Consider the following 115,343-nt stretch of genomic DNA (forward strand, 5'->3'; position numbering starts at 1 on the left):
CGACTTTTCGGACACCCTCTTTAGTTGTCATTATAATATGAACTATTTGAAAAGTCGCTTATGCCAACTGCTGTGGAAAGGTACGGCCCAAGCATTTTCCATTTGATGCTCCTGTGTAATCGTATTATCAAATACTAAAGTATCGTCATTGATGATACCATCAGCCAATAACTTTTCAAATCCATCACGGTTAACCACAGCGATCCCATTCTCCGACTTGTATGCGAACTGCATACGGTCAAATAATTGAATATTATATTTAGATTCAATGCCTTTTAAAAAGCGTACCGAACTGTCAATCGAGCAACCAGAAGCAGCGGCGATTTCCTCGTCCACTTTAAGGATAACAAAAAGCCCATCACGCAATTCCGCAGAAGCCGAAAGCGGCTTTCCATGTACTTTCCACTGTTCGGCAAAAGCCATCAATTCGGCCGAAATCTGCGCGCTTTCCTCTTGAGACAATATGCGATCAGCCTGATAAATCCAAATACGTTTCATAAATAAACTCCCTTCCTTGCTTAAATTAACCAATATAATAAGGAGAAATCATCCAATAAACAATTACTCCTGTAACAGCGACATATAACCACATCGGATAAGTAATTCGAGCTAATTTCTTATGTCGTTCATAAGATCCCGATATACCGCGTACAAATGTAAATAGTACAAAAGGAATAATGATAATAGAAAGCAGGATATGTGTGATCAGGATGAAAAAATAGATCGGTCTCCAAATGCCCTCACCACCATACTTTGTTTCAATCGAAGTCATGTGATAGGCAACATACATCGCCAAAAATGCTAAAGAGCAAGCGATACAACATTTGATCAGACGTTCATGCAAGGACTTATTCCCCCTTTTTATTGCAGCTACAGCCAAAAAAAGCAATACAGCAGTAATGCCATTTATCGTAGCATAGATCGGAGGTAAAAATGTAAGCGGCTTCACATTATAACCCAATTTCTGCAAATTCACTGTAAAAAGGATAGCGACTACTATTGGAATCACAATAGATAGTAGCCAAATCCACTTACTATACTTTTTCTCTGTGTTGAGACTCTCTCCCATGATATAATTACCTTTTTTGTTCTATAGTAGCTGGATGGTTCCGGATTTCCTCGACCAATAATAATTTAATTTCATCCTCAAGACGATCAACGTCAGTCTTCACATTGATATCGTATATTCCTCTTATCCTTCCTTTGGTATCGAGCAACAGATAATTTGATCCGATAATAAATGGCTTGCTACCATCAGGGTTGACAAGCGCATCCTGTAAAAGACTTTCTTTCGCAAATTTAAAGATATCCACCGAAGGCTTCGTCACAAAAAACCAAGATTTGGTCCAGGGCTTGTAAACTTTTGCATATTTAGCCAATACCTCTGGTGTATCATAAGTAGTATCAACGGTAATCGAATACAACTTAACCTTCTTATTCTGAATAAATCGATTAGCAATTTGATCAAGTCGCTTAATCATCGTTCGAGATAACGAAGCATCCCTAGAATACATCAGATGCACCACAGAAAGCGTCGTATCATTATCCAATAGATGCACCTCTTTACCATCGTAATTAACAAAATCAACCGAGGGTACGGTATGATAAATTGTGTCAACGATGTCCCGCCCCCATTTCCGATGGGTAGTGCCAGGCACTTCCTTCTTTCCAAAAATTGGCAAAGAAGCATAGCTGTTCGAACCGCTTTTATTCAGTATAAAATATAAAAATCCTGGCAGTAAAAGAATTACGGCCAGGATCAATATAGTTTTAATACCTTTCTTTTGTCCAGTATTATTATCCATTCACTTTATCTATTTATTGGGAAATAATTGATGTTCTTGAAAAACAGAAGCCAAATGCCCCCCTTCGACAAGCATCAAAACAATAAAATAAATAATAAAAATAAAGACAATTCCAACGGTAACGATAAAGCTCGATTTTTCGAATTTCAAGTGCATAAAGAATGCAACGATATAATAAGCTTTAACCAAAGTAAGTACAATATAAATGGTATTTACCAATGCACCCTTCGCTAAAATTTGCCAATGGTGCACAAAGCCCAATGCAATTAAGAACTCTAGACAAGTAAGCGCTAAAAGCACGCCAAATACTCTCCAAATGGCTTTTTTATCCATCCCACCTTCGTGAGCATGCTCTCCATGAGCGATATTATCTTGATATTGTGACATAGCTATCTAAAATTATTTATTGCGTAATTAGATTAAGTAGAAGAATGTAAAAACAAATACCCATACTAAATCCACAAAGTGCCAATATAAACCTACTTTTTCGATCATTAGGTAAGAACCACGGTTTTCAAATGTATTATTTAATGTCATACATAAAACGATGATATTTAAAATAATACCTACTGTAACGTGAAATCCGTGAAAACCAGTAATTGTAAAGAACAAGTTAGCAAATTGTAACGCGGAAGTATAGGAAATGTCGTGTGTGAAATAAGGTAATAATGCTGTTTTGATAGCGTCACCTTCCAATCCAGTTGCTGGATTTTTACCAAACCAAAAACCCATGTGGTGTAAGTGGGTCCACTCAATAGCCTGACAACCAACGAAACAGATACCGCCCAAAATAGTCCACAACATCCATTTGACTACTTCATTCTTTTGGTTACGGTGGCCTGCTTCTACAGCCAATACCATCGTTACCGAAGACATAATCAAAATAAATGTCATCAAACCGACGAATACCAATGGCTGACCATGCTCCGCAATTCCAGGGATAGATTGGAAGATCTTATCTGGATCAGGCCAGGTTGGATGAGAAAAGCGTTGTGCGCCATAATAAACCAAAAATGCAGAAAATGTGAAGGCATCCCCTACCAAGAAAAACCACATCATGATTTTTCCATACTCTAAGTTCCAAGGTGATTTTCCACCATTCCATGGACCAGTTTTTACCTTATCCAATTGCGATACTGTTGTACTCATTGTTTACTATTATTGATTCAAAAGTAAGAAAACATATATATAAATCCATAAAAGATCGAGAAAATGCCAAAAAATACTGGCAAGATCCATGCGGAAAAGATTGCCGTCTTTAGGAAGTTTGTTAATTCCTATAATCGCGCCAATCAAAACGATCAAACCCGCAATAATATGCGCCAAGTGCATCCATATAAAAACATATACAAACGATTGTGATGCATTGTTATTCACAAAATAAACACCCCTATCGATCAATACATTCCAAGCATGAACTTGCAAGGCAAAAAATACGACTCCCAAAATAAAAGTTGCTATCAAAAACAACCGCTGTTTGGAAGGCTCACCATTTTTAGCCGATCTATGCGCTAAAAACATGGTCAGACTGCTAACCACAATCACCAGTGTACTATACAAAAGTGCGTTGGGCAATAAGGTCTTAATTCCTTTGTCAACACCACTCGCCGTATATACTATAAAACCACTGGATAACGCGGCAAACATCATAAACATACCCAACATGCCCAACCATAGGTTGAACTTCTGGGCTTTTCTCTGTACTAACTTCTCGTCAGTTTGTGTTTGTATATCTAACATTATTTCAATGGAATAAAGTTAAGCAATAATACGAGTTGCGTAACAGGCAGATAGATAAATGAGGTAAACATCACTTTCTTTGCTGAGGGAATATCACAATTCTTAAACAGCAAATAACCATAATAACCAAACATCAATCCACCAATCACGGAAACAACCGTAAACCAAATCCCACCAAAGCCAAAATAATAAGGTATAAAACCTGCAGGTATCATAAACAACCCTGTTAAAAACACCATAAAGGCCGATATCTTATCACGTTTTGTCGTCGGTAATAAGCGAAAGCCCGCCAGTTTATAGTCATCATCCACCACCCAGGCAATTGCCCAAAAATGCGGAAACTGCCATAAAAACTGAATAGCAAACAATACAAAAGGTATAATAATAATGGCCTCTTCGTTATGTCCACTATAGTAGGCTAAATCATCTTGCGAAAAGGCTGCATAATATCCTATTAACGGAGGAAATGCACCCGGAAACGCACCGACAAACACTGCTATTGGCGATTTTCTTTTTAAAGGTGTATAGATAAACGCATAGAGCAGAATACAGAATACCGATAGCAAACCCGCTACGAAATTCAATCGAACAAGTACCAAGGTTCCTAATATGCCCATAAAGACACTCAATACCAAAGCCTGTCCAGTTGTCATTCGGCCAGAAGGCAAGGGTCTGTCTTCCGTACGCTTCATCAGTTTATCCAAATCTTTTTCAATGATCTCGTTAAAACCATTGGCAGACCCTGTTACCAGAAAACCACCCAAAGTCAACAATAACCAGTTGATCCAGACGATATCACCCTGTTGTTTTGATCCGATCAAAAAAGCAATTGAGGCAGAAAATACCACCGTCAATGTAAGTCGCAACTTAACAAGCTTTTTGAAATCTGAAATAAATTCTTTCATAACTAAAAGAGACCTCCTACTATCAGTGTAATTAAACACGTCCTTTTAAACATAAACATCTCGAGTGCGGTATTAGTGCCGTTGCTTATTTAACAATAACAACAAGTAAAACTGCGCTCCAAATAAGAGCGTAGCCACTACCAAATGTGTTGTCTGTGCAAAGGCAGGTATTGCAAATCGAGCTAAAATAATTCCTGATAGCATTTGGATACCCACTAGAATTAGTGCAATCAAAGCAAATTTATACTGCTTAGACCCCGAATTAAAACTTGTGCGGACCAAAAAGAATAATACGATTACTAAAATCAAAGAACAATATGCCAACCAGCGATGTAATTCAAACTGTTGGCCGATAGTCGTTATAAAATCAGTTCGGGCTATTGTAGAACCGGTTAACAAATCAACCTCTTCCCGGACACCCGTTCCGACAATCACTTGTGTTAGCATCAGTAAAATAGAAGCTATAGCAAGCCCTTTTAATATACCCAAAGAACGATTGACCAGTAGGCTTTTGTTTCGTAAAGTAACCGCTTTGAAATAAGTATAAATACTAATGCAAACAATTACAATCGCCAAAAGCATATGCACTGTAATAATCCATGGCATCAGATTAGTCGATACTACAATCGATCCTAACCACGCCTGAAGGACTACAACAAAAAGATTGATCACTGACCATACAACGATCGAACTTCTTAATTTTAAATAGGTGAAAGAATAAATCGCTGTCAATAACAAACAAAATCCAGAAACAACACCAACCAACCGATTAATATATTCCGTCCAGGTCTTTGCGACATTAAACTCTTCATGCTGCAAAATACTCTTGTCGGTACGGAGTTTGTAAGCCATTTCCTTATCCCCGAAAAATTCTACAATCTTCGCGAAACGTTCGTTCTTCTTTGCTCTTCCTTCAATATAATGCTGTTCATATCCTTGAGGTAATTGAGAAATATCTGTGGGAGGAATAATACGGTTAAAACATTTTGGCCAATCTGGGCATCCCATACCTGACCCTGTACTCCGAACCACTCCTCCAGCAACAATGACCAAAAACAACACAATGATCGTTATAAAATTGGTCTTTATAAATCGCTTCTCAGCTGCTGGAAACATAATACTACCCCTACCTCTTAAAAAAATACAAACTTCTATAAAATAGAGTAGGATTGCGCCTACTCTATTGATAAGATTCTATTAGTCTTTTCTACCATTTTGAGCATTCCATTCTGATTGGATGCGCTCAGCTTCCTCATCTCCTTCAAAATCATGAGGTAAGTTAGAACTCATCGTTTCAGAGAAAGGAACATCTTGAGGAATAAAATCCTCACCATGACCCGGCTTACTATAATCATAAGGCCAACGGTGCACAGTTGGAATTTCACCTGGCCAGTTACCATGAATATGCTCTACCGGAGTAGTCCATTCCAATGTATTCGACTGCCAAGGGTTTTGAGGCGCTTTCTTACCGAAGAAAATCGATGTGAAGAAATTCCATAAGAATGCTACCTGACCTAAGGCAGCGATAATCGCAGCCCAAGTAACCAATTTGTTTACAGAAACCCACTTAGCCATGAAAGCAAATTCTGTAAATGCATAGTATCGGCGGGGAACACCATCAATACCCATAAAGTGCATTGGGAAAAATACCAGATAAGCACCTATGAAAGTCAACCAGAAGTGTAAATAACCTAATTTGGCGTTCATCATACGGCCAAACATCTTAGGATACCAATGGTAAACACCACAAAGCATACCGAAAATTGATGCCGATCCCATCACCAAGTGAAAGTGAGCAACAACAAAATACGTATCATGCAAGTTGATATCTAAAGCCGCATTACCCAAGAATAACCCTGTCAAACCACCAGAGATAAAGAATGATACCAAACCGATAGCAAACATCATTGCAGGAGTGAAACGGATATTACCTTTCCACAAGGTTGCAAGGTAGTTAAATGCTTTTACAGCAGAAGGAACTGCGATAATCAGTGTTGTAATCATAAATACACCACCCAAGAACGGATTCATACCCGTTACAAACATATGGTGACCCCATACGATAAACGATAATACAGTAATACCGATTAACGAATAAACCATCGCATGGTAACCAAAGATTGGTTTACGAGAGTTTGTAGCAATAACCTCAGATGTTAGACCCAAAGCTGGCATAACAACGATATATACCTCAGGGTGACCTAAGAACCAGAACAAGTGTTGGAACAAAATTGGTGAACCACCTTCATTCGGCAAAATCTGTCCTTGAACAACAAGATCAGATAAATAGAATGACGTACCAGCTGCACGGTCAAAAATCAAAAGAACAACCGCTGAAACCAATACCGGGAATGACAACATACCTACGATTGCAGTCAAGAAGAATGCCCAAATTGTTAAAGGCATTTTCCATAAGTCCATACCTTTTGTACGCATGTTCAAAATTGTACTTACATAGTTAATACCACCGATCAACTGTGAAGCAACAAATAGAACCATACTCACTAACCACAAGGTCATACCAGTTGCAGATCCTGCGATAGCGGTAGGAACAGCCGATAATGGCGGGTAGATTGTCCAACCAGCAGAAGCAGGTCCACTCTCTACGAAGAACGATGCCACCATAATCACCGATGCTACAAAGAACAACCAGTAGGACAACATGTTCATAAAAGGAGATGCCATATCGCGTGCTCCGATTTGATATGGAATCAATAAATTACTAAAAGTACCTGACAGACCAGCCGTCAACACGAAGAATACCATTACGGTACCGTGAATGGTTACCAAGGAAAGGAAAAACTCCGGTTTGATACGTCCACCTTCAGCCCACTTACCTAAGAATACTTCTAATATAGGGAACTCTTTATCCGGCCATGCTAATTGGATACGGAATAATACTGATAAAAGCATCGCAAAAACTGCCATGATGATACCAGTGATCAAGAATTGCTTGGCAATCATCTTGTGGTCACCCGAAAAGATATACTTTCTGATGAACGACTCCTCGTGATGATGGCCGTGCGAATCGTGATGTTCAGCGCTATGCGATATTACTGTACTTGACATATTCGATTTTATATTCAAAAATTCTTAATTAGTTCAAAGATGCTGTAACTTGTACACTATCCTTTTTCACGTTAGCTGTTTTACCACTGAACTCTTTTTGCAAATCCTCAGTAAAATATTTATTTTGTTTAGCTAACCATTCTTTATATTTCTCCTCTGTTACGACAACAACTTTCTTCTGCATATTGTAGTGACCAGATCCACAGATCTTATTACACAACATTACAAAATCATAGTTATAATCACCCAAACGATCGCGCATCTCTTCTGTCGTTACAGTAGGTGTGAATTGGAAATAGTTGGTCATCCCTGGTACCGCATTAATCTGAACACGGAAATCCGGAATGTAGAAAGAGTGAATAATATCTTTTGAAATGATATGGAAACGTACAGGTTTATTGACAGGCAACCAAATTTCAGATCCTTGAATATCATCCCAAGAATTTTTATCATTAAAGTCAATACCGTATGGATTAGTTGGCGTCGTCATTTTATAATTACGCTTACCAATAACGCCATCTGAACCAGCATAACGAACATTCCATTGAAACTGCTCACCAAGAACTTCAACCTGTAATGCTGATTTCTGAAGATCTTCAGGAATATTTGTAATCGATCTCCACGTAAAGAAACCGAACAATACCAGTACTGTCAATACGACAGCAGGAACAATTGTCCACAATTTCTCGATTGCATTGTTATGTGGGTAATAATAAGCTTGACGTTTTGCCCGCATACGGTACAAAAATGTAAACGTTAGCAACAGAATGTGTGTGATAACCAATACAAATGTTGTGATCGCTGTCGTAATGATAAACATGGTATCAATACGCTCGCCATGCTCCGTCACTGCTGAGCGCCAATAAGCTGCTCCCCAATGTACATAGGACCAATACACACCATAAAGAAATACGACCAAGAAAATGAATAACAATGACGATTGAAATGTGTTATTCGCAAACGGATTGTATTTACCGTTCATTTTTCTTGTCAATTCATAGATCGAAAGTACTTTGCCAATAACGGCAACGACTGTACACACAACTAAGAATAACAACACATAATATGTGAAGTTTTTATAAACCTGAGGGTCTATCTGCTTCACTTCTTCAACAGCAGGAGCAGCCGCGCTAGCTTCAGTAGAAGAACTAGCAGATGCAACAGCAGCAGTACCTGCTGCCGCTGTTGTATCTTTTGCAACCGAATCCGTCGCTGCAGGGGCCGCTACCGCTGTAGTTGCCACTTTTGCAGAATCAGATGCTACTGTATCTTGTTGACTCGCCAGGATAGGATTTGCAAAAAGCAACCCTAGAGCAAGCACAAAACCCGAGATGGATTTGAATCTATTATTTAATTTAAAGCTCATTTCTTTTATAACGTTTTTTACGTAACCTTCCTTTAAAAGTGAAACTATATTTGGTGATGCAAACTCTCATCCAACAACGGATGATTTTTAGGCACCAATGCCTGTTTGCTTAATTTGCTAAACACTAAGAAAGTGAACAAACCTAAGAAACCAAGCGCAGTTCCGATTTCAATGACACCAAATCCTCTGTGCTCCGCTACGGTACCTGGCATAATCATGATGTAATAGTCAAGCCAGTGACCAGCCAACAATAGAATACCAACGAACAACATAACGTTTTGTTTACGTTTTGCATCGCGGTCTACCAATAATAACAAAGGTGCCACAAAGTTAATGATAATACTTAACCAAAACCAAGGTTTGTATTCCGGTTCCCAACGTTTGTAGAAATAAACTGTTTCCTCTGGGATGTTTGAATACCAAATCAGCATGAATTGTGCAAACCAAACGTAAGTCCAGAAGATCGAGAAACCGAACATCAATTTACCCAAATCGTGTAAATGATTTTCGTTTACCCAGTTCATATAACCCGCTTTCTTCAACACAACAACAATGATGGTAATACATGAAATACCACTTACCCACATTGCTGCAAAGTTATACCAACCGAACATCGTCGAAAACCAGTGAGCTTCCAAAGACATCACGGTATCGAAAGACCAGATAGGAGTGGTAAAACCGAAAATAACCAAGAAGATTGCTGACAATTTGAATGACTTTTTATAAGAAGTCAATCCGCCTTCCAAATCCTCTTTATAAGAAAGTTTCGCAAAAATAACTGCAAAAATGCTATATGTACCCATAAATACCACTTGACGGATCAAGAAGAATGGAACATTTAAATAAGCAGATTTCCCTGCGATGATAGGGTCATAATTTGTACTATGCGGATCAGTGATACCGTCTGCATTCCAGTGATGGTATAAATTATGTGTAGTTAAACCTAAACCTACAATAACTAATAAAATCAATGAAGCAATTGGTAAAACACTCGCCATAGCCTGAGGTATACGTACCAAACCTGCAGACCATGCAGATTGGGTCACATATTGCAAGGCAACAAAGAATGTTCCAGCTGCGCATACACATGTAAAGTAATAACCCATCAATAACAAGTTGGCATAAGTACGCTCTACAGTAACGTGATCGCCCGAAAGCAACCCGATAGCTACAGCAGCTATACCTAGTACAACAGCGATAATACTGAACATTTTAGCTTTGCCAGCAAACTCGTATCGCTCGTTGAAATTATAATCGTGATGATGACTGTGAGTTCCCATTTATATATCTGATGTTAGATTATTTCTTTTGTAATTCGTGAACATACATAACAACTTTCCATCTCTCCTCTGGAGATAATTGAGACGCATGTGATCCCATGGAGTTGTGTCCGTAATAAATTGTATGGTAAATTTTACCATCAGTCAAGTCAGCCATCAAACCACCTCGTGAAGAGTTCGCCGCATCTGTTCTATGATAAGATGGTGGCGGAGGAAAGTTCTCTAATTGACGGGTACCTCTTGAATCTGTCACGCTACGGTCTTTGGTGATAGGACCATCACCTTTACCCTCTACACCATGGCATACAGAGCAATACGTTGTGAACAAAGCTTTACCTTTTTCAAGATTTTCGGCATTTACGACTAAAGGACTTTTTACTTCTCTTCCTGCACGCTCATAATCCTCTAATGTATTGGCATACTCAAAACGAGTAAAACCGATAGGATCCGTACCTTTAGGAGGTGTTTGTGCTGTTTTTCCATCAGCAAAATTCGCATTAGGTTGATCCGGATTGAAAGCAAGCGGATCGTACATGTTACGAGAAAACTCTAAACCTGTACTACGAGTTGTTTTGTCACCACAAGAAGAAACAAGTGCTGTCAATGCCACAGCGGCGCATAGCGTTCCAAGTAAATTCTTCTTATTCATAGCTAACATATTTTCTATCATTGTACTTAACTTCAACAGCACCAGCTTCTTTCAATAAGCTATCGATCAAAGCGTGATCTGTATTTTCTTTGGCATCTACTGCAAGGATGAAACGATCATCTGTTGCTCTCAAGTCCATTACACGAGGTGTACGTCCTGGGAATAAGTGGTTACGGAAGAAGAATGTAGCAACCATACCCAAAGCACACAATAAGATGGTAACCTCAAATGTAACCGGAACAAAGTTCGGCATACCAAAAGATGGCTTACCACCGATATTCATCGGCCAATCGTACGCCATTGTATAATACAACAAACTAAAACCTAATGTCGTTCCTAATGCTCCAAAGCAAAATGCTGCGATAGGCAAGCGAGAAGGTTTTACACCCAGCTTTGCCTCGATACCGTGAATAGGCATCGGAGTAAAGCAGTCGTAAATACTTATATTGTTTGCTTGCAATTTGTCGATCCCATGCATCATATCATCGGGATCCGCAAAACTACCTAATATATATTTTGTATTGCTCATTGCTGATTATTTTCTAACTGATAATTCTTTAATCTCTTCTTCTGTCACTGAATCATATTTCTCCAATGATTCTTGGAAGTACTTCACTTGTTCGTCAGGGAATGCACCTTCTTGAGCCAACTTGGTTTTATGTTGTAATGAAGATGATTTCAACAACAATTTCACTTCGGCGATAGCGATACCCGGTAAGAAACGTAAGAACAACAAGAATAATGTAAAGAACAGTCCAATCGAACCTACAAAGATTCCTACGTCTGTCCAAGTTGGGTAGAACATTGCCCAAGATGAAGGCAAGTAATCACGGTGCAATGAAGTCACGATAATTACAAAACGCTCAAACCACATACCGATGTTAACAACAATAGATAAGATCCAAGAGATAGGAATACTTGTACGGATTTTCTTGAACCAGAATAACTGTGGAGAAATTACGTTACACGTCATCATCGACCAGTAAGCCCAAGCGTATGGACCCAACATACGGTTCTCGAAAGCATACATTTCGTATTCTGAACGAGAGTACATTGCGATAAACAACTCAGTCAAGTAAGCCACACCCACGATAGAACCTGTTGTCATGATGATGATATTCATCGATTCAATATGGAACATCGTGATGTAGTTCTCAAAATTCATTACTTTACGTAAGATCAACAATAAGGTCTGTACCATCGCGAAACCTGAGAAGATCGCACCAGCCACGAAATATGGCGGGAAGATCGTCGTGTGCCATCCAGGGATAACCGAAGTTGCAAAGTCCATGGATACGATCGTGTGTACAGAAAGTACCAGTGGCGTTGAAATACCTGCCAAGATCAAGGACACGATTTCAAAGCGTTGCCAAGTCTTAACTGAACCATTCCAACCGAATGATAATACAGAATAGATTTTTTGTTTCAATCCGGTAGCACGGTCACGAATTGTCGCGATATCAGGCAGCAAACCACAGTACCAGAATACCAAGGATACTGTAAAGTATGTCGAGATCGCAAACGCATCCCATACTAAAGGAGAGTTAAAGTTTACCCAAAGTGACCCAAATTGATTTGGAAGTGGGAAAATCCAATAGGCCAACCAAGGACGACCCATGTGAGCAACAACGTATGTCGCCGCACAGATTACCGCAAAGATCGTCATCGCCTCTGCAGAACGGTTGATTGAATTACGCCAGTTCTGGCGGAAGATTAATAATACAGCTGAAATCAACGTACCCGCGTGACCGATACCTACCCACCATACGAAGTCGGTGATATCCCAAGCCCAGCCTACAGTTTTATTCAGACCCCAAGCGCCGATACCTGTCCAAAAGGTATAACTAACGCTAACTACCCATAATAAAGCACCCAATACAGCTACGGTAAAACCAATCCACCATGCTTTATTTGGTTTATTTTCAACCGGTAGTAAGATATCATCCGTAATTTTTGCATACGTAATGTCCTTACCGGTCATTAATGGTTCTCTTAATATTGATTCGTTATGCGATGACATAGTATTTTTATTTCAAATATTGTACAAGATTACGCCTCAAAAGTGTTTCTAACTTTTGTCATATAACCGATACCCGGTTGAACATTGATTTCCTCAAGTACGTAATAAACACGCTCGTTGCGTAATGCTTTAGATACTTCTGATGCTGGATCATTGGCATCTCCAAAGATGATTGCATTTGCAGAACATGCTTGTTGACAAGCCATTTGGATATCGCCATCTTTCACTTTGCGATTTTCAATCTTAGCTTGTAATTTACCTGCTTGGATACGTTGGATACACATTGAGCATTTCTCCATTACCCCACGTGAACGTGTTACGACATCTGGGTTTAATACCAACTGTGTAAATTCATTGTTCAAGTAATTGTCAAAGCGGGAATCATTCCAGTAAGCAAACCAGTTGAAACGACGCACTTTGAAAGGACAGTTATTCGCACAGTAACGTGTACCAAAACAACGGTTGTAAGCCATGTGGTTCAAACCTTCTGAAGAGTGTACTGTTGCCAATACCGGACAAACCGTCTCACAAGGTGCGTGACCACAGTGCTGACACAACATCGGTTGGTGAACAACAGTGACATCTTCGAAATCTAAATCAGCCGAAGCTTTCGCAATTTCCTTCTCTTTTGTAAGATCTTGATCTTTTCCTTCGATCGTATAATAACGGTCAATACGTAACCAGTGCATCTCACGACGACGGCGAACCTCATCACGACCTACAACAGGAATATTATTTTCAACGTTACAAGCTACGATACAAGCACCACAACCTGTACATGCGTTCAAGTCGATCGCCATCACCCATTTGTGACCTGGTTGCTCATACTTGTTCCACAAATCGTATGTTTTGTGATTATCTGTAAAGCGTCCTGCCTCCGAGTTAGGATCTTTCAGATATTTCGCAAATGTCGTCTCACGGATCACGTTACGACCTTCGATCGTGTGGTGTGTTTGTGTTTGTGCCAATTGGTAAGTTCCAGACGCTTTCGCTACAGTTGCCTTAGCAACACCTTGTACTGTACCATTGATGATAGAAGCAAAAGGGAACGCGTTTTTACCGACTTCATTACCGGCTTTACCCACTTTTGTACGGCCGTAACCTACAGCAATTGAAACTGTTCCTTGTGCTTGTCCTGGTTGTTGTACAACGGGTAATTCCAATTCAACACCATTTGCTTTGACAGTCACTTTACCGTCTTCACCCAATCCTAATTTCTCAGCATCTTTCGGGTTAAGAGCAGCGTAGTTATCCCAAGTTACTTTAGAAACTGGATCAGGTAACTCTTGTAAGTAAGCATTGTTTGCGTAGCGACCGTCACGAAGACCAGCAGGCTCATAAAGTTTCAATTCAAACTCCCCAGCAATCGCCTTGCTTGATGCCTCAATTGCCGAAGCCGCTGCTGCAGCATTTCCTGTAAAAGCAGGAGCTGTTGCCGCTTTGGCACCTTTATATTCAAAACCAGTCTGCAATACAGCATCCCAGTTTTTCGTAGAACCCGCTAAGATTTGTGTAGACCACAGATTCTTAACAAAGTTGTACATATCTGTATTATTTCCAGCCCAAGTCAACAAGCTTTGCTCAACTTGACGTGTTTTGAAAACAGGATTAATCGTTGGTTGGATAATTGAATACAACCCTTCTTTTGGATTGGAATCACCCCAAGACTCTAAGAAAGTACTTGCTGGAGCGATAGCAGTCAATTCAGACGCTGTTTCATCCGCACGCTGCGCGAATGACAACGTGAAAGGAATCTGCTTCAATGCAGCTTTCACATCCTCTGCTTTGAAGTAGTCGTATACAGGGTTGCTGTTCAAGAAGAACGCAACGCCAACTTGTCCAGATTTCGCAGCAGCTAAGAACGCCTGGAACGAAGAATCCGAACCTTGGTATTGTTTAGAATAGTTATCCAGGTCGATGATGGTACCATAAGCGCCCAATGCAACGTTGATTGCATTAACCAATACCTGTACATTAACATCGTTAGACCCTGCAACAACAACAGCCGCGCCTTTGCTGTTCACCAATTCTTTGGCCGCTAATGCTACACCTTTTTGCGCTTTTTTGTTTGCAGTTGCTCCAGCCAATGATTGACCAGTAATTGCATTATACAAAGCGATTAAGGTAGCACCCTCTTCCGAAGGTTTGATAGCGATACGAGCATCCGCATTTGTACCCGTCATGGAAAGACCAGATTCAAATTGCACGTGACGTGACATTTTTCCGTTTTTCAACGATTTATAGTCACGATTTTTAGCGTATTGTTGTGTATGCTCCTCACCTGCCAACCAAGTTCCTAAGAAATCAGCAGCAACAGAAACAATCACATTTGCATTTTCAAAATTATAGGACGGAACTACTGCTCTACCAAAAGAAGCCTTATTCGCTTCAATAATACCGCTGTAAGATACAGCATCGTATTGTACATGGTTAACGGTAGGGAATTTCGTTCCGAAAGCAGCAATAGCTGCCAACGTTGAAGGACTGTTTACCGTATTAGAAACGATCGTAATTTGTTTACCAGAAGACGCCGCAGCATTTAACGCTTTAACAACTTCCCCATCCAATTTGGACCACTCCACATCTTGACCTTTCAATTGTGCCTGTTTCAATTTGGACTCATCATATAAATCCAATACAGAAGCAGCTGTTGTTGAATCCAAACCTTGGTTCAAACCAATTGCATTCGGATTAGGCTCAACATTGATCGGACGACCTTCGCGTGTTTTAACCAAGATACTTTGACCGTTGAACGTCGAAGCATAATAGTTAGGGATACCTGGAGTTACCTCTTCAGGTTTAATCAAATAAGGAACTGCCTTATGCACAGGAGTACGGTTACAAGCCGCTAAAGAAACAGCACCCAAACCAAATCCTAATGCTTTCAAGAAGTCACGGCGAGGAGTTTTTGTGCTCAAGCCAGCTTCATTTAATACATCTTCTACAGGAATAGATTCGGCAAACTCACCCTTACTTCCTTCAACGAAAGCAGGAGTTTGATTTAACTCTTCCAAACCTTTCCAATATTTTTTATTGCTATCCATTTAAGCTGTATATAAGATTGCGTATTTCAAATAATTATTAATAGTGACATTTACCACACTCAAGACCACCGATCATGGCTGCAGTCATTTTTTCACCCTTCTTAATTCTTTCGTGTGCTTTAATCAAATCTTCATAGTATTTATTATCCGACTTGATATCTGTCTTTTTGTGACAATCAACACACCATTTCATCGTCAATGGAGAGTATTGGTACACCTCTTCCATGTTCTGAATTGGACCATGACAAGTCTGACATTCCACACCAGCCACTACAACGTGTTGTGAGTGATTGAAGTAAGCAAAATCAGGCAAGTTGTGGATACGAACCCATTGAATTGGTTTCGGATTGTTACCGTAAGTACGCGTATCAGGATCCCAATCCAAAGCACGGTAGATTTTAGCAATTTCCGGAGAAATTTCACCATCATAATGCTCTGAAGCAGTGACTGTATTGTGACAGTTCATACATACGTTGGCCGATGGAATAGACGCATTTTTTGATTTAAATGCACCACCGTGACAGTATTGACACTCAATTTTGTTAACACCCGCGTGGATTTGGTGTGAGAACTTAATGGGTTGAACCGGCTGATAGCCTTGGTGAACACCAACATTCCACATCGTTTTCCAACCGCCTACAGCTAATAAAGCAACCAACATCAATACCGTAAAACCAACCAGTTTTTTGTTTTTAACGAATGCTTTCGCAAACTTCACAAAACGCTGATTATCTTCTGGTTCCTGTTGTGCAGCAATAGCTTCCTGGTTTTTAGCAATTACATTTTCCAGCGTACGAATCACACGATTCAACACCACAATAACCACCACAGCCAAAACAACAACTGCGATCAAGCCCAAAATCATGAACATCGACGCGTTATCATCTTTAGCACCAGCACCACCACTGTTTGCATCTTTCGGTTTCTCCTTAGAAGCATCCGTGATATACGCTAATACCGATCTAACCTGATCATCAGACAAATCAGTAAAAGAAGTCATCACAAGCTTGTTGTTCTCTTCGAAGATTTTAACTGCATCAGCATCGCCAGACGCAATTAACGCCTGAGAGTTCTTGATCCACTTGATTAACCAAGCTTCGTCTTTCGTCTCTGGAATCCCTTTCAAAGCAGGACCGACCACTTTTCTGTCAATGGCGTGACAGGATGTACACTTAGATTTGAAGATTTTTTCACCTTCCTTGACATCTTGCGCATGCAACGTCGTAACGGCAAATAATAGCATCAAACTCGTTGACACCACCCTCGCAAGGCTTCCCAAAACGGATGAGATAGTTCTCATATTTAGCACTTTATACTATTTATTTGTGAATGTAAAAAATTAACTCCCATGGTTAAAGGAGCCACTACCCCCCTAACAATGCCACAAAAGTATGATTTATTAATAAATCGCTGACAATTTTGTGACCTTTAATATCAATTTATAATCATTCTAAACAAATGCGTTTAAACAAGGATAAAATAACATTTCGCTATTAAAGTAGTTCCATCGCTACAACTTTTCATTTGGATAGCCAATCAAATATAAGACAATTCCATGACAGTTTAAAATATGTAAAAAGGTGACACTGTCATTTATACAAAAGGTGTATTTTTAGCTTGAATTGCGTAACTTTAAAAACAGGAATCGATAGCCCTTTAGGATAGGGTTGCAAGCTTAAATAAACCACACTTTAATTGTTTATAAAGACCTTGCTAAAGATTCCTGCTGCAGTTATATCATATTAGGTAATAACTACGCGAAAACAGCGCTGTCCAACACATGCCAGCTCTGTAGATCACTAAACTTATAACAAATAACACCACAGAGATGGAAGAAAACAAAAAATACAATCCATTAAGTAAAGAAGAGGAATATGTTATTCTACATAAAGGAACCGAGCGCCCATTTACAGGCGAATTGTTAGACAATAAACACAAAGGAACTTATATCTGCCGCCGTTGTGACAGCCCATTATACCGTTCGGAGTCAAAATTTGAATCTGGCTGTGGTTGGCCAAGTTTTGATGATGAAATTCCCGGAGCAATTACAAGGATCACCGATGCCGATGGTCGCCGCACTGAAATCCTTTGTAGTAATTGTGGCGCGCATTTAGGCCATGTATTCCTCGGAGAAGGTTTTACGACAAAAAACACGCGTCACTGCGTCAATTCTATTTCAATGAAATTTGTAGCCGATCCTACAGCGTAACTTTTACTTTGGTCGACTCCCGAACTTTCAGTTCACAAGGCAACACCATTTTACGTGTTGCTTTTATTTTGCCTTGAAGACGAAGCAACAAAATATTGATCAGGTTCTCTGCAATATCCTTGATCGGCTGCGAAACCACCGTTATAGAGGGTTCGACCAATTTAAAGGCTGTGTGATCGTCAAATGCGATCACCGCAGGCATCGGAAAGTTATACTTTTTAGAAGCTTTTAGACCAGAAATAGCCAAATAGTTTGTTGAGAACAATACAGCATCCAGTCTATTTTCACAGATAAACTCCCGCAACGCTTCCATGGCCTCTTCGTCCGATGCATCCATCTGGATCTTTTGAATAAAACTCTGCTGCTTATTGTTGTCCATCGCTTTCAGATATCCCTCAGAGCGTTCCTTCATCTGGGTCTGATCGGAATAGAGCGACACAAATCCAATACGTCTATACCCCTGTTGACACAAATGGTCACTCGCATCAAAAGCCCCCTGAAAATTGTCTGCCCCAACATAGTCCGTTTCAAGCCCCGGAAAATACCGGTCAAAAAGTACCACTGGAATATTATTCTGCTGCAACTGCTTTACCGTATCTTCCAGTCCATCGGATGGAGTAATAATAAAACCATCTACCTGTCGATCGTAAAACATCTGGATTAATTCTTTCGCTTTCTCCACATCATTGTTCGTACTACAATAAATAATACGATACCCCTGCTCATAAACCTTACTTTCGATCAGACGCGCGATATTTCCAAAAAAGGGATTGGAAATATCTTCGATAATCAAACCCAGAATCTTCGTCTTGCCGGTGCGGAGACTTTTGGCCAATTCATTGGGTTTATAACCCACTTTTTTGACATAGTCCAGCACCCGTTTAGTCAAAGCCTCACTAATACGCTTTTCTTTGGCCTTATCATTTAAAATAAAGGACACAGTAGTGACAGAAATCCCCAACGCCTTTGCGATATCACTGATCAGAATACGTTTCTTCATGTAGTAGTAGTAGGTTTGTTAAGTTTTTTATTTCGAAGATTACTAAAGTAAAAAATTTAACGACAATTTACTAAAAATAATAATAAAATTGCGCTAAAAGGTTTTATTTACTAATTTTAAGCAGTTTTCAAATACCCGAACAAAACCTATGACAGGAAATAAACTATTCAAAACAGTGTTGGGCACACTAATTTTGCCATTTTGCGCACAAGCCCAGCAAAATCTCACACAATATGTCAATCCCTTTATTGGGTCTGCAGACCATGGCCACGTCTTTGTCGGTGCCAATGTACCTTTAGGTGCAGTGCAACTAGGCCCAACTCAAATTCCACAGATTTGGGACAAGTTCAACGGATGGGATTGGTGCAGTGGCTACAATTACAAAAGCCAGGAAATTTTGGGTTTTACCCATACCCACCTGAGCGGAACAGGTATCGGCGACCTCAACGACCTGATGATTGTTCCAGCCAATGGAAAATTGCAATTAACACCAGCGGAATTCAACAAAATGAGTACCGGTTATGGATCTTCTTTTAAAAAGGAAAATGAAGTCGCCAAACCTGGTTTCTATAGTGCTTATTTGGATGACTATCAGGTGCAGGCCAATTTGACGGCAACGGAACGAGTGGGCTATCATCAATATCGTTACGAAAAAACGGAGAATGCCCATATTTTGGTCGATTTAGGATACCACATCAATTGGGATAAACCAACAGACACCTACCTCAAACAGGTGAACGACTCGACTTTCGTTGGTTACCGCTTTTCAACAGGCTGGGCCACCGACCAAAAGTTATATTTTGCGATCAGAACTTCCCAACCGATACAAAAAGTAAGATTTTTCGACGGAAAAGAAGAAAAGTTAGGCCAAACGACATTTAAAGGGCAGGCAATCAAAGCGGCTTTATTCTTCGATGCTGTTAAAAACAAAACCATTGAACTCAAAGTTGGTATATCTCCTGTTAGCTCGACCAATGCGCTGAATAATATCAACGCAGAGATTCCAGGCTGGAATTTTGAAAAAGTAAAGCAAGACGCAGATCAACGTTGGAACAAAACATTAAATAAAATCCAATTCGAAGCAGATAAAGACACAAAGACCATCTTCTACACCGCGCTATATCATACCTACTTTGCACCTACCATTTTTAATGATGCAAATGGAGACTATATGGGCACCGATAAACAGGTTTATGAAAAACAAGATTTTGTCAATCATACCGTATTTTCCCTTTGGGACACCTACCGTGGCCTTCACCCGCTGATGACCATCTTGGAAGACCGCAAAATCAACCAGGACTTTATCAAAACCATGTTGGCGATCTATCAGCAACAAGGTAAATTACCGATGTGGCACTTACAGGGCAATGAAACCAATACCATGGTCGGATTGCCTGCGATTCCAGTCATTGCCGACGCCTTCTTAAAAGGGATCATTGACGAGAAAGACTATCCATTGGTCTGGGAAGCAGTTAAGACAACAGCCATGGGTAATGACCACGGATTGAAATATGCGCGCGAACTGACCTACATTCCTATTGATAGCATGCCTAACGAATCCGTTGCCTGGGCCCTTGAATATGCCATCGCAGACTTTGGTGCTTACAAGATTGCGGAGAAACTTGGAAAAACCGAAGATGCCGCTTACTTCAAAAAACGCTACAAACTATACGAGCAGTATTTTGACAAGGAAGTAGGTCATTTTGTCGGTAAAAAAGCCAATGGTGAATTTCGTAGGCCGTTCGATCCTTTGATGGCCAAACACCGCGAAAATGATTACTGCGAAGGAAATGCATGGCAATATACCTGGTTAGTACCTCAAGATGTTAAAGGTCTGATCAATCTTTTCGGTGGTGAAGATAAATTTTTGAAAAAACTGGATTATTTTACAACCATGTCATCCGATCTTGGAGGTGAAGCCTCACCGGATATTTCAGGACTGATTGGCCAATATGCACAGGGGAACGAACCAAATCACCATATCCCTTACTTATATGCTTACGCTGGACAACCTTGGAAAGGTGCAGCTTTAGTCCGTAAAGCGATGACTGAGTTTTACACAAACACTCCAGCTGGTCTATGTGGCAATGATGACGTCGGACAAATGAGTGCCTGGTATGTATTTTCAGCAATGGGTTTCTATCCGCTAAATGCCATGAGTGGTGTTTATGTCTTTGGCTCCCCTATGATGCAGCATGCTAACATTAATTTACCGAATGGCAAAACAATGGCAATTGATGTTAAAAATCAAGGTAAATCCAATCCATACATCAAGTCGATCAAATTGAATGGCAAACCATATACTAAAACGTTCATTACACATGCACAGCTTTTGGAGGGCGGAAAGATGGAAATCGAAATGAGTGCAACACCGAACAAAAATTTTGGTAAAAACAAAGCCGATTGGCCTTCAAGCACTGACAATAATTAACTGAAAAATTGTCAGTAAAACATTACTGGATTAATAGTTGTTAACACCTTAATAACATATTTAAGGAGAAACAAAACATGGCAGATTACAAAAACATCAATATACAAGATATCCCGGATGGAGGTGATAACCCAAAAGACTTCTATGAAACTTTCAAAGAGCGATTGGAAGATTTAGAAACATTTCCAAAGGATTATACGTACAAGTTTATCTTACCGAAAGATCAGGATCACTTCAATCAAATCCAGCGTGTATTTGATGACACAGGTGCCCAGTTTGATTTCAAAGATTCTAAAACGGGTAAGTATACATCGATTACAGTAAATCTGAATGTAAAAGATGCCGATCAGGTCATCTACTTCTACAAAGAAGTAGCCAAGATAAAAGGTGTGATCATGTTATAAATAAACAAATCAGGCTGTCGGATCGACAGCCTGATTTGTTTTCTGATCTAGATATTAGCCTCTCCCCTATTTCAACACCACTACATCCAGCCAATAATTGCCACTAAATCTTTTATTACCATAGTGTAACTTCAATAGATTAACAGCAGTTTCCTCCTTTAAAAAATTCAAAATGCGTTTGACGTCCCGTCGGGCAGCAAACTGTTTCCAGCCATTTTTCCGATCATAAAAAAAAGACATTTGCCCTTTCACGCTATTCCAACTCCCGCCCAGCGCATATAATTTCGTCTTACTAAACAGTATATTAAAATAGTCATTATATACCGAGCAATCAAGCATAATCTCTTTATTTTTATTAGCCATCCAATCAATTCGATACGAACAATACATTGGATTCCCATAGTAAATACCAGGTTTATGGGGAATCTTGGCCTCCTCAAAAAATTGCTTGAGCAATTCCACTACCTCAGGCTCGCCATCGTATGCTAAGGGCACAGAGCTAAGCTCACGATCCATATATAAGGTAAAAGAAGACAGATTAAGTCCCCATCGTCCTTGATGAACCAATAAAAACTTAGACAAACGTTCCAACAGCGGCCCCATTCCACCCCTGAATGAGCCCTGTACGGAAAGTGCCTCAAATGGTCTTGCCTCATTAAAAGCATAAGGGCTTTCGTACACATCCAGCACAACACGGTTATATTCCCGATCAAAATTAACGTAAAGCTCATCTGTCATGGAATCCCGGATAGCTTTATCCTTTATAATTAACCTATTCAGAGGCCAAAATAAATCATGATTATAAGGCCACAAAATGGCATGGCCCAATTTATAAAACTCATAACGTCCTCTTGGCAAAATCATATTATTTTTATGTGCATAATCTTGTATAGAGACAGACAGCTCCTGAAATTTATCCCCATAGGACCGCTGTCCATAAACTGACAAATGTACTAAGACAAACACCAAAATCTGACTAGATTTAAACAGAAGCAAACGAAGTATACTTTTCATAGGATAAAGATGCAGCTAAGTTTTATTTTCCATAAAAAAGCCCGCGTAAAGCGGGCTTTTCTTATCTATTGCGTAACAGGTTTATTCCTGACCAGCACCAGCTACAGGAGCTTCGCCAGCAGGTTTATCCTGTTTTGGCTTGTCTTCTCTTGGCGGGCGCGGTAATAATGCTTTACGTGAAAGCTTCATCTTACCTTGTTTGTCAATGTCCAACAATTTTACAGTGACTTTATCCCCTTCTTTGAAGATACCGTCCATGGTTTCAAGACGCTTCCAGTCGATTTCAGAGATATGCAATAAACCATCTTTACCTGGCATGATTTCAACGAACGCACCAAATGCCATGATGGATTTCACCTTACCTTCGTAAGTTTCTCCAATCTCAGGTTTAGAAGCAATCGCTTTGATACGGCCTACGGCATCATCTATAGCAGCTTTATTATCAGCAAAGACCTGAACAACACCTTTGTTATCAACTTCTTCAATTGAAATCGTAGCACCAGTTTCACGTTGCATTTCTTGGATAATTTTACCACCAGGTCCGATTACAGCGCCAATAAATTCTTTGTCGATCAACAATTGAACGATACGTGGTGCATGAGGTTTGTAATCTTCCCGAGGAGCATCAATGGTTTTCTTCATCTCGCCTAAGATGTGCAAACGCGCTTCTTTTGCTTGATCCAACGCTTGCGTCAAGACTTCCCATTTCAAACCATTGATTTTTAAGTCCATTTGACAGGCAACGATACCCTTTTCAGTTCCCGTTACTTTAAAGTCCATATCTCCCAAATGATCTTCATCACCTAAGATATCCGATAAGATCGCATATTTACCAGTTGTCTCATCAGAAATTAATCCCATGGCAATACCCGAAACCGGAGCTTTTAACTTCACACCAGCATCTAAAAGCGCTAATGTACCGGCACATACCGTTGCCATAGAAGACGAACCATTGGATTCTAGGATATCAGAAACTACACGGATAGTATATGGATTTTCATTGTCTGCCGGAAGAACCTGTTTCAATGAGCGCATAGCCAAGTTACCGTGACCAACTTCACGACGACCCGGACCTCTGTTAGGTCTGACCTCACCTGTAGAGAATGCAGGGAAGTTATAGTGAAGAATAAATTTATTATAACCGTTGATAAAAGCACCATCGATCATTTGCTCATCATCTTTAGCACCCAAAGTAACCGAAGTCAATGATTGTGTTTCACCACGTGTGAATACAGCGGAACCGTGCGCAGCAGGCAAGTAATCTACTTCAGACCAGATTGGACGAACTGTACGTACGTCACGACCATCTAAACGAATTCCTTCGTCCAATACAAGATTACGAACAGCATCATACTGCACATCGTGGAAATATTTCTTAAACAAGAATGCTGTATCATCATCCAATTCCTCAGGCATTGTTGCTCTATATTCTTCTGCAATCTTCGCAAAACTTTCAGAACGGTCATGTTTGGTAGATGCTGATTTTGCAATAGCATACACTTTATCGTAAGTAGCTGCAAAGATTGAATCTCTCAATTCTAAATTTTCTGGTTCGTGGTTGTATTCCCGTTTAACAGTTTTACCAACCAGATTGGCCAATTCTACCTGAGCTGCAACTTGCTTTTTGATTGCCTCGTGCGCAAAAGCAATCGCTTCTACCATTTCAGCTTCAGAAATTTCTTTCGCTTCACCTTCTACCATGCCAATATCTTGCGCAGAACCAGCAACGATAAATTCTAATGTTGCATTTTCCAGGTCAGATAATTTTGGGTTGATCACCAACTCACCGTTAATTTTTGCTACACGAACTTCTGAGATAGGGCCATTAAAAGGAATATCAGATACTGCGATTGCCGCAGAAGCAGCCAAGCCTGCTAAAGCGTCAGGCATAATATCTTTATCTGCAGAAATTAAGCTAATTGCCACTTGAGTATCTGCATGATAATTTTCAGGGAACAAAGGACGCAATGCACGGTCTACCAAACGTGAGATCAACACCTCATAGTCTGACAATCTAGCTTCGCGACGCAAGAAACCACCTGGAATACGGCCAGTTGCCGCATATTTTTCTTGATAATCTACAGATAAAGGTAAAAAATCGACACCAGATTTAGCTTCTTTGGCAGAAACGACTGTCGCAAGCAACATCGTATTGCCTTGTTTTAATACTACAGCACCATCAGCTTGCTTTGCCAATTTTCCTGTAGACAATTCGATCTGGGTGCCATTACCCATATCGATGGTTGTTTTAATTTCGTTGTAATTCATTTAATCTTGTTTGCGACATGCTTTTCGTCTTGTTGGCAGCATGCCAATATTTTAAATACATTAGATTTCAGCACAAAGGTAAATTAAAATATTAAGATTAGTGCAATTAACAGCAGGCTAAATACGCAAATACTATATATCAATTCAATTTTAATTTTCGTTTCCCAAAAATGTGCCTTATACCTTACACAAGCTGAAAAGCTGCTAGAATCGAAGCTGGATTAAAATCTATCTCATTGAGCACATTTGACCGATAGCTTCCCTTTTCCAGATACAGCATAGTAAATCCCACAAATATTGAACTACCGACAAAATCGCCACATTTAACGGTCAAGTTTTTTGCCGGTATCACATCCTATTTATACTTAACATCGTATTCCCATTCTACCTCTTTTATCTCTGTGGGCTCAAACTCATCAAAATCAAATGAGAAGGCATGAAATTTGAATACCACGGCATTGCATTTGTCAGGAAGGACCAGCGCTCTTTTGATATCAAACTCGGGGAATGATATTTTAAGATCTTTCTTCTTGTTCATGGAAACTACAGGATCGATAAAAAGCGACTTTGCTGTAAATTGCTTATGGACAAATTCGCCCCAAGTCCGCCCCCCTCCCGACTTGTAAAAAACATACAGGCACAGTGAGAGCAGCTTAAAAGGTGGACTCAACGTGGACTCACTGTACACTCAAACTGCTTACAGGGCGAACTTGGCAATAACTTGGTCTTAACTTGCCCCCTATCAAAGGGCTCCCCAGCCGAAGCCCGAAGTTAGCGTAACCCATCCCACTATACTCCATTTCTTAATTCAATTCTCTGTCTTTTTCGACTAATATTTGCATGGCTACGCTATCACGCTTAGCCTCGGGAGAGAAGCTGACCATCCCTTTTCCTTCTTCAGTAAATATAGGAATCCCTGCTTGTTCCAATGCTTTAATGTCCCTATAAATAGTTCTCTTACTTATAGAAAATCTGTCTGCTAATTCGGAAGCCGTTATTAAACGCTTGGTTTGTAACTGAGTTAAAATTGCTGTAAACCTTGAAATTCGCTTTAATTCTTTATCGTCTATATTCTGTCTTTACAATTCAAGCAACCAGTTAAACACATTCAGATGTTTAACTCCATTCCGGTCTTGTGTAAATGAGTCTGTAGTTAGTAAATATTTCGGGTAGTTGTCATTAATTTTCTCCAATGAGCCAAATTCACGTTCTACGGTCTTTTCATTGGACATTTCCCAAGCTACCTGATAATATGCTATATCGCCTCTGGGTGTTCTGCACACAAAATCTACTTCTGCATTTCGGGCTGTACCTGTCCAAATTTTATTGCCTCTACGTAACAGTTCCAGATAAACAATATTTTCCAAAATGTGTCCTCTGTCTGTAGTGCGCTCCTTACCTGTTAAGACGTTGAGCAAACCTGCATCGACCAAATAGTATTTTTCCTGAGTAGCTAATTGCTTCCTTCCTTTCAAATCAAAACGGTTTACTTTATAAAACACAAAACTTGCTGTTAGATATGCTAGATACCTTTCTACGGTTGTGTTATGGGTGGTTTGTCCGTGCTGTTTTAAGGTTTTAGCAATATTACCAGGCGAAAGCGGATTTCCAATATTGGAAGCTACGAATTTCACAATATTACCAAAAGCGCGTTTATCGTTAATCTGATGACGTTGGGTAATGTCCTTTTCAACAATGGTGTTGTAAATGGCTTCGAGATATTCTTGGATAATATCGTAACCACCTTCACGCAATTCAACGCCTTTGGGCAAAAACGTTTCATTGATGTAATCAAAGAAAAGAGCTTCATAGTTGAGGTATTTATTCGATGTATCAATATCTCTTGCTATTAAATATTCTTTGAACGAAAAGGGCAAAATAGAAATTTCTATGTATCGTCCACTCAATAAAGTTGCTAGTTCTCCTGACAACAAAAAAGCATTTGACCCTGTAATGTAAACGTCTATATTTGGCTTTACAAATAATCCATCCACCAAACGCTCAAACTCGTTGACGTTTTGGATTTCATCCAAAAAAACATAGCTTGGTTTTGACAAATCTAAATTTCCGATAATGTGTGTGTACAAACCATCTAAATCGTTGAGAAATTTATGCAGTTCAAAATCTTCAAAGTTCAGAAATACAATTTGACTTGCAGGTACACCCATTTCCACCAAGGTTTGACGATACAATTCAAATAAGGTGCTTTTCCCGCTTCTGCGTAATCCACTAACTACTTTGATAAGATCTTTATCTTTATAGGCTAATAATTTAGACAGGTATTCTTTGCGGTTTGTGTAATTTCTCATAGTGCAAAGGCATCCAATAAATCATTAAAACTTTCATTACTTACAAGTTTTAATGATTTTAAAGCTTTTTATCAATTATCAACTTATAGAAATACTAGAATTTAAGATTTATTAAAACCCATAGAAAAAGTAAATTTTACAATTTTTGGATATACCTGTGTTTGCTGTACGGTAGCGTGGTCAAGCAACTTACATACATACTCTATCCTCATACCGTTGTTCAGTGCATTGGTAGCAAATGTATGTCGGCTCAGATGAAAGTGCAGGTTAAACGGCAGTTTTAAATGCTCGCCCACTTTCTTTAGGTGTACATCGCCTAAGCGAACTTTTGAACTCAGCTGATCGCATTGTTAGCGAAGCAACCCGCGTATAAAATGTATACATTTATTACAATACTTCGCTAAGAAATCTGTGCCGAATTTTGCTAAAAATAAGCGTACCTCATTTTTGTATAAATACAAAAAAAGCCATCCAAAAATTGGATGGCTTTCTTAACACCTTTGTATAAAAGCTTATTTGATAATATCACGTAAACCTAGACCTTTAATGATCGCACGGTAACGGTTGATATCCTTTTTGTAAAGATAAGCTAATAATGAACGACGTTTACCTACTAACATTTGTAGGGAACGTTGTGTACCGAAATCTTTTCTGTTTTTTTTCAAGTGCTCAGTTAAGTGAGCAATTCTCTTAGTGAATAAAGCAACTTGACCTTCAGTAGATCCTGTGTTTGTAGCTGATCCAGCGAATTCTGCGAAGATGTCAGCTTTGTACTCTTTACTTAAATACATTTCCTGAATAATATTAAAGCGTTAAAAATTTTATTAATTGGCTGCAAAGATAGCAAAAGTATTTGGTTGCCAAAATATTTAACAAGCAAAGTTTCAGATGCTATTATACCTTTACATAGATTTTTTTCTTATCCAACCAATAGCAGATTACCCACATCAAGGTCAGAAAACACAACGAATAAACGAAGGAGCCAACTTCGGGGATTCCAGGTATTTTCGCACAGACGTATTTATAGAACCAGGCGAAAGCTTCGATGTATTGTTGCGAGCCGTCCTCTTTTAAGCCGTCAGGGATACGAAATAGTCCTAAAAAGCGTGGAAGAATACCGCTCAACACAAAGATGAACAGTGGATTTTTACCAAAAACATCAAAAAATTGTGTCAATTTATTTTTTACACCCTGCACCTCAATAAACCAGATCATGCCACCTATTGTCATGGTTGCTAAACCAGTTGTATAGAGCACATAGGAACTCGTCCATATTTTTTTATTGATCGGAAAACCTAATGCCCATATCCACGCCAACACGACCAAAATAAATCCAGTCACAAACATGCCCGCCAATAATTTAAAATGCGGTTCGTTGGAAGCTGGAACTCTGGTCCACAGCCAATCCACCTGCCCTTGTTTTTTAATAAATACACCGACCAAATAGCCAAATACAACCTGAACTACTGCTGGCAGCGTACTCATTAGCCCCTCAGGATCAAACGGCACGCCCTCGCCTCTGTAAACATGCGGTAAACCTAAAATAGCAATATCATACTTTGTGCCGAACCAGCCTGCTAAGCTATAGGGATCCGATCCCCCCGCGAATGCGCAAACAGCCCAGTATAGAAGCAAAATAGCTGCAGAGATCCAAATAATCACTTTCTCTTTAAAATAGTAGGCTAATAAAGAAGCAAAGCAATAAGCAATGGCAATACGCTGCAATACCCCAAGAATACGTATGCCCCGACTTGCATCATTTGGATCTACCCACTGTTTAAATACCAGCTCAGCTCCCTCCCATTTGATAAAAGGCCACCAGTTGATAAAAAGTCCGATGGCAAAAATCAAAATCGTCCTTTTAATTACTTTTTTCCAAAATACGGCGGGACCAGCTTCCTGTAATCGAGGTATCACAAAAGACATGGCATTACCAACTGCGAAAAGAAAAAAAGGAAAAACCAGATCTGTAGGTGTGCATCCATGCCAGGTTGCATGTTTTAGCGGCGCAAACGTATGGAGCCATGTCCCCGGATTATTTACCATAATCATCAGTGCCACAGTAGCCCCACGAAAGACATCCAAGGAGTAATAGCGTTGTTTCATAATTAGATACTATAATTAAGAGGTAAATATAAGGTATTTGATATTCATTTTTATGCGCAATTTACTATTTAATGGCATAAACAGGAGCTAGTCGGTGACAAGCTTGTTACAATAATACACCTCCTTCACGCAGTAAAAAATAAAGAAATCAAAACTTTTTAAAAAAAAACAAAAAGTTTTTGGAACTTACTTTTTTTTTAACATATCTTTAACGAAAGTTTAACCGACTTCTACTAACCATTCATTTACAATGGAAAACGAGATATTAATAAACCTTTATATTGAATCGATGCTATCAATTGCTGATCTTGCTAAAAAGATAGCGAAAAGCACTCCCTCTGTAACTAAGGTTGTTAATCACTTAATTGAGCAAAATATAATAGTTGAATGTGGATTTGCCGAGTCAACTGGTGGACGCCGACCGATTCAATATACAATAAATGAAAACTCAGACAACTATATTCTTTCAATAGCATGCGATCAGTATTTCACGACAATCTCGATTTCTGATTTGCATAATAAGGTTATTGCAGAATATCGAGATATAGCAGTAGAATTAAAAGAAAAATCTTCGCTAGATACCATACTAAATCGTGCAGAGGAATTAATCCAAAAATCTACGATATCACTTGAAAACTTTATCGGTATTGGCGTCAGTATACCTGGATTTGTCAACAGCGAATTAGGCATAAATGAATCTTACCCCAAAGCTCATGGTCTATTTAATCTTAAGCACAATATTGAGAAAAGATTTAATATACCAACTGTAATAGAGAATGATTCTCGATGTATTGCGTTGGCAGAAAAACAATTGGGAATAGCCAAAGACATTACCAGCTCTTTAATTATTAACCTTAACTGGGGTGTTGGACTGGGGATAATTATCAATAACGCTATATTTAAAGGAACCGCTGGATACGCGGGTGAATTTAGCCACATCCCTTTGGCAGATAACCAAATGCTCTGCTCTTGCGGCAAAAGGGGATGCCTAGAGGTTGTAGCATCACTCAATGCTGCGATAAAATATGTCGAGAATGATATTGAGAATGAGCAGTATTCTATTTATAGCACTTTTATAAATAGTAACGAAAATAAACTCGAAGCACTGTTTGATTCGATCAGAGTGGGTGATCAAGTTGCTATAAATAATATAGGAAAAATTGGCTATATGCTTGGAAAAGGTATTTCGACCTTAATTCATATTTTAAATCCGAAACAGATATTGATCAGCGGCCGTGGCGCTGAAGTTGGTCATATATTAGAACCGCATATTCAAATTGCGCTAAATGAATTTTGCATACCTGAGATTGCCAAAACAACACATTTGGCAATCTCGGAACTTCATAAAGATGCGCAAATAAAAGGTACGATGTGCCTCGTTGTAGAAAACCTAATACACCGAATATTTAAATCTAATTACACACAAATTAATCAGTAGAATATGAGTCTATTTTACAAAAAAACTGCAGGATTAGCGTTATGTACACTTTTTAGTGCCACATCGCTTTATGCGCAGCAAAGCATTTCTGGAATAGTTTCAGATGCGAAGGGACCTGTATCCGGGGCAACAGTTTCTGTAAAAGGAACAACTCGCGGTACGCAAACCGGAAGTAATGGGTCATTTACGATCCAAGCATCGCCGGGCGAAGTCTTACGGGTATCTATTGTTGGATACAAATCACAAGAAATAACTGTTGGTTCTTCAAAAACACTTAATATTAAATTAACTGAAGATGCTTCCGCTTTGGACGAAGTTGTGGTAACAGCAATGGGAATCAAAAGAGAGGCTAAAGCTCTTGGATACGCCTCATCAACAATAAGCTCGAAAGAGTTAACCCAAGCAGGTACGACAAACATTGGTTCGGCCCTTTATGGAAAAGCTCCAGGCGTGCAAATTAATTCCGCTCCAGGGGGAGCATCTAGTGCCGTTAACATTCAGATCCGCGGCATTAATTCCCTAAGTAACAACAGGCAACCTTTATATGTAGTTGATGGGGTAATGATCAGAAACGATCAACAGGCAGGATCAAAAGGTTTAAACAACACTGGTGGTATCACTGACCCGGGGGGGCAAGCAATATGGTCCGACAATAGAATACGTGGAAACGGTATGTTAGATTTGAACCCTAACGATATTGAGTCCATGACAATTTTAAAAGGGGCCAGTGCAACAGCGTTATATGGTTCTGATGCTGCAAGTGGTGTTATTGTAATCACAACTAAAAAAGGTGTAAAAGGAAAAGGCCTTGGAATCGACTTCAATTACACTGGTTCTATCGAAACTGCTGCGTTTCTTCCGAGATTACAGTATGAGTACGGACCAGGATATGATGCTGCTACTAATTTACAAGTAGGCGGTACGGAAGAAGGCTGGATGACAAATCCACTCTTCCCAGGTGACAGACTCTTGAATTACAATGCCTGGGGCCAATTTGGACCTAAATACGATGGTAAAGATGTTCGCTGGTGGGACGGTTCGTTAAGAAAGTACTCCGCTAATAAAGGCAATTATGGTGATATTTTCGATACTGGACACAATAGTAATTTTAATCTAAGTATTTCCAATCAAACAGAAAAAATAAATTATAGGTTATCAGCTTCCAATATGGACTACAAGGCAATTGTACCAGGTAGTAAGATGAATAAAAGTACCTTTAATTTAAATAGTACAATCAAGCTTGCTGATCGATTGGATTTGGATGTAGTTGCATCTTATATTAATACGATTACCAAAAATAGGCCCGGTTTAATGGGAGATGTTCTCGGTTCTTATGCGGGATTTTTTAGCGGTGCTGAAGACGTTGAGAAGATGAAAAACGAACTCTACCAGACCTCCGACGGCTACAGATACAATCCTTTTGGATCCAATAGACCTGGGGCATTTCCCGTTAATTATAGAGCTCTTAACCTATTAAACTACTTTTGGCAACAAAAACGTAACAGTTATGAAGAGAAGGAAAATCGCTTTTTGGGAAGTGCTACGTTAAACTGGGGCATATTAGATAAACTAAAGTTTAGAGGTCGATTAGGAACAGATTTTACTGGATTAAATATCGAAAATAAAGAACATAACGAGTACGCTGTTCAATATAATCAAACTAATAGTACCGGTAAATTTGAGGTTTCGAAAGGAATCTATAAGATTATTTATGGAGATGCCTTATTAACTTATGCAGACAAATTATCTGACGACTTTGACTTTAGTTTAAGCGGAGGTTTTCAGTCTCGTATGGAAAACTATGATGATCAAATGTCCAGAACAGAAGGTGGTTTGGTTTCTGCAAATTGGTTTAGCTTAAATAATACCTTTGGCCAAGCTGTAACTACCCACGTTAGAAAGGAACTTATAAAATATGCCTACTTCGGTTTATTAAACCTTTCTTATAAAAACTATTTATTCTTGGAAGGAACAGCTCGTCAAGAGTATTCGTCAACATTGCCATCAAAAAACAACCCATATCATTATGGTTCCGTAAACACGAGTTTTGTGTTCTCTGATGCATTTAAATTACCTGAATTCTTTAGCTATGGAAAACTAAGAGCATCCTATGGGGTAGTTGGTAATGATGCACCAATTTATGCGTCAAATCTCGCTTTTAAACAAACATCATTAATAACGGTTAATGGTCCGGTGCCATCATTAGCTACTAATTCTTCCTATGGAAATGAAGATTTAAAACCTGAGAAAAAAACTGAAAAGGAAATTGGATTAGATTTGAAATTCTTAAAAAATAGATTAGGTCTAGATGTAAGCTATTATTCAAATTTTATCGATGATCAAATTATGCCTTTAAGTACGGCATTTTCAACTGGAGCGTCGACACAATTCCTTAATGTGGGTAAAATCTCGAATAAAGGGTGGGAAGTTTCATTGAACGGCACTCCGATTCAAACAGAAAATTTCAAATGGAATGCAAGACTAAACTTCTCAAATAACAAGTCCCGTCTAGATGAATTGATCAGTGGTGTACCAAAATTAATTTTCTATGATGCGGATCAAAGTTCCATCCGGATGGAAGCAAGACCTGGGGAGACCTTAGGAAATATATATGTGTTCCCTCGCGCGACAAATGAAAAAGGAGAATTTCTAATCTCTGATGAAGGTAATTATGTTATTGATAAGTCAACTTATGTTAAAGCGGGTAATATTATGCCGAAAGCAATCGGAGGATTATCAAATACATTCAACTACAAAAACTTTAGCTTAGACTTTACTGCTGACTACAGATTTGGAGGACAAATGATTTCCACGCCGCATAAATACGCTTACGGAGCAGGTCGACTAGAAAGCACATTGGAATATCGTGAATCAGGAATAACTTTAGATGGCGTTAATCAAAACACAGGCGCTAAAAATGATGTTCATCTTTCTGGTGCTGAATATTATATTAATAATTTTTATTGGGGAAATAATGCTTGGAATGAGAAAGCGGCTGTGCTAGACAATAATTTCATTAAGCTTAGAGAGGTTGTTATTGGATATAATCTCCCAGAATCATTCACGCAAAAATTAAAATTGAATAGTTTACGTTTTTCTCTGATAGGAAGAAATCTCTTCTACTTCTATCGTTCCATTAAAGATATCGATCCAGAAGCACCTGTTGGAAATTATTGGTATTCCCAAGGTATTGATATCGGCTCCAATGCAGCAACAAGAAGTTTTGGTTTCTCTCTTAATGCTAAATTTTAACACTTAAAGCAATGAAAAAAATTAATAAAATACTATTATTCGGAAGTATTCTTTTAACATTAGGAAGCTTTCAGTCTTGTAAAACTGAGTTAGAGGATCGTTATACGGATCCAGAACAGACAACTTTACCCAATATACCAGCATTTTTTTCACAAATACTGAATAATTCTCGTTTAAGATCGGAATATTGGCATTACCGCACTTTTATATTGATGCATCAAGCAAAATATACACAAACAGCTTATTTTGCAAATGAAAATACAATGTATCAACAAAGTGATTCTTATATTAATGACTATTGGAAAGATTTTTATTCACCTGGCATAATTGGTGTTTATAGATCAATGGAAAGATCTTATAACAACTTATCTACGGAAGAAAAGGCAAGTCGCGATCTATACATGAATACTGCTAAAGTCATTTTATTTGATCAAGCTTCAAAATTGGTTGATAATTTCGGAGATATTCCTTTTTCTGAAGCTGGAAGTCTTCCTTTAACAGATGTCATCAAGCTTGGAAAATTTGATGATCAAAAGGAATTGTATACTTTGTTTATCAATGGGCTAAAAGAAATTAATACTTTTTTGAAAACAGCAAAAAGTACATCAGAATTTAACAGAGCAGATATTCTAAACTCTGGAGATTTAACCAAATGGCGAAAATATACGAATTCTTTACGTTTACGCTTATTGATGAGAATTTCCAATGTTGATGAAAATAAAGCTAAAACTGAGATTATGGACATGCTAAACAACCCAACAGAGTATCCATTGGTTGATGGCGACAACAACGGAGATTATAGCACTGGATCACAAGATATACTTTTACAGCCTTTGAAAACGTATAACTCTAGCTTATTAGATGCACTAATAGAACTTCCAAGTTATTATGCACCTGATTATATGCTGAATACCGTTTTAAAAACTGCAAATGATCCTCGTACTGCTGTACTATTCGATAAGTTTGGAGAAACAGTAAACGGAAAATTTGTTCCCAATAAGGAATATCAAGCAATGCCCATTACATTCACTACAGCCCAAGCAGACGCACAATTCAGGAAGTATTCAGTAATAGATTCTGCAACTACATGGATCAATAATAAACTGCCTGGCGTTTTGATGACTGCCACTGAGACAAACTTAATTAAAGCAGAAGCCCAAGAAAGATGGGGTACTGATGCTGCGGCAAAAACAGCGTATGAAACAGCAGTAAAGCAGTCTGTAGGCTTCTATTATTATCTTAATGAGAGCTCTTCAAATAATGCGAAAGCTATTAAACCAAGTAGCGAAGTAATTAATAAATTTGTCACTGAATCAAACATAGCTTTCAGTGGGGATAAAAACACTAAATTAAAACTTATAGGGACACAAAAATGGTTACATTTTGGTTGGTTACAGGGCGAACAAGCATGGTCGGAATACCGAAGAACAGGATATCCAACTCTGCCAGCGTTTCCAGTTTCTACATTGAATGGATTTCAGCGTCCTCCTGTACGATTGACGTATCCTTCATCAGAGATTACTAACAATAGTGAAAACTACCAAGCTGTAAGATCTAAAGATACACGCGATACCAAAATTTTCTGGGACGTTAACTAACGCCATTTCACGCTTAATTATAGAAAGCCACCTAAGGTGGCTTTCTTTTTATCACTTTCACTATATTTATACATGCAAAAACTAAAAACCATTATATCCACTGCGTTTATCGCTTCAAGCGCAACACTAGCGTTCGGCCAGGCACATAACGTATCTGCCGGCTACCAAAAACCGACAGACCCATTAGTGATTGAAAATCTCGAACAATGGCAAGATATGAAGTTTGGACTTTTCATGCACTGGGGAACGTATAGCCAATGGGGTATTGTTGAAAGCTGGAGCTTGTGCCCAGAAGACGAAGGCTGGACACAACGAAAACCAGAGCATGGAGCGACCTATAACGAGTATGTAAAAAATTACAACAATCTACAGACTACCTTCAATCCTACCGATTTCAACCCACAAAAATGGGCTGATGCTGCTAAAGGCGCCGGAATGAAATACGTGGTCTTCACCACAAAACATCACGATGGGTTTGCGATGTTCGACACCAAGGAGTCCGATTATAAGATCACGTCTTCTAAAACACCGTTTTCGACTAATCCTAAAGCAAATGTGACCAAAGAAATTTTTAATACATTTCGCAACGACGGTTTTAAAATCGGTGCATATTTTTCAAAACCTGATTGGCACACAGATTTTTACTGGTGGAGTTACTTTCCCCCAAAAGACCGTAATGTAAACTATGATCCTCAAAAACACCCGGATCGTTGGGAAAAATTCAAAAACTATACCTATAACCAGATCAACGAATTAACCTCAGAATATGGAAAGGTTGATATCCTGTGGTTAGATGGAGGCTGGGTACGCCCTTTTAAAACAATTGATCAGTCTGTCGATTGGCAAAGAACAATCAAAGTGGAACAAGATATCGACATGGACCGCATCGGTAATATGGCGAGAAAAAATCAACCCGGAATTATTGTCGTAGATCGTACTGTACCCGGAAATTGGGAAAATTATGTTACCCCCGAACAAGCGATTCCTGAACATCCTTTGGATATTCCATGGGAAAGCTGCATTACAATGGGTGATTCGTTCAGCTATGTTCCCAACGACAACTACAAACCAACCAAGAAGCTTGTAGAAACATTGGTGAAAATTATTTCCCGTGGCGGAAACTACCTATTAAACATAGCGCCTGGCCCTAATGGAGACTACGACCAAGCGGCTTATGATCGCTTGAACGAACTGGCAGCCTGGATGAAAATCAATCAAACTGCCGTGTTTGCAACACGGACGATTGCCCCATATCACCAAGGTGACTATTACTACACCCGAAGCAAGGACAGTAAAGTGGTCAATGTATTCCATCTTTCTGAAGGTGATACTTACCAACAGCCCAATGAATACGTTTTCGAAGTACCGGATAATTTTAAGGTAAAAAAGATTGCTATTTTAGGTCATAAAGGTAAATTGGACTGGTCTCAACGTGGTAACCAAATTACATTGAGAAGCCCCGGCACACGATTTAACTATGCTACCGCAATCCAATTGCAAAGCAAATAGAATAAAATTGCGCTGCATTAAAAGCAGCGCAATTTTAGCATGTTATAAAGTCACCAGTTAGGAGTGACCGCCTGTACATTTTGGTCCCCAAAAGCTTCTACACAGGCAAAAGAAAATGATACTTAAACCAACGAGTCAGGTTTTTAAACCTTCAATTCCAATGAAAAAAATCACCGTATTTTCGACACTATTCGCGCTGCTCCTATCTTCTTGCGCCACCTACAAACCACAAATTCTCCGTTCAGAACAAATTTTCCAGGCAGGTGAGGTTCCATTCAAGCAATGTCATGCATCCACCATTCAAGTCATCGGAAAAGACAGCTTATTGGCAGCCTGGTTTGGCGGCACACACGAATCTAACCCCGACGTGGTTATCTGGAGCTCCCTATATCACCATGGGCAATGGCAGCCTCCTGTACAGATTGCAGACGGCATCTTTGGCGACACCCGCTTTCCAACATGGAACCCGGTCTTCTATCAATACCCACACAACGACACCCTCTCTTTATATTATAAAATAGGGCCCAACCCGAGAGAATGGAAGGGGTATGTTAAACATTCGCTAGATAAGGGTACTAGCTGGTCGGAGGCGCAACAATTGCCTGAAGGTATATTAGGACCTATCAAAAACAAGCCTATCACCTTGAAAAACGGTCTGCTTCTCTCCCCTTCCAGCACGGAATCCAAGGAAGAAATTTGGAAAGCACACGTCGAAATTAGCCGGGATCATGGCCGCTCGTGGTCCGTCAGTCCGATTCGCCCTGATACGAGTGTCCAGGTGATTCAACCCAGTATCATCCAACATGCCGATGGCCGTATTCAGGTCCTCTGCAGAAGCAAAGAAAATAAGGTGATGGCGGCTTTTTCAAGAGATCAGGGCCTTACCTGGAGCCCTTGGGAAGCAACCAATTTACTCAATCCAAATTCAGCCACTGATGCTATTCGTCTGAAAAATGGCCTCTTTATGATCGTCTTCAACCCGTCAATCGCTGGCAACGACTGGTGGGAAGGACGCACAAAACTCCATGTCGCCATATCGAAGGATGGTTTACTGTGGAAAGATGTCTTAACCCTAGAAGATGGTGTAAAGAACGACGAGTATTCTTATCCAACAATCATTCAGGACGCCAATGGTCTTATCCATATTACGTATACGTGGAACAGGAAAAATATTAAGCATATTGTACTGAGGTAACTTTCTTGAGCAGAAACAGCAGCAGTAGATCCGACCAGGAAGCCAAGCTATCAATACAGCAAAAAGAGACTGTCTAACATTTAATCTAAATCGCTGTGGATCGGATATCCGAAATAGTACAGGAGTTTGAAATGACACAGTAGGTAGTTTCAACGACCAACATTAAAAAAAATGGGGCGGTCCAAAAAAATTGGACCGCCCCATGTCATATTTCGTGTTTCGAATTTAATAATCCTTCGTTAATTCCAATGCTCCTTTCAGTCGGATATCGTCCGAAGATGCACCGACCAACAGTTTAAACTTACCTTTTTCTGTCTTCCATTCGTTGCTTGCATTCCAGAGTTTCAGATCTTCTTTGGTCAATTGAAAAGAATAGCTTTCTTTCTTCCCTGCTGTAATATTTCGACGCTCAAAACGCTTCAATTGCATGACTGGCGTCACAACCGAACTCACCTCATCCACAACATATAACTGAGCAACTTCATCGCCAGCTAATTTTCCCGTATTAGCAATATCAAACGACACCGTACAGGTAAAATCATGCGCAGACTCATTCAAAGAAATCTGTAAATTAGAGTACTCAAAACTGCTGTAGCTCAATCCATAGCCAAACGGATATAATGGACTGGCCGACATTTCTACATAGTCGTGATGTTTGGGTTTTGTATGATTGTAATGTACTGGTAGCTGCCCAACTGACCGAGGTACTGAAATCGGTAATCTTCCTGCGGGATTGTAGTCGCCAAACAAGACATCGGCAATAGCCAAGCCTCCTTCTTGTCCTGGATACCAAGCGTTCACAATCGCAGGTACATGTTCCGCTGCCCAATTCAAGTTTAACGGTCTCCCCATAATTGTTACAAGTACAACGGGTTTTCCTGTTGCCTGTATTGCCTGCATCAATTTGATCTGATCGCCCATCATATCTAGCGAAACGCGGTCAAAGCCCTCTCCACTCTCCATATCACTCACGGTATTGGGGTCCACATTGGCTGCTCCGGTTGCCTGATAGGAGGTTTTAAAATCACGTGCGCTTGAACCTCCTAAAACTAAAATCACCGCATCGGCCTCTTTAGCAGCTGTTACGGCTCCAGCGATATCCGAATGACTTGTATCCCGTATTGCACAGCCTTTAACATAATCAATTTTGGTACTTTTACCAACTGCAGACCGGATTCCCATTAAGAGGGTCTGAATTTTACCGTCGGCCTGTGGCGCGGTATAATCGCCCAGCTGATTATAAGCATTGTCAGCATTAGGACCTATAACGGCTATTCGATTCAACGATTTATTCAACGGTAGAAGTTGCTGATCATTTTTTAGCAAAACAATCGACTCGCGGGCTACTTGCCTCGCAAGCATTTTATGCTGTAGTGTAGCGACTTTTTGAGCAACTAATTTCTCATCCACATAAGGTTGATCAAAAAGGCCAAGATTGAACTTCATCCGCAATACACGGGCAACTGCCGTATCGAGAACAGCAGATTCAACAAGCCCTTGCCGCACAGCCTTAAGCAAATTTGAACCATAGCCAGTCCCGCTTAAATCAACATCCAATCCCGCATGAATACTTTGCGAAGCAGCATCTTCGCCAGTAGCAGCAGTAGCGTGACCGCCGTTGAGACCCGATATGCTCAATAAATCCGACACAACAAAACCGGTAAATCCCCAGTCTTTACGTAGAACGTCTTTTAACAACCAAGGATTTGCTGAACAAGGAATACCGTCTATACTGTTATATGCGGTCATGACCGACCCAGCGCCTGACTTTACAGCACGCTCAAAAGGCGGAAGGAAATATTGCCTGAGACTCCGCTCGCCAAATGACACGGACTCGCCATTGTGCCCTCCATCTGGAGCAGCGTAGGCGACAAAATGCTTTAATGTACCTATTATTTTATCGCGTTGCCCTAACTTCTCGCCCTGAAAACCACGGATCATTGCAGTTCCCATTTGTCCAATCAGGTAGGGATCCTCACCATAAGTTTCTTCCGTACGTGACCAACGGGGATCTCGCGCTAAATCAAGCACAGGACCGTATCCGTTTTTACCGCCTACTGCATAGGTCTCCTTAGCGATCGTCGATGCCATATCCTGAATCAACTGCGGATTCCAGGTACTCGCTTGCCCAATAGCAGTAGGGAAAACGGTTGCACCAATGGCCATATGTCCGTGTGGCGCCTCCTCAGACAATAATAACGGAATCCCCAGTCGTGTACTATCCACCATATAACGTTGGATCGCATTTGTAGCACGCGCAGCTTCTACCGGGCTCAAACCATTCAATAAGGTTTTCTGTGTCCAAGGATCGGCTCGCAATGTCGCCCACAATAACCCAATATGCTGCTCTTTTGCCGCTTTCCGTAGTTTATTGCTAATCGTTATCTGCTTTCCATCTTTCGTATACATTTCCCAGCCAAGTAATTTACTCAACTGCCCAACCTTCTCCTCCACAGTCATTCTTCCCAATAGATCACTTACCCTCTTTTCGGTAGGTAAAGTACGGTTTTTATACGGAAATTGCTGGGCTTGAAGTTGTGGACAGAGCAATGTTCCCATTGCGGCCAAAAGTAATATACGGACTTTCATAAGTGGATTGTTGTTTTTCTATTTCTGTGCTTTATCATGGTCCGGATTAGCACAGCACTAGGCTATGCAACCGGTTTCCAAAACACTAAATTAACGATTTAGCATCAATAATCAAGTTAAATTTTGATTCCCCTTAGAGCACTTCACGCCACAGACCTGGCTGGTCGGTCTGAATGAGACGCACAAACGGATATTTTTCCAAGAAAGACCGATAAGCCATGCTTCCACTCTTTGCCGCTTGATCGTCATATTCCCCCAAACTATTCATCCAAAAATAAATGCCCTGTTCGCGCAGCTGTTCGAGTTCTTCGATTTCTATAAACGACTCATCAAGATGGACAACCGTCGTTAATTTCATCTTGAGTATAGCCGCTAGGTCTGCCATGCTACGTGCTCTGGGGAACAGCGTAATCGTGGGATTGAGTTTGTAAATCTTCGGCATGTCTTTGTAATCGTAAAGGAAAAACAGTACTTGGTCTTCCATCCCCTCCTGTTCAATAAGCGTATAAGTTGTCTTCACAAATTCTTTCCGATCCTCCTTAAAATCCAGATCAACAAGGATTTTACCCTTTGCTACACGCAAAGCTTCTGATAAGGTCGGAATCACATGCTCCGATTCTCCTCCATGGGCCTGGGTACGTAAGTGGAGCTTTTGAAGCTCAGCATAGGTATGTTTGGCGACCTCTCCTTGTCCCGTTGTCGTACGGTTCACTGTTTTATCATGCATCAGCACCAGTACACCGTCTTTGCTGGCCCGTACATCGACCTCTACGACGGAAGCTCCTTGTCGAATGGCCTCTTCAATCGCAGCAATTGAGTTTTCTGGCTGTTTCAAATGAGCGCCCCGGTGCGCTGCAATGTGAACACTTTGTTGATTTAACTTTTTTATCAAATCAGCCGACTGACCATATACCGCTGTTGTCAGACACACTATCATACTCAGTAAGATAGTAGAAAATAAAATCTTTTTCATTGCTATATCGCTCTTTTTTCAAAACTTCTATTTTTTTGTCATTTCAAAAGAATCAAACAGCTGACCATTCAGCGTGTAGCTTGAAAAATAAAGCTTATTGTTATTCAGTTTAATGACCTGATATAGTTGCGTCTGTGAGGTTGCGCGATCCATCCAGCGTTCGGAATCTGACGCATACATTTTCGGTCCGGCGACGGATAAAACGTAAATAGGACGCTTTTTACCAAGCCCTCCACGTGCATAGGTATGATCATGTCCCTGAAGGACCAAATCCACTCCATATTTCTCAAAAATAGGTTTAAAGCGTTCTCTCAAGATGGTATTGTCACGATTTTTAGCCGTAGAGTATACGGGATGGTGCATGACAACAATGTTCCATTTTTTTGGTGATGATGACAACACATTCTCCAGCCATTTTTCCTGTACTGCTGCCGCGGTGGAGTCTAGCATAATCAATTGAGAATTTAGGGAAATCATTCGCAGATCCTGATAATCCAAATAATAAACAGCATCCTGCATGTTCTCAGGGCCATTCTTAGGCAAGTTGAACTGTACTTTCCAATGCGGATCCAATACCAGCTTGCCAAGCGAGTCGCGGCGGTACTCGTGATTCCCCGGTGTTGGTATAGCCGGAATTAGCTGATGTATAAATCCTGCGGCCTCATGCCATTCTGCCCACTCTTCGTCGGCATTCGAGCGATTGATCAGGTCGCCGGCATGAACAATAAAGCGAGCATTCGCTTCCTGTTGAAAAGCACGACGGATGGCACGTGCCCATCGTGACCGTAGGTCATTCTGCGCATCGCCCAAATAGATAAACGAAAAGGCGCCAGAATTCTCCGCAGTTCTGAATTGATTCCAGGAACTCCAAATGGTGCCATCGCCTACCCGATAGGCATAGACGGTTCCGGGTTTCAGGTCACGGAAGGTTACCTGTCCATAGGTATCGGCTTGTTGCCCTTGCTCGAGAGACACTCCTATTCCCTGTACTGAAATCGCTTTTGCTTCAAGTTCAGGATTACGCTGTTCTTCAACAACCTGACCAATAATTTTAGTCTTATCGGCATTGACACGCCACGAAACAGACTGCGTGTGGCTGGGATCATCGGACCAGGTCAATGTAATCCGGTCTGGCTGCTTATACGCGTTGGCGGTCTGGCTTTTTGCTTCAAATAAAGTACAGCAAACGCCGATGACAAGTAGAATATGTTTTATTTTCATTTTTATATTGATTTTATAAGCGATTGAACCGCTTTGTTTTAATGACTTTCCATGTTACGATCAGTCCTTACCATGGCTTATTAGTTCCTTGTAGTAACCAAGTTTTTGACCATGCACTATTTTCATTATCTGCCTGTGAATATGCTGTCTTTTCAATACGCTTTAAGGCCTCTTCTGCATTTTTTTGATTCACACTCATTTCGGTTTGCATATAAGGCACACGCACAGGAAGTTGTGTACGAATAGCTGCGGGCCCTGCTTTGAGTGCAGGATATCCCGTCCTTCTATAATCAAACCACGATTGTGCGGCAGTTGACCAGCTTGCGATCCATTTTTGTTCAATAATTTGCGCTTGGCTATTTTCAAAAATCACCCCTTTCTGACGGATATAATTGGAATATTCTGTTGCCTTACCCCAACTGGTCAAAGATTCTTGAATGGCACGCTCATAATAGGTTTTAGCTGCCTCAGGCATCTTCCATCCTTTCCAGGCGGCCTCCGCTAAAATGAAATTTACTTCTGAAGCCGAAAGTAGTCTAGCCTTCAATAAACTTCCTTTTGCCGAGCGGTAGCTATCATTTAGGTAAGAAACATGTGGATTGATTGAAGTCTGCCCTGGCGTCGGATTAAGGTTGTAAGCCGAGGGATTTTTAGAAACACTTGGCGGCAATCCAACATATTCTTTGTCTGTATCTACAGGTACCCCTTTGACTATGTCAGGCGACACAACACGAACACCGTTGACGATCTTATCTGTCCCTGAGGGCTCGCTACTGCGGATCTCAATGGGGATATCAATTTTTCTTGCCCAAACCATTAGACGAGGGTCGCCAAGTTCCTGTAGTCGATCGACCAATGTGGCACACATTTTCATTCGTCTAAAATTACTGCCGCTGGCATCATACAACGTATTGGAAGGCCAGGAATCATTCGCATTATTTCCAACAAAATCCATGAGTACATCATCTGTCGAACTAGTAATTAATGGAAATTTGTCTGTATTGGCAAGCATACTTTCAATACCCTGTTTGGCAAAAGCCGGAGACTTTTCCGAAAGACGCATGTAATACCGCAAAGCTAACGAGTTGGCAAATCGCCGCCATTTAGAAGCCTTACCTCCAAAATACACATCCGCATTGGCTAGCACCTCATAAGAGGCATCAGGCCGCGATAGGATTTCATTAGCCTGTAACAATTCGTCGATTATACCCCTGTAAATAACTTCCTGGCCGTCATATTTCGGAAAATTATATACTGCATCTCCGATTTCCGCCTTTAACGCGTCGGTATAAGGCGCATCCCCCCAAAGATCACTCACCAGTCCAAATAAATAGGCGCGCATCACCAACGAAACTCCTTTATGGAAATCCAGTCCTAATTTCTCCGCTCGTCTGCGCATAAGCTCATTGTCCCGTAAAAAGCCATAATAAGCATCCCAGCTCAAAATTCCCCCAGTCCATTCATAATCATTATGTGAATTGAACCAGGCATCTAATTGCGTATGCTGCATCACTCCGCCCAGATCTGAGAAACTTAGTTCATTATATTTCTTTGCCGCCCCTGTTAATATTGTTGGCAATAAAAGATTGGGATTTGCATCCTCTTCACTTACCCCATTCGGATTAATATTAAGTTCGGTCAGATCTTTACAAGCTGAAATATTCCATACGATTCCAAGGCCCACTAACGCCATGGTAAAGCGCTTCAACTGATTTTTCATTTATGTCGTGTATTAAAATGTCACATTTACTTTAAATCCAATAGGCATGGACCAAGGGGTAACGTTATAGCGTTCAATCCCCTGCTTGAATCCAATACCAGTTTCCGGCTGAAAGGCCATTTCCGGATCTATACCCACTTTCGCTTTAGTCCATAAAATCAGGTTACGGGTATAAACACCAACACTACCATTTTCGATCCCAACACGTTTCAACCATTTTCCCGATAAATCATAGCTAAAAGACAGTTCCCGAAGCTTAATAAAAGAGGCATCAAATGTTGCAGCGTTCATAAAATCCCAAGGATAATTGTCCGAATAAGCGATATATTTTGTTCCCTCGGCGCCCAGATTTTCTGTATACCCTGTTACATTGCCTTTCGTATCATACTGCGCGATAACACCGGGATTAAACACCCCAAAATTTCCAACTAGGCCTCCTACGCTGATAGGATAACCGCCATACTCTTCACCAGGTCCACCAACAATGGGGTAGCGGTTGCCTTGCACACGGACAAGATCATGATCAACCAAGTAGTTCCGTAACGTTTCGCCCGTCATTCCATTAGGATTGATCATCTGGTCAAGAAAGCGTTGCGTCGTCAGGTTAGATTCGAAATAGCGATAGGTCTGGGACATGAACTTTCCTCCAAAACGCATATCTGCGGCGATATTCATCGTCCATTTTTTATAGCGAAGACTTGACTGCAGACCCATGGTGAAATCTGGATTGAAATTCCCGATTTTATTGCGGCTATTGTTTATCCTTACCGCCTGCCACGAACCATTTTTATTAAGAATAGGAAAACCGTAATAAGGTGATGACTGATCCTCCACGGTCACTAACTTAGAATCGTATAGATCCCCGATCTCTTCCCCCACGTAGGTACGTGCGCCACCGCGGCCGTCGGTCCAAAACGTATAAAATTCTACTCCTTCAGAGAGTTTGTCGATACGAGTACGATTGCGGTGCCAATTGACACCAATATCCCATGTCCAATTTTCCTTGGCAATAGGCCGTCCAGATACTGCCAGTTCAATACCTCGGCTACTCAACAAACCGGCATTGATATTTTTGGAGTTGAAGCCGCTTGAACCCGGAAGCGTTGTCGAAATAATTTGGTTTTTGTTTTCCAGTTTGTAATGGGTTCCCTCGAACTTGAGTCGATTATTCCACATACCCAGATCCAGGCCAAACTCGTAAGATGTTGCAATTTCGGGCTTCAGATTGGGAACCAGAAGTGAACCCGAACGTGTTAGCCGTAATACGTCACCCCAGCTACCAGGGTTGCTCAAGACGTTGGAAAGATTGTAGGGATACGTGTCATTTCCAACACGTGCAATACCTGCTCTCAATTTTGCTAAATTGATTGTTTTCGGTAGAGAAAACACTTGGTTGGCCAGTACACTCAAGGAGGCCGAAGGATAGAAATAGGACCGATTGTTCACAGGTAAGGTACTGGACCAGTCGTTGCGCCCGGTTACATCGAGGTAAACCATATCCCGATAACTTAGATTGATCAGTCCATAAACACTGTTTATGGCTCTTTCAGAAATTGTGCTGTAAAAATCCAGATTGAGTGGACTGATATTAGCCAATGTATAGAGCCCCGGTGTGATGAGTCCAGCGCCATTTTTTGACGTGTTTTGCACCGATTTTCCTCGGTTATAGCGCAGATTTCCACCCAATGAGCCTGTAACCTGAAAAGCATCCAATTTTTTGGTGTATGTTGTCAGAAAGTCGATATTCTGCTCCATATTCATTAAATTGACAATACCATATGCCCCTCTCGGTTCGTTGGTGTAACTGTAAGGGATTTTCGTCTCCCTATTTTCCCAATAAATATCTGTTGCATACCGAAGCATTGCAGTCCAGTCTTTTTTGATAGCCCAATCCAACCTCAGGTTGCCAAAGATCCGGTCTCTCGTAAATGCATTGTTCACCCCATAAGCAAGAAAATAGGGATTGTTATGGTTACCGATAGACTGCGAGCGCTGTTGAATCTGTTCCTGTCCCGGCAGCCAATAATCCTGCAAGTCTAGTATATTGATATGTGGAGCAACTTCATAGGCCGCTTGCATCGGATTGGTTCCTCGGTTTCCTGCGGGCCTATTGTTGGCGTTATTTCTACTGGCATCCAATGCTAGTCCCAAGGTCAGGCTGTTGCGAAGGCGCATGGTTGAATTAACATTCAAGGTATTTCTGAACAGGTCCGAATTGGGGATAATTCCTTTATTGGCCATATTGGAATAAGAAAAACGATAATCCAGTTTTTCACTTCTGTTGCTCAAGGAAATCCCGTTGGTACTCGTAATCCCTGTTTGAACAAAGTTTTTGATATTATCTGGGTATGCTTTTAATTCGGTCGGGATCGGCTTTCCATTTTCATCAAGGGGGCTATTCCATTGCACAGCTTTATAGCCCTTATCCAGCGCTGGTCCGACCATTACACTCGATTCTTCCTCGATCACCAAATTACCCGGTAGATCACCGGGTCTCCACGGTAAAGTACCACTAGCAAATTTGTTATGCAATTCAATAAATTTATAAGGAATATCAAATACCGTATTACTTGTAACGGCAATTGTCATCTTCTCTGCATTTTTGCCACTTTTGGTTGTGATCAGCACCACGCCATTCCCTGCGCGTGAGCCGTAAAGCGCGGCTGCGCTAGGTCCTTTCAAGATAGAAATATTGTCGATATCTTCGGGATTGATATTGGCAATTGCATTACCATAATCGACTTTATTATCATCACCGATCTGACCGATATTATTTAAACTGTTCATCAAGGGTACACCATCCACTACAAACAGCGGCTGGTTGTCTGTACTCAGCGATGACGCTCCACGAATCACCATATTCACGCTTGAGCCAGTGGGCCCTGTCGCGCTAATCGATACGCCGGGCACTTTACCTGCCATACCAACCAAAAAATTATCGTTATTGACGCGATTGATGTCCTCACCTTTGATTTTACCAACGGCATAACCCAATGAGCGGTCCTGACGTTTGATGCCCAACGCCGTCACAACGACCTCATCCAGCTCGTTGTCATCTTCATTTAAGATCACTTGACGTACAGCTGCTGCACCGGCATCGAGCTTCAGACCAGTCAATTCTTTCAGTTCATAGCCAATGTGGGATATCAGTACATTGTACACGCCCGCAGCCAATTTGATGGTTACTTCACCATCTGCATTAGACAAAGCACTTTCTCCCGTGAGCGGAATACGCACAGAGGCTCCGCGAATTGGCTGTTTGGTGCGATCGACCAACTGTAACTTCAAGTCATACAGCTCTTGTTTATTCGCATTTTTAACAAGTACGACACCTCCTAACACTCTTTTTGATTGAATGTTTGTTCCTTTCAGGATATACGCAAGAACTTCCTCGAAACTCGCATGCTGAAATGTCTTTTGTGCAATTGAAATTCGCTCTAGCTGTAGTATTTTTCTATCATAGCCAATGGCTTGACCTGTTTCTTTTGAAAGCTGTGCTATCGCCTGAGCGGCATTACCATTCAAGAGATGGATATTGATCGTATCCCAATGTGCGGCGCTGCCCCTATCCAGTACCCTGGCCTGGCTGTCGACTACAGCACAAGACACCAAGGAGCAAAGCGCAAGCTTGGTGGCAAGGCCGGTAAGCTTAATTATTTTATACATATATTTGTATGATTGTTTTAAACAAGAATATTCAGGTGCTCACTGGTTGATTTAGCGGTTTGCCAGATGAGCACTTTTCTTGAGCAGATAACGTATGCTGATCTGCTCCTTACAGCTTATTTGTACAAGATTATTTCATTTTTCTCCCTCCTAAATTTGATTTGATGAATATTGCAAACGATAGTCAGCACCTGATCCAATGATTGTACTTGAGGTATCATCAGCGAATAGTTGAATGAATCGGTATTCAGATTGTCGGTAAGTAGAACAGCTCCAAATCGACGATATATCAACTCTTTAAGCTCCTCAAAGCCAACGTTATTCACGACTATGCTGCCCTGTGTCCAAAGATTGATCAATGCCGGATCTTTATCGAAAGTTTCAAAATGATTTTTAGTAAGGCTATACCTGATGGCCTTACCGCGCGTAAGAATATGGTTTTCCCCATTTTTTTCACTTGAAACACGCACACGCCCGGTTTTAACCTCTATAGTGACATGTTTGGTATACATTGATTTATTGACATTGAACGATGTTCCAAGAACGGCAACAGAAACACCGCCGGTTTCGATCTTAAATGGATGCAAAGTATCCCTTCTGACCCGAAAGAATGCTTCCCCCTGATCTAACAACAATGTTCTATTTGACGCAAAGCTTTTACGGTCGTAGCGGATACGTGTATTTCCGTTTAAAAAGATAGATGTTCCATCTGGTAGCTGAATTTCTCTCAATTCTCCTGCCCTTGTCCCCTTTTCAGTAAGCAATGCAGCTGTTTCTACCTCTTTTCGAAATAAGATCCCTGGGTTATGCTGTAGCAATAGCAGGCTGCAGCTAAGCAGTATCAAAGCTGCCGCTGCCGAAGATAGCCAGGCAAATTTTCTGACCGTCTTCTTTTTGGCCTTGAGCGATGGAGCAACTCCCTCCATACGCAGCAATAATTCACGTTTGATCCTATCCCTGTGACTATCATCAGCAAAGGGCTTACTGCCTTCATTTGAGATGGACTCATACCAGTCGTCCACATGTTGCTTCTCCTGGTCGGTCAACTTTCCGCCAAGGTAATCCGTTATGATAAGTTTAAAGCGTTCTAAATCCACCTGCAATAATTTTATACTAATACAGGTCAGAACATCGAAAGTACTTTAATTAAATATGTTGTTTATATTAAATAATGATGAAGAAAGCAACTACCGATAAGCAATAAAAATATAGGATCGTGGTCTGCAAATCTTCGCGTTAATTCACGGCGCATGATCTTTTTGGCTTCCGACAGATAGTTTTTAACAGTCTGTTCTGCGAGATTGAGCTCAGCGGCAATTTGAGTGATTGAATAATTGTCAGCCCGCATCAAATAAACGGCCTTCATCAATTTAGGTAGTTTTTCAATCGAATCATCCACAATAGCTTCCAAGGCTTGATACCTAGCAAAAGCGTGACTGTCTAAATTGGAAAATACATCCATTTTCTCCATGGATTTTTCCAATGCTTGCTTTCGAACACGTTCAGTAGCGTAGTAATTTAGAATTTTGTTTTTGAGTGCTTTATGGAGATAGAATTTTATGGAATCGTATTCACTGTTGATGAGCAATCGTTTTTCCCAAATATGAATAAAAACTTCCTGTACAAGATCTTTAGCCTGAGCCTCCTCTTGAAGATGCCGATAAGCGACGATGTATAGCCCCTCCCAATACTGCTCAAAGAAATAGGCAAAGGCCATGGGGTCACCTTCTTTAAAGCGCAGCACATGGTGGTTCTCAAATTTGGCTTCGGTAGTGTTCACTTGACAAAGATAGCCCCCGTAGATTATCAAAATGTTAATTTATCGGGAAACTTTTACTTGGATCTAATCTGCAATGAACGTTGTAAAAAAACATTCTAATAATTGTTAATAAACATGTTAATACACTCATATATAAAGGCCTTTTTGTTAAAAACATTTGTTGTATCTTATTTTACCAAGGTAGTCAACGTTATGAAAGGCAATACAAAAAAATGTTAATAAGCTTGTTAATTTACTTATACTGAACAGACTTTTTGTTAATAACTACGTTATAGTGAAAAATACATGAAATTCGGTCAAGTGGCCAACATCCGAAGCTATCATCCAGCTCATTGTCAGCAAAAGATCCCGTTCATTTTCCATTTGGTCTTTCCATTGCTTTCATCGGCCACAGAGGAAAGACATACTAAGCACTGCATGTTCAGGACAGCGCACACGAAAACGATTTCGGGAAAATGTTATTGAGGATGTTTGGCAATACTGTAAATTCACGCTATAGAAATTCATTTTTTCAAATCCAATTAAAACTAAAATCTACTGGCCGTTAATACCACCAAATTAAGACTTGTAATCATGAAAATTCATTTCATTCTATTATGCTCTCTTTTCAGCGTGTTTTTCCAAACGCTACAAGGAAAAGATCTGAACCTATTGACAGGAGCTTTTAAGCTAGAGCACCTGAAAGCCAATATAGGGAATGACAAATCATGGGTGCCCTATCCGTCTTATTCCGATCGGGTAGCCTGGAATAAGCTGACGGCTCCTTTTAGAGACCGCATCATAAAAAAGGGGAACGAGGCTCTGGCCTATCAATGGCAAGTAGTCAAAGCAACCGACTATCTTGAATACGAGCGCTCAGGCAACCGCAGTATAATGGAAAAACCACTGAATGAAAATTGCACCGCGTTGACCAATCTGCTGCTAGCAGAACTTGCTGAGGGACAAGGACGGTATGTGGATCAAATCCTGAACGGCAGTTGGCAACTGACAGAAATGGCAACATGGTCTCTCTCGGCCCACCTTGGTGCCTTTCAGTCCAGCAAACGGTCGTTGCCGCAAGAGCGCACAGCAGTGGTCGATCTGATGGCCGGTGATATTGGGTCTCTTTTGAGCTGGATTCATTATTTCTTTCGCGATACATTCAATCAAATAAATCCAGCAATCAGCATCCGTTTAAAACAACAGATTCAACTACGCATCATACAACCCTACCTAGACCGGAACGATATGTGGTGGCAGGCATTTGAACTTAAAGAAGGACAATTGGTCAATAATTGGAACCCATGGTGCAATTTTAATGTCCTGACAGCCCTACTTTTGGTTGAGGATAATCCCGACATACAACTTGCAGGAATCTATAAAACGATGTCTTCTGTGGATCGCTTCATAAATTATGTCAAGACAGATGGGGCTTGTGAAGAGGGCCCTTCCTATTGGGGGCATGCAGCAGGCAAGCTTTACGATTACCTAAAAATACTTGCATTAGCTACCAAGGGTAAAATCACTATTTTTGATCAACCTATTATTCGTGATATGGGCGAATACATTGCGCAATCCTATATTGGTGGTGATAAATGGGTCGTTAATTTTGCAGATGCCTCTGCCAAAAGTGCCAGCGATCCATTATTGATTTACCGCTACGGAAGGGACGTCAACAGCAGCGAGATGATGCAATTTGCCCGATATATGGAAAGACTTGGTGACAGAAGCTTAAATTTCAAACCCACAAGAGATATTTTCCGTGTCTTCGAAGACCTCCGATGCTATCCGCAGCTGGAAGATATTACAGCTGCCCTCCCACACAACAATTTTAAATGGTATCCCGAAACACAATTCATTTACCTGAAAAAGGCGCCATTTTTCTTTGCTGCGAAAGGTGGTTTCAACAACGAAAGCCACAATCATAATGATGTTGGAAATTTCATTTTGTATCAGGATCAACAGCCATTATTCATTGATGCGGGTGTTGGCACCTATACAAAAAAAACATTTAGTGCCGACAGATACAGCATCTGGACTATGCAGAGTGCGTACCACAACGTTCCGGCGATCAACGGAACGGATCAATCCTTTGGAAAGGAATATAAAGCCGAAAATGTCGTATTTATGCCTGAACAAAATAGATTCCAGCTTGATATTGGAAAAGCGTATCCAAAATCAGCCAACATCACATACTGGAAGAGAAGTTACACACTTTCGCAAAAAGGATTGGATATTCAGGATGAGTTTAAAATTATTGATCCTAAGCAGGCTAATATCATTCATTTTCTGGTTGCACGGGAACCAAAAATAGGGAACGGAGTCATCATTCTAAAAAATGTAGGCGCAACTTTGTATTTCGATCCTGCAAAGTTCACTGCCAGCTTCGATGTCATTCCACAGGAGGACTCCAGGCTGAATCAGGTATGGGGGAAGGAACTTTATCGCATTAAGCTCACCGCTAAAAACATCAATCCGACTGATAAATATAGATTTACAATTCGTCAAGAGAGTTTATAATAAAAGAATCGTGATATTATGTAACTTCATGGAATTATAAGCCGGAAGTGAAAAAAAGTCCTGCATTTGCGGGCCGAAACCGGGCTTTCTAGACAGCATTTTTAATGCTGCTGACACGGGAAATCAATTTTCGGAACAATACGGATAGAGATGAAAACAGATGAAAGAAAAATTGTAGGTACGCTAGCTCATCTTTTGGTAAACGATTCCGATAGCGTTGAGGTGAACACATTTCTGTATTCATTAATCGGTACCCTAAGTAAAAATCGAACTGCGCTTGTGCAATTTGTGAAAAGATGGCAAGATAAAGAAGATGGCTCAGCTATTCTTAGAAAGGATCTTTGGACGGATTTCAAGCAGCTTGTGGGCGGTAATCCTGATCTTGGTATCGCTATGATTGACGGCCTTAGGATCAACAACATTGCCGGTTTTTTCGATGAAATCAATACAGTTTACATGTCTTTTGAAAACTGGAAGATAGGAAGTATAGACGGCTTTGACGATTTACTGTACGGTGGATTTGGCAGGTTTAAAGACGCCGCCTCACATGCTATTGTTTGGAAAGATATTGCCCATAGCAGCGCATCTTTGGGTACCGAAACAACTTTGGCGTATTATCAGCAAAAACTCGGGGCAGGTTCACCTTTTAATCAAACACATTTTCAAAGGAAACTGGAAGAGCTAAAAGCCGGCCAAGGAGAAACGTATTTTGACATCGTTGCCGAAATCATCCGATCTCATCGCAAGATCACCTGGATCTACAAAGGACATCCTCATAACAAATCATTCTATTTATAAGAACTAAACTTAACATGATGAAGCATCTGATCAGAATAACTTTCCTGCTTATTATATTATTCCATCAAGCTGCGCTAGCGAGTGAACGACTCAAAGTGGCTGTAGCGGGACTTAACCATGACCATGTATTCTTGCTGCTCAATTTATATAAGGATAAAAAAGTGGATATTATTGGTATTGCTGAGTCAAATAAAACGTTATCGAAAAAGATACAAACGCAATATAATCTACCCGCCGCCCTCTTCCATCAAGATTTACACAGTTTATTGGCGCATGTTACACCGGATGCGGTGTTGGCTTACAATCCCACCGATGAGCATATCCATGTGGCAGAGGCCTGCCTCCCGCTGAAAATCCCTGTGATGGTGGAAAAACCTCTCGCAACCACTTTATACGATGCAAAACGGATCGCACATTTATCCAAACAGTTTGAGACTCCCTTTTTGGTAAATTATGAAACGACGTGGTATAAAAGCAATCAGAAACTGAAGGAATTGGTGGACAAAGGTGAAGTTGGACAAATCACACGTATGCTTGTAAAAGACGGACACGAAGGTCCCAAAGAAATAGGATGCAGCGATTACTTTTTGGATTGGCTCACTGATCCGAAAAAAAATGGTGGAGGTGCAATCATGGATTTTGGCTGCTATGGTGCCAATCTCATGACCTGGCTCAAAAATGGCGAAAAACCAATTTCCGTCACAGCATTCACCCAACAGTTAAAACCGAAAGTCTATCCTAAGGTCGACGACAACGCCACTATTATTCTTAACTATCGAGATGGCAGTACAGGCATTATCCAAGCTTCCTGGGCTTGGCCATATAGTGTTAAAGATCTGCAGATTTTTGGTACAAAAGCCCAGCTCTATGCCAAAAACGATAAGGAGCTCCTAAAATACACGCAACAAAATGGTCCGCCTACGGATATACCGACGACAATTCCTTACTTTGAGCATCACATTGCTTACCTTGAACAGGTCTTGAAACATAAAATAATCCCAGAAAGTGATCTCGGATCAATTCATAATAATGTCATCGTAGTCGAGATTCTGGAAGCTGCAAAACGATCGGCTACAGAAGGAAAGACCATCGTTCTAAATTAAGCAAGGTCAGTAGACAGCTCATCTACCGACCTTGTGTGTACTATTCAATTAATATCCTGGGTTTTGATACATGCGTGCCGGATCCAGTTTATATTCATCAAAAGGAATTGGATAGTATCGATCTTTTGTGGATATATTGGAGATTTTGGCATTGCCGTAGTCAGCCTGGCTTTTGGTCTTAAAATAAGTCACCAGTTCCTGCGCATTATAATTACGGATCAAATCAAACCAGCGTTGGTTTTCAAATGCCAGTTCCACACGGCGTTCATGCAATATGGCCTCTTTCAAGGTTGGATATTTACTACGATAGCTCGTATTCAGCATAGCTGTTGCATAAGATGGCAACCCTGCACGCTCACGTACTTCATCTAACAGCACAATAGCTTCAGCATCTTTGCCCAAGCGATATTTTGCTTCTGCCAATAACAGCATGACATCGGCGTAACGGATCAAGATCCAATCGTTTCCTCCCCAACCATTGGTACCTGCCCCGTCACTATTATCCCTAAATTTGGTTACAAACCAATCGTTAACTTGCGTATTCGCGGCAAACTTTACCGAGAAATCTTTTCGGATATCGCTTTGTTCGTAATCTTTAACCAAATCGAGTTTTGCCACTTCACCAGCACCCGTCGAATTGTAGCGTGAATTGATGGTCTCCCCCCGCGCCTGGTAGTTACGGGCAATACTTGAACTATAGTTTTGGTCTCCTTGTTTGTACTGAATCTGAAAAACAAGTTCTTTACAACTATTTTTCTTGGTCACATCGAAAACATCGGCATAAGGAATTTCGTTTAGTTTGCCGAAAGTACGCATTTGGTAAGCCGCATTGAGGTACTGCTCTGCTTTCGCAAAATTTTCCGCACTCCCCGATGTCTGTGTCGCGCCCAAAGTCAGATATACTTGTCCCAAAATCGCATTGACGGCCGCTTTAGACGCTCTGCCAATGACATAATCTTTTTGTGTATTGGGAAGATTGCTGGACAAAGCCTCGGTCAAATCTTTAATGATCTGCTCGTAAACAATTGATTCTTTCTGCCGAAAAGCCAATTCATTTGCTTGCTCTTTACTTATCACCTGTGTTGTAGCTAATGGAATATCTCCGAATTTACGTACCATGTGGAAATATAATAATGCACGTACAAATTTTGCTTCCGCAATATAACGTCCTTTTAATTCTGCACTAGTAAAGGTCACATCGTCCACATGCGAGAGAACAACATTACAGCGACTGATTGCGGCGTACATAGCCGACCAATGTGTCTTGAGGTAGGTATTGCTTGGTAGCAACGAAAAGTCATTGAATTGGAAAGGCTCCCCGGCATTGGATTGATTATCATTACGTCCACTATTATCAGAACGTTCCTCGTTATATAATGTACTCGATTCCCCAAGTGTACTCCCCGAACGAAGTGACTGGTAGAGCCCATTGACGGCCAAAAGCACATCATTTTCTGATTTGAAGTAATCATCGATTGTGACAGCATTGGGGTTTTTCTGATTTAAGAAATCTTTGGTACATGAAGACAACGCCAACAAAACAAAGGGTAATATATATCTTTTTTTCATCCTGTTATTTTTTTATTTTTCACCAGTCCATGCAACCCAAGGGTCTAATAGGACTGCATTTTACTATACTGAAGCTATTAACATAGGTTTTTGCTTAATATTTCCGCTGCACAAATAGCTCCTACATACTGCTATTAAAAAGTGACTTTCACGCCAAGGTTATATGATCTCACCAATGGATAAAGCCCATAATCCACACCCGGAGTCAAATTACCACGCTGATTGTAATCCGGTTCTGGATTGTAGCCTTTGTATTTAGAAATCGTAAATGGATTGTCTAGGGTAGCGTAGACTCTTAGCCCAGAAAGCGTTAATTTTTCTACCAAACCTTTGGGAAGATTGTAGCCCAAAGCAATATTTGTCATCCGCAAGAATGAACCGTCCTGCAAATAAAAATCGGAAAGGCGTGTACTGTTACTTTGCGTACCACCACGCGATGCACGGTATACTTTACCATTTCCGGGATTTTGAGCTGAACGGTAACGTTGTGCCACATCTGCATATTGATTGCCGGAGCCTTCCATATTATAGAGGTAATAATCATAGCCATCCAATACTTTATTTCCTTGGGAACCATTAAATGATGCCCTTAGATCAAATGCCTTATAGCGCGCATTAAGAGCAAAGCCATAGGTGAAATTAGGATGTGGATTGCCGATCACCCGTTTATCGGCATCATTGACGATACCATTGCCATCTACATCTTCAAAATAGAGATCTCCAGGTTGTAGCGGAGTGGTTGAAGCCGCTGAAGGTGCGACAGTTTTATAATTCTTTTCAGTTGCGACACCCAGAACTTTAAAACCGTAGAACATACCAATTGGACTTCCCTCTTGCGTAATATGCGTTAAGTAAGAGCGTTCAGCACCATTCGTCAATATTGTAGAAGCCCCGCCAAGATCGAGCACTTTATTTCTGTTTACATTGATATTCCCGCTCAAGCCTAGTTCAAATTCATTTTTACGAATCAGCGTAGCATCAACCTGTAAATCAAAGCCTTTATTCTGCACCTTCGAATTAGGGAGATTGGTCAAGATCGTCGTTGATCCAGATACAGCAGAGAGTGGCTGGTTGAATAATAAATTGAAGGAACGGCTCAGGTAGAAGTTGGTCATAATGTTGAGGCGGCCTTTCAACAAACCGAGATCAAGACCGGCGTTGTATTGCGAGGTTGTTTCCCAGCTCAATTTTGGATCGAGTAGATTGCCAGCCGTATAAGAGGTCTCTACTTTATCGCCAAGGATCACACCTGCTGGTGAGTTGATCACGGATATCGCATTGTAATCACCAATATTATTATTTCCACTACGTCCCCAGCTCGCTCTTAGTTTGACTGTCGATTGTTGCCCTAACCAATCCGTATAAAATTCCTCCTTGGACAGAGTCCAACCACCTGAAACCGATGGAAAAGTTCCCCATTTACTGTTCGGTCCAAAGCGCGACGAACCGTCTGTACGAATGGATGCCGAAAGGAAATATTTCGAATCGAAACTGTAGTTTACGCGGCTAAAATAAGACTGGAGCGTGGTGATGCGTTTGAACGTATCGTCTTTTAGCAATTGGAAATTAGAAGGATCAGCACCCTTGTCGGTAATTTCACCTATGGCATTATTATTAAAACCGTTGGCTCTCACACCTTGATAATCGTAATCTGTTCGTTGAGCCGAATAACCTAATAATGCGGATACCTGGTGTTTACCACCAAAGGTTTTGTTGTAGTTTAACGTTGTTTCCAGCAATTTGTCCAATTCACTTTTTGTCTTGGCATCTGCATAGGCCGCAGAAATTGCCTGCGGTGAAAACGGTTTGTTGTTTCCATCGGATATACTTGTCGGACGGAAATAATCATACTTCTCGTCATAAGTAGACAGTCCACCGTTTACTTTGAGATTTAGGCCATCGATAATGGAAAAATCAGCAAAAGCATTGTATAAACCCCGCTTTCCACGACGGTTATTTTTAATCTCAGTGACATAAGCCAATGGATTTTCTGGATTCTGTATACCATAATTATTGGCAGAAAGATCGGCCATCAGATATTTAGCATAAGTCCCATCTTCATTATAAACAGGCAACGTCGGCAGATAGATCAAAGCCGCCATGGATGGACTTCTATCGTAACGTCCGGTAGTTACCTCATTATTGTCGTTATACGTAAAGGACACATTAGCGCCAACGGTCAGTCTTTTACTCACTTTGCTATCGATATTGGCCCGGAAATTAAAGACTTTCTGATCCGTACCAAGCATGATACCCTGCTGATTCTGATAAGATCCACTTAGGAAATAGCGATTTTTTTCGTTACCGCCATATGTAGAGAGATTATGACGTTGGAAAGGGGCATTACGGTATAGCGCATCCTGCCAATCCGTATCGTATTTCGCTTTTTTTGCTGTACCAGATGCAAAGTCATAGTAATCTTCAGGAATACTTACTGAGCCGGCATTTCCAACATTGGCGATACGTGTTTTATTATCATCAAAGCGCCTACTGTCGCTCCAGGCGATCCCTTTCGTGGCCAACAGGTCTCTATAGGAATTGTTACGACCATCAATCAGCAGATCAATAAACTGTTCTGAATTTAGAACATCAATTTTCTTGGAAAGCTGACCAAAGCCACCCAATACTTCGTAGTCTACATTACTTTTACCTTCCTTGCCACGCTTGGTTGTGATCAATACAACACCGCCGGCGCCACGCGAGCCATAGATGGCTGCAGAAGCAGCATCCTTTAGCACATCGATAGATTCAATATCATTGGGGTTGATATTCAAATTGTTTCCTGCAGGATAGCCATCAATAACGTACAGTGGATCCGAACCAGCGTTGATCGATCCCATACCGCGGACACGCATTTTGGTGCCATCGTATGGGGCACCACTTGTCTGCATGACTTGTACACCTGCTACCTTACCAACCAACGCCTGGGATAACTTTGGTGCGCTCAAATTGAGTTCCTCGGCCTTAACGCTAGCGATCGCGCCAGTAACATCCGACTTTCTGATTCGCTGATATCCGATAGAGATGGTCACCTCTTCCAGTGTGTTTTCATCGGTCTGTAGAGAAAATATCTGCCCATTGAACTGGGAGACAGCCTGTACGAGCTTGCTATACCCAATAAAGGAAATACTTAGGTTGTCGCCCATTTCGGCTTCGATCTGAAAATTTCCTTTTTCGTTAGACTGAACAGATTTTTTACTTTTCAAATTTTGGACGGTTGCTCCAGCGACAGCACGTCCTTGGGCGTCGACGACACGACCTTTGACGATTCCCTGTACATGCGTAAATTGCGATGAGGTTAGTGTGAGTGGTTTGGCTTGAACAGCTGGTGAGCTTGCTGCGATAGCACATAACAACCAAAAGACATTGTCGGCTTTAAATTTCATAAGTAGCGCATTTGATTTATGGGTACAAGATTACAAATGCTATATGAAGGCAGGGTCAATAAAACATTAACAGTTTTTAACTAAACCGGGTTAGCAAACTACGAAAGCTTAACAAAAGGATAACAATACACCTAAGATTTATTCCTAAGCTTCCTGCTAACAAAACTATAAATCCATAAAATCAGAAGATATAAAGCAGCCGCAAAAAGAATATTGCCGATCAGTTTTAGAGATTCAAATTCTTGATAGCCGATTTGCTCCTTTAGATCGAGGCTATAGCCGCTTCCCTCCCTATAGAATATCCATGGAAACCCTACTGTTAAATCGCCATCGACATCCAGTTCATTTTGATAGAAACAAACTGTCATAATAGCAAAAACACCAATAGTACCAACAAGCACTTTGAATAATGCTGGTACTATTGATGTTTTATGTTGTTCAGGTTTTGCGTGCATGATTAAATATAGCAATTCATTTTGATTGCATGTTATAATCACTGTAGGTACCTTGGCATTGACTAGCTCGTTCTACACATTTTGATCGTCGTATTTTACAAGGTTGATCAAACTTAACATAGCGTTATACTATATCCTTACCCTCATCTCCTTTCATGATAAGATGGATGCGGTCCTCTAAAACTCTTTTATGCCAAGCATCCAATAGCGATCTTGTTTTTCCGACAAGGTCTCCCCCCTCATTCGTCTCCATCATTTTCACCCACTCTTCTGCAAATTCCCCATATTCAACGATACTATTTTCGGACTGCGTATATTGGATCAAATATTCCATCGCAAATACATTAGCCCAACGGTCGGGGTGTATCGGATCACACATATACTCAGCAATGTCAATTTTATCAATAAATTCCTGTACAACTTCTTCCGGTGTAAAATTGAACAGGTCGCAAAATTGTTTAAATGCTGGCGTTAATTTAATATTTTCTAATGTTTTCATATTTATTCATTTAAAAAGTCATTAAGGGCTTCATCCATATCGTACCTGTCTAACCACTTTGATGCAAGTCCACCTTTATAAAAGGACAAGTAGCTTTCCACAATTCATTTATAACTCAAACTCTTCATCCTTAGATTCCAAAATACGATCGAGCCAGGCCTCATACAGCGCTATTCTTTTATCGAGGTCGCGATAAAAAAAATAGCGTTTATTGAGTTCCTGTAAATCCATAATAAATCGTTTAAAAAAAGGCGTATGGCGATATTCCCAATCAATAAGATCTCCATAACCATCATGGACACGATGAATAAGTCCCAAAACTGGATTATAGGTAGCTTTATCCAGGTGCATTGTTGCTAAAAAGTCGGGTGTAGATACCTGTTGCATCATGGTGTTGATATAATGCGCTGGATGAACACCATTTATCAGGCAAGTCAGCAGAAAATCCTTACTCAATTTAAAGGATATGTTTTCGTTTAAATAGATGCGGTCTTTAAGCCGCACTTTTGTAGCAAAAAGGTCATAGATCTGTGCAGTGATTATACGGCCTTTATTTCTGCGCTCGCCCGTGCTATAATTTCTATTGATAGCCAATTTTACCTGACGTCGCAATAATTTCACCACCATTTCCTTTTCGTTCTTTTCGAATTCAATTTTTAAAGGATTATCGCCTTTAGGAATTTTATCGTTGACATAACGTACGGCTCTAGTGGCAATATTGTAGCTTGACTTATCTGTAAAATTTTGATCTATAAAAGAGTAATGATCTAGAAACAATTGAATAAAAGCTGGTGCAGCGATGCCAAAAAGCTCGCATATTAACCGAAAATTTCGCGGTACCTCTAAAGGTACTCCAGTAATATCTTCCATATTTTTTTTATTTATGTTCAATATAGCGGAAGCCAAAACTTTTGGCTTTAGTTTTCCGCAGCGGTGCGCTTCCCTTCTTTCCTACCAACACCCCTAGTTCCCGCATCAAGCTTTTCATGCGGATATTTTCTTCCAGGTATTTTTCCGTATAGCGCCAAAGTTCAAGCGGCGTTCTGTATTTCTTAAAATAATCTTTTTGGATAAGCTTATCCAAAAGGAGTTCCACGGCCATGCAATCGCTTGTATACTGTTCAACTTGTGCTGGATCTTCGGGCCTGATTTCTTCCATTAACTGGAAAAAAGTTATGGTTTCTACGGCATTGATAAAATATTCCATTTGGTAGTGGCGGATACCTTTTTCTTCCCAAATCGAGAACTCAAACTGATAGCTGATTTTATTATCAAATTTACTGATATCTACTTTCCTACGGTTGAAAACCCAATTCAGGTGGACCATAACTTCAAGATTTCCGGCCGGTATTTTGAGTTCTTCCATTTCCTTAACGTAGGTTTCCTTTTGTCCCATTAAGAAAGCCATTTCTTCACGAGTAAATCCGAAGCTGATCCGATTTAATATCAGGAGATAAATAATCCCCGCATAGTACATAGAAAATTCTGCACGAAATCTTTCTCTTCCAGTATCATTAATTAAATGTTGCATGCTCCTCCTTTCGATTTCTCACGACCAATCCATTTTGCTGGATGAGTCCATATCGCACATTCCAGCCCTTTTCTATCCTCCGTTTTAGATAGGTGCACCATAGTTGAAAATCGTGCGAATACATCACTCCCCCATAAGATATTTTTGGTGCAACTACTTTTTTGATCATCATAGTGTACAATTGGTTATTCAAATAATTTGAGTAGCTCTTCCTTACTGATCGATTTCATCAGGTTCGTTTCATCTAAAATGAGTCCTTCGGATATTCGTTTTTTACTTTCCTGAAGTGCTAAGATGTATTCCTCAACGGAATCCCGACACACAATCTTGTAAGCCATGACATGCTTGTCCTGACCAATGCGGTAACACCGATCGATTGCCTGTGCTTCGGCAGCGGGATTCCACCAAGGGTCCAAAATATAGACATAATCAGCCGCGGTCAGATTCAGGCCCGTTCCGCCGGCTTTGAGACTGATTAAAAACACACGGCATTCGTCCTCGTCCTGAAATCTTTCGACTGCATTTTGTCGCTGCTCCTGATTCATTCTGCCATCAAGGTAGGTATATGCTATTCCTTTCGCTTCGATGCGCTGAGCCACAAGTTTAAGCATGGAAGTATACGACGAAAAGATTAGAATCTTATGAGTTGGAGCCACTTCATCCATGATCTCGTCAATAAAATCCAGTTTTATAGATTCTTGCCCGAAGCCACCATCTTTCATCAAAACGGGCGAATTGCAAAGCTGTCGTAACTTTTGCAAAGCCTCGATGGCCAAAAATTTGGTTTTTGTGGCATTTGCACTATTCAGATTACTCTCTATCTCCCCCTTAAATATTTTCCTGACCTTATCGTATATCTTTCTTTGCTCCGGAAGCATATCCATATAAAGAATTGTTTCGGTCTTTTCAGGAAGATCTAAAGCAACCTGTTTTTTTGTCCGTCGGAGAATAAAGGGCTGAATCATCTTTTGGAGGCTACAGGTGGTCTCTTGAACCATATCCGTTCCTTTAGCACCTTTATATGCCCGATTAAAATTCCGATAATCTCCAAAGAAACCAGGATTGACCAATGACATTTGAGCATAAATATCTTGTATTCCGTTTTCAATTGGGGTTCCGGTCATTGCAATGCGATAATCAGCCTGAACCATTGACAGCACCTCAAAACGCTTCGAATTACGGTTTTTAACAGCTTGGGATTCGTCCATAATAAGATAGCTAAATTCCAAACTTGTTAAATATTCCGCATCCGTTAACATCGTTCCATACGTCGTAAGAATCACTGTGCCTTGCGAATCAAAAATAAAGCCTTCCCGCAGCTTCCCATGATAGACTTTCATTTGTCGATGAGGAGCGAATTTGTTGTATTCATTTGCCCAATTAAACAACAGGGAATTCGGGACTACTACTAATGCAGATTTCGCCAGAGCGTGCTGTTGATAATAATATTCCAGCAATGTTATAATTTGCAGCGTTTTCCCCAAACCCATATCATCGGCCAGAAGACCTCCCCAATGAAATTCATTTAAAAAGGCGAGCCAGCTGAAGCCTACCTGTTGATAAGGACGTAACTGTGCTTTTAAGCCTTTGGGCGGCTCCAAAAGAGGAATCTCTTCCAATGCAGCGAGTTTCTCACGACGTTCTCGAATACTATCTTGGATAATCTTTTTATCTATTCTATCCAAGGTCCTCTGCATAGACACAAGTTGAATTGTATTTAAGACCAAACAATCTTCTTCCCTCCTTGCTCCTAAAAAAAGTGGTTTAAAGATTTCTCGATCTGCGCGGCGAATAATACCAAAATCTCCTTCACCAACGCTAAAAACGCGATCTGTTCCCATGATCAAATCCTCAAATTCATCCATTGAAACTGGATATCGTCCAAATTTTGGCCCGAGTAGAATCGAACAATGATTATTGTCAAGACGAATGTTACGCACATGACAATTTAGAGGAAACGGATAATATGCAGTACCGCGCTGAAGATTTTCAATTTCAACAATAATATCATTGGTAGCACAGCTATCCATGAAATCATACAACCAAGTTGTATAGTCAATTTCTTTTATAGGTATCAACCAATTGTTTTGTAATTTGGTGTCTTTCAATAGCGAATGTTGTCCTTTAAAAAATTCCTGAAGACTCCGTTCTGTAACCTTATCCCGTTCAAAATATGCCAATTGATGCGGCTTCTCCTGTACGATCAGATTGCTATTGGAGTTGAGCAAATACCGCCCCTCTTTCTCGTATTCGACAAAAGCCGCAACACGAAGAAATTGATCAATTACAGAAATAGTAGCGATCTTTTTAAACGGTTTGAAGACTTGAGGAATGGCCCTATTTTCGTCTAGCCTATTCAATATGACGAGTTCCGCAATTTTTGATAGGGGTATGAGATAATCGTTCAAGAAGGCCTGAAAATGCTCTTTAAAAACAGTCAATTTATAGTTACACCGTCGGAATTTCTGCAATACATCAGCCTGCGTCAGATTATCAATAAATACAATTCCCTCATTGGATACTTTCAAAAAAAAACAATTTTCCTCCCCTAAAAACTCAGGACAATCGATGAGCTGATGGTTGTAATAAAGGCAAATTCGCATTATCAAATAACGATCCAGATCATTAATTTCCACTTTGAGTTCCAAGTTTCTTTGCGCTTTTATTACTGCTGCGTTCTCCAGCCTGCGTGAATTTTTTAAATTAAGCTGATGGGCATAACGATAGCGTTTAAATGTTTCTACGAAGTGTAATTTAATAGGGAACGGAGGATTCTCCAATAAGTCACGCCAGACCTGCATGATTTCCCATTGTTTCCGCTGGAAGTAATTAACATCTTCGTGGATCAGATCCTTTCTTTCTTCTCGAAGCATTTTATCTTCTCGTAAGATAGCTGCAAATCGCCGGCTGAATAATTCCAGGTATTGATCATAAGAATTTAAAGACATCTTTAAGTTACTTTCATCCAATAGATAAGAATGCGAAAAGGAACGAGCGTGTTTAAATTTGTAATGAAAAGGAAAAAAGACAGGCAGATCAAAAGCAGAAAAATTCGTCGTAACGAAGAAGTATACTTCATCTTTAAGTTGTAGATCAAGATATCCCTCCAAGTTTCTTTCCGGCAATCGAAATCCACGATCATAATCATCAGCATATAATCGATAAAATCGCCCATATTCGTCATTCGTTGCCGCAGTTACATTCGTGTAAGAATAGTACTCACACACCGTAAATGGAACTATCTTTTTCTTCCATTCGGGCAACTTATTAATTTCATCCTGATATAAACCTTTTAAATAATTGGGATAATCAGGGTGTAATTTATTCAATAACAACGTTGCTTCGTGTCTACAAAGTCCCGTGACATCTTCGCTACAAGAACAGTTAATACTGAGCTGATCCGCTGTCAGCTCAATAGCAACAGTAATACCCGAGAACGCTTTTGCCTGAAGTTCATATTTCGGTGGATAAGGACGTACCTGAATAACAATATCTTTTCGGTTTATAAATGAAATTTCATCAGCAGCATAATATTTTTTCAGGTAGTCCGGAGTCATTCTCCCTATACATCCATCTTCCCAAAAAATTGTTAGTGGTACACTGGAATTCCTTTTTGGAAGTATCTTATCTATTGCACGAATCTTGGCATCCGTAGCAATCAAATTTTGGTCAATTCCCATCATATCCTTTCGTTTATTTTATCTGCGATTTTAATTCCATATACTTCATGCTTTGATCGCACAAATCGACAAAGAAATCCTTAATTTCTTTCGCTTTCGATCTGAAGTATTCGATATCAAGTTGGGCCAGTTCCGGAGGAAGCTCATAGACCCTTCCTTTCATCTGTTTTAATAACTCCTCGTTCAAGCGTTTATCCAAATCGTCTTTTGGCCTAAAAAATTCCTTGACTTTTTTATCACAGATGCAAGTCCAATCCACCAGATCCGCCATAGTTACGTACATCGGTGCATAACCGATGCGTAGATAGAGATAACTGTAAAGGCCGATAGAAGTCAGCTGATTTAAAAATAACACAGCCAATTGCGGACTCGAAAGATTATCAAAAGCAAAAACATCAGTAAGATCTTGCATGAGTTTTGAATTTCGAGTCCATGAAATCGACGTCTTAGATATCATACTCTGCCAATCGACAGGCACAACCGAATAAGTTGGTTTATAACGCGGATGCCGGTAGAGAACAACAGATTCATTCCATATGGTATGGGAAAACCGGCTACCTTGGCTTAATTTTGTCTCCAAGAAGTCCGTATTCAAAAAAGCTACAACTGCAGTAACTTGACCGTAAGCGACCTTTCGAAAATGACAATGCCCCAATTTCTTTTTTATCACAACAAGGTAGATCTCGGCGTTTCCATTGTCCTGCTGTGGAAAATCAAACAGCCCTTTTCCATGGGCATCGCTGACATAATAATTGAGCAACATGATTTGCTCGGGATTATTTTCCTGACGGATCTGATGCAACACCTCCTGTACATCGCCCTGATAACGAGATGGCCAGGGGAAACTATGAAAATCTGCACCAACATTGACTTGCTCCTGTTCCTTCTTTTTGGCCAAATTGCTCTTTTCCAGTGCTGCTTGAGCAGTGGACTGTACTTTCACAAGTGCATCGTATTCGGCCTGTAAGGCTTCCATAAAGTAGCGGAACAACTTTTCTATCGCAGCCTGTAATACGATACAATGATCATATAGTTGCGAAGCATCGACGGCAGAAATATCCAGATCTCTGTTTTGATTAACAGCATTAAAAGAATTATCCAGTAATGCAAAACGCATCTTATCTTCGTCTGTCTCTCCCATAAAGGCAGATTTGAACATCGGGAAATGCGTATGCAGATTCCGAATCCGACTGTCAAGACTATGTACGTTATTGCATTTGCCCTCTACCATCACCTGAAGCAGCTTTAAATGACTTTCCAAACTTTGATGAACCATAAATAAAGCGCGCGGATAATTGGCTATTTCTGCAAATGTTTGTGCTCCGTGTAAACACTCCGCGGATACAGCAATCGCCTTTTCATAATACTTTTCAGAGAGATCCAATATGCCACGTATTTCCTTTCCTTTACTCATGAGTGAACTACTTCGCGCACAACTAAAAATCTCATGCTGAGGCAAGATCGCATAACAATAAAATAAGCTTCCGAGCTTTATTTTATTCTTCAATTCTGGCGCAAAAATCAATTCAAATGAAATGTCCTCCTGATCTATCAAGCACAACTCCACAATCGGTTTTAGCACTTTGTGTGAAAGCCCACTCACGGGTTTAAGCGTTAAAACTAAATGATGGCATTCCTTATCGAGAAATTGATATTTAACGAAAAAGGCACGATCGAGATCCATACGCTGGGAAAGCCTATCAATAATTAATCGGCTATTAATTTCCATACTAAATGATTTAAGGTTAAAAAATTAACGCAATAAAACCGCCCAACAGATCAAACTGTTACAGATCATTATTGCAAATAATCAATACTTAATTTGTAAAAAAGATAGTATAACATCCAAGGAGACTACATAGGGTTCAACACGTTTTAATATATAGACGTTCGCCCCTTGGCTTTTTAGGAAATACCAGCACCACAAATAAAAATGTATCGAAACTTTCATTTCTTGAAAGAGTGATGAGCTACTGCTGGTAATTTGATAGCTAAACACCTTGTAATCCTATCGTAGGGAAAACAATAACAACACAAATATATAGTTAATATATACAAATATATAAATTAACAGTTTTATAACAAAATATTTTTTTGAAATAACTTGGAAAACTTTACACCAACCCTGTAAATACAAATGCTAATAAAGCCCCTGAATTCACGAATTACAACGAGCAAGAGGCGAATTGTAAACAACCGATAGGTTACTTATATACTCTGTTATCTTTAGCAGAATAGATCTTTAGTAAGTGTCCTCTTTTTCTGCAAGGAACAGGTCAGTCCTTTATCTGAAGATAACCTTGGCACCAAGTATTGGCACCAGACCAACAAAAGACAAGTTATATTGGTTCCAGTTACAAAGAATTAACAAAAGCACCGAAAGCTTTATGCATGGGCTTAAGAAAGTATGAGTTCGTACCGTACAGATCTACCATGTCCTAATTGTTCAACTATCCCGAGTTCTTGCAACCTTTGCAGATCCCTAGTCGCAGTAGCTTTTGAGGTCCTCGTAATAGACATATATTTTTTTGCAGTCATCCCGCCAATAAAACCTTCAAGTCCCTGATCGAGCATCCGATTGATAACCTTCATTTGCCGATCGTTCAATAGATCACGATTTCTATCAAAAAATTTCGCTTTTTTTACAGTAAACTCAATAAGCTCTCTAGTTTCCTTTTGTGCCTCAAAAATTACTTTGGTAAAGTAGCTAATCCACCCTGTAATATCTAAACTAGCTTGTGCAATTTTTAAATTATCGTAATAAGTTTGTTTGTTTTTCTCAATAGTTTTTGATATCGACAACAGGACTGGAGACTTTAATGTATGCGACAGCGTATATTCGGCCAATGCTCTTCCAATTCGACCATTGCCATCCTCAAAAGGATGAATTGACTCAAAGTAAAGATGAATAATGGCCGTCTTGACCAATGCTGCAATGATATACTCTGACTCCTTAACTTCGTATGATTTAAACCAGTCTATCATTTGCTCCATTTCTTTTGGAACGACAGCAGACGGGGGAGCTTCATAATGAACAGTTTCTTTACCATATGAACCTGAAATTATCTGCATAGGCTCCTCGCCCGTACGCCATTTTCCAGCGTTGATTCGAGGAAATCCCGCCATTAATATAGCATGCCACCTCATTATAACTTCGACTGTCAGTTCAATACCGGCACTATCTCTTATGGTTGTCATTAATTCGGCGACCCCTTCAACTCTCCGATCACGAACAACGACATCACCTTGGATACCGAGATTTTTCTTAATTGAAGACATTACATCTTCACGGCTCATATACTCCCCCTCAATTTCCGAGGTCTTCATAGCTTCAGATATAAGCACCTCTACAAATGCTTGCTGTTTTAGCTCTGAATTCAGTCCTGTTAACAAACCGTTTACTGCTCCTATTTCTTGCGCAAATGCAATCGCTATGGATTGAACCTCTTCAATCCTATAGAAGAAATTAGGCCAGTCTTTATATTGCCAGTTATACATATTGAGCCGATTTAAAAATATAATCGGCTCAAATATAAGCAAAATTTGAGCCGATTAACCAAATTAATCGGCTCAAAGGAAAAATCATATTCATTATCTAGCGCTCTTAACAATATATTTACAGATTCAATAAAGCAAAATTACTTTCCTTTTAAATCTTCAAGATAATCACTGAAATAGGCTATTTTTCCAACGATTGCCTTCCATTACTTTAGCTTCCAAACCCAAAAGGCCTATGGAATTCAAGTACAAAGATTGGGATATAAACCCCGATTTCGAACATATTGAAACCTTAGATGGTAAACGACAAATCTTTGCATTACAGGACCATAAAGATGGTCGCTATACCTTATACAACAACAAGACAAAACAACGAATCGGCAACAAAAGCTACATGACCATCAATCCCAACGGGTGGGTACAACATAAAAATGAGCGCAATCGGGACGACGGCTATTTTATTGACATTGCTACGGGCAAGGAATATAAAGAATAAAAATATACCGCTCAATCTCAGCAAAAATTACCAAGATCAATTTATACCAGACAACATATATGCTTTAAGATTTATTAACCTTAAAGGAATACTGAGTTAGTAGCTTTGTGCAACTAAAACTGATCTTGTGAGCGAATTACTGATAGCATCATTGAAGCAGGGCGATCACTTTGCCATGGAACAGATTTTTAATTTGTACTGGGAAGCCATATTTGATGCCGCTTTTAAGAAAATAGGTGACGAAAATGTCGCGCAGGACATCACTCAGGAAATTTTTATCTCCTTGTGGGAAAATCGTGAACAAGTCATCATATCTGGCGGTTTGGCAGCCTATCTCCATGGTGCAGTAAAATTTAAAGTCATCAACCATTTTCGGAGTACGACGGTTAAAGATGGTCATAAAGCCGAACTAGCATCTTTAATGAACCAGCAATATGCAGATTCAGCCGATGACCTGCTGATCCTTAAAGATGCACAGCAAAAAGTTGAAGAAGCTTTAACGCAACTTCCCGAACGTATGCGATTGGTCGTCACCATGCGCCGAAAGCAAGAAAAATCGATTAAAGAAATTGCCAGCGAGCTGAATGTCTCCGTACAAACTGTTAAAAACCAGCTTACCTCAGCGATGAAACTGCTCAAAAAAAGTCTTTCTTAACTAGCCTTTCGACCTTTTTTATTAGTTAACAATAAATTCATATACTCCTAACATTTTCAGCTAGTACCATCTCGCATTTGAAGTGACATGTATTCAAATGACAGAAGAAAAAGCAAAGCAATTACTGCAAAGGTATTTAAATGGAGAGGCTACCGCCGCTGAAATCAAACAAGTTGAAGATTGGTATGCTCAACTGGATAATACTGACAAAAAAATCCCGCAGGAACGCAAAACCGCACTGCGTCAGCAATTGCTGAGCAACATCCAATCAGCCACTTCAGAAAATAAAAGTAAACGGCTTTCGCTGCGCTATTCTTCCCTTTTCAAAATTGCAGCTACTATTTTAATGATTGTTTCGGCAGGACTCGTTTATTGGACAGTGAACAATCAACCTATCGCAGCGTCTACACAGCTCGTCACGACAACCCTTGCAGATGAACATAAAAAGATTGTATTGGCAGATGGTTCGATAATTATCCTGGAACCCTCTTCAAAAATCAGCTATCCAAGTAAATTCGAGGGAAATATCCGTGAAATAGCACTCACTGAAGGGGAAGCCTTCTTTGATATTGCCCACGACGAGCATCGCCCATTTCAGGTACAGCTTGCATCCAAGCTAGCGGTTAAAGTATTGGGAACCTCTTTTCGGATAAAAGCCTATCAGGCTTCCGACCAAGTCGAAGTCACCGTTGCTACAGGTAAGGTTGCTGTACAGCAACAAGATAAGATCTTGGGTATATTAACCAAAAACCAAAGTCTACGGTACAGCAAAGAAACCGCACAATCTTCGCGTAGCGTAGTAGAAAAAAATACAGCTGTCGCCATTGCGTTTGATGGAACACCACTTAAGGAGGTCGTAAAAAGACTGGAATATATCTACAACATCGAAATTATCTTAAAAGACACATCGCTTTCCGCGCTAAAAACAACAGCCACATTTAATAGCACACAAGATCCGGCAGAAATACTGGATATCATCTGTAGTCTACACCACATTAAATACAGTACGATAGAGCAAGATAAAATATTTAAAGTCTACAAATAATGTCTAAAAATTTACCTAAAACATCTTAGTCACCATGCGTAATTCATTACCCAATTATCACAAAAAAATGAAAACACCTGCATTCAAGAGAGCATTCTCTTTTTATCGGATCATGAAGTATCCCTGCATCGCATTTTCGATTACTTCAGTATTCTGCAGTTCATTGATGGCCTCCCCAAGCCTGGCTCAACGTTTGGACAAAAGCAGCGTAAACATCAACATAAGCAAGGGCGAGAAACTCGATGTGATCCTTCACAAAATCGAAAGTCTTTCGGGTCTTCATTTTGTTTACAACCCTGATCTATTGCAAGAACGGAATACAGTCTTAAGCGGCAGTTTTAAAACTGAACCCGTTCGTTCTCTCCTGAATAAACTTGGAATCAGTGCGGTAGAAAAAGAGGACTATGTGATCCTGAACACGCAAGGAAACATCAAAGCAGATCGGATCGTCACAGGTTTTGTAAGAGATACACTGGGAGCTGCCATAGCAGGTGTATCAGTAAAAGTAGTAGGTACGCAGACTGGAACCACAACAGATGCAAAAGGAGCATTTCGAATCGAAGCAGGACCGCAAGCCGTACTTTCCTTTTCGATGGTAGGATTCCATTCTAAAGATGTTTCTGTTGCTGAAAATGAAGTTATAAATGTAACGCTAAGCGAAGAACGTTCCACCTTATCCGAAGTTGTTGTCGTAGGGTATGGAACGCAGAAAAAAGAAACATTAACTGGAGCAGTGAGCCTAGTATCACTTGATAAATTATCGTCTAGATCTGTCAACAGTGTTGGCGAAGTATTGGCCGGTAAATCACCAGGTGTTATTGTTACGAATGAAGGTGGTGACCCAACTTCAACGCCACGTATCAATATCAGAGGCGCCGGTGGTATCAATGGCGAGAGTGTACTCTACGTTATTGACGGTTCAATTTTCCTAGGCACCCCACAGCTCAATCCGAACGATATCGAATCTATTTCGGTCCTTAAAGATGCATCGGCAGCAATCTATGGTGCCAGAGCTTCTGGTGGTGTGGTATTGATCACCACTAAAAAAGGAAAAAAAGGACAGATGCAAATTAGCGTTGATGCCAAGTTAGGGCAACAAAGTGCTTGGCGAAAATTACAACCGCTAAATGCCGAACAACGGGCACAAGTAGCTGCAACAGCTGCTAAAAATGGTGGAACGACCATCCTTCCTGCTTTTGATCCAACGAAATACCCAGAGGGTCTAGTGACCAAAACAAACTGGATGGATGAAGTTTTTAGAAATGCTACACTACAGGATTACAATGCTGCAATTAATGGCGGTAGCGAAAAGTCTAACTTTTACCTGAGTTTTAATTACCGCAACGCCGAAGGTATCGTATTGAATACCAAAACCAAGCGCTATAATTTCCGTATAAATTCAGAACATCAACTTACCCCTTGGTTGAAAGTTGGTGAAAACTTATCCTATAGCAGTACCAATGGAAATGGTGCCAATACCAGCAGTGACTATACAGGAGCCCTACTTTCTGCCATTTATTATCCAACTAATGGAACCCCTTACAATGCAGATGGAAGCTTTGCTGGTCTACCGGGTCCATTCCCTGGCGATTACGGTGATATCATTAATCCTGTTGCCGAACTGATGCGCATCGACATCAACAATCCGGTCAATGTCCTTGTTGTCAATCCTTATGCTAGCATCCAATTGGCAAAAGGCTTAACATTCAGATCTAATTTAAGTATTACTAAATCGAATGCTCGATTTAAAAGCTTTACACCAAGACGTCCTGAAATAGGTAAACCGGTTTTGAGCAATAGTCTAGTTGAACGAGCTGATGATGCAAATGATATCCTTGCAGAACAAGTTTTAAATTACAAAACTTCTTTCGACAAGCATCAACTTGACCTAACCGGTGGTTATACCTTTCAAAAAACAAAGAACACCTATCTGTATACTTCCGGAGCAGGTTTTGACGATGAGTCCAAACAATACCGTTATTTAACAAATGCGAATACCATTCAACCTTCGGAAAGTGGCTATGCTTCAACAGCAATATCATCGCTATTCTTAAGAGCAAACTACAGTTATAACGACAAGTATTTACTATCGTTAATTGGTAGACGAGATGGTTCATCCATGTTGACAAAAGAAAATAGATTTAAAAACTACGCTTCTGCTTCAGCAGGATGGGTAATAAGTAAAGAAGAGTTTTTAAAATCAGTAACCTGGTTAGATCAATTAAAATTACGCGGTAGCTATGGTATTTTAGGTAATCTCGGTAGTTTATCAGCTGCAGCTGTTAACCCGCTACTAGCATCGACACAAAGTTATTTCGGCCAAACACCGACCTTACAAAAAGGATACGTACAAACGATTTTGGCCAACAAGAACCTCACTTGGGCAGAAAGTAAACAGACCAATATAGGTGTAGATTTGGGAATTTTCAACCATTTTAACTTAGTCGCCGATTACTTTATTAAGGAAACAAATAAAATGATCCTGACCAGATCACTACCAGGTACAGCAGGTTTAAATAGTCAAACGATCAACGCGGGTTTAGTCAAAGACAGAGGAATTGAGTTGGGATTAACGTACAATAGTTCAAAAAATTCCGACTTTACTTATTCCATCAACGCAACCTTAACCAAATTGAACAATAAAGTTAAAGAATTGGATGCGGGTTTATCAACAATAGCGGTGCCTACAAATTTCAGGAATGAATTGGCTCCGCTCTCTATTACTGTTGGTCAACCGCTCTACAGCTACTATGTGCTCAAAACAGATGGTATCTTCCAGAGCCAGGCCGAAGCTGATAATTACAAAAATGCCAATGGACAAAAAATTCAGCCGAATGCAAAAGCAGGAGATTTCAAATTTGTAGACATCGATGGCAATGGTTCAATCGGTTCTGAAGATCGTTATTTTGCGGGCAGTGCATACCCTGATTTCTCCTATGGATTGAGCTTTAATGCAAATTATAAGGATTTTGATTTCAATATTTTTGCTCAGGGTGTTCAAGGCAATAAGCTTTTCAACGCTATTAAAAGAACAACATATAGTGCAAGCGGACCTTCTTACAATAAGTTAACGGGCATTTTGGACGCCTGGTCTCCAGAAAATCCAAATGGTAAAGTGCCCATCATTTCCACTTCAGATGCAAATGGCAATTTTAATGCGTCCGATTTTTACATCGAAAATGGTTCTTACCTCCGCATTCGTAACGTCACATTAGGCTATACCCTCCCAAAATCAATTGCGAATAAATTTAAGATGGGCACAGTGCGGATATACGCAACGGCCAATAACTTATTCACCATTACGAAATATACAGGTTTCGACCCCGAGATTGGAATGGATAACAATGGTCTTGACGTGGGACGTTACCCACAAGCCAGAAGCTTTATTGTTGGTTTAAATGTCAATTTTTAATCTTAAAAAAATGCCGATGATATATATTCATCAGCCATTAAAAAAATAAAACGATGAAAACAAATGTAAAATACCTTGCAATAGCAGCAGTAGCGCTTTTTGCATCGTGCAATAAACAGTTAGATATAACACCAGAGGGCTCTCCCTCGGCACAGAATTTCTGGAAAACGGAACAAGACGCGATCAAAGCAGAAGCCGGGATGTACGAAAAGTATAATGAAGAGGATTATTACGGTCGTGGGATGTTTTGGTTTATTAATGCCAGTGACGACATGGTGACGGGACGTAACAAGCCCGAAGCCGACAATATCAAAAACTTCAACCGCAATTACATCGGCGGTGGTTATACCGAATCGCAATGGAGCATGCGTTATGCGATTATAAAAAGGGCCAATGATATTATTATCCATGTTCCCAATATCAGCATGGATGAAGCGCGAAAAAAACAGATCATTGGCGATGCCTATTTCAATGCAGGTCTGGTTTATTTTCAATTAGCGGCAAACTATGGTAACGACAAGGCAGGTGTGCCTATTGTTACTCCTGAAACAGATGCTTCCGTTCCGGTAGCCAGAGCCAACAACGTTAACGAAAACTACGATTACATCATTTCACTGTTATTAAAAGCGGCCGACAACCTTCCTTATTTTTCGGAAATGAAGGATACCGATTACGGTAAAGCGCACAAGACAGCAGCATGGGCCTATTTATCAAAAGTATATCTGTACAAAAAGGATTATACCAATGCGGCCAAATATGCAGATATGGTGATCAATTCGGGCAAACATGAATTATTGACCAATTTTGTGGATGTGTTTAAAGCTGCCAACAACTGGTCCAAAGAATATATCTGGTCGGTGGTCTGTACGCCAAATGGTGGTGGTACTGGCTGGGGAAGCAAACTTCCCGGTGTGATGTTGACCAATAAAGCCTGGGGAATCTACAATGGCTGGGGCTACTATCTGCCGACAAAAGAACTTTACGATTCTTTTGAAACTGGGGACTTGCGTCGTGAAGCAACCATCTTAAAACCGGGCGACAAATTCCAGTTTTTTGGCGCAGAACGTACATTTACAAAAGATGGTGGAGCGACTTCAAACTATCAGTTTAAAAAGTATATGGAACCATTTTCATACGCCAACCCGATTCCTACACACGTCAATCCAAATGGCGACAACGGAACAACAGATCTCAATGTACCATTGATGCGTTATGCCGAAGTATTATTGATTAAAGCTGAGGCAGCCATTAATTTAAATGGTGCTGGGGCCGGTGATACTGAATTAAATAAAATCCGTAAAAGAGCGGGCTTGTTGGCAAAAAGCGGAATGGGTCTTACGGATCTAAAACGCGAACGCCGCAATGAGCTTGCGGGGGAATGGGCAGACCGTCACCGTGATTTGGTCAGATGGGGTGATGCGCAAGCGACCTATGCCAAACCTTTACACGATTTCGATGGTGCTGTCATTTGGCCGGCTAGAAATTTCAATCCGCAAGTACATGATGTTTGGGCTGTTCCACAACGCGAGATCGACAATAGTTCCGGTGTCATTAAACAAAATGCAGGATGGTAAAAAACACTAAATTCATGTGGCTGCTATTTGCCGGCCTAAGCATTCAGTCGGTTTCTGCCCAGCAGAAACTGACTGCCAATGCAGGACATAGTCATAATGATTACAAACAGCAAATCCCGCTATTAGAGGCTTACTATGCAGGAATGGGATCAATAGAAGCAGACGTCTTCTATCGCGACGGAGAGCTTTACGTTGCCCATGAAAGCAGCGAAATCAAAGCAGGGAAAACATTAAAAAAATTATACATCGATCCCTTGGTTACTTTCTTCAAGGAAAATGGCAATAGGCCCTACGCTAAGCCTGAGCAAACATTACAGCTGGTAATCGATATTAAGGAAAACTACGAAGAGGTATTGGCTAAATTATTGGCCGATTTGAAAGGCAACGAATCTATATTCGATCAGCAGAAAAATCCTTATGCCATTAAAATTGTCGTCAGCGGTGAAATCCCGCCGCCCGAAAAGTTCGACAATTATCCATCGATGATTTATTTTGATGGCCGGCCGGAAAGAAATTATACGCCAGCACAGCTCAAACATATCGGGATGATCAGCCAGGATATTAAGCAGTATTCTGTCTGGAATGGTAAAGGAACACCTACGCCACCCGACCTTGAAAAAATGAGATCTGTGATAGACAAAGCGCATAAATTGGGAAAAAGCTTTCGCTTCTGGGCAACCAAAGACAGCCCCAATAGCTGGAAAGAGCTTGGTCACATGGGTGTGGACTGGATCAATACAGATCATCCTACGGCGCTCAAGAGTTTCTATTTAAACAGCGCTAAAGTCGAATACGCAAATCCAAAGGCCTACGTTCCCTATCAGCCAACCTATAGAAATGATGGTGCAAGAAGTAAGGTCAAGAACGTTATTTTACTTATCGGTGATGGGATGGGTTTGGCTCAAATACAGGCGGGTTTAAGTGCCAATTTTGGTCAATCTAATATCATCAATATGAAGTATATTGGTCTTTCGCGCACCGAAGCATCCAATTCGGATTTTACCGACTCTGCTGCAGGAGGAACTGCTTTGGCGACAGGGCACAAAACAAATAATAGGTACATCGGTGTGGACGCCAATGGCAAACCGATCAGTTCGATTCCAGACACACTGGCTCAGCATGGAATCAAAAGCGGTATAATCAGTGCCGGAGATATTACCGATGCTACCCCTGCGGCATTTTATGCGCACCAGATCGACCGGACTATGTCACAGGAAATTGCAGCAGATTTCAAAAATAGTCATGTGGATATTTTAGTGGGTTCGCGTCGCGAAAGCTTTGTTAAAAACAAGGATAACACGCTGATGAAGCAACTGGCGGCAAAAGGTTATCAGCTTCAGCAAAATTTAGATGATTTCGAAAAAGCGACATCGGGTAAGCAGCTGGTGCTCCTGGCGGATTCTGCGACACGAAGAATACTCGATGGACGAGGAGAAATGTTAAAAACTTCGCTCTCAAAAACGATTGAGCTTTTGTCTAAAAATGATAAGGGCTTCTTTATCATGGCCGAGGGTGCACAAATTGACTATGGAGCCCATGCTAATGATCTCCCTTATGTTGTTACCGAGCAGCATGACTTTGACAGGCTTGTGGGAGAAGCCCTTAAATTTGCCGATCAAGATGGCGAAACGCTCGTTATTGTCACTGCAGATCACGAAACTGGTGGACTTTCCCTATTGGATGCCAATTATAAAAAAGGAACGATAAGAGGAAATTTCAGCAGTGATGACCACACCAACATTATGGTGCCTGTTTTTGCTTATGGTCCCGGCGCACAGCAGTTTATTGGTATCTACAACAATACAGCAGTTTTTAAAAAGATTATCCAGGCCTATCGATTGAAATAATCGATTTGAAGCCTTCATACAACGCAAAACCCCTCGGGGTTTATACCGAGGGGTTTCATTTTTATATGGGATCAATGTGCATGGTCGACTTGCTCCGGATCGCCTGCTTAGCACAGCGACTTTGAAAGCTATTGCGCTTTAATCTTCAGTTTATGGGGATTAAATTGCTTGGCACTTATCTGCCAACCAGTTCTTTTCCTCCGCATTAAGATGCGTTGATAACTGATCAAAAACCCATTGATTATAATTATTCAACCAGGCAATATGTTTCTTATCCAATAGGGACTTCTCGATCAAATCAGTTGCGATATAACATATCGTTAATGTCTCAAAGTCCAGAAAGTCGCCAAATTCAGAAGAACCTGCTTTACGGGTCAATACTAAGTTTTCAATACGGATCCCATGTTTGCCTACACGGTACAATCCAGGCTCTATTGAAGTAATCATGCCAGGTTCAACCGCAACATCGATTGCCGCCGGGTTAAACACCTGAGGCCCTTCATGCACATTCAGAAAAAAGCCTACCCCATGTCCGGTACCATGCCCATAGTTGCGTAACGTTTCCCACAATGGACGACGGGTAATTGCATCGATCTGATAGCCGCGCGTTCCAGTCGGAAAAATGGCCTGAGAGCCTTCTATCGTTCCTTTGAGCACCAATGTATAATCTTCTTTCTCTTCTTGGGTCGCAGCACCCAGGGTTACTACCCGTGTAATATCTGTTGTGCCCGTTTGATATTGACCTCCAGAATCCACCAATAGCAAACCCTTAGGCTGTAAGATATAGTTTGATTTTTCATTCGCCGAATAGTGCGGTAGCGCACCATGGTCCAAATATCCTGCAATTGTGGTAAAAGAGACGTCAACAAAGCCCTCTTGACTTTCGCGCAACTCGCGCAATTTATCTGCGATAGATAATTCGGAAAGTTCACCGGAAGAAACATTTTCTTCCAACCACTTAAAGAAACGTGTCAACGCTACCCCGTCTTTTACAAACGTATGGCGATTATTTTCAATTTCAACTGTATTCTTAATGGCTTTTAAACTCGTCGAAGGGTTCGTTTTCTCAACAATTTTAACCTGTTTAGGTACGCTGTCGAAAACGGCAAAACAGGTACGTTTGGGATCAATAAGAATTGATGCCACATCCAATGTTGAAATCGCTTTAAAGACATCTTCATAGGGCGCCACACGCACTCCATAACCTTTCAGTTGCTCCGTCGCCTGAGCGCTTAGCTTCGATGGTTCGATATAAAGTGTAGTATCTTCGGTTGTGATCAGTACAAAGCCCAAAACAACAGGGTTACAGGGCACATCCTGACCACGGATGTTTAACAACCAGGCCAGGTCATCCAAAGATGAAATCAGATGCGCCGCCGTTCTATTCTTTTTCATTTCGGCACGCACAGCTTCAATTTTAGAAACGGTAGATTGTCCTGTCGTATCTTCATTCAATAGATAAGCCCTCGCTTGGGGCAGCGCTGGACGTCCTTCCCATAAGGAGGACAGCAGATCAACATGACCATCTACTGTAATCTCCAAAGGCTCCAAAGTATGCTGAACAGATTGGGCCACCAATAAAGAAGCGAGATTGCCGTCAAAAGCAACTTTAGCGCCAGCACCCAGCTGCTCTCCCAACCAATCAGCGTACTCCGCGGCTCCCTGTGCTTTCAATTTCACCAGTTCAAAACCTGTTCCTGCCAACTGCTCTGCCGCCTGAACAAAGTAGCGCGAATCTGTCCATAGACCAGCAAAATCTTGCGTGATAGCCAAAGTGCCTGCGGATCCTGTAAACCCCGATGCCCACGCTATACATTTGTAACGTTCTGGTAAATATTCACTAATATGAGGGTCTGATGACGGGATAATATAGCCGTCGATTCCTTGAACCTTCATCGCCTCACGAATAGCAGCTAATTTTTCGATATGCTTCATGTCGTTTATACAATTTTATGCAAGTTAGGATTTTTTAGGGGCGAATGCCTAACTTTAAGCCAAATAAAACAAACGAATACAGCGAACGCTTTCCCCTAAAAATAGGCAGCGTTCAAGTCATCATGATAAATCCAACGAAATATCCATGATTGCCAGCACGAACGTAGATAACCGTGTTTGTGTTTGGTCGAATCTAATTCAGGATATGAGGATATACCATAGGACAATAAAAAAATAGGATATATGAACCAATTTGTGCTAAGTACTATAGCTTTTTCCACTTACGCGTTAACGACCGTTACCACTCCACTATTTGCACAGGATCTTCGCAGTAAAATCCAGGATGCTTTTACACAGTTTCAAAATCAGGAAAGCCTCAGGAATGGTTTGAGCTCACTGATCGTTTTCGATGGAAAAACAGGACAAACGGTTTTCGCAGCAAATGAAAATATCGGACTGGCGACCGCCTCCACCATGAAAGTAATCACTTCGGCAACAGCGCTAGATTTCCTGGGCAAAAATTATCAGTTCAAAACCACCTTGTATTATACCGGTGAGATTGACGAAAACGGTGTGTTAAACGGAAATATTATTGTAACAGGCACGGGTGACCCCACCCTCGGCAGCGCCCGCTATCCAGAGACTCAAGCAAAAACGATACTGAACAAGTGGCTTGCAGCAATCCAAAATGCCGGTATCAAAAGTATTCATGGTGCCATCATCGCCGATGACAGGCTTTATAATGGTAACCAGCTTCCGGGCGGGTGGATCTGGACCGATATGGGGAACTATTACGGTGCGGGAATTTCGTCACTCAATTGGTGTGAGAACGCCTTTGGCGTAAATTTCAGTCCAAGCAATAAGGTTGGCGCCAAAGCGGAGATCGTGAGCTATACCACTCATGTTCCCTACCTGGAAATTATCAATGAAACAACTACGGGTAAAACAGGCAGTGGCGACAATGTTTATGCTTATTCGGCGCCATATTCAACCAAAATTTTTATACGTGGCTCTTATGGACAAGATCTCAAAAAAACAATTGAGCTATCATCGCCCGATCCGGCTTATGATCTCGCTTATCAATTGAACGACATCCTAACCAATAGTGGCATTGTGGCTCTTGAGCCTCCCGCTACAGGTAGAAAGATGGATTCAGTAGATGTCTCTAAGAAGCAGACGTTAGATATTCACCTCTCCCCGACCTTAGACAAAATTGTCTACTGGTTTAATCAAAAAAGCATCAACCTCTACGGAGAAGCCTTATTAAAGGCAATCGCGTATACGACAGCGGGTAAAACCGGGACTGATGATGGGGCGTATTATATACAGAAATATTGGAATGCAAAATTAGGCATCAAATCGGGCGAACTCAATAACATGGATGGTTCGGGCCTATCGCCTCAAAATCGAGTGACCACATCAGCCATGAATAAGATCATGCAGTATGCCCAAAAGCAAAGTTGGTATCCTGCTTTTTATGAAAGTCTTCCCACCTATAACAATATGAAGATGAAAAGCGGAACAATTGGCGGCGTTCTTGGTTATACAGGTGTGCATACCAATAAGTCAGGACAGTCGTTCACTTATACGTTGCTGGTCAACAACTATTCGGGACCTGCTTCTGGTATGCGGCAGCAGATGTTTAAATTACTGGATGTCCTGAAGTAACATATTATTGTCTAATAATAATAAGATATTGGTAAAAATTTCCAATTATCAAAAAGAATGATAGATTTGTAGCCTTAAATTAATAAAATCGTAATGAGTAACACTAATCGTAAACAGGCAGCATTAAATTACCACTCTATGGGTAGACCTGGTAAAATAGCTGTTGTTCCGACCAAACCAACAAATTCGCAAAGAGACTTATCGTTAGCATATTCTCCTGGTGTAGCGGAGCCATGTTTGGCTATTGCTGAGAACAAAGAAGATGCTTATAAATATACCGCAAAAGGAAACCTTGTTGCCGTTATCAGTAATGGTACAGCAGTATTGGGTTTAGGCGATATCGGTGCCCAAGCTGGTAAACCAGTCATGGAAGGTAAAGGTTTATTATTCAAAATTTTTGCTGACATTGATGTATTCGACATCGAAGTGGACACCAAAAATGTGGATGAATTCGTCAATATCGTTAAAGCTTTAGAACCGACCTTCGGAGGTATTAACCTGGAAGATATTAAAGCACCGGAATGTTTTGAAATCGAACGTCGCCTAAAAGAGGAAATGAATATCCCTGTGATGCACGATGACCAACATGGTACGGCAATCATCTCAGGTGCAGCATTGATCAACGCTTGTGAAATTATCGGTAAAGATATTTCTAAAGTTAAAATTGTCGTCAATGGTGCCGGGGCTGCAGCGATGTCATGTACAGCAATGTATATCTCGGTTGGTGCAAGCAAGGAAAATATCGTCATGCTGGATAGCAAAGGTGTTATCCGTAAGGACAGGGAAAATCTGGATGGTATGAAGGCACAGTATGCGACCGATCGTGATATACGCACCTTAGCAGACGCGGTAAAAGATTCGGATGTATTTATCGGCTTATCTGCAGCGGATGTTATGTCGGCGGACATGTTGTTATCAATGGCTCCCAATCCGATTGTATTGGCAATGGCAAATCCAAATCCTGAAATTGCTTACGATTTGGCCATGGCGACACGTAACGATATCATCATGGGTACTGGTCGTTCTGATTATCCAAATCAAGTGAATAACGTATTGGGTTTCCCATATATCTTCCGTGGCGCGTTAGACGTTCGTGCAACTTCCATCAATGAAGAAATGAAAATTGCGGCAGTACGTGCCATTGCTGACTTGGCGAAACAACCTGTTCCAGAAGAAGTTAATCAGGCTTATAACACCAATAACTTAAAATTCTCGGAAGAATATATTATTCCAAAGCCTACAGATCCACGTCTGATCACAGAAGTTTCTATGGCTGTTGCAAAAGCCGCTATCGCATCAGGTGTAGCAAAGACCGTAATAGAAGATTGGGATCAATACAGCGATGCGCTACGTAAACGCCTGGGTAAGGACGACGCCATCATGCGTAACCTGACCATGGCAGCGAAAAGGGATCCGAAGCGTGTTGTTTTTGCGGAAGCAGACAATTACAAAACACTGCGCGCGGCACAGATTGTCAAAGAAGAGGGCATTGCGGTCCCTATTCTTTTAGGCCGAAAAGATAAAATCGAACGCCTAATTAAAGAATACGCTTTTGAATTGGACGGTCTTGAAATCATCGATCCCGTTGCTGAAGTAGATGGTGAAACAGAGCGTTCTCAGAAATTCATTGAGCATCTGTACATCAAAAGACAACGTCGTGGTATATCCAAATACGATGCCCGTAAGTTGATGTATGACCGCAACTATTTTGGAGCCTCTTTAGTGGAATTTGGCGAAGCTGATACATTAATTTCTGGGATGACCAAAAATTACGCGAATACGATTCGTCCGGCATTGCATGTGATTGGTGCTAAACCAGGAAGTCGCGTCGCAGGTATGTATATGATGTTAACCAAAAAAGGGCCAATTTTTATGGGGGATACAACGGTGAACGAAGATCCAACTGCACAAGAATTGGCCGACATCACCTTGCTTCTGGATAAAGCCGTTAAGCGCATGAATATCCAGCCACGTATCGCTTTATTGTCGTATTCTAACTTTGGGTCAAGTGAAGGAAAAACGCCTACAAAAGTCAGAGCTGCAGCACAGATTTTACACGATCAATATCCTGATATCATTGCTGAGGGTGATTTACAAGCAAACTTCGCGTTAAATAGCGAAATGTTGACAGCAAACTTCCCTTTCAGCTATTTAAATGGAAAATCAGCAAATACACTTGTGTTCCCTAATTTAGAATCAGGCAATATTGCGTATAAATTATTGCAAGAAGTTGGTGAAGCGGAAGCTGTAGGCCCGATTCTTTTGGGTATGAACAAACCAATCCACGTATTGCAATTGGATAGCTCTGTACGCGAAATCGTCAATATGGTCACCATTGCCGTCGTAGACGTACAGACACATCTTAAAAATTTATAGAATAGCTTAAAATCTTCCTATATTCGTATACTATGTACGAATATTTCAACGGAAAATTAACATATAAAGCCCCCACTCACGTTGTTATCGATGTGAGTGGGATTGGCTACTATGTCCACATCTCTCTTTATACCTTTTCTCAAATCAAAGATCAGGAAAACTGCAAATTATTCATTTCACTTCAAGTTCGGGAAGATTCTCATACACTGTATGGCTTTGCAACTGAAGGTGAGAAAAAACTATTTGAAAATTTGATCTCTGTTTCTGGGATTGGCCCCAATACAGGTCGTATGATCCTCTCGTCAAACACACCAGATGAGATCCAGTCTGCCATTGTTAATGGCCAGGTTGCACTGATTCAAAAGATTAAGGGAATTGGTCCTAAAACAGCACAACGTCTTATCTTGGAACTTCAGGATAAATTAAAGAAACAGGGATTCGAAGCTTTGGCAACATCTATTCAGTCCCAATCGATACCAGACGAAGCGCTATCCGCACTCGTTATGCTCGGGTTCAACAAAGCCGCGGCAGAGAAAGTATTAAATACCATTCTAAAAACAGAAAGCAATCTTTCTGTAGAGGATATGATCAAATTAGCACTGAAACGTCTTTAATACATGTACGTTTTTGCTGAACGAATCCAACAACAAACATCAGATCACAGAGATACGTACTGCTTATGCTGTAGCGAAAAAGACATAAAGGAACCTTAGCGTTCCTTTATGTCTTTTTCCTAACCTCGGTTTTGCAATACTTCGCGCCCTATTAACGGTTCACTTTTGGGACAGCACCACGGTAATGAGTACCACTTTTCCACCAATAATATTGCATGGAGGGCTTCTCTGGTAGCGAACATATATAGATAGCGCTTACATATCGAAGTCTTCTTCAAGCATCTAAAGCAACGCTTAAAAGTATCGACATTCGTCGAGACTTCTGAAAATCCAATAATGATCTAGATCTGGACTTCACTGATCGGTATATTACTATTCAAATACCTGCATAGGAAGGTCAATTTTTTCTTAAATAGCTAGAGTTAATCAGTACACAAATGGGTAGTTTTTTTATTCCTTAGTTATTATTAAAGTTTAATTTTATAATTTTAACATATAGCTTACCCCTATTTTAGAGCTAATTATAAACTAAGACAATTAAATTATGAAAAAGAAACTAAATTGTATTGCTTTGATAGCATCATTTTTGGTTTTAATTACCTCCTGTTCAAAAGATCTCGTTCCAAGTGGAACTGTTGAGTCTAACTGTGGACTTAAAGGCCTAAAGACATACACATTCAAACCTACGAGATCAATCTTTCAAGTTTTGGGAAGTACAATCGGCAATAATGTGATCCAGTTATTGATCAATCCAAGTCCTAATGGCGTATCTGATTTTATCGCACAAAATGTAGGCACATTTACTGCCAGTGATCCAGGTGTGCCGATTTACTATACTGCAAAATAGCTAAAAGATAACTCGACGTTTAGAATTGACCATTAAATATATTTTATGATGACGAATACAACATATAGAGAAAAGAGTTTAGGGATTTTAAGTGTATATTTACTAATGGCATGCTTCTTATTCTCATGTAAGAAAGATACTCCAGATGTTCCTGAGAAGAAAAATGAAAAGTGGAGAACCCAAGCTAAAACTGACAGTGTGGGGAATCAATACTATGTGGTTAATACACTGGACAATACATTAGAGATTAGAGTCGATAATAAGGATGGGAAGACGATCTTTTCAGAAGTTTTCCCGACTATTGATTCTACTGAAATACCTAGTGACATGCGCAATTTGATTTTTTATTTAGTTGCTCCAAATAGATACATCAATAGTAATAATGCCACCCTATCACTAAAAATATTTCTTGATGGTTTTGAACTTCAAAAAACATATGTACAGCTTCTGGCAAATATCGATCTAGACAGGAAGAAATTTTACACTAAAAAGTATAAGGTAGAAGAACCTTTAGACTGGGCCTACGTTGGTCGCGACGATGCTCTAGTCCAATGGTATGGAAATTCTTTGCTAGTTAGGGAAGGGACGGATAAAGACCTTAACCGGGGTGGCGGTTTTATGGGGCTTGGGCAGCGGGGCACGCAGCTGGTCTGTTATGAGCGAGATTTTTCCATTCGTTATACGAAGGATATAGATGCTTCTGATGCTTACTATCCTTCTGGTAATTTATGGAATATTCCTATTAACAACTATGAATATATGCTGTTCTTAAATGACGGCTATGTAGGTCGGATGCAAATAGTCACCAGTGTCGAGGATAAATGGGCTGGAAAGCAGGCTGTGATCTGGCGAGATAACCTAAAGGAGACAAATAATATTCCGGCAGATTATTCTATAAAAATTACTGATTATAATATTCAGAATAATGTGGTAAGTGCTAGTTATAATATCTATGATGAAAAGGGGCAGTTAAAAGAGAAGAGAAGCCGAAAATGGGCAATAAGTAATGGAATGCCACTTGGTAGTTAGTCTTCAAATAAATAGAATTTTAAAATCCCAAATGTTTACCATTACAGATTAATCAATGGGACTCAATATTTATCCCGGCGCAATATTAAAGGGATAGAGCATAACCAAGGGGGATATCAGGTTAAAGCTGATTTTATTGCGAATCTGGTTGCTCCAAATCATACAGACGCAAAGATTATGTATACTGAACATTATAATAGGCAAATGCAGGATGGAACTTCAAAAATATTAGAAAATTACAAATTGTATGATGAATATCATCCGCCTGTTATCATCAATGGTAAAGAGGTAAGTCTTTAGCTGACGATTATTGGTGTAACCCCTTTCGGTAAAAGATGCGACTACATTCGGGTAAACATTATCAACACAAAGAAATATTAACATTTGCCTGATGCGAAAGCGCTAATATTCTCTTAACTTTGAACAGCGTATTAGTGCTTTTTCATTTCATGCAGGTTGAGACATGACATGTACTGTAGCTTTCTGGGCAAGCAAAGCATGTTTGGAAGTATAGTCCTCATAGCAAATGCATGATTATTTTTTTACACAGATTTTTATGGCAGAGGATTTACAAATAGCTAAAGGTAGCAAAGTAGAACAATATCAAAATTTACTTCCTCAGATTGAAGGATTATTGACTGGCGAATCCAATCAAATCGCCAATCTGGCCAACATAGCCGCCGCGCTGAAGGAACAGTTCAATTTTTTCTGGGTTGGATTCTATCTTATAGATGCAGATGAGCTGGTATTAGGTCCATTTCAGGGACCCGTCGCATGCACGCGTATCAAGAAAGGTCGTGGTGTGTGCGGGGGAGCTTGGGCACAAGAAAAAACATTGATTGTTCCTGATGTGGAGCAATTTCCGGGACACATTGCCTGTAGCTCACTATCGCGATCCGAAATCGTGCTACCCGTTTTTAAACAGGGACAGATTATCGGTGTGCTGGACGTTGACAGCAGTGAATTAAATAGTTTTGATGAAGTCGATGAGAAATATCTCACGCAGATTCTCGAACTTTTATACAGTAAATAGATAAACGCCACAACCAACGAATGAAATAGCATAAGTATCGGACTAGATTTGAAAAACAAACCGTATACTTACGCTATTTTTTTACAATTCAAGCAATCGACACCTGTTAATAAAAAAAAACATCTGATCGATACCTAAAAACCAAATCCGACCTGTAAAGTAAAACGGTGCAGGTCATATTTTTTATCTATTTGTGTTCTTCCATACCAGATATCAATTTCTGGTAAGCTTGCTGAGGGTTGTGTATACGTGTCCTTTCGGCTATAGTGTTGATACCGATATCCTGTTGCCAATGACCAATATTTCGCCGAATTATTAAATTTAAAGCGCCAACCCAGCTGTGGGTTTATCAGCAAGCCGCCCTGATATTCATATTTTAAATTGTTCTCGACTGCATTTTTATTCAAGGAAGTAAAACTATAGCCTAAATCCAATCCTGCGAAAAAACTACGCTTTCTGTCAGGAAATTCTACATAATTTACTTTGGCTGAGAGTGGTAAAAACCATTTTGATCCTTCATTGTTTACAGGATACCTATCCACCCCTGTATTTAAGCCCAGAGCGATATTTTCATGGAGCTGCACCCCATGGAATGTATGTAGGCCAAATCCAGATTCGAGAAAAGCAGGGCCATAAGTAATAACCGAAAATTCATTATGATTTGTATATTTTTTTGTTTGGGCATCAACAGTTAAATACCCGAGAAGAGCCAAAATGGCAATCGAAAGTCTTTTCATATCAGAATAATGAAGCTCTTGAAATCGTTTTTTAATTGGAACCAATAATAGGAATAATGCTCAATTCCTTCAGTTTGGCTTTATTGCTATAATCATATTGATGTACACCTTTTTCTGCAACAACGATTAGTGATTTTGATCCGGCGATCACATCTATGCTCGTCAGTTCTTTTTTAGTTTCGAGAAGCTTATTGCCTATTTGGCTGACATCACTGGCATCGAATGACTTCAATCCGAATTTTCCTTCACAAACATATAAGGTTTGGTCTGAGAGCGCCAAGCCATGGGGGTTCTCCAACGTGAAGGTATTTTTTAACATCGGTTTTGTCAGGTCTTGGATGTCGATAACTTCCAATAGATTCTGCTGTCCACCACATACTACGCCAGCCCGCAAAGTTACAAAGGCATATTTCTCGTTAACTACCACAGGATCACAAGCACGAATATGCGAATAACGCGACAGCTCTACGGGAGCCGATGCTGTGGTGATATCATAAATCACCATGCCTGTATTGGAGCCTATAAATAGGCTGTTTTTAAAAGGAAAAATTGTTTCGATACCAGGGCCTATCTTGATGTCCTTTACATAGGCAGGTTGACTTGCATTCTGTACATTAAAAAGGTGTAATGTCGTTTGATCTACAGCATATAAATGTTTATTAGCAATGGTAAATCGCGCCATAGATCCACCCTGCCCCGATCCCGAATTGGTCTCGTAATAAACATTATCTTTTCGGTCATAGGGTGAATATTTATCTTTTTGGCTATAGCTTACAAGACTATCTCGGTATCCTGTAATGATGCGATCTGTAGTATTATTGATGTAATCCATTTCAAGCAAGACCTTAAACACATCCTTATTTCGTGTCAATAACTTGGGTGACGCTGGATTTTCCAGATCGAAGGTCAACAGATCTGTAAAACTATCAGCATACAGCTTTCCATCCAGAACCGCAAGATCCACATTTCCAGGAATACTTAAGAACGCCATCGCCAGAGGTTTTGACGGATCTACATTATTAAAGATATGAATACCTTTCCCTGGTTCATTGATTAACAAATAATCTTGATAAATATAGATCTTTCCAGCTTGAACAATAGCGGTAGGGCCGCTTACGGGATTCGCTTTAGCCCGTATACTTTCCATTGTTTCAAATATTGGCACGCGAGCCAGATACATTCCCTTACTTTCGATCTTATCACAGCTCGCAAGCGCTATACAACTCAATAAGATAATCCAAATTCTTTTCATAAAATATAACTATGAGGTCAATTAAGTTTACAATCTCTATAGTTAACGATATACTTATGAATTCGCTACAAACAATATATACTTTTTTTTCTACCTGGATAGTTTGCTTTTCCGGGTCAATCTTCTATAAATGACATTCCCAGACTTTAACGAGTTTGTCATCGCTCACACTAAAGAAATATTTCCCATCTTCAGACCATACTCCCGCATTTACAGATAAATGATGGCCATCCTGCATTTTCTCTCGACTCATATTTTTCAATAAGGCAAAGTCATCTGCTGACCAGAATTTTAACGATTTATCCCGACTGACGGTTGTAAAAATCGGCGCTTTAGGATGGGGATATATACCGTATACGGTAAAAAGATGAGGTACAAAGGAAAAATTACTCGTCAATTGATTTGGGTCTGAAATCACCAATTGTGCATCCCGTCCACCACTTAGCAATTTATTATCGATAAAAGCCAAAGACGTGGCGGGCATACTATGCAATTTTGAATTAGTAATCATATGAAAGTCGGCACTGTCCAATAGATAAACTTGTCCATCTTTATCGGCCAAAGCTATTCTTCCAAGTCCTTCATCGATTGCAATTGCCCGAATTGTTGTCGGGGATATACGTTTTTCGTAAATATTTTTATAGGTCTCCAAATTAACGACATACAATGTCCCTTCTTCACCTGCCGCCAGCAGTTCATTTTTCCAAGGCATATGGACCAATGAAAAGATAGCTTTGGTGCTTAGTTGTATGCTTGCTACAAGCTTTTGCTCTTCTACATGTACAAAAAGCAGCTTACCTTCGCGCAATGCGATGGCCAGAATCGGTGTTCCCGCTATCATCCGTAAAGCGTAAACCGATGAACTTACCGCACAGAGAATACGCTTAAACGCATTGTTTTCAATATCCCATTCCACAACACCCTTGTCGTTACCGGCGGTAAAAAAAGTGTGCGGGTGATAGCCTCTTTCTACACAAAAAATAGGGTTTTGATGTCCTGGTAATGTTGATTTTAATGTAATATCCATAGTAATTTCTCTAAAACTCCTTCTCTATCCAGATCGCATAGTTGATATCCATTTTTTATGCTGTAGGATTAAATTTTCCGCCGACTGAACTGTGATCCGCTAACGATCAATACAGCAATACCAATTGTTCGCCGGTAGAAACAAGAAGTGCAGTATATCCACAAATATACTGCACTTTTAAGATTCTTTTGTCATCTTAGCTTAAAGCCTGCTGACCGCTTCGGATTTTGTTCAACGGCAATCCCATTGCCCAAACACCTATTGATGTCTACTTTCCAGATTTTTCGCTATTGTTTCTAAAGAAAATCCTTTCTCCCGCAACAATACGATTAAATGAAACAATAAGTCTGAAGTCTCATTGATAAAATCAGTATCAGTTTCGGTCAAAGCTGCAATGACTGTTTCGACGGCTTCCTCGCCCACCTTTTGCGCAATCTTATTGATGCCACGAGAACGCAGGCGGTTAACATAAGATTCGTCTGACGGATGCGCATATCGATTGTTGACAATACGCTCTAACTCCAACAGAAAATTTTGATTAAAGTCTGTACTGAAACAACTTCTGCTCCCTGTGTGACAAGTCGGACCAATCGGGTCTGCTTTAATCAAAACGGTATCTTTATCGCAATCAATATGAATGCTTTTTACATTCAAAAAGTTACCACTCTCTTCGCCTTTTGTCCAAAGGCGATTTTTGCTTCGGGAGAAAAACGTGACACGTTTCTCTGCTTGAGTCTTCTGCCAAGCTTCCTCATTCATATAGCCCAACATCAAGACTTCCAACGTTTGGAAGTCCTGCACAATCACTGGAACGAGACCGTCACTTTTTGTAAAATCTAACATGATTTTAGTATTTCAATTTTTAATTATTTTCCAAAGAGACATGGCTCCATGTTGTATTTTAAGATATTATTCAGCAAATTTATAATTTGCTGCTACTGGATGATTGACCTTTCATCCTAGATTTTATCGTACGATAATTCCATTTCGCTGCAACGTGGCTTTAAGATCTGGAATCAATATTTCGCCATAATGGAACACAGAAGCCGCCAAAGCAGCATCTACGTGAGCTTGATGAAAAACATCCACGAAATGCTGTTGATTACCGGCACCGCCAGAAGCTATAAGCGGAATATGGATCTGATCATTTATGGTTTTTAAGAAGCCATTATCAAAGCCATTTTTTGTACCATCATGGTCCATCGATGTAAGCAAAATCTCTCCTGCTCCTCGCTCCTGTGCCTCAACGATCCATTCCGATGTATTCAACTCAGTCTTTATCCGTCCACCGCTCAAGTACACAAAATTTTGTCCATCAATAGATCGCGTATCTACTGCTACTACGACAAATTGAGCACCAAAAGCAGCTGCCATTTCATTAATCAAAGCCGGATTACGTACAGCGGCTGAATTGATGGAAACCTTATCAGCACCCGCATTTAATAAAATTTCTGCATCCTTGATTTCATTGATCCCCCCACCGATTGTAAATGGAATATTCACTTGACGGGCTACGGCCTTTACCAATTCAATCGTTGTTTTACGTCTTTCATGGGTGGCTGTGATATCTAAAAAAACAAGTTCATCAGCTCCCTGTTGGGAATACGCATACGCTAGCTCAACAGGATCACCCGCATCACGCAAGTCTACGAAATTGACGCCTTTTACAGTTCGTCCATCTTTAACATCTAAACAAGGAATTATACGTTTTGCAAGCATGCTAAAATCTGATTAACGATTTTAAATTCCAATCTTTTATTTCATCGATCGAGATTCTATTTTCATAGATTGCCTTTCCAACGACCACAGATTCTACTCCACCCAATTCCTGCAATTTTTGGATATCGTTCATTGAACTGATACCGCCGGACGCGATCAATTTGATAATCGGCGAATGGTTCAATAGTTTTTGATATAACTCAACACCAGCACCGCCCAATTTGCCATCTTTACTGATATCCGTACATAGGAATCTAAAGAATCCCAATACCAAACATTTATCGATATACTCGATCAATTTAATTGGCGAGCTTTCCAACCAGCCAGAATATTTAATGACTTCATCCAATACGTCGATTGCTATTACAATGTGATCCGCGTACTTCACTTTCCCTTCGTTCAAGGTAGCCAGTTCCTCCAGAAAAGAAGGATTTGTAATCGCCTGTGTTCCTACAATAACACGGTAAACACCAGCATCGACCAGTTCCTTTACCTTTTCTATACTTCTAACACCACCTCCATATTGAATTTTCATTTCCGTTTTTTGGATAATATCAAATAGGTAGGCCTGATTGCTGAAGTCCCCTTTTGCTCCGTTTAAATCAATGATATGAACCAACTCGGTACCATTTGCATGATAGTTTTCGATCTGCTCTTCTAAGCTGATTGCATACGTTGTGACGTCGTCATAGTTGCCTTCTCTCAGGCGGACAACCTTTTTGTCCAAAACGTCTATTGCTGGAATGATATACATAGTTGAATGTTTTTAGTCAATTTAAATAGTTGAAAAATTGAGCAATAATTGCTCACCTGCTTTCCCGGATTTCTCGGGGTGAAATTGTACACCAAAGAAATTGTCTTTGGAAATTGCCGCTGAAAAGGGCTGCCCATAGACACATTTTGCAGCGGTATACCTGTCATCGAATTCAATGAAATACGAGTGGACAAAATAAAAATAAGTCTGATTTTGAATGTGCGCAAATAAAGGATTATTTGCTTGTACAGCAACGCTATTCCACCCCATATGTGGGACTTTGCCAGCCATTTTGCTATCAAAATGAAGAGTTTTCAAAGGAATTAACTTTAACATTTCTGCATTTCCCTCTTCTGAAAAGTCAGTTAGCAATTGCATTCCTACACAAATACCCAACACCGGCTTACGCAGCGCTTTGATAGCTGGTACGAGTCCCGACTCCTGCAATTTATCCATGGCTGCACCCGCATGCCCAACTCCTGGGATGATAATCCGATCGTACTGATCGATCTCCTCCGCCGAGTTGATCATCCCATAGGTGAGTCCTACCCGATCTAAGGCCGCTGTTAAGGAAAAAATATTCCCCGCACCATAATTAATAATTCCTATCATTTTACAATACTCCCTTCGTACTTGGCAACTGCATGTGATCAGCATCGCGTCTCACTGCTTTCTTGATGGATTTAGCAAAAGCTTTAAAGATTGCTTCGATCTTATGATGCTCATTTTCGCCTTCCGCTTTTATATTTAAATTCGATCGCGAAGCGTCCGAAAAAGATTTAAAGAAATGAAAAAACATCTCTGTAGGCATATCTCCAATTTTTTCCCGTTTAAAAACTGCATCCCATACAATCCAGTTGCGACCACCAAAATCCAATGCAACCTGAGCCAGACAATCATCCATCGGCAACGTATAAGAATAACGTTCAATACCTCGCTTATCACCAAGGGCTTTCAAAAATACCTCACCCAAAGCGATACCTGTATCTTCTATGGTATGATGTTCGTCAATATGAAGATCCCCTTTTGCTTTTATCGTCAAGTCTAATGCCCCATGCCGAGCCAATTGATCCAACATATGGTCAAAAAATGGCAATCCTGTATCCATGTCAGACTTTCCTGAACCATCCAAGTTCAAATGAATGAAAATATCTGTTTCATTGGTCTTACGATGATGTTCGGCGGTACGCGTGCCCAATTTAAGAAATTCATATACGCTCTTCCAATCTGTTGTTTCTAAAGCTATAACAGTTGAATCGATCGCTAAGTTTTCCAATGCACCTAATTGATCATTGGCACGGAGCCAGATCGCCTTAGCCCCAAGATTTTGAGCTAGTTTAACATCGTTTACACGATCACCAATAACAAAAGATTGGCTCAAATCATATCTTGATGCATCAAAATACTCCCCCAGCATGCCGATCCCCGGTTTACGCGTGTCCGCATTTTCATGTGGAAAAGTTTTATCGATATGCTCTTTGGCAAATACCACCCCTTCCCCTGCAAACGTATCCAGCACAAAATGATGGACTGGCCAGAAATTCTCTTCCGGATGGGAAGAAGTTCCTAAACCATCTTGGTTGGAAACCAAGATCAATTCGAAATCCAGTTCCTTTGCGATACGTGGCAGATACTGCAAGGCACCGGGATAGAATTTTAATTTGGCAAAAGAATCGATTTGTTCATCTTCTGGTTCCAAAATTAATGTTCCGTCTCGGTCTATAAACAGTACACGTTTTAAGTTATCAGGCATAGTATTATTTATTGATTTGATTAAGTTTTTCTAACAATGTTTGATTTTCAGCCGGTGTGCCGACAGTGATCCGCAAACATCCCTCACATAATTCGACTTTAGATCGATCCCTCACGATGATTCCATATTGAACCAAGTAATTGTAAACGTCCCGAGGTTGATCCATTTTGACCAAAATAAAGTTAGCATCGGAAGGTGTGATATGCTGCACAAAGTCCAGTTCAAGCAATGCGCGCACGAGTTTTTCACGCTCCGCTACGGTTTCTTTGATCCAGTCGTTCACTTGATCTACTTGATCCAATGCTTGTAAAACGATATCTTGCGTGGCCTGGTTAATGTTATATGGAGGTTTTATTTTATTAAAAACAGCGATTACCTCTTTACTCGCAAAAGCCATACCCAAGCGTAAGGCTGCTAAGCCCCAGGCTTTGGACAATGTCTGCAACACGACTAAATTGGGGTATTCTGCCAGTTCCTGTGTAAATGATTTTACAGCGGAAAAATTGATATAAGCTTCGTCCACAATCACCAACCCCTGAAAATTAGTTAAAATTGTTTCGATATCCTGGCGACGGATTGAATTTCCTGTCGGATTGTTTGGTGAACAGATAAAAATTAACTTGGTATGTTCATCTATCGCATTGGCGATACCCTCCAAATCCAATTGATAATCTGCCGTGAGGTTGACTTTCCTGCAGGCTACATCATTGATGTTGGCTGAAACTTCATACATACCATAGGTTGGTGGAACTAAAATCACATTATCCACACCTGGCGTACAAAAAGCACGATATAAAATATCAATTGCTTCATCGCTTCCATTTCCCAAAAAGATATTTTCTGCGGGTACGCCTTTTATTTTAGAAAGCTTTGTTTTAACTTGATGTTGGAGAGGGTCTGGGTATCGGTTGTAATCATGGCTTAGTGGGGATCCAAAAGGATTTTCATTGGCATCGATCAATATGGATGCCTCCCCTTTAAATTCATCTCTTGCGGATGAATAAGGTACGAGCTTCTTAATATTTTCCCGTAATAGGTTGTTTAAGTTGAATGGATTATCCATTATAAAAAAATTAGAGCCGTAAACTTAGATAAATTGTTCATCATATGCAATATAATAAGCAATTATTCATCGGAGCGCTTATTTATACTGAAAACCATTTCCCCTCTATCGAAAGCTCAGTATTGGGAAATACCGACCTCGCTTCTTCCAATAATGGATGTAAATCTCTATATCGTGCTGAGTAATGCCCCAAAAGCAACTTTTTGGCATGGGTTTCTTTCGCTATCTCGCCGGCTTCAAAGGCTGTTGTATGAAATGTTTCTTTAGCACGATCAACCATATCATGTAAGAATGTAGACTCATGATACATGAGATTTGCTTTCTGAACAAAAGGGAGATAGTCTGCTGTACGTACCGTGTCCGAACAATAGACATAGCTTCGCGACAGTGGTGCAGGAAGACTTAGATCATCTGCAGCATATACTTTACCGCTTTCGTCGACATAATCCATACCCTTTTTTATCATAGGATAATATACTGTAGGAATATTCAAGGCTTGTACCACATCGGCGAGCAAAGTTCTTGCCCGCGGCCCCTCATCAAAGCGAAATCCCGTACAGGCAATTCGATGTTTCAGCGGGAATGTACTCACCTTTAGTGTCCTATTTTCAAAAATAACACCCGGCGCCTCGGGTGAAATTGGATGAAAAACAAGATTGTAGCGTAAAATTGTCTCAGAATGTAGAAATTGTAAATCTAAAATTTCTTTTAACGCGGCAGGACCATACAGATGGAGATCACTTTTTCTGCCGACAAGATGCATGGATGATAGCAAACCCACCAAGCCCAAATAATGATCTCCATGTAAATGGCTAATAAATATATGTCCGATACGATTGCTCTTGATACCATACCTACTGAGCTGCATCTGTGTGCCTTCTCCGCAATCGATCAAAAACAATTGCTCATTAAAGTTCAACACCTGGCTAGTCGGATGACGATCAAACATGGGCGTTGCCGAGCTATTTCCTAATATCAGAACTTCAAACTTCATTTTAATCCTCAATTGTCCCCCGATATTCAGATTCCAGTTCATGCGCAAAGATTAAATCTTCAGCAACCTTTAATGATGGTGCAATCTTTAGCGATTTATCTAAATGTGATACACGAACCATATCCATTAATGTAGGACAAAGATTCACAAGAATAAATATGCCACCAACCGATTGACACAACCGATGTGCTAGTACTCCTAACCGGATGCCAACTTCGTCTGTTTTCTTAACATGAATCATATCCAGCACAATATTTCGTTGTCCAATCGTATTCCGCAACAAGAACTCTCCTTTGAGTTTGGCTGCATTATCCGCATCTATCACATCGACATGTGGTTCTATGACAATATAGCGATCGTGTTTATCAATGGTATACTTCATGAGGTGATCTCCTTTATTTGAGGATACAATGTACTAATAATTTAGCGTTTTTAAGGCGTTTGACACATTTCTTTCTACTCGTTCAAGTACATTTTCTTGATCTGGGTAAACAAACTTTTCTCCAACAATATGTTCGTATAGTTCAATATAACGCTCAGAAATCGAAGCTACAATTTCATCCGTCATTTCCGGAACAGCCTGACCGTCTTTTCCTTGAAAACCGTTTTCGATTAACCATTTCCGAACAAACTCCTTCGATAATTGCTTTTGTGGCTCATTTTGATCTTGGCGTTCTTGATAACCTTCGGCATAAAAATAACGCGAAGAATCGGGTGTATGAATTTCGTCAATCAACACGATTTGACCATCTTTTTTACCAAACTCATATTTTGTATCCACCAATATTAACCCCCGTTGTGCGGCAATTTCGGTTCCTCTTTGGAATAAAGCTTTCGTATATTTTTCTAGCTGAACATAATCTTCTTCACTTACGATACCCTTATTCAAAATATCAGCACGTGAGATGTCCTCATCGTGGCCGACCGCTGCCTTAGTTGTCGGCGTAATAATAGGTTCCGGCAACTTGTCGTTTTCCTTTAACCCTTCTGGCAATGATTCACCACAAACTTCACGTTTACCTGCCGCATATTCACGCCAGGCATGGCCTGATAAATAACCACGGATAACCATTTCCACTTTAAACGGTTCACACATTTGGCCGATTGTCACACTTGGATCCGGAACAGATACCACCCAATTTGGAATAATATCAGCAGTAGCCTTTAAAAATTTGGCTGCAATTTGATTCAGAACTTGCCCTTTATACGGAATAGGACGTGGAAGCACCACATCGAATGCTGAAATACGGTCGGAAGCTACCATCGCCAAATACGTATTGGCAATTGTATACACATCACGTACCTTTCCTCTGTAAAAAGCAGTCTGGTTTTCAAAATTGAAATTTGTTTCTTTTATAGCATTCATGTTCAAAGTAAAATACACCTGTAAATAATTATTATAATCCGCAAATGGCACTTTCATGCCAGGCAGGATCATACAGCATTTATTTTATGAGCCCGCTGTACTCATTTGTTTCTAGAGGGAACAACACCTTACTTTCCGCATTCGCCTATTAAATATCGCCATATGCTTCTAATATGCGACGCACCAATTTATGCCGTACCACATCTCCGCCGCTGAGGTGAACAATATCTATCCCTTCGATATTGTCTAATAAGCGAATCGCTGTTGACAATCCAGACTGATTTTTCTTCGGCAAATCCACTTGTGTCATATCACCAGTAACAATAAATTTAGCCGTAGGTCCCATCCGCGTTAAAAACATCTTCAACTGCATATCTGTTGCATTCTGAGCTTCATCCAAAATGACAAAACAATTGTCGAGCGTACGTCCCCGCATAAACGCCAATGGCGCAACCTCGATGGTGCGGTTTTCTAAATAACCTTTGAGCTTTTCGGCAGGAATCATATCATCCAAGGCATCATAAAGGGGCCTCAAATAAGGATCTACTTTTTCCTTTAGATCGCCCGGTAGAAATCCCAAATTCTCTCCCGCCTCAACGGCTGGCCGCGTCAAGATGATCCTTTTGATTTCTTTATTTCGGAGTGCCCTAACAGCCAAAGCAACTGCAGTATAGGTTTTTCCCGTTCCTGCAGGTCCGATAGCAAATAAGATGTCATTTTTGGAAATACTATCTACCATCTTCCGCTGGTTGGCGGTGCGTGCACGTACAATCAGGCCATTAGGGCCGTATACGATTGGTTCGGAACCAAAAGCAGCATTTTTGGAAGCGAGTTCTTTTTCCTGTTGAGCGGCAGAACCTGCGCTTGCACCCAGCAGATTTTCAAAATCCAACAAGGTAATGTTGTTAAATTTCTCCAAATGAGCCACGACTTCCTGAAAAGAGTGTTCAAACAGGTCCAATTCCTTCGCATCTCCTAGCACCTTCATTTCACTTCCGCGAGCTACAATCCGCAGTTTTGGGAATTGCTTCTTCAAATAATCGAAGTGCTCATTGTCTGCTCCCCACAATACGGGCAAATTCAGACCATCTAATGCAATTAGTAATTCGTTCAAATTTTATCTATTTAGAATTAATTAGATTGTAGCCATTACACAATATCATTCCTGTATAACACTATTCAAAATTAACGTATTCTAACGAAACCACCAAGAATATAGCGCGTACAAACAACGAGAATAAGAATGCGTATTTGGAGGGCAATGTCTATGTTGTAAACATTTCAATATACGTGAAATATCCGCTATGTAGGTGTATATCAACCGAAAAAAAAGATAATCAAAATAAGTTCTCCAATTAGCTTTACAAATCACCTGATAAATAGTAATTTTGTTCTCTATTTAAATAAATTACGGGGTATATTTTACGGGAATTCGACAGCAATTCAATCTAGGATTTAGATTATAATGGCAGTAATTACATTAACAACAGACTTAGGACATAAAGATTTTTATCAAGCTGCGCTAAAAGGGAGTCTTTTAACGCAGTTATCTGATGCCAATATTGTTGATATTACTCATGAGATCCCAGCATTTAATATCCCTCGAGCCGCATTTGTATTGGGCAATGCTTATCATTATTTCCCCAAAGGAACTGTCCACATCATCGGGATCAACACCTTATTTCATGAAGAATCCAGGTATATCGGCATGAAATATAATGATCACTATTTCGTTGGAGCCGACAACGGTATCTTCAGTCTATTGTTGAATGGCAATGAACCACAAGAACTCTACGAACTCAACTTAATGCAGGATTTGCGGTATCTACATTTTCCACTAGCAGACATTCTATCTAAATCTGCCTGTCACATCGCCAAAGGCGGAAAACTGAAAGATGTCGGAACGCCAATGCAACAGCTGATTGAAAAAGTGACTTTGCAGCCCATCTTTGACAAAGATATGATCCGAGGCAATGTCATTTATGTGGATGCCTTTGGCAATGCCATCACCAACATCTCCAAAGATTTATTCAATAAGGTACAGAAAGGTCGGCATTTTGTACTTTACTTCAAACGCAATGAGACCATCACCAACCTTTCCTGGCACTACAACGAAGTAGGTGAAGGAGAAAAACTTTGCTTATTTGGCATTTCCAACTATCTTGAAATCGCCATCAATAAAGGCAATGCAAGCCAGCTCCTTGGACTTCATGACGATGACTCCAACGTAATTCGCATAGAATTCAAAGATTCCGTACTGTAAAACAATTATCAAACTTCAACCCACAGTCATCATTTACTGGCAATTGCTTCGCTAATTGTTCGCACCTGCTTCGCTTCTCATTCGGGGCCGCTCCACTCCGCGCCCACTGATTGTCCACCTTGCGCCCACTAATTAGGTGGAAAATCAGTGGGCGCAAGGTGGACGAGAGGTGACCAAGAGGTAGACAATTTCCGAACAAAGGGCGAATAGATGGCGAACGAAGGGCGAAGTGAGCTACTATCTGATGACAACACGATAATAAAACAAAATCTTACGGCAAACGTTAGTTTTAAATTAGATATTTGATTATAAAAATTGTTAAACATACATGAGATCGCTAAAATTACTTTTTCTGTTCACCATTCTATCCGGCTTCCTTAAACAAGTCAATGCTCAAACCAATCCAGATTCCAGCGCTTACGAAGTACAGCGGAACCATGTCAATGAGCTACTCAATGCCCGGCAACAAAAATTTGGTGCTTATGACACCAGTCTTACCCAAAAAACGGGTCTTTTTGGTCTATTTAAATCAAAAGGAGATATGCAAAAGAGTATCGACATTCTTAAAGATATTGTGATTACCGATAATAACATCTTTCTCGAAACACAAAAACTTCTTAAAATAAAAGATTTTGAGAAAGATAAATTTCAGCAGCTGGCAACAGATTATGATAAACAGGTTTCTGCTTATATCGGCACCATAAGCAAGCTTCAGAAAGAAAACGAAAAATTGCGTAGCCAAGTTGACAAAACATCGGGTAACGGAGGCCTAAGCAATATTCTCCTTTATATTGCTTTAGTTGTGATCGGGGTTTTAGGCTATCTACTCTACACGGCCAAAGCAAAACACGCCGCTGCAAAACAACAAAATATAGGATAAAATAGGCGAATACCAGTCTCAACATAATAGCCAACAAGTCAAACAGCCCTTAAGGTATTAAAAAGTCACCTTGATGCTAAAAATTGACTATAGTATGATAGCAAATTGTTTTTAATCTCGTTACATTTGTCCTCGCAACAAAATTTGAAGTAGCGGATATGGCAAGAGGATTCAACAGCGGTAATAAACAAGAAGAGGATCTACCAAAACCAAAATTGAATAAGGAGCTCCTGTTGAGAGCTGCAAAACTAATGACCTATTTAAAACCTTATCGGTTTAAATTTGGAATAGGGATGTTTTTCTTGGTATTATCCAGTTTAGCCATGTTAGCGTTCCCGGCGCTGCTTGGGGCTATGATCGATGCTGCTCAAGGTAAGCAAAAATATCTCTGGCTTCCTCCAGAAGTATATTACATTGGTGGCATTGCATTTATTATATTATCTTTTCTGTCAGTCGTTTCTTTTTTTCGCATCCGTATTTTTGTTGAAATTGCAGAACGTACATTGGCTGCCCTTCGCAAGGATACTTATCTAAAACTGATTTCATTACCGATCGAATTTTTTGCCAACCGTCGTGTTGGGGAATTAAACAGCCGTCTGTCTGCAGATCTTTCGCAGATCCAGGATACCCTGACCACCACACTAGCTGAAATTCTAAGGCAGTTGATCAGTCTTTGTTTTGGTGTTTTTCTATTGGTTTGGGTATCTCCCAAACTTGCTCTTATGAACCTTTGTATTTTACCGATCATTGTGGTGGCGGCTATCATCTTTGGAAAGTTTATCCGCGAACTATCGAGACAGGCCCAAGACAAAATGGCTGAATCAAATAGTATCGTTCAGGAGACTTTATTAGGGATCAGCAATGTGAAGGCTTTTGTCAATGAATACTTCGAGTTTAACCGTTATAGCAGACAGATGGATTCTGTTGTCAAACTTGCTGTTAAAGGTGCAACCTTTCGTGGTGCATTTGCTTCCTTTATTATCTTCTGTATTTTTGGTGCAGTAATCGCCGTTATATGGTATGGAGCGGCACTAGTTGCTATCCACGAAATGACTGTCGGCGATCTGACGACCTACATTTTATATTCGATGTTTGTTGCAGGATCCATGGGCAGTTTTCCTGAACTCTATGCCAATATCCAACGCTCCTTAGGGGCAAGTGAACGCATTTTGGAAATTCTGGATGAGCCTCAAGAAAACCTCAATGTGAAACCGACTTGTAAAGAAGTTCACGAAGTAATGACCGGCAAACTAAGCTTCAATCATGTTTCCTTTGCATACCCAAGTCGTCCCGATATTGAAATTCTAAAAGACATCAATTTTACGGCCAATGCAGGGGATAAGATTGCCATAGTCGGCCCCAGTGGAACAGGAAAATCAACAATCGCTTCATTAATCTTACAATTCTACACGGTTAATACAGGTGAAGTCTGCTACGACGACAGACCAGCATCCGATTTTGAATTATGCGATATCCGTAATCAAGTCGCTATTGTACCGCAGGATGTATTGCTGTTTGGAGGTACTATACGCGAAAATATTGCGTATGGCAAGCTCGATGCCTCAGAAGATGAAATTATAGCCGCTGCTAAACGTGCCAATGCACATCAATTTATCTTAAATTTTCCTGAAGGCTATAACACGCTCGTTGGCGAACGTGGCGTAAAACTCTCTGGCGGGCAGCGCCAGCGTATTGCCATTGCCCGCGCGCTGTTAAAAGATCCGGCCATTCTTATCTTAGACGAGGCGACTTCATCATTAGATTCTGAGTCCGAGCGCCAGGTACAAGAGGCATTGGAAGAATTAATGCGCGGACGTACTTCGATTATCATTGCTCATAGATTATCTACCATTATCGATGCTGATAAAATTATCGTTATCGAAAACGGCATCGTATCGGAAAGCGGCACTCACTTTGAACTGCTCCAAAAAGAAAGCGGCCTCTATCAACACCTCTACAACCTCCAATCGAAACAGCAAAAGATTGATATGTAAAATTTTGTTAATTATTGATTCTTTTTAAACAAAATCACCTTGTGATTGTTCATTTGGTATCATACTTGATTATCATTTGAATATATAACAAAATAGAAGAATTATGAAAAATAGCAAAAATGGATTAGTGGCATTTGCTTTGGTAGGATTAGCTGCGGGAGCTGCTGCATGGTATCTTTTAGGAACTGACGATGGAAAAAAACAATTAGATCGTGCAAATGATGGCATCAAGAGCTTAACTAAATCATTGAAAGATCTTTCTAAGAAAGAAGCTAAAAAAGCGCAAAAACTAGCTAATAAAGCTTCGTCCGAATTAGATAATTTAAAATCGAAAGCTCAGGCTGCCTTTAGCAAAGCTACAGAAGATGCAGATGCACTGAAAAACAAAGCGAAAGAAGCAGGCAGAGAAGCTTTGGAACACGCCAACAGCGCAGCTCAAAACTTGGCAGGCAAAATCGATGATACAACTGACGCTGCGAAGTCCAAAATTTCTAACGTATAAGTAAAAATAACGTCTTTTTTAGGAATTGATGTTGTTGATCACTCTCGCGGTTAAAATACATTTGTATCTTTGCTGCCTATGACGTTGATGCAACAAGTAAAAACTTTAATTCTTAAAGACATCATTCTGGAATGGCGTTCGAAATATGCTATTAACGGAATTCTACTATATGTCGTATCAACTGTTTTCGTCTGCTATCAAGCATTTAAATCAGTTGATACGACTACTTGGAACGCATTATTTTGGATCATTATGCTCTTCGCTTCGATCAATGCAATCAACAAAAGCTTCGTCCAAGAAAACCCCAATCGGCAACTCTACTATTATTCACTTGTTGATCCTCGAGCGATCATTTTAGCAAAAATCATCTACAATACCATCGTGATGACGCTATTAGCCACCATCGCTTATTTTGTATATTCAACCATATTTAAAAATCCCATCGGTGACCCGATACTCTACTTCTTATCGGTCATGCTCGGCAGCATTAGCTTTTCAACTGTATTTACCATGATTTCTGGAATTAGCGCTAAAGCAGGAAATAACAGTACGCTAATGGCAATACTTAGTTTCCCGGCAATTATCCCGCTATTAATCGTATTAATAAAGCTATCACGCAATGCAATAGAAGGTTTGGAAAGAGCTTCAAGCAGTAAAGAAATAATCGTATTACTTGCAATTAATGTAATCACGATCACTATTTCTTTGTTGTTATTTCCGTACCTTTGGCGAGATTAAATATGAGCATTGACGACAAACTAAATTCAATATAACCATGAGAAAAAAATGGTGGAAAGTATTAGCAGTATTGATTATCTGTGGTGTTATTATCAATGGTCTTTTAGGCCCTGTTCCCCGTCTATTTATCCTACACGAAAGCATCCGTAATGTCTATTTTCATGTTCCGATGTGGTTTGCTATGATTTCGATGTATTTCGTTTCTGTAGTATACAGCATTAAATACCTTAATACTGGAAAACAAGCATACGATTTAATGGCTATAGAGGCTGTAAACACGGGTATTACGTTCTGCTTCTTGGGACTTGCGACGGGTATGCTATGGGCAAATATCACCTGGGGTGAACCGTGGCCAAACGACCCGAAACTGAATGGCTCTGCGATCGCAACATTGATGTATCTCGCTTACCTTGTTCTCCGAAATGCCTTGGAAGAAGAACAAAAAAGAGCGAAGATTTCTGCAGTATATAATATTTTTGCCTTTCCGATTATCATTGTACTCATCTATATCTTACCTAAACTGACAGATTCCCTACATCCAGGTAGTGGGGGGAATGGAACATTTGCTGATCTTCAGATGAGTAATGAATTGCGCCCGACGTTCTACGGTTCTGTTATTGGATGGATTTTGATAGCGACCTGGATCTGTACAATGCGCTATAGGATGCGTTTATTAGAGAGAAAGCAAGAATTAGGCGCATAAGTATCAAAAATTTGTATTCATCAAACACCTGTCATGTTGCGCATAAAAATGGACAACATGACGAATAATAATATATAGAAATAGAAATGAAAAAAATAGTATTGTCAATCGTCTTACTCATGTTTTCTACCCTGAGTACATTTGCGCAAGAAGATGTCGATATGGCGACCGGATTGCGTAGCGAAGGAAAGATCTACGTCGTAGTATTGGTCATGTTGGTCATTTTTCTTGGCTTGGCTTTCTTCCTTTTTTTGCTTGACCGCCGCATTAGCAAATTGGAAAAAAAGAATAAATAGCACATATTTATCAACACCATGATTATCAGTCAGTTTAGGAATTATTCACCCATTAATATTTTATTTCTATCGCTCGTAGGCTTTGTGCTATGTTTAGGGATATTTTTGCACCTTCCGGATAAACTTGACTCTGTAATTTTTGAACCTGCATTGGGCAATCTATTGGGAGAAAACAACTTAATCAACCTTTCTCCTGCCACCAATGTTTTTATCACGCTGATCTTGACGATCTTCCAGGCGACAATACTCAATCGCATCACAAGCCATTTTAACTTACTAGGGAAACCTAGCTTTTTGGTCGCTTTGATGTACATGACACTGGCCAGCTTGTTTTTACCATTTTTGGTGCTGTCTCCAACGCTGATCTGTAATTTTATTTCGATATGGATGTTAAGCAAGTTGCTCTCCCTCTATCGGCAGACGGATGTTAAAGCGGAAATGTTCGATCTTGGCATGATCGTAGGCATCGGAAGCTTGGTCTACTTTCCATTCTTGAGTATGTTTGGCTTATTGTGGATAGGTTTACTCATTTTTAGGCCGTTCAACTGGCGCGAATGGATTACCCCACTCCTTGGCTTGGCCACGGTGTATTTTATCTTGGCGGTAATCTATCTTTGGATGGGCAAAATGGAGCAGTTTTATACGATTTGGCTGCCGTTTACGTACAAATTTCCTACGGCTATCCGTATTCAATTAGTTGACTATCTGGTACTCGTGCCGGTCATCTTTACTTTAATACTCTTCTTAATGGTCTTAAAAGACAACTTTTTTAAAAGTGTCGTGCATATTCGCAAGTCATTTCAATTGTTGTTCTTTATGTTATGCCTGGCGGTAGTCTCGTTCTACTGGAATAAAAAACTAACAGAGGCCCATTTTTTACTTTGTGCACCTTCTATCGCCATCTATATGGCGTACTATTTCACTTATGCCAAAAAGAAATGGTTTTTTGAGGTCGTATACGCCATTATAACCCTCACTATAATCTACTTTCAGTTTTTCTAAGCTACTGTACAATAAGCGTTTAACCTTTTTTAACAAAATCGGCTTAACAAGCTCGCAAAAATTGAATAGTTTTGTATGCGATTAAAAGCAAAAAACATTTAATATCAGAGTCAAATAACTCGAAAATTTCACTAAAACTAAATAAACATTAGTTTCTCAATTTTATAGATTGACCATGCAGAAACGCTTTACAAGCTCTCTAAAAAATAAATCACTCCAACTGTTGTTAGCAGGGGGAATTTTAGCTAGTTCTACTACCGCATTTGCCCAAAAAACGACATCCGCATCACCCTACTCTCAATTTGGACTTGGTCAGATGCGAGAGGATTTATTGCCACAATATAGAGGTATGGGGGGCGTGAATACCGCTATCCGAAGAATCAATGGCGTATACAACACCAACCCGAGCAATCCTGCATCTTACTCTGCCACACAGTTTACCACCTTTGATGCTGGTTTATATGGCAATTACACGCAATTAAATTCGACAACCCGATCAGATAACACGGCTGACTTTGCCTTTAGCCATATCACCATGACTTTCCCCATGAAACGATTTGGAGGAATCAGTTTGGGTATTCTTCCCTACTCTGATATTGGTTATCGGACATCTTCAACAGGAACTGTAAATGCTGATCCTTACACGAAAGTTTTCACCGGCGAAGGTGGTTTAACAAAAGCCTATGCTGGTTGGGGGGTACGCATCGTGAAAGGCCTGAGTATCGGTGCCAACATGTCTTATCTATTTGGAACCTTAAATGATTATAGCCGTGTAGAATTTCTCCCTTCATCGGGGGCATTGAATACCCAGCAACAGAATAAACGCGAAATACAAGGTATTATCTTTGATTATGGTTTACAATACGAGCAACCGTTAAATAAGGAATACTCACTGACCTTTGGTTACTCTGGTTCATTAAATAATGATATTAAAGAGAGAACAACAATATTTAATACGAGAACTACACCTTCTTCTGATCCGGACAACCAAAATATCCCGTTGGATAGCACCTTTATTTCTGACCGCAGTAGCAGACATTTGACCCTTCCGCTGAAGCATAATGTTGGTATCACGCTTGCGCGTAGCAACCGCTGGTTGGTTGGTGCTGATTTTAAATACGCAGATTGGTCGAGATTTCAGACTAGAAAAGGAGAAAATGAGCTCCGCAAGAATTACGGCGTAGCGATTGGGGGTCAAATTACGCCCGATGTCACCTCGCTTAAGTATTTGAACCGAGTAGATTATCGACTTGGCTTTAGATATAACAAAACACAATATTTCTTAAGTAACCAAAATATCAACGATATGGCTGTTACTGTTGGTGTTGGTTTCCCATTTGCCAGAAATCAATTTTCGGGAGCTTTCTCTAAAATAAACTTTTCGGCAGAATTTGGACAAATGGGCAAAATCAGCAATAGCCTCTTACGTGAACGTTATATTAACTTTAATATAGGCTTTACCTTAAATGACCGCTGGTTTAGAAGAACACAATTTGATTAATCCGATGGTACGCAAGACATTTGCTTCGACCATAATCCAAAATATATCGCCCCTAGTAATCGTATCTTTACTAGGGGCGCTCTCATTGACTTCGTGCGAACCTGATTTAAAAGAGGTCGACCGGATTGCCAACATGAAAAAGGAAGAGGCGGTCGACATCTCACGTCATGTAGACATCATCTACAGCGATTCGACCCGGGTAAAAGCCAATCTTACCGCGCCTGAAATGCGTATCAAACACGATAGTACCGAAGTATATGAATTTCCCAAAAGCATAAAAATCATCTTTTACGATGACAATTTAAAGGAAACTCAACGCATCACCTCCGACCACGCCATTCGTAGGGAAAAAGAAAAGACGACCACTTTCACAAAAAACGTTGTAGTAACTATGGCTGACGGATCGATCATCAAAACTGAAGAGATCATCTATGACGAAAGTCAAGTTGATAGCAACAGCAACAGGATCTTTTATAATCACGTGCCGATAACGGCTTTCTTTCGCGATAATCGGGGTAATTTACAGGGGTCATCATTTACATCAGACAAAGATTTCAAACATGTCAATATAGCCAATGCCACTGGTTACACCATTATTACCAACAACAATCTGTTCCCTTCACTAGGTAAATAGCTCATCGTGGGTCATAAACCAGATTCCTGGTTTAAAAGTAGCCATGGATCTGATACAATGGCCCCAGACTGTTTATTTATACGATTAAGTTATTCAAAACGAATGATTTGAACTAAAAGAGAACAGAAAACTTCAGTTTATACAATTATTTTTCAAATTTGTTTTGCTACATTCAGGAAAATATTCCATTTTTTTTTATAAAAATTGTATCTTGCACCGCATTTTGCTATGCTATGCATAAATTAACGAATTACAAGTATTTACACAATATAAACACAATAAGCAGACTATGGGATTAATGGGCTTTTTGCGTAACAAAGCGGGTGTCATCTTGACCGCAGCTATGGCTATCGCAATTTTAGCATTTTTACTAGGCGATGTCGTTCGGGGAGGAGCTCCTTTTTGGGCGAGACATCAAAATCGTGTAGGGGAAGTCAACGGAACTGAAATTGAATATCCTGCGTTCAATCAACAAGTTGAACAAACAGAAGAAATGTTCAAACAACAAATGGGAGGTACAGTGACTCCTCAAATGAGAACATACGCTGTTCAACAAGTTTGGAATCAATTTTTGTCAAGAGAGATCTTGAAAAAAGAGATTGAAAAAATCGGTTTGACTGTCGGTAAAGAAGAATTAAATGATTTAGTAAAAGGGCCAAATCCTTCACCTCAAATCGTTCAGGCTTTTACTAACCCACAAACGGGACAGTTTGACCATAGTCAATTGATGACCTTCTTAGGGCAGGTGAACAATAATCCTGCTGTCTACGACCAATGGAATACGTTACTTGAAGGCGTTAGAGATGAACGTTTAAGCAGCAAATACGGCGAGTTGCTTTCCAATAGCGTATACGTTACTTCATTGGAAGCAAACGAAGAATACCAAGAGCGCAATAAATTGGCAAACTTCAAATACATTCTTTTAGATTATGCTTCTGTCAAAGATGCAGATGCTAAATTGACGGATGCTGATTACCAAGAATATTATGATGAACATAAAAACATGTTCAAAACCCAAGAGGAAACTCGTGCAATTCAATATGTAACTGTAGATGCAAAACCTCTTGCTAAAGATTCTTTGGCCGTAAAAGAAACCATCAACAAATTGAAACAGGATTTAATCGTTGCCAAAGACGACTCCTTGTTTGCTTCGATCAATTCAGACAACAAATACCCGTTCACTTATGTGAAAAAAGGACAGTTGAGCCCTTCTTTGGATTCAGTTGTATTCAATGTGGCTGCTGGCACAACAGTTGGACCTTTTTTAAACAACAACGCGTATGAAATCGCAAAAGTTGTTTCGACGATCGTAAGTCCTGACTCGGTGAAAGCATCTCATATCTTACTGGACCCTACAGCTGAGGGTGGCGTAGATAAAGCCTTGGCGAAAGCAGATTCGATCAAAGGATTGATTCAAAAAGGAGACAATTTTGCAGCATTGGCCGTTCAGTTCAGTAAAGATCCAGAAAGCAAAACAAATGGTGGCGAACTAGGGACATTCACAAGAGGTCGTATGGTTCCTGAGTTTGAGAATGCCGTATTCGAAGGAAAAACAGGTGATATCAAAGTTGTAAAATCTCAATTTGGTGTGCATGTCATTAAAATTGAGAAACAATCAGGTAGCTCAAAATATGCGAAAGTTGCCATCATTGATAAAGTGATCAGCAGTGGAAAAGAAACATTAAACAATGCGCATAGCAAAGCAACAGCATTCTTATCTGCAGCCACAGCACAGAACTTTGCTCAAGAAGCGAAAAAACTTGGTCTAGAAGCAAAAACAGCTTCACGCGTAACAGCGATGGACAATGTATTAGATGGTAATGAAGCGCCACGTGATTTAATTAAATGGGCTTTCGAAGCGAAAAAAGGCGATATCTCAGACAAAGTATTTGAGACTGAAACTTCTTACATCTTAGCAAGTTTGGTTGACATACAACCTAAAGGAACGCTTTCTCTGGATGCCGTTAAAAAAGATATTGAGCCTGCAGTAAGAAATATGGTTAAAGCGAAGATGTTGAAAGAGAAATTTGACAAAGCTTTAGCAGGTGCATCTTCTATAGATCAGGTTGCTCAAAAAGTAGGTAAATCAGCTATTCACGTTGAAAATGTTGTCTTCGCGAACCCAGTTATCCCTGGTGTTGCATTGGAAAACAAGGTTGTAGGAACAGTTTTTGGACTTCAACCAAATAAACCTTCCAAAGCGATTGAAGGAAATACAGGTGTATATGTAGTACAGGTCAACGGTTTTACCAATCCTGCCGCTATCTCCGATATCAATGGACAAAAGAAACAAATGCTTGCAGCTAAAGCACAACGCGCTTGGGGATCTATTTTCCGCGCATTACAAGACAAAGCTGAAATCATTGACAATAGAGTGAAATTCTTTTAAAAGATTTTTAAGTAAATTTGTAGCCGGACGAATTATCGTCCGGTTTTTTTTTGATGTAAATATGGATATTCAAACAAATATTGTCAACAAAGTTGCGCAAAGTGGGTTAGTCACAGTTGACTTGGCCAACTACCATCCTCAAGCAGACAATGTGGTATATGATATTAAGGATAATCTCTTCCATGGCTTGATTCTTAAAGAAAAGGATTTCCGCGAGTTCATTAAGACAAACGATTGGTCGCAATATGCCGGTAAACATGTAGCAATTACCTGTAGTGCAGATGCTATTGTGCCCACTTGGGCTTACATGTTATTGGCTAACAAATTGGAACCTCATGCAGCAACAATCATCTTCGGAGACGCGGATGAACTGTTACGCATGCAGTATGCTGCAGCTATTGAACAGATTGACATGGAACAATTTCGGGATCAGCGTGTAGTTGTAAAGGGATGTGGTGACACTTTTATTCCAGAGTCCATATTTGTACAGTTTACGGTAAAACTAAGCAAGGTGGCAAAAAGTATTATGTATGGTGAACCTTGTTCTACCGTACCTGTATTTAAACGAGTACAGCCTAAGTAATCCAATTGCACAAATGTATAAGTCATTGTCTATGAACGTCTCATTTAATGTCAAAAGTTAAATTTATTTGAATGAAATTAACATTTCTTTTTCAAACAAATTTCGTAAACTTACCTACATGAAACTTATATCGACTTTGCTCTTTTACTTATCCGTGGTAGTAAGTACTGCTTTTGCTCAAGAATTACCGCATTTAAAGGAATCTGCATTTAAAGGTGGTGAGAAATTAAAGTATAAACTCCGTTATGGCTTTATTTCCGCCGCAACTGGAACATTAACTGTTGAAGACACAAAGGATGGAACTGGAAACCCTTCCTTTCATTTATATGCAGCAGGTAAGACAGCAGGTGCCTTTGCGATATATACGGTACGCAATGAATACAATTCGTATATTAACAGTAAAACATTTTTACCCTATTATTATACGGAAAACATTCGCGAAGGAGGATACAGAAGGAATGATAAGGTACGCTTTAACCAAGCGACAAATACCGTTGTCGGTAATAAAGGAACATTTAATTCGAAAGTAGATCAAACTTTTGACTTGCTTTCCTCCTACTATTTTGCGCGCAACTTGGATCTGTCAACGGTTAAACCGGGAGAATCTTTCAAGCTGACTTATTTTCTGAATGATGAGATTGCTACCTTAGGCATACAATATATTGGAATAGAAAAGATAAAAACAGAATTAGGCACATTAGAATGCCTCAAATTCAGTCCCGAAATCAAACCGGGACGGATATTTAAAAAAAATAGCAAGCTTTATTTGTGGGTAACCAATGATGGCAACCGTATTCCGGTCAAAGCCAATGTAGATATTTTAATCGGCTCCGTAACGTTAGAATTACTGGAAGCAAGCGGATTAAAGTACAAATTGGGACAACGAGCAAGCTACTCAAAATAATTAGAATGATTGAAGTAGGAAATGTATTGGTACACGAAGATCTAATCAATAATGACTTTGTGTGCAATTTATCAAAGTGCAAAGGAATCTGTTGTATTGAAGGCGATTCGGGCGCCCCGTTATTGGAAAGTGAAAAGGCCATCCTGGAGGAGATCTATCCTAAAGTGAAGCCTTATATGACAGAGAAAGGTATTGAAGCGATTGAGGAGCAAGGCAAATATGTAATTGATGTAGATGGTGATCTGACAACTACCTGTGTCGATGGAAATAAAGAGTGCGCCTATGTGACCTGGGAAAATGGCATCACAAAATGTGCTATTGAAAAAGCTTACGAACTCGGCGAGATCCATTGGCGAAAACCTGTATCATGTCACCTATACCCTATACGGACAACACATTATCCCGAATTTGACGTACTTCACTATGACCGTTGGCATATCTGTAAAGATGCCTGTTCATTCGGGAAAGAATTGCAGGTCCCTGTCTTTAAGTTTTTAAAAGATCCGTTAATCCGCACGTACGGTGAGGAATGGTACAAAAATCTTGAGCGAGCAGCCGAAGAGTTGTCCTAAAATCACTATCTTTAAGCTTTAACTATTTTGGTATTTCACCCTAATTCATGTCAAAATTAAGAGAGATTCAACGTCCTATTGTCCATGAACTGGAAGCTTTTGAGAAAAAATTCAAAGCTTCGATGAAAAGCTCCGTCCCCTTGTTGGATCGCATTACACAATACTTGATCAAACGTAAAGGCAAACAAATGCGGCCTATGTTTGTGTTCTTTTCAGCGGGCATATGTAACGGAATTAATGAATCCACTTACCGTGGTGCTGCTCTTGTAGAGTTGTTGCACACTGCCTCTTTGGTACATGACGATGTGGTGGACAATTCCTACGAACGTCGAGGATTTTTTTCGATCAATGCGCTATGGAAAAATAAAATTGCTGTTTTGGTGGGTGATTTTCTATTGTCAAGAGGTTTACTCCTTTCGGTAAAACATCAGGATTATCACTTACTAAAAATTGTATCCGAAGCTGTTGAACAGATGAGCGAAGGTGAATTGCTTCAGATCGAAAAGGCTCGTAAACTGGATATTGAAGAGTCTATTTATTTTGAAGTGATCCGAAAAAAAACAGCCTCGCTAATCGCTTCTTGCTGTGCTTGCGGCTCGGCCTCGTCAAATGCAGATCAAGGAACAGTAGATAAACTTCATCAATTTGGTGAAAAAATTGGAATTGCATTCCAGATCAAAGACGATTTGTTTGACTTTGGCTTAGATGACGTCGGCAAACCGCTCGGCAATGATATCAAAGAGAAAAAAATAACTTTACCGCTCATTTATGCATTACATCAAGTTACTGCAAGCGAAAAACGAAGAATCATTAATTTAGTTAAAAACCACAATGAGGATGCTCAAAAAGTTGCTGAAGTCATTGATTTTGTCCGTAAGAGTGGTGGGTTAGCATACGCGACAAGTAAGATGCTAGAATACCAACAAGATGCATTTCGAATATTGGAGGACTTTCCAGACAGCGAATACAAAGCCGGACTGGAGCAATTGGTAAAATACACAACAGAAAGAAAAAAATAAAATGAGTCACGAATTAATGTTTTTTGGTGGGTTCCTAATATTTATTGCGCTTATGCTTGCAATAGATCTTGGGTTATTTTCTAAGGGCGACAAACCTGTCAGCCTGAAGATGGCTAGTATTATGAGTGCCATTTGGGTCTTATTCTCTTTAGGCTTCTATTGGCTGCTACGTCACTATGGATTTGAACTGCACAATATCCATGATTTTAATCACCTCCAAGAGGTCATCGCCAAACACCACCACGATATTAAAATTATTCCCGGAGATCTAGCGGCCAGTCTCGATGTTTATAATAAGAATCTTGGTCTGGAATATCTTACCGGTTATGTTGTGGAATACGCCTTGTCAGTAGATAATATCTTTGTGATGGTCTTACTGTTCACCTCTTTCGGTATTCCAGAGCGTTATTACCATAAGGTTTTGGTTTGGGGTATTTTGGGCGCAATCATTATGCGTTTCTTATTTATATTCCTTGGCGCCACCCTTATTGCTAAGTTTGGCTGGATTCTATATGTTTTCGGCGCTTTCCTAGTCTTTACAGGTGTAAAAATGTTTATTAACCGCAACCAGGAAGAGGACGTTGATCCA

General features: G+C 40.2%; 96 protein-coding genes, 1 pseudogene and 1 other annotated feature (1 of these 98 running past the window's edge). Of the genes and pseudogenes, 40 read left to right on the plus strand and 57 right to left on the minus strand.

The annotated features are described in order from the left end of the window. Window positions 1-42: 42 nt before the first annotated feature. From B2W36_RS04145 to B2W36_RS04220, 16 genes are all read right to left on the minus strand, one after another. A complete protein-coding gene (locus tag B2W36_RS04145) occupies window positions 43-498 on the minus strand; it encodes an ABC transporter ATPase (RefSeq protein ID WP_293886516.1) in 456 nt (151 codons plus the stop codon). Between the two features lie 25 nt (window positions 499-523). Continuing rightward, window positions 524-1,069: a DUF420 domain-containing protein gene (locus tag B2W36_RS04150; RefSeq protein WP_293886517.1), complete on the minus strand. Its 546-nt coding sequence runs from the start codon at window positions 1,067-1,069 to the stop codon at window positions 524-526. Between the two features lie 7 nt (window positions 1,070-1,076). Then, entirely contained in the window at window positions 1,077-1,805 is a 729-nt protein-coding gene (locus tag B2W36_RS04155; protein WP_293886518.1) for an SCO family protein, read from the minus strand. Between the two features lie 9 nt (window positions 1,806-1,814). Then, window positions 1,815-2,192: a cytochrome C oxidase subunit IV family protein gene (locus B2W36_RS04160; protein ID WP_209578650.1), complete on the minus strand. Its 378-nt coding sequence runs from the start codon at window positions 2,190-2,192 to the stop codon at window positions 1,815-1,817. A gap of 27 nt (window positions 2,193-2,219) precedes the next feature. Next, window positions 2,220-2,954 carry a cytochrome c oxidase subunit 3 gene (locus B2W36_RS04165; protein WP_121125511.1) on the minus strand — a complete coding sequence of 245 codons (735 nt, stop codon included), beginning with the start codon at window positions 2,952-2,954 and terminating at the stop codon, window positions 2,220-2,222. 9 nt (window positions 2,955-2,963) lie between these two features. Further along, window positions 2,964-3,545, minus strand: a complete 582-nt coding sequence (locus B2W36_RS04170) for a cytochrome c oxidase subunit 3 (protein ID WP_209578651.1) — start codon at window positions 3,543-3,545, stop codon at window positions 2,964-2,966. Next, window positions 3,545-4,450, minus strand: coding sequence for a heme o synthase (gene cyoE, locus B2W36_RS04175; RefSeq protein ID WP_209578652.1), 906 nt, complete (start codon window positions 4,448-4,450; stop codon window positions 3,545-3,547). The genes B2W36_RS04170 and cyoE overlap by 1 nt, the downstream gene beginning before the upstream one ends. Before the next feature lie 72 nt (window positions 4,451-4,522). Then, window positions 4,523-5,566: a COX15/CtaA family protein gene (locus B2W36_RS04180; RefSeq protein WP_293886519.1), complete on the minus strand. Its 1,044-nt coding sequence runs from the start codon at window positions 5,564-5,566 to the stop codon at window positions 4,523-4,525. An 81-nt stretch (window positions 5,567-5,647) separates the two neighbouring features. Beyond that, window positions 5,648-7,519, minus strand: a complete 1,872-nt coding sequence (locus tag B2W36_RS04185) for a cytochrome c oxidase subunit I (RefSeq protein ID WP_209578654.1) — start codon at window positions 7,517-7,519, stop codon at window positions 5,648-5,650. 28 nt (window positions 7,520-7,547) lie between these two features. Further along, window positions 7,548-8,885 carry a cytochrome c oxidase subunit II gene (locus tag B2W36_RS04190; RefSeq protein WP_209578655.1) on the minus strand — a complete coding sequence of 446 codons (1,338 nt, stop codon included), beginning with the start codon at window positions 8,883-8,885 and terminating at the stop codon, window positions 7,548-7,550. Window positions 8,886-8,929: 44 nt separating this feature from the next. Then, entirely contained in the window at window positions 8,930-10,165 is a 1,236-nt protein-coding gene (locus B2W36_RS04195; protein ID WP_293886520.1) for a quinol:cytochrome C oxidoreductase, read from the minus strand. A gap of 19 nt (window positions 10,166-10,184) precedes the next feature. Continuing rightward, window positions 10,185-10,823, minus strand: a complete 639-nt coding sequence (locus tag B2W36_RS04200; RefSeq protein WP_370877905.1) for a c-type cytochrome — start codon at window positions 10,821-10,823, stop codon at window positions 10,185-10,187. Next, window positions 10,807-11,343, minus strand: coding sequence for a DUF3341 domain-containing protein (locus tag B2W36_RS04205; protein WP_209578658.1), 537 nt, complete (start codon window positions 11,341-11,343; stop codon window positions 10,807-10,809). The genes B2W36_RS04200 and B2W36_RS04205 overlap by 17 nt, the downstream gene beginning before the upstream one ends. A 6-nt stretch (window positions 11,344-11,349) precedes the next feature. Continuing rightward, window positions 11,350-12,834 (minus strand): NrfD/PsrC family molybdoenzyme membrane anchor subunit, encoded by a 1,485-nt coding sequence (gene nrfD / locus B2W36_RS04210; protein ID WP_209578659.1) that lies wholly within the window; start codon window positions 12,832-12,834, stop codon window positions 11,350-11,352. Between the two features lie 29 nt (window positions 12,835-12,863). After that, complete coding sequence (locus B2W36_RS04215; RefSeq protein WP_293886521.1) at window positions 12,864-15,878, minus strand: TAT-variant-translocated molybdopterin oxidoreductase; 3,015 nt, start codon at window positions 15,876-15,878, stop codon at window positions 12,864-12,866. 37 nt (window positions 15,879-15,915) lie between these two features. Further along, window positions 15,916-17,178, minus strand: coding sequence for a cytochrome c3 family protein (locus B2W36_RS04220; RefSeq protein WP_293886522.1), 1,263 nt, complete (start codon window positions 17,176-17,178; stop codon window positions 15,916-15,918). A 528-nt stretch (window positions 17,179-17,706) separates the two neighbouring features. Here B2W36_RS04220 and B2W36_RS04225 point away from each other — a divergent pair. Then, entirely contained in the window at window positions 17,707-18,087 is a 381-nt protein-coding gene (locus B2W36_RS04225) for a methionine-R-sulfoxide reductase (RefSeq protein WP_409530106.1), read from the plus strand. On the opposite strand, the gene B2W36_RS04230 is transcribed toward B2W36_RS04225, so the two are convergent. After that, on the minus strand, window positions 18,077-19,087 hold the full coding sequence (locus B2W36_RS04230; protein WP_209578663.1) for a LacI family DNA-binding transcriptional regulator: 1,011 nt from the start codon (window positions 19,085-19,087) through the stop codon (window positions 18,077-18,079). The genes B2W36_RS04225 and B2W36_RS04230 overlap by 11 nt on opposite strands. Window positions 19,088-19,235: 148 nt before the next feature. On the opposite strand from B2W36_RS04230, the gene B2W36_RS04235 reads away from it, so the two are divergent. Together B2W36_RS04235 and B2W36_RS04240 are read left to right on the plus strand one after the other, a co-directional pair. Continuing rightward, window positions 19,236-21,518, plus strand: coding sequence for a GH92 family glycosyl hydrolase (locus B2W36_RS04235; protein ID WP_293886523.1), 2,283 nt, complete (start codon window positions 19,236-19,238; stop codon window positions 21,516-21,518). Between the two features lie 77 nt (window positions 21,519-21,595). Further along, window positions 21,596-21,922: a DUF493 domain-containing protein gene (locus B2W36_RS04240; RefSeq protein ID WP_145327846.1), complete on the plus strand. Its 327-nt coding sequence runs from the start codon at window positions 21,596-21,598 to the stop codon at window positions 21,920-21,922. A gap of 66 nt (window positions 21,923-21,988) precedes the next feature. Here B2W36_RS04240 and B2W36_RS04245 read toward each other — a convergent pair whose 3' ends face one another. The 9 genes and pseudogenes from B2W36_RS04245 to B2W36_RS04285 form a co-directional block, all read right to left on the minus strand. Further along, window positions 21,989-22,936, minus strand: a complete 948-nt coding sequence (locus tag B2W36_RS04245) for a hypothetical protein (protein WP_293886524.1) — start codon at window positions 22,934-22,936, stop codon at window positions 21,989-21,991. A 31-nt stretch (window positions 22,937-22,967) separates the two neighbouring features. Further along, window positions 22,968-23,063, minus strand: a sequence feature (Trp leader region). Beyond that, the gene (gene pnp / locus B2W36_RS04250) at window positions 23,018-25,204 is read right to left on the minus strand and encodes a polyribonucleotide nucleotidyltransferase (RefSeq protein WP_209578667.1); all 2,187 of its coding nucleotides are present in this window, start codon (window positions 25,202-25,204) and stop codon (window positions 23,018-23,020) included. Its footprint overlaps the feature before it by 46 nt. Before the next feature lie 184 nt (window positions 25,205-25,388). Next, window positions 25,389-25,556: a hypothetical protein gene (locus B2W36_RS04255; RefSeq protein ID WP_293886525.1), complete on the minus strand. Its 168-nt coding sequence runs from the start codon at window positions 25,554-25,556 to the stop codon at window positions 25,389-25,391. 3 nt (window positions 25,557-25,559) lie between these two features. Continuing rightward, window positions 25,560-25,874, minus strand: coding sequence for a hypothetical protein (locus tag B2W36_RS04260; RefSeq protein WP_293886526.1), 315 nt, complete (start codon window positions 25,872-25,874; stop codon window positions 25,560-25,562). A gap of 214 nt (window positions 25,875-26,088) precedes the next feature. Beyond that, a pseudogene (locus B2W36_RS04265) lies at window positions 26,089-26,274 on the minus strand (helix-turn-helix transcriptional regulator); the annotation flags it as partial. A 9-nt stretch (window positions 26,275-26,283) separates the two neighbouring features. Further along, complete coding sequence (locus B2W36_RS04270; protein WP_293886527.1) at window positions 26,284-27,513, minus strand: ATP-binding protein; 1,230 nt, start codon at window positions 27,511-27,513, stop codon at window positions 26,284-26,286. 101 nt (window positions 27,514-27,614) lie between these two features. Continuing rightward, window positions 27,615-27,809, minus strand: a complete 195-nt coding sequence (locus B2W36_RS04275; RefSeq protein WP_293879554.1) for a tyrosine-type recombinase/integrase — start codon at window positions 27,807-27,809, stop codon at window positions 27,615-27,617. Window positions 27,810-28,025: 216 nt separating this feature from the next. Then, a complete protein-coding gene (gene rpsO / locus B2W36_RS04280; RefSeq protein WP_293879553.1) occupies window positions 28,026-28,304 on the minus strand; it encodes a 30S ribosomal protein S15 in 279 nt (92 codons plus the stop codon). A 103-nt stretch (window positions 28,305-28,407) separates the two neighbouring features. Then, window positions 28,408-29,619: an acyltransferase family protein gene (locus B2W36_RS04285; protein WP_293879552.1), complete on the minus strand. Its 1,212-nt coding sequence runs from the start codon at window positions 29,617-29,619 to the stop codon at window positions 28,408-28,410. A gap of 250 nt (window positions 29,620-29,869) precedes the next feature. Here B2W36_RS04285 and B2W36_RS04290 point away from each other — a divergent pair, with 250 nt between their 5' ends. From B2W36_RS04290 to B2W36_RS04310, 5 genes are all read left to right on the plus strand, one after another. After that, window positions 29,870-31,057: an ROK family protein gene (locus B2W36_RS04290; RefSeq protein WP_293879551.1), complete on the plus strand. Its 1,188-nt coding sequence runs from the start codon at window positions 29,870-29,872 to the stop codon at window positions 31,055-31,057. A 3-nt stretch (window positions 31,058-31,060) separates the two neighbouring features. Beyond that, window positions 31,061-34,309, plus strand: a complete 3,249-nt coding sequence (locus B2W36_RS04295) for a SusC/RagA family TonB-linked outer membrane protein (protein WP_293886528.1) — start codon at window positions 31,061-31,063, stop codon at window positions 34,307-34,309. Between the two features lie 11 nt (window positions 34,310-34,320). Continuing rightward, the gene (locus B2W36_RS04300; protein ID WP_293879549.1) at window positions 34,321-35,907 is read left to right on the plus strand and encodes a SusD/RagB family nutrient-binding outer membrane lipoprotein; all 1,587 of its coding nucleotides are present in this window, start codon (window positions 34,321-34,323) and stop codon (window positions 35,905-35,907) included. Between the two features lie 72 nt (window positions 35,908-35,979). Further along, window positions 35,980-37,416, plus strand: a complete 1,437-nt coding sequence (locus B2W36_RS04305; RefSeq protein WP_293886529.1) for an alpha-L-fucosidase — start codon at window positions 35,980-35,982, stop codon at window positions 37,414-37,416. A gap of 160 nt (window positions 37,417-37,576) precedes the next feature. Next, window positions 37,577-38,611 (plus strand): sialidase family protein, encoded by a 1,035-nt coding sequence (locus tag B2W36_RS04310; RefSeq protein WP_293886530.1) that lies wholly within the window; start codon window positions 37,577-37,579, stop codon window positions 38,609-38,611. 225 nt (window positions 38,612-38,836) lie between these two features. Here B2W36_RS04310 and B2W36_RS04315 read toward each other — a convergent pair whose 3' ends face one another. The 7 genes from B2W36_RS04315 to B2W36_RS04345 all read right to left on the minus strand — a co-directional run bounded on the left by B2W36_RS04315 (window position 38,837) and on the right by B2W36_RS04345 (window position 50,560). Further along, a complete protein-coding gene (locus B2W36_RS04315; protein ID WP_293886531.1) occupies window positions 38,837-41,200 on the minus strand; it encodes a glycoside hydrolase family 3 N-terminal domain-containing protein in 2,364 nt (787 codons plus the stop codon). A gap of 133 nt (window positions 41,201-41,333) precedes the next feature. After that, window positions 41,334-42,173, minus strand: a complete 840-nt coding sequence (locus B2W36_RS04320) for a glycerophosphodiester phosphodiesterase family protein (RefSeq protein ID WP_293886532.1) — start codon at window positions 42,171-42,173, stop codon at window positions 41,334-41,336. A 27-nt stretch (window positions 42,174-42,200) separates the two neighbouring features. Further along, entirely contained in the window at window positions 42,201-43,394 is a 1,194-nt protein-coding gene (locus B2W36_RS04325) for a purple acid phosphatase family protein (RefSeq protein WP_293886533.1), read from the minus strand. 67 nt (window positions 43,395-43,461) lie between these two features. Then, window positions 43,462-45,114, minus strand: coding sequence for a SusD/RagB family nutrient-binding outer membrane lipoprotein (locus B2W36_RS04330; protein WP_293886534.1), 1,653 nt, complete (start codon window positions 45,112-45,114; stop codon window positions 43,462-43,464). A 12-nt stretch (window positions 45,115-45,126) separates the two neighbouring features. Further along, on the minus strand, window positions 45,127-48,780 hold the full coding sequence (locus tag B2W36_RS04335; RefSeq protein WP_293886535.1) for a SusC/RagA family TonB-linked outer membrane protein: 3,654 nt from the start codon (window positions 48,778-48,780) through the stop codon (window positions 45,127-45,129). A gap of 116 nt (window positions 48,781-48,896) precedes the next feature. Next, the gene (locus tag B2W36_RS04340) at window positions 48,897-49,877 is read right to left on the minus strand and encodes a FecR family protein (RefSeq protein ID WP_293886536.1); all 981 of its coding nucleotides are present in this window, start codon (window positions 49,875-49,877) and stop codon (window positions 48,897-48,899) included. A gap of 62 nt (window positions 49,878-49,939) precedes the next feature. Then, complete coding sequence (locus B2W36_RS04345) at window positions 49,940-50,560, minus strand: RNA polymerase sigma factor (protein WP_293886537.1); 621 nt, start codon at window positions 50,558-50,560, stop codon at window positions 49,940-49,942. Window positions 50,561-51,133: 573 nt separating this feature from the next. On the opposite strand from B2W36_RS04345, the gene B2W36_RS04350 reads away from it, so the two are divergent. The 3 genes from B2W36_RS04350 (at window position 51,134) to B2W36_RS04360 (ending at window position 54,960) form a co-directional block, all read left to right on the plus strand. After that, window positions 51,134-53,059 carry a heparinase II/III domain-containing protein gene (locus tag B2W36_RS04350; protein ID WP_293886538.1) on the plus strand — a complete coding sequence of 642 codons (1,926 nt, stop codon included), beginning with the start codon at window positions 51,134-51,136 and terminating at the stop codon, window positions 53,057-53,059. 150 nt (window positions 53,060-53,209) lie between these two features. Beyond that, window positions 53,210-53,857, plus strand: a complete 648-nt coding sequence (locus B2W36_RS04355; protein WP_293886539.1) for a hypothetical protein — start codon at window positions 53,210-53,212, stop codon at window positions 53,855-53,857. Between the two features lie 14 nt (window positions 53,858-53,871). After that, entirely contained in the window at window positions 53,872-54,960 is a 1,089-nt protein-coding gene (locus B2W36_RS04360; protein WP_293886540.1) for a Gfo/Idh/MocA family protein, read from the plus strand. 48 nt (window positions 54,961-55,008) lie between these two features. On the opposite strand, the gene B2W36_RS04365 is transcribed toward B2W36_RS04360, so the two are convergent. The 10 genes from B2W36_RS04365 to B2W36_RS04410 all read right to left on the minus strand — a co-directional run bounded on the left by B2W36_RS04365 (window position 55,009) and on the right by B2W36_RS04410 (window position 69,578). Further along, window positions 55,009-56,529 (minus strand): RagB/SusD family nutrient uptake outer membrane protein, encoded by a 1,521-nt coding sequence (locus tag B2W36_RS04365; RefSeq protein WP_293886541.1) that lies wholly within the window; start codon window positions 56,527-56,529, stop codon window positions 55,009-55,011. A 134-nt stretch (window positions 56,530-56,663) separates the two neighbouring features. Continuing rightward, window positions 56,664-59,915 (minus strand): SusC/RagA family TonB-linked outer membrane protein, encoded by a 3,252-nt coding sequence (locus tag B2W36_RS04370; protein ID WP_293886542.1) that lies wholly within the window; start codon window positions 59,913-59,915, stop codon window positions 56,664-56,666. 131 nt (window positions 59,916-60,046) lie between these two features. Next, entirely contained in the window at window positions 60,047-60,370 is a 324-nt protein-coding gene (locus tag B2W36_RS04375; protein WP_293886543.1) for a hypothetical protein, read from the minus strand. Window positions 60,371-60,494: 124 nt separating this feature from the next. Then, window positions 60,495-60,869, minus strand: a complete 375-nt coding sequence (locus tag B2W36_RS04380) for a hypothetical protein (RefSeq protein ID WP_293886544.1) — start codon at window positions 60,867-60,869, stop codon at window positions 60,495-60,497. Window positions 60,870-60,977: 108 nt separating this feature from the next. Continuing rightward, entirely contained in the window at window positions 60,978-61,739 is a 762-nt protein-coding gene (locus B2W36_RS04385) for a hypothetical protein (protein WP_293886545.1), read from the minus strand. A gap of 7 nt (window positions 61,740-61,746) precedes the next feature. Beyond that, the gene (locus B2W36_RS04390) at window positions 61,747-62,400 is read right to left on the minus strand and encodes a hypothetical protein (protein WP_293886546.1); all 654 of its coding nucleotides are present in this window, start codon (window positions 62,398-62,400) and stop codon (window positions 61,747-61,749) included. Next, window positions 62,384-62,572, minus strand: a complete 189-nt coding sequence (locus tag B2W36_RS04395; protein WP_293886547.1) for a hypothetical protein — start codon at window positions 62,570-62,572, stop codon at window positions 62,384-62,386. Before B2W36_RS04395 ends, B2W36_RS04390 begins: the two co-directional genes overlap by 17 nt. 13 nt (window positions 62,573-62,585) lie before the next feature. Then, window positions 62,586-66,083 (minus strand): DEAD/DEAH box helicase, encoded by a 3,498-nt coding sequence (locus B2W36_RS04400; RefSeq protein ID WP_293886548.1) that lies wholly within the window; start codon window positions 66,081-66,083, stop codon window positions 62,586-62,588. Between the two features lie 10 nt (window positions 66,084-66,093). Then, window positions 66,094-67,809 (minus strand): hypothetical protein, encoded by a 1,716-nt coding sequence (locus tag B2W36_RS04405; RefSeq protein ID WP_293886549.1) that lies wholly within the window; start codon window positions 67,807-67,809, stop codon window positions 66,094-66,096. Window positions 67,810-68,477: 668 nt separating this feature from the next. Next, on the minus strand, window positions 68,478-69,578 hold the full coding sequence (locus B2W36_RS04410; RefSeq protein ID WP_293886550.1) for a Fic family protein: 1,101 nt from the start codon (window positions 69,576-69,578) through the stop codon (window positions 68,478-68,480). A gap of 235 nt (window positions 69,579-69,813) precedes the next feature. Here B2W36_RS04410 and B2W36_RS04415 point away from each other — a divergent pair, with 235 nt between their 5' ends. From B2W36_RS04415 to B2W36_RS04440, 6 genes are all read left to right on the plus strand, one after another. Continuing rightward, the gene (locus tag B2W36_RS04415) at window positions 69,814-70,074 is read left to right on the plus strand and encodes a hypothetical protein (RefSeq protein ID WP_293886551.1); all 261 of its coding nucleotides are present in this window, start codon (window positions 69,814-69,816) and stop codon (window positions 70,072-70,074) included. 127 nt (window positions 70,075-70,201) lie between these two features. After that, window positions 70,202-70,729 carry an RNA polymerase sigma factor gene (locus B2W36_RS04420; RefSeq protein ID WP_293886552.1) on the plus strand — a complete coding sequence of 176 codons (528 nt, stop codon included), beginning with the start codon at window positions 70,202-70,204 and terminating at the stop codon, window positions 70,727-70,729. A 97-nt stretch (window positions 70,730-70,826) separates the two neighbouring features. Continuing rightward, window positions 70,827-71,774, plus strand: coding sequence for a FecR family protein (locus tag B2W36_RS04425; protein ID WP_293886553.1), 948 nt, complete (start codon window positions 70,827-70,829; stop codon window positions 71,772-71,774). Window positions 71,775-71,841: 67 nt separating this feature from the next. Beyond that, a complete protein-coding gene (locus B2W36_RS04430; protein WP_293886554.1) occupies window positions 71,842-75,186 on the plus strand; it encodes a SusC/RagA family TonB-linked outer membrane protein in 3,345 nt (1,114 codons plus the stop codon). A 53-nt stretch (window positions 75,187-75,239) separates the two neighbouring features. Further along, a complete protein-coding gene (locus B2W36_RS04435; protein ID WP_293886555.1) occupies window positions 75,240-76,760 on the plus strand; it encodes a RagB/SusD family nutrient uptake outer membrane protein in 1,521 nt (506 codons plus the stop codon). Continuing rightward, on the plus strand, window positions 76,754-78,607 hold the full coding sequence (locus B2W36_RS04440; RefSeq protein WP_293886556.1) for an alkaline phosphatase: 1,854 nt from the start codon (window positions 76,754-76,756) through the stop codon (window positions 78,605-78,607). The genes B2W36_RS04435 and B2W36_RS04440 overlap by 7 nt, the downstream gene beginning before the upstream one ends. A 159-nt stretch (window positions 78,608-78,766) precedes the next feature. Here the strand turns inward: B2W36_RS04440 and B2W36_RS04445 are convergent, their stop codons facing one another. After that, window positions 78,767-80,542: an aminopeptidase P family protein gene (locus B2W36_RS04445; protein ID WP_293886557.1), complete on the minus strand. Its 1,776-nt coding sequence runs from the start codon at window positions 80,540-80,542 to the stop codon at window positions 78,767-78,769. Between the two features lie 243 nt (window positions 80,543-80,785). Between B2W36_RS04445 and dacB the strand changes: the two genes are divergently transcribed. The 7 genes from dacB (at window position 80,786) to B2W36_RS04480 (ending at window position 88,109) form a co-directional block, all read left to right on the plus strand. Next, window positions 80,786-82,210 (plus strand): D-alanyl-D-alanine carboxypeptidase/D-alanyl-D-alanine endopeptidase, encoded by a 1,425-nt coding sequence (gene dacB / locus B2W36_RS04450; RefSeq protein WP_293886558.1) that lies wholly within the window; start codon window positions 80,786-80,788, stop codon window positions 82,208-82,210. 93 nt (window positions 82,211-82,303) lie between these two features. Then, window positions 82,304-84,586, plus strand: coding sequence for an NADP-dependent malic enzyme (locus tag B2W36_RS04455; RefSeq protein ID WP_209578701.1), 2,283 nt, complete (start codon window positions 82,304-82,306; stop codon window positions 84,584-84,586). 32 nt (window positions 84,587-84,618) lie between these two features. Further along, window positions 84,619-85,200 carry a Holliday junction branch migration protein RuvA gene (gene ruvA / locus B2W36_RS04460; RefSeq protein WP_209578702.1) on the plus strand — a complete coding sequence of 194 codons (582 nt, stop codon included), beginning with the start codon at window positions 84,619-84,621 and terminating at the stop codon, window positions 85,198-85,200. 544 nt (window positions 85,201-85,744) lie between these two features. Beyond that, the gene (locus B2W36_RS04465; RefSeq protein WP_293886559.1) at window positions 85,745-86,047 is read left to right on the plus strand and encodes a hypothetical protein; all 303 of its coding nucleotides are present in this window, start codon (window positions 85,745-85,747) and stop codon (window positions 86,045-86,047) included. A gap of 45 nt (window positions 86,048-86,092) precedes the next feature. Next, window positions 86,093-87,076 carry a hypothetical protein gene (locus B2W36_RS04470; RefSeq protein ID WP_293886560.1) on the plus strand — a complete coding sequence of 328 codons (984 nt, stop codon included), beginning with the start codon at window positions 86,093-86,095 and terminating at the stop codon, window positions 87,074-87,076. Window positions 87,077-87,253: 177 nt separating this feature from the next. Then, window positions 87,254-87,376, plus strand: a complete 123-nt coding sequence (locus tag B2W36_RS04475) for a hypothetical protein (protein ID WP_293886561.1) — start codon at window positions 87,254-87,256, stop codon at window positions 87,374-87,376. 256 nt (window positions 87,377-87,632) lie between these two features. Further along, on the plus strand, window positions 87,633-88,109 hold the full coding sequence (locus tag B2W36_RS04480; protein ID WP_293886562.1) for a GAF domain-containing protein: 477 nt from the start codon (window positions 87,633-87,635) through the stop codon (window positions 88,107-88,109). Between the two features lie 134 nt (window positions 88,110-88,243). Here the strand turns inward: B2W36_RS04480 and B2W36_RS04485 are convergent, their stop codons facing one another. The 13 genes from B2W36_RS04485 to B2W36_RS04545 all read right to left on the minus strand — a co-directional run bounded on the left by B2W36_RS04485 (window position 88,244) and on the right by B2W36_RS04545 (window position 99,888). Continuing rightward, the gene (locus tag B2W36_RS04485) at window positions 88,244-88,846 is read right to left on the minus strand and encodes a hypothetical protein (protein ID WP_293879515.1); all 603 of its coding nucleotides are present in this window, start codon (window positions 88,844-88,846) and stop codon (window positions 88,244-88,246) included. Window positions 88,847-88,877: 31 nt separating this feature from the next. Further along, complete coding sequence (locus tag B2W36_RS04490) at window positions 88,878-90,098, minus strand: LVIVD repeat-containing protein (RefSeq protein WP_293886563.1); 1,221 nt, start codon at window positions 90,096-90,098, stop codon at window positions 88,878-88,880. Between the two features lie 124 nt (window positions 90,099-90,222). Continuing rightward, window positions 90,223-91,125, minus strand: coding sequence for a WD40 repeat domain-containing protein (locus tag B2W36_RS04495; protein WP_293886564.1), 903 nt, complete (start codon window positions 91,123-91,125; stop codon window positions 90,223-90,225). 258 nt (window positions 91,126-91,383) lie between these two features. Beyond that, on the minus strand, window positions 91,384-91,968 hold the full coding sequence (gene hisIE / locus B2W36_RS04500) for a bifunctional phosphoribosyl-AMP cyclohydrolase/phosphoribosyl-ATP diphosphatase HisIE (protein WP_293886565.1): 585 nt from the start codon (window positions 91,966-91,968) through the stop codon (window positions 91,384-91,386). Between the two features lie 123 nt (window positions 91,969-92,091). Beyond that, on the minus strand, window positions 92,092-92,844 hold the full coding sequence (gene hisF, locus B2W36_RS04505) for an imidazole glycerol phosphate synthase subunit HisF (RefSeq protein ID WP_293886566.1): 753 nt from the start codon (window positions 92,842-92,844) through the stop codon (window positions 92,092-92,094). A gap of 1 nt (window position 92,845) precedes the next feature. Next, window positions 92,846-93,598: a HisA/HisF-related TIM barrel protein gene (locus B2W36_RS04510; RefSeq protein WP_209578707.1), complete on the minus strand. Its 753-nt coding sequence runs from the start codon at window positions 93,596-93,598 to the stop codon at window positions 92,846-92,848. 21 nt (window positions 93,599-93,619) lie between these two features. Further along, window positions 93,620-94,210, minus strand: a complete 591-nt coding sequence (hisH, locus tag B2W36_RS04515) for an imidazole glycerol phosphate synthase subunit HisH (RefSeq protein ID WP_293886567.1) — start codon at window positions 94,208-94,210, stop codon at window positions 93,620-93,622. Between the two features lies 1 nt (window position 94,211). After that, the gene (hisB, locus tag B2W36_RS04520; protein WP_293886568.1) at window positions 94,212-95,351 is read right to left on the minus strand and encodes a bifunctional histidinol-phosphatase/imidazoleglycerol-phosphate dehydratase HisB; all 1,140 of its coding nucleotides are present in this window, start codon (window positions 95,349-95,351) and stop codon (window positions 94,212-94,214) included. A gap of 4 nt (window positions 95,352-95,355) precedes the next feature. Further along, a complete protein-coding gene (gene hisC / locus B2W36_RS04525; RefSeq protein ID WP_293886569.1) occupies window positions 95,356-96,414 on the minus strand; it encodes a histidinol-phosphate transaminase in 1,059 nt (352 codons plus the stop codon). An 82-nt stretch (window positions 96,415-96,496) separates the two neighbouring features. Further along, complete coding sequence (locus B2W36_RS04530) at window positions 96,497-97,408, minus strand: ribonuclease Z (protein WP_293886573.1); 912 nt, start codon at window positions 97,406-97,408, stop codon at window positions 96,497-96,499. 1 nt (window position 97,409) lies between these two features. Then, complete coding sequence (locus B2W36_RS04535) at window positions 97,410-97,790, minus strand: STAS domain-containing protein (protein ID WP_209578711.1); 381 nt, start codon at window positions 97,788-97,790, stop codon at window positions 97,410-97,412. A gap of 33 nt (window positions 97,791-97,823) precedes the next feature. Next, window positions 97,824-98,774: a phosphoribosylaminoimidazolesuccinocarboxamide synthase gene (locus B2W36_RS04540; RefSeq protein WP_293879658.1), complete on the minus strand. Its 951-nt coding sequence runs from the start codon at window positions 98,772-98,774 to the stop codon at window positions 97,824-97,826. A 148-nt stretch (window positions 98,775-98,922) separates the two neighbouring features. Next, a complete protein-coding gene (locus B2W36_RS04545) occupies window positions 98,923-99,888 on the minus strand; it encodes a PhoH family protein (protein WP_293879505.1) in 966 nt (321 codons plus the stop codon). A 351-nt stretch (window positions 99,889-100,239) separates the two neighbouring features. Here B2W36_RS04545 and B2W36_RS04550 point away from each other — a divergent pair, with 351 nt between their 5' ends. The 16 genes from B2W36_RS04550 to B2W36_RS04625 form a co-directional block, all read left to right on the plus strand. Further along, window positions 100,240-101,037 carry an SAM hydrolase/SAM-dependent halogenase family protein gene (locus tag B2W36_RS04550; protein WP_209578714.1) on the plus strand — a complete coding sequence of 266 codons (798 nt, stop codon included), beginning with the start codon at window positions 100,240-100,242 and terminating at the stop codon, window positions 101,035-101,037. 328 nt (window positions 101,038-101,365) lie between these two features. Further along, window positions 101,366-101,917 (plus strand): hypothetical protein, encoded by a 552-nt coding sequence (locus B2W36_RS04555; RefSeq protein ID WP_293879504.1) that lies wholly within the window; start codon window positions 101,366-101,368, stop codon window positions 101,915-101,917. A gap of 158 nt (window positions 101,918-102,075) precedes the next feature. Continuing rightward, a complete protein-coding gene (locus tag B2W36_RS04560; RefSeq protein ID WP_293879503.1) occupies window positions 102,076-103,911 on the plus strand; it encodes an ABC transporter ATP-binding protein in 1,836 nt (611 codons plus the stop codon). Window positions 103,912-104,014: 103 nt separating this feature from the next. Then, entirely contained in the window at window positions 104,015-104,413 is a 399-nt protein-coding gene (locus B2W36_RS04565; RefSeq protein WP_293879502.1) for a hypothetical protein, read from the plus strand. 78 nt (window positions 104,414-104,491) lie between these two features. Next, complete coding sequence (locus B2W36_RS04570; protein WP_293879501.1) at window positions 104,492-105,151, plus strand: heme exporter protein CcmB; 660 nt, start codon at window positions 104,492-104,494, stop codon at window positions 105,149-105,151. Between the two features lie 37 nt (window positions 105,152-105,188). After that, a complete protein-coding gene (gene ccsA, locus B2W36_RS04575) occupies window positions 105,189-105,854 on the plus strand; it encodes a cytochrome c biogenesis protein CcsA (protein WP_293886570.1) in 666 nt (221 codons plus the stop codon). 86 nt (window positions 105,855-105,940) lie between these two features. Next, window positions 105,941-106,150 carry a CcmD family protein gene (locus B2W36_RS04580; RefSeq protein ID WP_293879500.1) on the plus strand — a complete coding sequence of 70 codons (210 nt, stop codon included), beginning with the start codon at window positions 105,941-105,943 and terminating at the stop codon, window positions 106,148-106,150. A gap of 18 nt (window positions 106,151-106,168) precedes the next feature. Next, complete coding sequence (locus B2W36_RS04585) at window positions 106,169-107,152, plus strand: DUF6427 family protein (RefSeq protein WP_209578721.1); 984 nt, start codon at window positions 106,169-106,171, stop codon at window positions 107,150-107,152. Between the two features lie 175 nt (window positions 107,153-107,327). After that, on the plus strand, window positions 107,328-108,653 hold the full coding sequence (locus B2W36_RS04590) for a hypothetical protein (protein WP_293879498.1): 1,326 nt from the start codon (window positions 107,328-107,330) through the stop codon (window positions 108,651-108,653). A gap of 4 nt (window positions 108,654-108,657) precedes the next feature. Then, on the plus strand, window positions 108,658-109,287 hold the full coding sequence (lptC, locus tag B2W36_RS04595; protein ID WP_209578768.1) for an LPS export ABC transporter periplasmic protein LptC: 630 nt from the start codon (window positions 108,658-108,660) through the stop codon (window positions 109,285-109,287). A 289-nt stretch (window positions 109,288-109,576) separates the two neighbouring features. Then, on the plus strand, window positions 109,577-111,676 hold the full coding sequence (locus tag B2W36_RS04600) for a peptidylprolyl isomerase (RefSeq protein ID WP_293886571.1): 2,100 nt from the start codon (window positions 109,577-109,579) through the stop codon (window positions 111,674-111,676). Window positions 111,677-111,737: 61 nt separating this feature from the next. Then, window positions 111,738-112,259: a DUF2480 family protein gene (locus B2W36_RS04605; RefSeq protein ID WP_293879495.1), complete on the plus strand. Its 522-nt coding sequence runs from the start codon at window positions 111,738-111,740 to the stop codon at window positions 112,257-112,259. 118 nt (window positions 112,260-112,377) lie between these two features. Further along, a complete protein-coding gene (locus tag B2W36_RS04610; RefSeq protein WP_209578725.1) occupies window positions 112,378-113,163 on the plus strand; it encodes a DUF3108 domain-containing protein in 786 nt (261 codons plus the stop codon). Window positions 113,164-113,168: 5 nt separating this feature from the next. Then, the gene (locus tag B2W36_RS04615; RefSeq protein ID WP_209578726.1) at window positions 113,169-113,735 is read left to right on the plus strand and encodes a DUF3109 family protein; all 567 of its coding nucleotides are present in this window, start codon (window positions 113,169-113,171) and stop codon (window positions 113,733-113,735) included. Window positions 113,736-113,782: 47 nt separating this feature from the next. Further along, window positions 113,783-114,754 (plus strand): polyprenyl synthetase family protein, encoded by a 972-nt coding sequence (locus B2W36_RS04620; RefSeq protein WP_293879493.1) that lies wholly within the window; start codon window positions 113,783-113,785, stop codon window positions 114,752-114,754. A 1-nt stretch (window position 114,755) separates the two neighbouring features. Next, on the plus strand, window positions 114,756-115,343 hold the 5' portion of the coding sequence (locus B2W36_RS04625) for a TerC family protein (protein ID WP_293879492.1). 465 nt of this gene lie beyond the right edge of the window; the window shows 588 of its 1,053 coding nt (coding positions 1-588); it begins with the start codon at window positions 114,756-114,758; its stop codon lies beyond the right edge, outside the window.

This window comes from Sphingobacterium sp. UBA3549 (assembly GCF_002376635.1).
Classification (GTDB): domain Bacteria; phylum Bacteroidota; class Bacteroidia; order Sphingobacteriales; family Sphingobacteriaceae; genus Sphingobacterium.

Bases quoted from the DNA above. Each gene is read 5' to 3' on its own strand.
- ccsA (WP_293886570.1), top strand. From the start codon at position 105,189: ATGAGAAAAAAATGGTGGAAAGTATTAGCAGTATTGATTATCTGTGGT.
- B2W36_RS04570 (WP_293879501.1), top strand. From the start codon at position 104,492: ATGACGTTGATGCAACAAGTAAAAACTTTAATTCTTAAAGACATCATT.
- B2W36_RS04270 (WP_293886527.1), bottom strand. From the start codon at position 27,513: ATGAGAAATTACACAAACCGCAAAGAATACCTGTCTAAATTATTAGCC.
- B2W36_RS04310 (WP_293886530.1), top strand. From the start codon at position 37,577: ATGAAAAAAATCACCGTATTTTCGACACTATTCGCGCTGCTCCTATCT.
- B2W36_RS04335 (WP_293886535.1), bottom strand. From the start codon at position 48,780: ATGTATAAAATAATTAAGCTTACCGGCCTTGCCACCAAGCTTGCGCTT.
- B2W36_RS04325 (WP_293886533.1), bottom strand. From the start codon at position 43,394: ATGAAAATAAAACATATTCTACTTGTCATCGGCGTTTGCTGTACTTTA.
- cyoE (WP_209578652.1), bottom strand. From the start codon at position 4,450: ATGAAAGAATTTATTTCAGATTTCAAAAAGCTTGTTAAGTTGCGACTT.
- B2W36_RS04385 (WP_293886545.1), bottom strand. From the start codon at position 61,739: ATGGAAGATATTACTGGAGTACCTTTAGAGGTACCGCGAAATTTTCGG.
- B2W36_RS04425 (WP_293886553.1), top strand. From the start codon at position 70,827: ATGACAGAAGAAAAAGCAAAGCAATTACTGCAAAGGTATTTAAATGGA.
- nrfD (WP_209578659.1), bottom strand. From the start codon at position 12,834: ATGTCATCGCATAACGAATCAATATTAAGAGAACCATTAATGACCGGT.
- B2W36_RS04495 (WP_293886564.1), bottom strand. From the start codon at position 91,125: ATGGATATTACATTAAAATCAACATTACCAGGACATCAAAACCCTATT.
- B2W36_RS04160 (WP_209578650.1), bottom strand. From the start codon at position 2,192: ATGTCACAATATCAAGATAATATCGCTCATGGAGAGCATGCTCACGAA.
- B2W36_RS04620 (WP_293879493.1), top strand. From the start codon at position 113,783: ATGTCAAAATTAAGAGAGATTCAACGTCCTATTGTCCATGAACTGGAA.
- B2W36_RS04485 (WP_293879515.1), bottom strand. From the start codon at position 88,846: ATGAAAAGACTTTCGATTGCCATTTTGGCTCTTCTCGGGTATTTAACT.
- B2W36_RS04205 (WP_209578658.1), bottom strand. From the start codon at position 11,343: ATGAGCAATACAAAATATATATTAGGTAGTTTTGCGGATCCCGATGAT.
- B2W36_RS04415 (WP_293886551.1), top strand. From the start codon at position 69,814: ATGGAATTCAAGTACAAAGATTGGGATATAAACCCCGATTTCGAACAT.
- B2W36_RS04380 (WP_293886544.1), bottom strand. From the start codon at position 60,869: ATGAAAACATTAGAAAATATTAAATTAACGCCAGCATTTAAACAATTT.
- B2W36_RS04195 (WP_293886520.1), bottom strand. From the start codon at position 10,165: ATGGGAACTCACAGTCATCATCACGATTATAATTTCAACGAGCGATAC.
- B2W36_RS04530 (WP_293886573.1), bottom strand. From the start codon at position 97,408: ATGAAGTTTGAAGTTCTGATATTAGGAAATAGCTCGGCAACGCCCATG.
- B2W36_RS04225 (WP_409530106.1), top strand. From the start codon at position 17,707: ATGGAAGAAAACAAAAAATACAATCCATTAAGTAAAGAAGAGGAATAT.
- hisH (WP_293886567.1), bottom strand. From the start codon at position 94,210: ATGATAGGAATTATTAATTATGGTGCGGGGAATATTTTTTCCTTAACA.
- hisB (WP_293886568.1), bottom strand. From the start codon at position 95,351: ATGCCTGATAACTTAAAACGTGTACTGTTTATAGACCGAGACGGAACA.
- B2W36_RS04510 (WP_209578707.1), bottom strand. From the start codon at position 93,598: ATGTATATCATTCCAGCAATAGACGTTTTGGACAAAAAGGTTGTCCGC.
- B2W36_RS04390 (WP_293886546.1), bottom strand. From the start codon at position 62,400: ATGCAACATTTAATTAATGATACTGGAAGAGAAAGATTTCGTGCAGAA.
- B2W36_RS04170 (WP_209578651.1), bottom strand. From the start codon at position 3,545: ATGTTAGATATACAAACACAAACTGACGAGAAGTTAGTACAGAGAAAA.
- B2W36_RS04180 (WP_293886519.1), bottom strand. From the start codon at position 5,566: ATGTTTCCAGCAGCTGAGAAGCGATTTATAAAGACCAATTTTATAACG.
- B2W36_RS04465 (WP_293886559.1), top strand. From the start codon at position 85,745: ATGAAAAAGAAACTAAATTGTATTGCTTTGATAGCATCATTTTTGGTT.
- B2W36_RS04370 (WP_293886542.1), bottom strand. From the start codon at position 59,915: ATGAAATTTAAAGCCGACAATGTCTTTTGGTTGTTATGTGCTATCGCA.
- B2W36_RS04605 (WP_293879495.1), top strand. From the start codon at position 111,738: ATGGATATTCAAACAAATATTGTCAACAAAGTTGCGCAAAGTGGGTTA.
- B2W36_RS04600 (WP_293886571.1), top strand. From the start codon at position 109,577: ATGGGATTAATGGGCTTTTTGCGTAACAAAGCGGGTGTCATCTTGACC.
- B2W36_RS04470 (WP_293886560.1), top strand. From the start codon at position 86,093: ATGATGACGAATACAACATATAGAGAAAAGAGTTTAGGGATTTTAAGT.
- B2W36_RS04405 (WP_293886549.1), bottom strand. From the start codon at position 67,809: ATGGAAATTAATAGCCGATTAATTATTGATAGGCTTTCCCAGCGTATG.
- hisIE (WP_293886565.1), bottom strand. From the start codon at position 91,968: ATGTTAGATTTTACAAAAAGTGACGGTCTCGTTCCAGTGATTGTGCAG.
- B2W36_RS04190 (WP_209578655.1), bottom strand. From the start codon at position 8,885: ATGAGCTTTAAATTAAATAATAGATTCAAATCCATCTCGGGTTTTGTG.
- lptC (WP_209578768.1), top strand. From the start codon at position 108,658: ATGGTACGCAAGACATTTGCTTCGACCATAATCCAAAATATATCGCCC.
- B2W36_RS04400 (WP_293886548.1), bottom strand. From the start codon at position 66,083: ATGATGGGAATTGACCAAAATTTGATTGCTACGGATGCCAAGATTCGT.
- B2W36_RS04155 (WP_293886518.1), bottom strand. From the start codon at position 1,805: ATGGATAATAATACTGGACAAAAGAAAGGTATTAAAACTATATTGATC.
- B2W36_RS04610 (WP_209578725.1), top strand. From the start codon at position 112,378: ATGAAACTTATATCGACTTTGCTCTTTTACTTATCCGTGGTAGTAAGT.
- B2W36_RS04355 (WP_293886539.1), top strand. From the start codon at position 53,210: ATGAAAACAGATGAAAGAAAAATTGTAGGTACGCTAGCTCATCTTTTG.
- B2W36_RS04245 (WP_293886524.1), bottom strand. From the start codon at position 22,936: ATGAAAAGTATACTTCGTTTGCTTCTGTTTAAATCTAGTCAGATTTTG.
- B2W36_RS04305 (WP_293886529.1), top strand. From the start codon at position 35,980: ATGCAAAAACTAAAAACCATTATATCCACTGCGTTTATCGCTTCAAGC.
- B2W36_RS04430 (WP_293886554.1), top strand. From the start codon at position 71,842: ATGAAAACACCTGCATTCAAGAGAGCATTCTCTTTTTATCGGATCATG.
- B2W36_RS04300 (WP_293879549.1), top strand. From the start codon at position 34,321: ATGAAAAAAATTAATAAAATACTATTATTCGGAAGTATTCTTTTAACA.
- B2W36_RS04235 (WP_293886523.1), top strand. From the start codon at position 19,236: ATGACAGGAAATAAACTATTCAAAACAGTGTTGGGCACACTAATTTTG.
- B2W36_RS04185 (WP_209578654.1), bottom strand. From the start codon at position 7,519: ATGTCAAGTACAGTAATATCGCATAGCGCTGAACATCACGATTCGCAC.
- B2W36_RS04440 (WP_293886556.1), top strand. From the start codon at position 76,754: ATGGTAAAAAACACTAAATTCATGTGGCTGCTATTTGCCGGCCTAAGC.
- B2W36_RS04360 (WP_293886540.1), top strand. From the start codon at position 53,872: ATGATGAAGCATCTGATCAGAATAACTTTCCTGCTTATTATATTATTC.
- B2W36_RS04145 (WP_293886516.1), bottom strand. From the start codon at position 498: ATGAAACGTATTTGGATTTATCAGGCTGATCGCATATTGTCTCAAGAG.
- B2W36_RS04285 (WP_293879552.1), bottom strand. From the start codon at position 29,619: ATGAAACAACGCTATTACTCCTTGGATGTCTTTCGTGGGGCTACTGTG.
- B2W36_RS04290 (WP_293879551.1), top strand. From the start codon at position 29,870: ATGGAAAACGAGATATTAATAAACCTTTATATTGAATCGATGCTATCA.
- B2W36_RS04455 (WP_209578701.1), top strand. From the start codon at position 82,304: ATGAGTAACACTAATCGTAAACAGGCAGCATTAAATTACCACTCTATG.
- rpsO (WP_293879553.1), bottom strand. From the start codon at position 28,304: ATGTATTTAAGTAAAGAGTACAAAGCTGACATCTTCGCAGAATTCGCT.
- ruvA (WP_209578702.1), top strand. From the start codon at position 84,619: ATGTACGAATATTTCAACGGAAAATTAACATATAAAGCCCCCACTCAC.
- B2W36_RS04410 (WP_293886550.1), bottom strand. From the start codon at position 69,578: ATGTATAACTGGCAATATAAAGACTGGCCTAATTTCTTCTATAGGATT.
- B2W36_RS04365 (WP_293886541.1), bottom strand. From the start codon at position 56,529: ATGAAAAAAAGATATATATTACCCTTTGTTTTGTTGGCGTTGTCTTCA.
- hisF (WP_293886566.1), bottom strand. From the start codon at position 92,844: ATGCTTGCAAAACGTATAATTCCTTGTTTAGATGTTAAAGATGGACGA.
- B2W36_RS04295 (WP_293886528.1), top strand. From the start codon at position 31,061: ATGAGTCTATTTTACAAAAAAACTGCAGGATTAGCGTTATGTACACTT.
- B2W36_RS04330 (WP_293886534.1), bottom strand. From the start codon at position 45,114: ATGAAAAATCAGTTGAAGCGCTTTACCATGGCGTTAGTGGGCCTTGGA.
- B2W36_RS04580 (WP_293879500.1), top strand. From the start codon at position 105,941: ATGAAAAAAATAGTATTGTCAATCGTCTTACTCATGTTTTCTACCCTG.
- B2W36_RS04375 (WP_293886543.1), bottom strand. From the start codon at position 60,370: ATGCACGCAAAACCTGAACAACATAAAACATCAATAGTACCAGCATTA.
- B2W36_RS04565 (WP_293879502.1), top strand. From the start codon at position 104,015: ATGAAAAATAGCAAAAATGGATTAGTGGCATTTGCTTTGGTAGGATTA.
- B2W36_RS04585 (WP_209578721.1), top strand. From the start codon at position 106,169: ATGATTATCAGTCAGTTTAGGAATTATTCACCCATTAATATTTTATTT.
- B2W36_RS04230 (WP_209578663.1), bottom strand. From the start codon at position 19,087: ATGAAGAAACGTATTCTGATCAGTGATATCGCAAAGGCGTTGGGGATT.
- hisC (WP_293886569.1), bottom strand. From the start codon at position 96,414: ATGGATAATCCATTCAACTTAAACAACCTATTACGGGAAAATATTAAG.
- B2W36_RS04150 (WP_293886517.1), bottom strand. From the start codon at position 1,069: ATGGGAGAGAGTCTCAACACAGAGAAAAAGTATAGTAAGTGGATTTGG.
- B2W36_RS04320 (WP_293886532.1), bottom strand. From the start codon at position 42,173: ATGAAAAAGATTTTATTTTCTACTATCTTACTGAGTATGATAGTGTGT.
- B2W36_RS04240 (WP_145327846.1), top strand. From the start codon at position 21,596: ATGGCAGATTACAAAAACATCAATATACAAGATATCCCGGATGGAGGT.
- B2W36_RS04215 (WP_293886521.1), bottom strand. From the start codon at position 15,878: ATGGATAGCAATAAAAAATATTGGAAAGGTTTGGAAGAGTTAAATCAA.
- B2W36_RS04555 (WP_293879504.1), top strand. From the start codon at position 101,366: ATGAGATCGCTAAAATTACTTTTTCTGTTCACCATTCTATCCGGCTTC.
- B2W36_RS04560 (WP_293879503.1), top strand. From the start codon at position 102,076: ATGGCAAGAGGATTCAACAGCGGTAATAAACAAGAAGAGGATCTACCA.
- B2W36_RS04445 (WP_293886557.1), bottom strand. From the start codon at position 80,542: ATGAAGCATATCGAAAAATTAGCTGCTATTCGTGAGGCGATGAAGGTT.
- B2W36_RS04550 (WP_209578714.1), top strand. From the start codon at position 100,240: ATGGCAGTAATTACATTAACAACAGACTTAGGACATAAAGATTTTTAT.
- B2W36_RS04480 (WP_293886562.1), top strand. From the start codon at position 87,633: ATGGCAGAGGATTTACAAATAGCTAAAGGTAGCAAAGTAGAACAATAT.
- B2W36_RS04200 (WP_370877905.1), bottom strand. From the start codon at position 10,823: ATGTTAGCTATGAATAAGAAGAATTTACTTGGAACGCTATGCGCCGCT.
- B2W36_RS04590 (WP_293879498.1), top strand. From the start codon at position 107,328: ATGCAGAAACGCTTTACAAGCTCTCTAAAAAATAAATCACTCCAACTG.
- B2W36_RS04165 (WP_121125511.1), bottom strand. From the start codon at position 2,954: ATGAGTACAACAGTATCGCAATTGGATAAGGTAAAAACTGGTCCATGG.
- pnp (WP_209578667.1), bottom strand. From the start codon at position 25,204: ATGAATTACAACGAAATTAAAACAACCATCGATATGGGTAATGGCACC.
- B2W36_RS04315 (WP_293886531.1), bottom strand. From the start codon at position 41,200: ATGAAAGTCCGTATATTACTTTTGGCCGCAATGGGAACATTGCTCTGT.
- B2W36_RS04535 (WP_209578711.1), bottom strand. From the start codon at position 97,790: ATGAAGTATACCATTGATAAACACGATCGCTATATTGTCATAGAACCA.
- B2W36_RS04490 (WP_293886563.1), bottom strand. From the start codon at position 90,098: ATGAAAAGAATTTGGATTATCTTATTGAGTTGTATAGCGCTTGCGAGC.
- dacB (WP_293886558.1), top strand. From the start codon at position 80,786: ATGAACCAATTTGTGCTAAGTACTATAGCTTTTTCCACTTACGCGTTA.
- B2W36_RS04350 (WP_293886538.1), top strand. From the start codon at position 51,134: ATGAAAATTCATTTCATTCTATTATGCTCTCTTTTCAGCGTGTTTTTC.
- B2W36_RS04615 (WP_209578726.1), top strand. From the start codon at position 113,169: ATGATTGAAGTAGGAAATGTATTGGTACACGAAGATCTAATCAATAAT.
- B2W36_RS04475 (WP_293886561.1), top strand. From the start codon at position 87,254: ATGTATACTGAACATTATAATAGGCAAATGCAGGATGGAACTTCAAAA.
- B2W36_RS04395 (WP_293886547.1), bottom strand. From the start codon at position 62,572: ATGATGATCAAAAAAGTAGTTGCACCAAAAATATCTTATGGGGGAGTG.
- B2W36_RS04435 (WP_293886555.1), top strand. From the start codon at position 75,240: ATGAAAACAAATGTAAAATACCTTGCAATAGCAGCAGTAGCGCTTTTT.
- B2W36_RS04220 (WP_293886522.1), bottom strand. From the start codon at position 17,178: ATGAGAACTATCTCATCCGTTTTGGGAAGCCTTGCGAGGGTGGTGTCA.
- B2W36_RS04540 (WP_293879658.1), bottom strand. From the start codon at position 98,774: ATGAATGCTATAAAAGAAACAAATTTCAATTTTGAAAACCAGACTGCT.